Source organism: Paenibacillus sp. CH40 (assembly GCF_024213605.1).
Lineage (GTDB): Bacteria > Bacillota > Bacilli > Paenibacillales > Paenibacillaceae > Paenibacillus > Paenibacillus polymyxa_B.
This window is the reverse complement of sequence record NZ_JANAVQ010000002.1, coordinates 576716-692058: the sequence shown is the minus strand read 5'-3', so window position 1 is coordinate 692058 and position 115343 is coordinate 576716. Positions and strand designations below refer to the sequence as shown.

The 115343-nt window shown below is 44.3% G+C and carries 104 protein-coding genes, 2 tRNA genes and 4 pseudogenes (2 of these 110 running past the window's edge); 86 read left to right on the top strand and 24 right to left on the bottom strand.

Annotation, left to right across the window (positions count from 1 at the left end; genetic code table 11):
- From NLX73_RS09675 to NLX73_RS09645, 7 genes are all read left to right on the top strand, one after another.
- A protein-coding gene (locus tag NLX73_RS09675; protein WP_254325997.1) for a bifunctional metallophosphatase/5'-nucleotidase crosses the window boundary here: on the top strand, positions 1-1222 show its 3' portion. The gene continues 233 nt to the left of window position 1, outside the view; 1222 of the gene's 1455 nt are visible here — the last part of the coding sequence; the start codon falls outside the window, past its left edge; the stop codon is at positions 1220-1222.
- Positions 1176-2336 carry an HD-GYP domain-containing protein gene (locus NLX73_RS09670; protein WP_165176013.1) on the top strand — a complete coding sequence of 387 codons (1161 nt, stop codon included), beginning with the start codon at positions 1176-1178 and terminating at the stop codon, positions 2334-2336. The genes NLX73_RS09675 and NLX73_RS09670 overlap by 47 nt, the downstream gene beginning before the upstream one ends.
- Positions 2337-2433: 97 nt before the next feature.
- Positions 2434-3564 (top strand): radical SAM/CxCxxxxC motif protein YfkAB, encoded by a 1131-nt coding sequence (yfkAB, locus tag NLX73_RS09665; RefSeq protein ID WP_254325996.1) that lies wholly within the window; start codon positions 2434-2436, stop codon positions 3562-3564.
- 16 nt (positions 3565-3580) lie between these two features.
- The gene (locus tag NLX73_RS09660; protein WP_254325995.1) at positions 3581-4930 is read left to right on the top strand and encodes a hemolysin family protein; all 1350 of its coding nucleotides are present in this window, start codon (positions 3581-3583) and stop codon (positions 4928-4930) included.
- A 195-nt stretch (positions 4931-5125) separates the two neighbouring features.
- Positions 5126-5350 (top strand): spore coat associated protein CotJA, encoded by a 225-nt coding sequence (locus NLX73_RS09655; RefSeq protein ID WP_061831695.1) that lies wholly within the window; start codon positions 5126-5128, stop codon positions 5348-5350.
- Position 5351: 1 nt separating this feature from the next.
- On the top strand, positions 5352-5801 hold the full coding sequence (locus NLX73_RS24945) for a spore coat protein CotJB (RefSeq protein WP_269465968.1): 450 nt from the start codon (positions 5352-5354) through the stop codon (positions 5799-5801).
- 33 nt (positions 5802-5834) lie between these two features.
- Positions 5835-6404 (top strand): manganese catalase family protein, encoded by a 570-nt coding sequence (locus NLX73_RS09645; RefSeq protein WP_254325994.1) that lies wholly within the window; start codon positions 5835-5837, stop codon positions 6402-6404.
- Between the two features lie 272 nt (positions 6405-6676).
- Here NLX73_RS09645 and NLX73_RS09640 read toward each other — a convergent pair whose 3' ends face one another.
- Positions 6677-7750, bottom strand: a complete 1074-nt coding sequence (locus NLX73_RS09640) for a glycosyltransferase (RefSeq protein ID WP_254325993.1) — start codon at positions 7748-7750, stop codon at positions 6677-6679.
- Between the two features lie 428 nt (positions 7751-8178).
- On the opposite strand from NLX73_RS09640, the gene NLX73_RS09635 reads away from it, so the two are divergent.
- The 3 genes from NLX73_RS09635 (at position 8179) to NLX73_RS09625 (ending at position 12397) form a co-directional block, all read left to right on the top strand.
- Positions 8179-10923, top strand: a complete 2745-nt coding sequence (locus NLX73_RS09635) for a bifunctional glycosyltransferase/class I SAM-dependent methyltransferase (RefSeq protein WP_254325992.1) — start codon at positions 8179-8181, stop codon at positions 10921-10923.
- A gap of 25 nt (positions 10924-10948) precedes the next feature.
- The gene (locus NLX73_RS09630) at positions 10949-11611 is read left to right on the top strand and encodes a class I SAM-dependent methyltransferase (protein WP_254325991.1); all 663 of its coding nucleotides are present in this window, start codon (positions 10949-10951) and stop codon (positions 11609-11611) included.
- An 84-nt stretch (positions 11612-11695) separates the two neighbouring features.
- On the top strand, positions 11696-12397 hold the full coding sequence (locus NLX73_RS09625; RefSeq protein ID WP_081112510.1) for an HAD family hydrolase: 702 nt from the start codon (positions 11696-11698) through the stop codon (positions 12395-12397).
- A 102-nt stretch (positions 12398-12499) separates the two neighbouring features.
- Here the strand turns inward: NLX73_RS09625 and NLX73_RS09620 are convergent, their stop codons facing one another.
- The 6 genes from NLX73_RS09620 to NLX73_RS09595 are packed head-to-tail and all read right to left on the bottom strand — an operon-like array spanning position 12500 to position 19261.
- Positions 12500-13690, bottom strand: coding sequence for a YheC/YheD family endospore coat-associated protein (locus NLX73_RS09620; RefSeq protein WP_254325990.1), 1191 nt, complete (start codon positions 13688-13690; stop codon positions 12500-12502).
- Positions 13672-14187 (bottom strand): GNAT family protein, encoded by a 516-nt coding sequence (locus NLX73_RS09615; protein ID WP_061831701.1) that lies wholly within the window; start codon positions 14185-14187, stop codon positions 13672-13674. The genes NLX73_RS09620 and NLX73_RS09615 overlap by 19 nt, the downstream gene beginning before the upstream one ends.
- Before the next feature lie 16 nt (positions 14188-14203).
- Entirely contained in the window at positions 14204-15313 is a 1110-nt protein-coding gene (locus NLX73_RS09610; protein WP_250244344.1) for a YheC/YheD family endospore coat-associated protein, read from the bottom strand.
- A complete protein-coding gene (locus NLX73_RS09605; protein ID WP_061831703.1) occupies positions 15310-16680 on the bottom strand; it encodes a YheC/YheD family endospore coat-associated protein in 1371 nt (456 codons plus the stop codon). The genes NLX73_RS09610 and NLX73_RS09605 overlap by 4 nt, the downstream gene beginning before the upstream one ends.
- A gap of 12 nt (positions 16681-16692) precedes the next feature.
- The gene (locus tag NLX73_RS09600) at positions 16693-17847 is read right to left on the bottom strand and encodes a YheC/YheD family endospore coat-associated protein (RefSeq protein WP_254325989.1); all 1155 of its coding nucleotides are present in this window, start codon (positions 17845-17847) and stop codon (positions 16693-16695) included.
- A 43-nt stretch (positions 17848-17890) separates the two neighbouring features.
- Positions 17891-19261 carry a YheC/YheD family endospore coat-associated protein gene (locus NLX73_RS09595; RefSeq protein WP_254325988.1) on the bottom strand — a complete coding sequence of 457 codons (1371 nt, stop codon included), beginning with the start codon at positions 19259-19261 and terminating at the stop codon, positions 17891-17893.
- 162 nt (positions 19262-19423) lie between these two features.
- Here NLX73_RS09595 and NLX73_RS09590 point away from each other — a divergent pair, with 162 nt between their 5' ends.
- From NLX73_RS09590 to NLX73_RS09580, 3 genes are all read left to right on the top strand, one after another.
- The gene (locus NLX73_RS09590; RefSeq protein ID WP_025685398.1) at positions 19424-19768 is read left to right on the top strand and encodes a YlbF/YmcA family competence regulator; all 345 of its coding nucleotides are present in this window, start codon (positions 19424-19426) and stop codon (positions 19766-19768) included.
- 72 nt (positions 19769-19840) lie between these two features.
- The gene (locus NLX73_RS09585; protein ID WP_069291592.1) at positions 19841-20122 is read left to right on the top strand and encodes a hypothetical protein; all 282 of its coding nucleotides are present in this window, start codon (positions 19841-19843) and stop codon (positions 20120-20122) included.
- Positions 20123-20325: 203 nt separating this feature from the next.
- Positions 20326-21660 (top strand): DRTGG domain-containing protein, encoded by a 1335-nt coding sequence (locus NLX73_RS09580; protein ID WP_061831707.1) that lies wholly within the window; start codon positions 20326-20328, stop codon positions 21658-21660.
- Positions 21661-21704: 44 nt separating this feature from the next.
- Here NLX73_RS09580 and NLX73_RS09575 read toward each other — a convergent pair whose 3' ends face one another.
- Together NLX73_RS09575 and NLX73_RS09570 are read right to left on the bottom strand one after the other, a co-directional pair.
- Positions 21705-22202 carry a sporulation membrane protein YtrI gene (locus NLX73_RS09575; protein ID WP_061831708.1) on the bottom strand — a complete coding sequence of 166 codons (498 nt, stop codon included), beginning with the start codon at positions 22200-22202 and terminating at the stop codon, positions 21705-21707.
- A 12-nt stretch (positions 22203-22214) separates the two neighbouring features.
- Positions 22215-22544 (bottom strand): YtrH family sporulation protein, encoded by a 330-nt coding sequence (locus tag NLX73_RS09570; protein WP_013309582.1) that lies wholly within the window; start codon positions 22542-22544, stop codon positions 22215-22217.
- A 137-nt stretch (positions 22545-22681) separates the two neighbouring features.
- On the opposite strand from NLX73_RS09570, the gene NLX73_RS09565 reads away from it, so the two are divergent.
- The 6 genes from NLX73_RS09565 (at position 22682) to pyk (ending at position 30976) form a co-directional block, all read left to right on the top strand.
- Entirely contained in the window at positions 22682-26356 is a 3675-nt protein-coding gene (locus tag NLX73_RS09565) for a DNA polymerase III subunit alpha (protein ID WP_254325987.1), read from the top strand.
- Positions 26357-26523: 167 nt separating this feature from the next.
- Positions 26524-27021 (top strand): phosphatidylglycerophosphatase A family protein, encoded by a 498-nt coding sequence (locus tag NLX73_RS09560; protein ID WP_023987905.1) that lies wholly within the window; start codon positions 26524-26526, stop codon positions 27019-27021.
- 152 nt (positions 27022-27173) lie between these two features.
- The gene (locus tag NLX73_RS09555; protein ID WP_013309585.1) at positions 27174-27362 is read left to right on the top strand and encodes a hypothetical protein; all 189 of its coding nucleotides are present in this window, start codon (positions 27174-27176) and stop codon (positions 27360-27362) included.
- Between the two features lie 180 nt (positions 27363-27542).
- Complete coding sequence (gene accD, locus NLX73_RS09550) at positions 27543-28436, top strand: acetyl-CoA carboxylase, carboxyltransferase subunit beta (protein ID WP_013309586.1); 894 nt, start codon at positions 27543-27545, stop codon at positions 28434-28436.
- Positions 28437-29420, top strand: coding sequence for an acetyl-CoA carboxylase carboxyltransferase subunit alpha (locus NLX73_RS09545; protein WP_061828687.1), 984 nt, complete (start codon positions 28437-28439; stop codon positions 29418-29420).
- Positions 29421-29545: 125 nt separating this feature from the next.
- The gene (pyk, locus tag NLX73_RS09540) at positions 29546-30976 is read left to right on the top strand and encodes a pyruvate kinase (protein ID WP_254325986.1); all 1431 of its coding nucleotides are present in this window, start codon (positions 29546-29548) and stop codon (positions 30974-30976) included.
- 100 nt (positions 30977-31076) lie between these two features.
- On the opposite strand, the gene NLX73_RS09535 is transcribed toward pyk, so the two are convergent.
- On the bottom strand, positions 31077-31967 hold the full coding sequence (locus NLX73_RS09535) for a LysR family transcriptional regulator (RefSeq protein ID WP_254325985.1): 891 nt from the start codon (positions 31965-31967) through the stop codon (positions 31077-31079).
- 207 nt (positions 31968-32174) lie between these two features.
- Between NLX73_RS09535 and NLX73_RS09530 the strand changes: the two genes are divergently transcribed.
- From NLX73_RS09530 to NLX73_RS09500, 7 genes are all read left to right on the top strand, one after another.
- The gene (locus tag NLX73_RS09530) at positions 32175-33098 is read left to right on the top strand and encodes a phosphate ABC transporter substrate-binding protein (RefSeq protein ID WP_061828685.1); all 924 of its coding nucleotides are present in this window, start codon (positions 32175-32177) and stop codon (positions 33096-33098) included.
- Between the two features lie 106 nt (positions 33099-33204).
- Entirely contained in the window at positions 33205-34137 is a 933-nt protein-coding gene (pstC, locus tag NLX73_RS09525; RefSeq protein ID WP_254325984.1) for a phosphate ABC transporter permease subunit PstC, read from the top strand.
- Positions 34137-35033, top strand: a complete 897-nt coding sequence (pstA, locus tag NLX73_RS09520) for a phosphate ABC transporter permease PstA (protein ID WP_023987910.1) — start codon at positions 34137-34139, stop codon at positions 35031-35033. Before pstC ends, pstA begins: the two co-directional genes overlap by 1 nt.
- A 17-nt stretch (positions 35034-35050) precedes the next feature.
- A complete protein-coding gene (gene pstB / locus NLX73_RS09515; RefSeq protein WP_061828683.1) occupies positions 35051-35893 on the top strand; it encodes a phosphate ABC transporter ATP-binding protein PstB in 843 nt (280 codons plus the stop codon).
- Between the two features lie 288 nt (positions 35894-36181).
- Complete coding sequence (pelA, locus tag NLX73_RS09510; protein WP_254325983.1) at positions 36182-37471, top strand: pectate lyase; 1290 nt, start codon at positions 36182-36184, stop codon at positions 37469-37471.
- A gap of 134 nt (positions 37472-37605) precedes the next feature.
- Entirely contained in the window at positions 37606-38124 is a 519-nt protein-coding gene (locus NLX73_RS09505; RefSeq protein ID WP_254325982.1) for an acyl-CoA thioesterase, read from the top strand.
- Positions 38121-38519 carry an FxsA family protein gene (locus NLX73_RS09500; protein ID WP_013309596.1) on the top strand — a complete coding sequence of 133 codons (399 nt, stop codon included), beginning with the start codon at positions 38121-38123 and terminating at the stop codon, positions 38517-38519. The genes NLX73_RS09505 and NLX73_RS09500 overlap by 4 nt, the downstream gene beginning before the upstream one ends.
- A 28-nt stretch (positions 38520-38547) precedes the next feature.
- Here NLX73_RS09500 and ytvI read toward each other — a convergent pair whose 3' ends face one another.
- Entirely contained in the window at positions 38548-39666 is a 1119-nt protein-coding gene (ytvI, locus tag NLX73_RS09495) for a sporulation integral membrane protein YtvI (RefSeq protein ID WP_254325981.1), read from the bottom strand.
- Between the two features lie 344 nt (positions 39667-40010).
- On the opposite strand from ytvI, the gene citZ reads away from it, so the two are divergent.
- The 15 genes from citZ to NLX73_RS09420 all read left to right on the top strand — a co-directional run bounded on the left by citZ (position 40011) and on the right by NLX73_RS09420 (position 56804).
- Positions 40011-41123 (top strand): citrate synthase, encoded by a 1113-nt coding sequence (gene citZ, locus NLX73_RS09490; RefSeq protein ID WP_028542893.1) that lies wholly within the window; start codon positions 40011-40013, stop codon positions 41121-41123.
- A 151-nt stretch (positions 41124-41274) separates the two neighbouring features.
- Positions 41275-42570: an NADP-dependent isocitrate dehydrogenase gene (gene icd, locus NLX73_RS09485; RefSeq protein WP_254325980.1), complete on the top strand. Its 1296-nt coding sequence runs from the start codon at positions 41275-41277 to the stop codon at positions 42568-42570.
- Between the two features lie 16 nt (positions 42571-42586).
- On the top strand, positions 42587-43528 hold the full coding sequence (gene mdh / locus NLX73_RS09480; RefSeq protein ID WP_254325979.1) for a malate dehydrogenase: 942 nt from the start codon (positions 42587-42589) through the stop codon (positions 43526-43528).
- A gap of 318 nt (positions 43529-43846) precedes the next feature.
- Positions 43847-44263 (top strand): hypothetical protein, encoded by a 417-nt coding sequence (locus tag NLX73_RS09475; RefSeq protein WP_013370353.1) that lies wholly within the window; start codon positions 43847-43849, stop codon positions 44261-44263.
- A 216-nt stretch (positions 44264-44479) separates the two neighbouring features.
- Entirely contained in the window at positions 44480-45349 is an 870-nt protein-coding gene (locus NLX73_RS09470) for an SDR family oxidoreductase (RefSeq protein WP_013309602.1), read from the top strand.
- Between the two features lie 119 nt (positions 45350-45468).
- Positions 45469-47271 (top strand): two-component system histidine kinase PnpS, encoded by a 1803-nt coding sequence (gene pnpS, locus NLX73_RS09465; protein WP_069291604.1) that lies wholly within the window; start codon positions 45469-45471, stop codon positions 47269-47271.
- A gap of 128 nt (positions 47272-47399) precedes the next feature.
- Positions 47400-48131: a response regulator transcription factor gene (locus tag NLX73_RS09460; RefSeq protein WP_013309604.1), complete on the top strand. Its 732-nt coding sequence runs from the start codon at positions 47400-47402 to the stop codon at positions 48129-48131.
- A 159-nt stretch (positions 48132-48290) separates the two neighbouring features.
- On the top strand, positions 48291-49415 hold the full coding sequence (locus tag NLX73_RS09455; RefSeq protein WP_254325978.1) for a methyl-accepting chemotaxis protein: 1125 nt from the start codon (positions 48291-48293) through the stop codon (positions 49413-49415).
- Positions 49416-49542: 127 nt separating this feature from the next.
- Complete coding sequence (pstB, locus tag NLX73_RS09450; protein WP_061828674.1) at positions 49543-50301, top strand: phosphate ABC transporter ATP-binding protein PstB; 759 nt, start codon at positions 49543-49545, stop codon at positions 50299-50301.
- Positions 50302-50339: 38 nt separating this feature from the next.
- The gene (gene phoU, locus NLX73_RS09445; protein ID WP_025721993.1) at positions 50340-50999 is read left to right on the top strand and encodes a phosphate signaling complex protein PhoU; all 660 of its coding nucleotides are present in this window, start codon (positions 50340-50342) and stop codon (positions 50997-50999) included.
- A 177-nt stretch (positions 51000-51176) separates the two neighbouring features.
- Positions 51177-53831, top strand: coding sequence for a DNA polymerase I (polA, locus tag NLX73_RS09440; protein WP_254325977.1), 2655 nt, complete (start codon positions 51177-51179; stop codon positions 53829-53831).
- A gap of 71 nt (positions 53832-53902) precedes the next feature.
- The gene (gene mutM / locus NLX73_RS09435; protein ID WP_061828672.1) at positions 53903-54733 is read left to right on the top strand and encodes a DNA-formamidopyrimidine glycosylase; all 831 of its coding nucleotides are present in this window, start codon (positions 53903-53905) and stop codon (positions 54731-54733) included.
- Positions 54734-54844: 111 nt separating this feature from the next.
- Positions 54845-55636 (top strand): MntP/YtaF family protein, encoded by a 792-nt coding sequence (locus NLX73_RS09430; RefSeq protein ID WP_069291607.1) that lies wholly within the window; start codon positions 54845-54847, stop codon positions 55634-55636.
- An 11-nt stretch (positions 55637-55647) separates the two neighbouring features.
- Positions 55648-56244 carry a dephospho-CoA kinase gene (coaE, locus tag NLX73_RS09425; RefSeq protein ID WP_254325976.1) on the top strand — a complete coding sequence of 199 codons (597 nt, stop codon included), beginning with the start codon at positions 55648-55650 and terminating at the stop codon, positions 56242-56244.
- The gene (locus tag NLX73_RS09420) at positions 56241-56804 is read left to right on the top strand and encodes a lytic transglycosylase domain-containing protein (RefSeq protein WP_023987928.1); all 564 of its coding nucleotides are present in this window, start codon (positions 56241-56243) and stop codon (positions 56802-56804) included. Before coaE ends, NLX73_RS09420 begins: the two co-directional genes overlap by 4 nt.
- A 118-nt stretch (positions 56805-56922) precedes the next feature.
- Here the strand turns inward: NLX73_RS09420 and NLX73_RS09415 are convergent, their stop codons facing one another.
- Positions 56923-57147: an alpha/beta-type small acid-soluble spore protein gene (locus NLX73_RS09415; RefSeq protein ID WP_013309613.1), complete on the bottom strand. Its 225-nt coding sequence runs from the start codon at positions 57145-57147 to the stop codon at positions 56923-56925.
- A 105-nt stretch (positions 57148-57252) separates the two neighbouring features.
- Here NLX73_RS09415 and nrdR point away from each other — a divergent pair, with 105 nt between their 5' ends.
- The 12 genes from nrdR (at position 57253) to NLX73_RS09350 (ending at position 68672) form a co-directional block, all read left to right on the top strand.
- Positions 57253-57720, top strand: coding sequence for a transcriptional regulator NrdR (nrdR, locus tag NLX73_RS09410; RefSeq protein ID WP_013309614.1), 468 nt, complete (start codon positions 57253-57255; stop codon positions 57718-57720).
- A gap of 129 nt (positions 57721-57849) precedes the next feature.
- Positions 57850-57925 (top strand) — tRNA-Ala (locus tag NLX73_RS09405).
- Between the two features lie 12 nt (positions 57926-57937).
- A tRNA-Lys gene (locus NLX73_RS09400) sits at positions 57938-58010 on the top strand.
- A gap of 200 nt (positions 58011-58210) precedes the next feature.
- The gene (locus tag NLX73_RS09395) at positions 58211-58378 is read left to right on the top strand and encodes an L-rhamnose mutarotase (RefSeq protein ID WP_483311702.1); all 168 of its coding nucleotides are present in this window, start codon (positions 58211-58213) and stop codon (positions 58376-58378) included.
- Positions 58379-58447: 69 nt separating this feature from the next.
- Positions 58448-60205 carry a cache domain-containing sensor histidine kinase gene (locus tag NLX73_RS09390; protein ID WP_254325975.1) on the top strand — a complete coding sequence of 586 codons (1758 nt, stop codon included), beginning with the start codon at positions 58448-58450 and terminating at the stop codon, positions 60203-60205.
- A gap of 4 nt (positions 60206-60209) precedes the next feature.
- On the top strand, positions 60210-61763 hold the full coding sequence (locus NLX73_RS24940) for a response regulator (RefSeq protein WP_302055333.1): 1554 nt from the start codon (positions 60210-60212) through the stop codon (positions 61761-61763).
- A 74-nt stretch (positions 61764-61837) separates the two neighbouring features.
- On the top strand, positions 61838-63127 hold the full coding sequence (locus NLX73_RS09375) for an ABC transporter substrate-binding protein (RefSeq protein WP_483311701.1): 1290 nt from the start codon (positions 61838-61840) through the stop codon (positions 63125-63127).
- 256 nt (positions 63128-63383) lie between these two features.
- Positions 63384-64484 carry a beta-galactosidase BglB gene (gene bglB / locus NLX73_RS09370; protein WP_254325974.1) on the top strand — a complete coding sequence of 367 codons (1101 nt, stop codon included), beginning with the start codon at positions 63384-63386 and terminating at the stop codon, positions 64482-64484.
- A 27-nt stretch (positions 64485-64511) separates the two neighbouring features.
- Positions 64512-66053: an MFS transporter gene (locus NLX73_RS09365; RefSeq protein ID WP_220027493.1), complete on the top strand. Its 1542-nt coding sequence runs from the start codon at positions 64512-64514 to the stop codon at positions 66051-66053.
- 92 nt (positions 66054-66145) lie between these two features.
- A complete protein-coding gene (locus tag NLX73_RS09360; RefSeq protein ID WP_254325973.1) occupies positions 66146-66997 on the top strand; it encodes a sugar phosphate isomerase/epimerase family protein in 852 nt (283 codons plus the stop codon).
- A gap of 326 nt (positions 66998-67323) precedes the next feature.
- On the top strand, positions 67324-67590 hold the full coding sequence (locus tag NLX73_RS09355) for a CD3324 family protein (RefSeq protein WP_071640172.1): 267 nt from the start codon (positions 67324-67326) through the stop codon (positions 67588-67590).
- Positions 67591-67736: 146 nt separating this feature from the next.
- Positions 67737-68672, top strand: coding sequence for a GNAT family N-acetyltransferase (locus tag NLX73_RS09350; protein WP_254325972.1), 936 nt, complete (start codon positions 67737-67739; stop codon positions 68670-68672).
- On the opposite strand, the gene NLX73_RS09345 is transcribed toward NLX73_RS09350, so the two are convergent.
- From NLX73_RS09345 to NLX73_RS09335, 3 genes are read right to left on the bottom strand one after another with little or no spacing between them, the layout of a single operon-like run.
- Entirely contained in the window at positions 68659-69663 is a 1005-nt protein-coding gene (locus NLX73_RS09345; RefSeq protein WP_254325971.1) for an alpha/beta hydrolase family protein, read from the bottom strand. The two genes, NLX73_RS09350 and NLX73_RS09345, sit on opposite strands and share 14 nt — an antisense overlap.
- Positions 69660-70310, bottom strand: coding sequence for a GNAT family N-acetyltransferase (locus NLX73_RS09340; protein WP_254325970.1), 651 nt, complete (start codon positions 70308-70310; stop codon positions 69660-69662). Before NLX73_RS09340 ends, NLX73_RS09345 begins: the two co-directional genes overlap by 4 nt.
- A gap of 17 nt (positions 70311-70327) precedes the next feature.
- The gene (locus tag NLX73_RS09335) at positions 70328-71083 is read right to left on the bottom strand and encodes a helix-turn-helix domain-containing protein (RefSeq protein WP_254325969.1); all 756 of its coding nucleotides are present in this window, start codon (positions 71081-71083) and stop codon (positions 70328-70330) included.
- A gap of 229 nt (positions 71084-71312) precedes the next feature.
- Here NLX73_RS09335 and NLX73_RS09330 point away from each other — a divergent pair, with 229 nt between their 5' ends.
- The 4 genes from NLX73_RS09330 to NLX73_RS09315 all read left to right on the top strand — a co-directional run bounded on the left by NLX73_RS09330 (position 71313) and on the right by NLX73_RS09315 (position 76459).
- A complete protein-coding gene (locus tag NLX73_RS09330; protein ID WP_061828666.1) occupies positions 71313-72191 on the top strand; it encodes a radical SAM/SPASM domain-containing protein in 879 nt (292 codons plus the stop codon).
- 238 nt (positions 72192-72429) lie between these two features.
- On the top strand, positions 72430-72813 hold the full coding sequence (locus NLX73_RS09325; protein ID WP_254325968.1) for a hypothetical protein: 384 nt from the start codon (positions 72430-72432) through the stop codon (positions 72811-72813).
- Positions 72814-72823: 10 nt separating this feature from the next.
- The gene (locus NLX73_RS09320) at positions 72824-74413 is read left to right on the top strand and encodes an AraC family transcriptional regulator (protein WP_254325967.1); all 1590 of its coding nucleotides are present in this window, start codon (positions 72824-72826) and stop codon (positions 74411-74413) included.
- 351 nt (positions 74414-74764) lie between these two features.
- Entirely contained in the window at positions 74765-76459 is a 1695-nt protein-coding gene (locus NLX73_RS09315) for a methyl-accepting chemotaxis protein (protein WP_254325966.1), read from the top strand.
- A 236-nt stretch (positions 76460-76695) separates the two neighbouring features.
- Here the strand turns inward: NLX73_RS09315 and NLX73_RS09310 are convergent, their stop codons facing one another.
- Positions 76696-76962, bottom strand: a complete 267-nt coding sequence (locus tag NLX73_RS09310) for a DUF4183 domain-containing protein (protein WP_254325965.1) — start codon at positions 76960-76962, stop codon at positions 76696-76698.
- 288 nt (positions 76963-77250) lie between these two features.
- On the opposite strand from NLX73_RS09310, the pseudogene NLX73_RS09305 reads away from it, so the two are divergent.
- Positions 77251-78057: pseudogene (locus NLX73_RS09305) on the top strand (ankyrin repeat domain-containing protein); the annotation flags it as partial.
- 270 nt (positions 78058-78327) lie between these two features.
- On the opposite strand, the gene NLX73_RS09300 reads toward NLX73_RS09305, so the two are convergent.
- The gene (locus NLX73_RS09300) at positions 78328-79281 is read right to left on the bottom strand and encodes an aldo/keto reductase (RefSeq protein WP_254325964.1); all 954 of its coding nucleotides are present in this window, start codon (positions 79279-79281) and stop codon (positions 78328-78330) included.
- 158 nt (positions 79282-79439) lie between these two features.
- Between NLX73_RS09300 and NLX73_RS09295 the strand changes: the two genes are divergently transcribed.
- Both NLX73_RS09295 and NLX73_RS09290 read left to right on the top strand, forming a co-directional pair.
- On the top strand, positions 79440-80105 hold the full coding sequence (locus NLX73_RS09295) for a TetR/AcrR family transcriptional regulator (protein WP_114495293.1): 666 nt from the start codon (positions 79440-79442) through the stop codon (positions 80103-80105).
- 187 nt (positions 80106-80292) lie between these two features.
- A pseudogene (locus tag NLX73_RS09290) lies at positions 80293-80592 on the top strand (ankyrin repeat domain-containing protein); the annotation flags it as partial.
- A gap of 89 nt (positions 80593-80681) precedes the next feature.
- Here the strand turns inward: NLX73_RS09290 and NLX73_RS09285 are convergent.
- The gene (locus tag NLX73_RS09285; protein WP_254325963.1) at positions 80682-81569 is read right to left on the bottom strand and encodes a LysR family transcriptional regulator; all 888 of its coding nucleotides are present in this window, start codon (positions 81567-81569) and stop codon (positions 80682-80684) included.
- Between the two features lie 126 nt (positions 81570-81695).
- Between NLX73_RS09285 and NLX73_RS09280 the strand changes: the two genes are divergently transcribed.
- From NLX73_RS09280 to NLX73_RS09265, 4 genes are all read left to right on the top strand, one after another.
- On the top strand, positions 81696-82367 hold the full coding sequence (locus tag NLX73_RS09280; protein ID WP_254325962.1) for an O-methyltransferase: 672 nt from the start codon (positions 81696-81698) through the stop codon (positions 82365-82367).
- A gap of 353 nt (positions 82368-82720) precedes the next feature.
- The gene (locus NLX73_RS09275) at positions 82721-83467 is read left to right on the top strand and encodes a DeoR/GlpR family DNA-binding transcription regulator (protein WP_023987941.1); all 747 of its coding nucleotides are present in this window, start codon (positions 82721-82723) and stop codon (positions 83465-83467) included.
- A gap of 2 nt (positions 83468-83469) precedes the next feature.
- Entirely contained in the window at positions 83470-84381 is a 912-nt protein-coding gene (gene pfkB / locus NLX73_RS09270; RefSeq protein WP_254325961.1) for a 1-phosphofructokinase, read from the top strand.
- Positions 84382-84448: 67 nt separating this feature from the next.
- Complete coding sequence (locus NLX73_RS09265) at positions 84449-86377, top strand: PTS fructose transporter subunit IIABC (protein WP_254325960.1); 1929 nt, start codon at positions 84449-84451, stop codon at positions 86375-86377.
- Between the two features lie 161 nt (positions 86378-86538).
- Here NLX73_RS09265 and NLX73_RS09260 read toward each other — a convergent pair whose 3' ends face one another.
- Complete coding sequence (locus NLX73_RS09260; protein ID WP_254325959.1) at positions 86539-87414, bottom strand: LysR family transcriptional regulator; 876 nt, start codon at positions 87412-87414, stop codon at positions 86539-86541.
- Between the two features lie 111 nt (positions 87415-87525).
- Here NLX73_RS09260 and NLX73_RS09255 point away from each other — a divergent pair, with 111 nt between their 5' ends.
- The 11 genes and pseudogenes from NLX73_RS09255 to NLX73_RS09205 all read left to right on the top strand — a co-directional run bounded on the left by NLX73_RS09255 (position 87526) and on the right by NLX73_RS09205 (position 101457).
- Positions 87526-87912 carry a tautomerase family protein gene (locus NLX73_RS09255; protein WP_254325958.1) on the top strand — a complete coding sequence of 129 codons (387 nt, stop codon included), beginning with the start codon at positions 87526-87528 and terminating at the stop codon, positions 87910-87912.
- Positions 87909-88244: a carboxymuconolactone decarboxylase family protein gene (locus NLX73_RS09250; protein WP_134904364.1), complete on the top strand. Its 336-nt coding sequence runs from the start codon at positions 87909-87911 to the stop codon at positions 88242-88244. Before NLX73_RS09255 ends, NLX73_RS09250 begins: the two co-directional genes overlap by 4 nt.
- A 244-nt stretch (positions 88245-88488) precedes the next feature.
- Positions 88489-89346 (top strand): BglG family transcription antiterminator LicT, encoded by an 858-nt coding sequence (licT, locus tag NLX73_RS09245; protein WP_254325957.1) that lies wholly within the window; start codon positions 88489-88491, stop codon positions 89344-89346.
- Positions 89347-89530: 184 nt separating this feature from the next.
- Complete coding sequence (locus tag NLX73_RS09240) at positions 89531-91411, top strand: beta-glucoside-specific PTS transporter subunit IIABC (protein WP_254325956.1); 1881 nt, start codon at positions 89531-89533, stop codon at positions 91409-91411.
- Positions 91412-91484: 73 nt separating this feature from the next.
- Positions 91485-92894 carry a glycoside hydrolase family 1 protein gene (locus tag NLX73_RS09235; protein ID WP_254325955.1) on the top strand — a complete coding sequence of 470 codons (1410 nt, stop codon included), beginning with the start codon at positions 91485-91487 and terminating at the stop codon, positions 92892-92894.
- Positions 92895-93071: 177 nt separating this feature from the next.
- Positions 93072-93974 carry a LysR family transcriptional regulator gene (locus NLX73_RS09230; protein WP_254326054.1) on the top strand — a complete coding sequence of 301 codons (903 nt, stop codon included), beginning with the start codon at positions 93072-93074 and terminating at the stop codon, positions 93972-93974.
- A gap of 123 nt (positions 93975-94097) precedes the next feature.
- Entirely contained in the window at positions 94098-95237 is a 1140-nt protein-coding gene (locus NLX73_RS09225) for a 5-methyltetrahydropteroyltriglutamate--homocysteine S-methyltransferase (RefSeq protein WP_254325954.1), read from the top strand.
- 175 nt (positions 95238-95412) lie between these two features.
- A pseudogene (locus NLX73_RS09220) lies at positions 95413-96459 on the top strand (IS256 family transposase); the annotation flags it as partial.
- A gap of 1021 nt (positions 96460-97480) precedes the next feature.
- The gene (locus NLX73_RS09215) at positions 97481-98785 is read left to right on the top strand and encodes a radical SAM/SPASM domain-containing protein (protein WP_254325953.1); all 1305 of its coding nucleotides are present in this window, start codon (positions 97481-97483) and stop codon (positions 98783-98785) included.
- Positions 98786-99040: 255 nt separating this feature from the next.
- The gene (locus NLX73_RS09210; RefSeq protein ID WP_254325952.1) at positions 99041-99649 is read left to right on the top strand and encodes a response regulator transcription factor; all 609 of its coding nucleotides are present in this window, start codon (positions 99041-99043) and stop codon (positions 99647-99649) included.
- Between the two features lie 98 nt (positions 99650-99747).
- Positions 99748-101457: an ABC transporter ATP-binding protein gene (locus NLX73_RS09205; protein ID WP_250267977.1), complete on the top strand. Its 1710-nt coding sequence runs from the start codon at positions 99748-99750 to the stop codon at positions 101455-101457.
- Positions 101458-101468: 11 nt separating this feature from the next.
- Here NLX73_RS09205 and NLX73_RS09200 read toward each other — a convergent pair whose 3' ends face one another.
- The 3 genes from NLX73_RS09200 to NLX73_RS09190 form a co-directional block, all read right to left on the bottom strand.
- Positions 101469-101924 (bottom strand): DDE-type integrase/transposase/recombinase, encoded by a 456-nt coding sequence (locus NLX73_RS09200; protein ID WP_254325951.1) that lies wholly within the window; start codon positions 101922-101924, stop codon positions 101469-101471.
- Between the two features lie 83 nt (positions 101925-102007).
- Positions 102008-102181 carry a hypothetical protein gene (locus NLX73_RS09195; RefSeq protein ID WP_254325950.1) on the bottom strand — a complete coding sequence of 58 codons (174 nt, stop codon included), beginning with the start codon at positions 102179-102181 and terminating at the stop codon, positions 102008-102010.
- 322 nt (positions 102182-102503) lie between these two features.
- Positions 102504-102842 (bottom strand): helix-turn-helix domain-containing protein, encoded by a 339-nt coding sequence (locus NLX73_RS09190; RefSeq protein ID WP_254325949.1) that lies wholly within the window; start codon positions 102840-102842, stop codon positions 102504-102506.
- Positions 102843-103566: 724 nt separating this feature from the next.
- Between NLX73_RS09190 and NLX73_RS09185 the strand changes: the two genes are divergently transcribed.
- Complete coding sequence (locus NLX73_RS09185) at positions 103567-103665, top strand: hypothetical protein (protein ID WP_014599622.1); 99 nt, start codon at positions 103567-103569, stop codon at positions 103663-103665.
- Between the two features lie 221 nt (positions 103666-103886).
- Positions 103887-104336, top strand: a complete 450-nt coding sequence (locus NLX73_RS09180) for a DUF6386 family protein (RefSeq protein ID WP_134904166.1) — start codon at positions 103887-103889, stop codon at positions 104334-104336.
- A gap of 135 nt (positions 104337-104471) precedes the next feature.
- On the opposite strand, the gene NLX73_RS09175 is transcribed toward NLX73_RS09180, so the two are convergent.
- Positions 104472-105602, bottom strand: a complete 1131-nt coding sequence (locus NLX73_RS09175) for a phosphodiester glycosidase family protein (protein ID WP_254325948.1) — start codon at positions 105600-105602, stop codon at positions 104472-104474.
- Positions 105603-105734: 132 nt separating this feature from the next.
- Between NLX73_RS09175 and NLX73_RS09170 the strand changes: the two genes are divergently transcribed.
- The 7 genes and pseudogenes from NLX73_RS09170 to nspC all read left to right on the top strand — a co-directional run bounded on the left by NLX73_RS09170 (position 105735) and on the right by nspC (position 113204).
- Complete coding sequence (locus NLX73_RS09170; RefSeq protein WP_254325947.1) at positions 105735-106205, top strand: DUF7716 domain-containing protein; 471 nt, start codon at positions 105735-105737, stop codon at positions 106203-106205.
- Between the two features lie 54 nt (positions 106206-106259).
- A pseudogene (locus NLX73_RS09165) lies at positions 106260-107283 on the top strand (hypothetical protein).
- 155 nt (positions 107284-107438) lie between these two features.
- Complete coding sequence (locus NLX73_RS09160) at positions 107439-108062, top strand: SMI1/KNR4 family protein (protein ID WP_254325946.1); 624 nt, start codon at positions 107439-107441, stop codon at positions 108060-108062.
- A 180-nt stretch (positions 108063-108242) separates the two neighbouring features.
- Positions 108243-110123, top strand: coding sequence for a molecular chaperone HtpG (htpG, locus tag NLX73_RS09155; protein WP_165175916.1), 1881 nt, complete (start codon positions 108243-108245; stop codon positions 110121-110123).
- A 157-nt stretch (positions 110124-110280) separates the two neighbouring features.
- Positions 110281-110541: a bacteriocin immunity protein gene (locus NLX73_RS09150; RefSeq protein WP_254325945.1), complete on the top strand. Its 261-nt coding sequence runs from the start codon at positions 110281-110283 to the stop codon at positions 110539-110541.
- 315 nt (positions 110542-110856) lie between these two features.
- On the top strand, positions 110857-112056 hold the full coding sequence (locus NLX73_RS09145) for a saccharopine dehydrogenase family protein (RefSeq protein ID WP_013309649.1): 1200 nt from the start codon (positions 110857-110859) through the stop codon (positions 112054-112056).
- Between the two features lie 8 nt (positions 112057-112064).
- Positions 112065-113204, top strand: a complete 1140-nt coding sequence (gene nspC / locus NLX73_RS09140) for a carboxynorspermidine decarboxylase (RefSeq protein WP_023987969.1) — start codon at positions 112065-112067, stop codon at positions 113202-113204.
- A 174-nt stretch (positions 113205-113378) separates the two neighbouring features.
- Here nspC and NLX73_RS09135 read toward each other — a convergent pair whose 3' ends face one another.
- Positions 113379-113879, bottom strand: a complete 501-nt coding sequence (locus NLX73_RS09135) for a hypothetical protein (protein WP_254325944.1) — start codon at positions 113877-113879, stop codon at positions 113379-113381.
- A gap of 791 nt (positions 113880-114670) precedes the next feature.
- On the opposite strand from NLX73_RS09135, the gene NLX73_RS09130 reads away from it, so the two are divergent.
- Both NLX73_RS09130 and NLX73_RS09125 read left to right on the top strand, forming a co-directional pair.
- Positions 114671-115186, top strand: a complete 516-nt coding sequence (locus NLX73_RS09130) for a hypothetical protein (protein WP_254326053.1) — start codon at positions 114671-114673, stop codon at positions 115184-115186.
- Positions 115187-115255: 69 nt separating this feature from the next.
- On the top strand, positions 115256-115343 hold the beginning of the coding sequence (locus tag NLX73_RS09125) for a GNAT family N-acetyltransferase (protein WP_254325943.1). Its footprint extends 431 nt past the window's final position; only the first 88 of its 519 coding nucleotides appear in the window; the start codon lies at positions 115256-115258; the stop codon falls past the right edge of the window.

Here is a 115343-nt window from a genome sequence, read left to right as displayed (position 1 = left end):
TACGATCGGTAACAATGAGGGACTGACTTTTACCCCGGATATGATTGAACAGGCATATGCGGGGATTCATTGTCCGGTCGTATGCGGCAATCTGACAGAGCGTGCCACGGGGATGAGCCCTTCATGGATGAAGGAATCCCTTATCGTAGACAAAGCAGGAATCAAGGTCGGTTTACTTGGTGTGACGGCTCCTTTTGTAGAGTTTTATCAATTGCTGGGTTGGGATGTGCTCAATCCGTTTAAGGTGCTGGGGAAGCAGATCGCGGCACTGAGAGAGCAGGTTGATGTTTTGGTCTTGATGTCGCACCTGGGTCTACCTTCCGATAAAAAATTAGCGTCGCAGTTTCCTGAAATTGACGTTATCCTTGGAGGTCACACCCATCATGTGCTGGAGGAACCGCTTTGGATCGGAAAAACAGCTTTATGTGGGGCGGGTAAGTTCGGAACGCTGCTGGGTGAAGTGACACTAAGTCGTAACGATAGCCTCGAACCGTTTCGAGTCACGTCGGGCGGCGTAGTTCCTGTGGATCAGACACTACTGGACGAAAAAGTGGCATCGGCCATTGTGGTGCATCGCAGACAAGCAGAGCGCGCCATGGAGAACACAGTTGCGGTGACGGATCGGAAACTGGAGATCGCATATGATCAGGAATCCCCTTTCGGGAATATGCTGGCACAAGCGGTGTCCCATTTTACAGAAACAGAAATTGCCCTCGTCAATGCGGGACAACTGCTCGGCCCATTACCTCAAGGGGATATCAGCAAAGGAATACTACATTCCTTATGCCCTTCGCCGATTAATGCCTGTGTTATGAAGTTGCGGGGAAGAGATATTCGGTTGGCGCTGGAGCAGTCCTTGCTGCCTGAATTTACAGACAAGCCCATGACGGGTTTTGGCTTCAGAGGCAAAGTGCTTGGCACGATGTGTGTGGAAGGCTTGGCCATTCAGTATGACCCTGGCCGTGCTCCTTATGAAAAAGTGACGGACATTCGTGTAGCGGGTCAACCTTTGGAAGAGCATGAGGAATACACAGTGGGCACGTTGGATATGTTCACTTTCAAAGCAGGTTATGAGGTGCTTGCGAACGGAACAGATCTCCGATTTATGCTTCCAGAATTTTTACGGGATATGATTGAAATGGAGTTGAAGCGTCCGGGCGCGATGGAAGAATGTTTTGCAGCTAGGTGGCTTCAGGTATCAAAACAATCGGGAGAGGATTAAGCTGCGACTGGTACCTGTTACATTATTGAGAGCCGGCATGAAGCTTGGCAAGAAAATTTACAATGAAAACGGAATGGTGCTGCTCTCGGAAGGTGTTGAGCTTACTTCGCGATTGATTGAACGTCTAGGCCAAGTCGGTATTGGATATGTATACATTGAGGATGCTGTGACTGAAGATATCGTCATTCCAGAGATGATCCATGAACAGACAAGGGCCGCGGCGCTACAGGAAATCAAAAAGCAGTTTCAAGGGTTGTCATCCTACTCCGTAGATCATAAGCACAAATATTTTGGCAAGTCATTTTATAAGGTGATGGAATCCATTCTGGACGATATTGGAGGCCGTCAGGACGCCGTCATTATGTTGATGGATATCGGGGCCGCGGATCAGGATTTGTATCATCATTCTTTGAACGTATGTTTGTATTCACTAGTACTTGGAATTTCCAATGGCTACGATAATAACCAGCTCATGGAGCTGGGGATAGGTTCACTACTGCACGATATTGGTAAAATGAAAATTTCACCTCAAGTACTCTATAAGCCGGGTAAATTGACGGATGAGGAATATGAGCATATGAAAACACACACAGTGATCGGCTACAAACTGCTCAAAGACGAACCTGGCATTCCCTTATTGTCGGCTCATTGTGCATTACAGCACCATGAGCGTATCGACGGCAGTGGATACCCACACGGTTGGAAAAAGGACCAGATCCACGAATATGCGAAATGGATCGGTCTGGCCGACTCGTACGACGCAATGACAGCAAGTCGGATATACAAACAGGCTTTGTTGCCCTATGAAGCGATGGAAGTGCTGTACGCCGGGGCAGGAACGTTATATGAGCAGCGAATGCTGGAAGCCTTTCGTGACTGTGTAGCTATTTACCCCCTGGGACTCTCTGTGATGCTCAACACGGGGGAAGAGGGGGTCGTAGTGCGTATACATCCCAAAATCCCGCAAAGACCCGTCATTCGCATTGTAAGGGACCGGGATGGGCAGGAAGTGAAGGCACCTTATGATGTGGATTTGTCCGTATCCCTCTCGGTTATGATTACAAACACATTGGGTGCTACTGTCGCCCCTTTCGGAGGAGTACACGTAGATTAGCAGATGATGTGGAAGAAAGCATGCAGACACTTTACACATCATGATATGATAATTATACGTCTTTTGAGGTTAATAACAGAAATAAGGTGAAAACATAATGACAGTTCTACAAAATAACACGCTACCCCAAATATCGCCAACCTATGATCCGTGGGACCCGATTGTCTCACTGCGTACACATGGTCGTCATTTGCTTACGAGTGTGGAGATGACCGTAACGCATCTATGTAATATGCGCTGTGAGCATTGCGCTGTTGGCGATATGCTGGTTATGAAGGAGGCCCCTTTCCTTCCGCTAGACCTAATGCTGAAGCGTTTGGATGAAGTCGAGCATCTGGAGACGATCAGTATTACAGGCGGGGAACCTGCCTTACTCGATAAAACAGTGGATGAAGTGATCGTTCCACTGTTGAAATATGCCAAGGAGCGCGGTATTCGCTCGCAAATCAACTCCAATCTGACGTTAGATATTCGCAGATATGAGAAGATGCTTCCTTATCTGGATGTGATGCATATTTCATTTAACTATTTGAATGCGGACGATTTTTATGAAGTAGGTTTTGCAAATACCGGCCGACCGACTCCACGTGCGGGTGCTGTTCGCCTGTATGAAAAAATGATGGAAAATGCCCGCAGATTGAGTGAAATGGGGATGTTCATTTCAGCTGAATCCATGATTAACTATCGGACACACACGAAGCTGGAGGGCATTCATCAATTAATCAACGAAATGGGATGCCGACGGCATGAGGTTCATCCAATGTACGCGTCGAATTTTGCCTCTGCTTTGCCTGTGCTTTCACTCGACGACATGCGGAACTCTATCCATAAGCTGCTGGATGTACGTAATCAGGACATGTGGATGTTGTTTGGCACATTACCGTTCTTTGCTTGTTCGGATCGGGAAGAAGACCGCAAACTGCTTCGACGCTTGCGTCAGGAACCGAATATTACGATGCGTAATGATCCGGACGGAAGAAACCGTGTGAATGTGAATATGTTCACGGGTAGCGTGTATGTGACAGATTTTGCAGACATACCGGCTTTCGGAAATATTCAGGAAGATAGTCTGGACGATATTTTTGGTGAATGGCTGAATGAGCATCCGCTGAATCAGACTGTGAACTGTCATTGTGATGCCGCTGCCTGTTGTGGACCAAATCTGCTCGTGGCGGATATGTATTACAAAGGAATAGACTTTAAATCAAGAAAAGCATTACAACTATAGAAATGGGGAGTTCGTATTGGATGGTCATACCGAGTTTCATTGGGGATTGCTAGCTGTGAATCTCCTCTTGGTACTGCTGCTTGTCTTTCTAAATGGTGTATTTGTGGCCGCAGAATTTTCGCTGGTCAAAATGCGCCAATCCCGATTGACGCAGCTCCAAAGCGAGGGTCATCGCCTGGCAGGCTATGCGCTGAAGGTGAACCAAAAGTTGGATGCTTATCTGTCCGCCACCCAATTGGGCATTACGCTGGCTTCATTGGGCTTGGGTTGGATTGGAGAGCCAGCAATATCCGGCTACCTGATAGAGCCACTCATGCACAAACTCGGTGTAACTGACGGTACACTGATTACAACGGTATCTGTTATCGTCGGATTTTGCGTAATTACCTTTTTGCATATCGTATTGGGGGAACTGGCGCCAAAGTCCTTAGCGATTCAGAAGACCGAAGGTGTGGCGTTGTTTTTATCGGCGCCTTTGCTGCTTTTTTATAAGGTCTTTCTGCCTGTGATCTGGGTATTGAATGCTGCGGCAAACTTGCTGTTGCGCGCATTCGGCATTCAGCCGGCGAGTGAAGCCGAAGCGGCTCATTCGGAGGAAGAGATTCGTATATTGATGAATCAGAGCGCCAAAAGCGGTGTGATTGATAAGGACGAAATTAAGCTGATGGATAATATTTTTGATTTTTCCGACTTGCTTGCCCGTGAAATCATGCTGCCGCGTACAGATATGGATTGTTTGTATACGAATTTGTCGTTTAAGGAAAATCTCAAGATCATCAGCGAGACCAAGCATTCCCGTTACCCGGTAGCGGTTGAGGATAAAGACCAGATTATCGGTTTTGTCCATATTACAGATCTTCTGCTAGCTGAGCAGGGAGAGCAACTGGATCTGGCTTCGGTGGTACGTCCTATTTTGAATGTGCCGGAGTCCATGGAAGTGAGTCACGTGCTACGCCTTATGCAGAAAAAACATTCCCAAATGACTCTCGTGGTAGATGAGTACGGCGGAACAGCCGGGCTGCTGACAGCGGAGGAAATTTTGGAGGAAATCGTCGGGGATCTCTATGATGAATTTGAGGATGAACGCCCGAGTGTTGAAATGAAGGAGAACTTCATCTCTGTGGACGGTCGTATGCTCATTGAGGATGTCAATGATTTGACTGGAGTGAACATTGAAGACGACGAGGTGGATTCCATCGGGGGATGGCTGTTCAAGGAATTGGAGGGCATTCCGGTGAAAGGGAAGAGAATTGAGTTTTATAACCTTACCTTTGAGGTGGAGGAAGCAACAAGGCTTCGCATAATGAGAGTGAAGATTCACCGCAAGCCTGAGCCTGTGATTGAAGATGAGCTTTCAGGTATGTAAGTTATATAGAGTGCTGAAGAAAGAGCTTTTAGATCCACGTACCGTGGTTTTAAAGGCTCTTTTTTGATTAGAAACAGTTCTATAGTTATTTTCTTGAACAATTATTTTTATCTGTGATTTTTTGTTCGAGACTTGGGCGATGCGGCATATGTTGAATAGTAAAACAGATGGATCAATCAAAGGAGGTTCCGGCCCGTGAAATTTCCACAGCAAGGTGAGTATGCCCCGTTTGTCGGCCCGTTCGATCCGTGTCCGCCCGTTCTGTGTAAGACTTATGTGCTTCCACCCAACTTGTTTATACAATTTCAGCCCCCTGGTCTACCACAATTCAGTCCAGATGAGGCGCTGACGAAGGGAACGCTATGGCCTTTGCTTTACAGCCCTTATGAGCCAAGGAGAAACCAGGGGGGAGGCGAATAGAATGGAGAATCCAAATCAGGGTCAGTCCCCATTCCAATTCCAGCAGCAAAATCAGCATGAGAGCGGGCAGCAACAGCCGAATCCATATCAAAGCCCTTATTCAAATCCGTATCCATACCAGAACCAGTATCAGAACCAAACTCAGGGCTATAGTCAAGCCGGAAACCCGGCCCAAGGCTGCACGCCCCAAACCAAGCCAGTTGATGCCCAGTTTTATGCGTTGCTGGAGAAGCTCCAAGCGGTGGATTTTGTGTTGGTGGAGCTGAATTTGTATCTGGATACGCACCCAGATGATTTACAGGCTATCGAACAGTTCAATAAGCTGACGCAAGAAAGAACGGCGATTGCTAACGAGTATCAGATGCTATATGGGCCTTTACAAAATTTTGGTCGTGCCTATTCCAAGTATCCTTGGGAGTGGAGTCAATCCCCTTGGCCGTGGCAGGTTTAGGTAGGTATAACCTTTTATAAAGGAGGAACATGAATGTGGGTATATGAGAAGAAACTGCAATATCCCGTACGTGTCAGCAAATGTGATCCTCATATGGCCAAACTGCTTATGGAGCAGTATGGTGGAGCGGATGGCGAGCTGGCAGCGGCATTGCGCTATCTGAATCAGCGGTATACGATTCCCGATAAGGTTATCGGCGTACTTAATGATATAGGTACAGAAGAATTTGCGCACCTCGAAATGATTGCGACTATGATTTACAAGCTGACCAAGGATGCGAGTGTAGAGCAAATGAAGGCAGCCGGGCTGGGGGAATATTATGCGGCGCATGATCATGCGCTGTATTACCAGAGCGCAGGCGGGGTTCCTTTTACAGCGGCCTATATTCAAGCCAAAGGCGACCCGATTGCCGATCTATATGAGGACATAGCGGCAGAGGAAAAGGCTCGAGCTACATATCAGTGGCTGATTGATCTGACAGACGATGTGGATTTGCAGGATAGTCTGAAGTTTTTGCGTGAACGTGAAGTGATTCATTCGCTGCGTTTCCGTGAGTCAGTGGAAATTTTGAAGGGGGAAAGAGACCGGAAGAAAGTGTTCTGAGAAAGTTTTATACCATCAACGGTTTAAATTGTTAGCTTGTTCTATATATTATTACAAATAGGAAAGGCCATCTGCAAGCCTCAAGTGCAGGTGGCCCTTTTTTATTTTTTTTTACATTCACCTATCCCCTAATATTAATTACTTGGAACGATGGATTTTTTGGCCGTCTGGACTAGAAACTGTGCTTTAATACAAAGCAGAGGAAAGCCTTCCTCAATATTTAAATAAGCAGCCCATCAAAGGAGAAAATTCCATAACCACCGACAGAAAACTTATTTTTGTTCTAACTGTGCAAAATACTGCTCGTTGTATAAGACGCTTGGATGAGTAGGATGGTGCAACTGAGCTATGCGATGATGCGATTTTGCCTTTTCAATGTCGCCGATTCGGTCGTAACACAGGCATAATTGCAAGTGTGGAAACCAGGTATAGTACGACGAATTGGTTAAGGCCATCACATCTTGTGGGGGCTCGATCAGCGTCGCCTGACGAAACCAGTAAATGGCTTGAGTATACTGCTCATCCTCAATGAACAAATTGCCAAAGACACAGCAGAACTGGGCGCGTGGTACATCGAGGTTGAGTGTGCGAAGCAGTGCCATACGCTGCTCCTGTTTTTGACCCTGGTGAGCGTAGCAATCTGCTAGCTTAAAGCAAGCAGCAATCCGATCCTCAATCCATCCTTGATCGAGCCCCAGATAGTGTTCGTACTGCTGGATGGCTTCTAGTATGCGTCCGTTATCATATAGTTCATTAGCGAAGTAGTAGTGATCTCGCTCAGAAAATGCAGTGCCTTTCTCCCGGTGCTGGAGATAAATATGTAAATTACGGTCAGTGTAGGCACGTGTCTTTTTATGAGTCACTGCCATATTGCTGTGAAAGGTGCTGCCAGTCACATTCAGGAATTCGTGCACAAAGCCGATCCATCTGAATCTACGATCACGCCGCACCATTCGGTTTCTTTTGAGCTTATGCAACGGCTGCCCCTGTTCATCTACAGATAGTACATAATCCATCGTAATGCTGTCATAGGAGACGGTGGCTTGTTTTTTCCAGTCTAGAAATGCCAGTCGATCTTGCTCCTCTAGGATGTCATCAGCATCCAGCCAAAATTGATATTCCTGTGTTGCCTGATCAAACGCATAATTGCGGGCTGCGGAGAAATCATCGCACCATTCAAAATTGTATACCCGAGCATTGAACGATGCAGCGACCTCTTGGGTTCTGTCGGTAGAACCAGTATCAACGATAATGATTTCATCTACTAGGTCATGGACTGATTTCAGACAGGTATGAAGGGCTTCTTCTTCATTTTTGACAATCATACATAAGCTGACAGTTACCATGCTCTTTGTCCCCCCAAAAAACTTGGTATAATCTCCATTTTATTAGGATAGCTTGCTCATTATGTAGTAATTCCTATGGATCGTTTAGAGGATGTGTGATGATCATAAATTCAATCTTGCTCTAATAAATTAGAAAATCAAAGTCTGATATGAAGAGGAGGAGATTGTGCAAAATTCGATATTATCAAGTGCGACCGGGAAATAAATTTGATGGCTAAATGTAGTTAGAAAACCGGTAACAGAAAAAAGGCAGTTAACTGGAGGGTAAGATTGTATTTTTGTATTGATGTCGTTTTCATTGATATTTCCAGGTGTAAGTCCATTCATACTATGTTCACTCCCATATCGCTTGGTCGCAATTATGGTATGTCTTAGGACATGGAGGGAGAACGGTTTATGAGGCTTCTACCTGATGGAGGCGTTGAATCATGCGTATACTAATCGGTAGCCCGGTGCACCAGAAACCGGAAATATTGTCTTTATTTCTTCAAGCTTTGGAGCGACTGGAGGCACCTGACGTGCTGCCGGATTATTTATTTGTCGATGATAATGACAATCCGACTTCAAGCCAATGGCTTGCCGATTTTTCCAATCGGCTGCCGGGCAGGGTTTTACCCTTGTTGACAGGCTCACAGCAAGTAGAGAATCGAAGTGATGAGCACACTCATTATTGGCCGCCTGCCCTCGTCTGGAAAGTAGCTGGCTTTAAAAATCGTCTTATTGATTATGCACTTCAACATAATTATGACGCGCTGTTTTTGGTCGATTCTGACCTGATTCTCCATTCCCGTACCTTATGTAAGCTGGTGGAGGCGGAGAAGGACATTGTATCTGAGATTTTCTGGACACGCTGGCAGCCGGAGGGGCCTCTATTGCCTCAGGTGTGGGTTAGTGATGAATATAATTTGTTCCATCGTGAAGAAGGCGAAGTGTTGTCGGCAGAGGAGCGAGCGCAACGCGAGTTGCATTTCATACACCAATTGCATGTTCCTGGTTTGTACGAAGTGGGTGGTCTAGGCGCTTGCACCCTAATCCGCAGACGTGCACTGGAAGCAGGGATTCACTTTGGTAAAATCAAAAACGTTTCCTATTGGGGAGAAGATCGACATTTCTGTATTCGGGCAGCTGCATATGGATTTCCACTTTTTGTGGATACACACTATCCGGCGATGCATCTGTACCGGGAAGCGGACCGAATGAAAGCAGAGCAGCTACTATTCGCCCTAAAGTATTTTACAACGAGTGGTGTTCATACGGACCATTCAGAACATTTAGCATATCTGGATCACTCCGATACTTCTACTAACTCTCCTGCCTTCAATCGTTCTGCATCATCAAGTCCCTCTAAGTTCCCTGAACCTCCTGTTATACCGTATGATCTCCGTGAGTCAGCTGTCTTTGCCAAGTACACTGCAGATTCTTTTGCTGTACCACAAACATTCTCTGGTCCACGACAAAGTGAACTTCATACACCGCCTGTCTCCAAACCCAAATTGACGCTGACTATGACGGTATACAATGAGGCAGATCGCAAGCTCATTGACGTGCTGCGGAGTCATCGGGAATATATTGATGAAGCGGTCATTATTGATGATGGCAGTCAGGATGATAGCGGAGAGTTGTGCCGTGAGATCCTAAAGGGAATCCCACTGCGTTTAATACGCAATGAAACAGCTTCTTTTACCAATGAATTAGAGCTGCGTAAGCAGCAGTGGAGAGAGACGTTGGCTTCCTCTCCCGAATGGATATTAAACATGGACGCTGACGAAATGTTTGAATCCCGTTTTGCTCAAGGGGTACATTCGTTGTTAGCGGGAACGAAAGCCGATACGATTTGTTTCAGGTTGTTTGATATGTGGTCTTCCACGCATTACCGCGATGATGATTATTGGCAGGCTCATCGGTATTACCGTCCTTTTTTGATTCGATATAAGGAAGGGTTCTCTTATAAATGGAAGGAGCAGTCCTTGCACTGTGGGAGATTTCCCGAAAATGTGCTTGACCTTCCCAATGAAATCAGCAACTACCGCATCCAGCATTGGGGATGGTATACACCTGCTATTCGCATGGCCAAATTTCAGCGGTACCAGTTGCTTGATCCAAGTGCTCGTTATGGCTGGAAAGAGCAATATGAATCTATTTTGGACCCGAACCCCCGACTCACGCTCTGGATGGATCAGGACAACATAAATGTAGAAAAAGAAACTGCACCAGAATATGAAGCTGCCCACCAGGTAAACGACATGGATGTTGCCGAGATTTCGAGTGTCCAGGTTATTGATAATTCCGATCTGCAAATAAAAAGTGAAACCAAGGACTTACTTTATAGTAAATGCAAACTGTGTGGCTCATCTGACACGGCAGTATTTCATAGCTATGAACGCTTTACCTTGATGGGATGCGGTTCCTGCGGATTGGTTTTTCGTAATGATGTGGATCATATACGCCCAGAAGATATGATTGCAGAGATTTATAATACCAAATGGGTTGCTATGCGGGATAGTGCAGCAGCGTCAACTTATGGAAATCATGCCCTTTTTGGACTCATGCTGCTGGATATGTTCAGTACCGGTAAAGGAAAATTGCTTGAGATTGGATCAGGTACCGGAGAATTTATCCATGCTGCCCTTCAAGCCGGCTGGGATGCAGTGGGCATTGAACCTTCCATAGACTCGCGTGCTTACGCCAAATACAAATATGACGTGGATTTATTGCCGGGTTACTGGGGCGATGAAGCCGAAGAAGATACTGATTTACCACTGGATCACAAATACGAGGCCGTAGCATGCTGGCATGTGCTGGAGCATATTGCGGACCCAGTTGCATTTTTGACAGATTTACGCGAACAGCTTCAACCTGACGGGACGATCTATATTACGGTGCCCAACAAAAATTCGTTCACCAATGAGGCTTATGGCGTTTACTCGCCTTTATTTACGGAGGAAGATCATTTGTATCATTATTCTGAGCATACGCTTGCGCTCTTACTGGCAAAGTCCGGCTTGCGCCCGGTGGCTTTGTTCACCCGCCAGCTTCCCTCTGGTTTAGATGCCTTGCTGCAAGCCCATCCTTTGTACGGTGAGCTTACCCTTACGGAGCAAATGGGATTGTTAGCCAAACTTCAAGGCGAGAAACGGGGTCATGAACTGTGCTGTGTCGCAAGGGTAATTTAGTCATCCCCAAAAGGAGGCAGTATCCATGAACATGTCTGATCCGTATCTGTCTCGCTTTTTTGTATATTCTGACCCCAACTCCTCCAACATGATTTACAGACTCCCCCAAAGCTGGTGGAGTCGCCCCTATGAGTATGAGTGGTGTCTCCAATTTATGTCTGGGCAAGATACAGTACTGGACGCAGCATGTGGAATCCCTCATCCATTCAAATTTGAGTTGGCCCGCCGTTGCGCTCAGGTCTATGCCTGCGATCTGGATATACGGATCGTTTCCGTGGATGCCATTTTGGCCGAGGTGCGGCGAAATATCGGAGAGGAGGCTGCCGAGCGCATTCAGGAGATTTTACCAGTTCGTCTCCACTCTGCACATGCCAATCTGACGGCTCTCCCCTATGAGGATGCCAGTTTTGACAAAATTGTATGTATCTCGGTACTGGAGCATTTAACGCCTGATGAATCTTTGGCAGCCTTACGTGAATTTCACCGGACTTTACGGGATGACGGAATGCTTCTGCTGACGTTTGATTATCCTACAGTGGACTTATCAGCGATGGAGCAATGGATAGAGCAGGCGGGATTTTCGTATTGGAATGGTGTGGACCTCAAGCTTCCACGGTGTGCTTTACACACGGATATGTGGGGAGGTCTGCATTGTTTTAGGACTGTTTTAAAAAAATATAAGAGTTAGCGGTATGCGCAATGAGGTTTACACGGACCTCTCTTATTGCTTATCATGAGAGGGGTTAGAGTTGTAAACCTACATAGGAAAGGAATGACTGATAACTACATGAACAATGCACCTGTGTTGAAGAAACCTGAGGCTATGGTATTTGATATGGACGGTACACTTTTTCAGACGGAGACGCTATTGCTTCCTGCGTACCACAAGCTGTTTGATACGCTGCGCGCCGAAGGGCTTTATGAAGGAGAGACTCCTCCCGAGGAGCTTATTTTGAATAGTTTGGGTATGTTGCTGGATGAAATCTGGAGAAGGGTGATGCCGGAAGCCAGCGAAGCGGCCCACAGAAGAGCGGACGAGCTGCTGCTTCAGCTGGAGCTGGAGGGATTGAAGAGCGGAAGTCATGCCCTGTATCCACATGTAAAAGAAACACTTCAGTCCCTTCATGAGCAAGGTGTCCGATTGTTCGTAGCCAGTAACGGGCTGGAGGATTATGTAAAAGGGATCGCTGCTGCGTATGAAATGGTTCCCATTTTTGAAGGACTGTACAGCGCTGGGGAGTACAGCACGCTTTCCAAAGTGAATTTGCTGGAAATTCTGTTGAGCAAGCACGATATTTCGAATGTATGGATGGTAGGAGATCGCTCCTCAGATGTGGAAGCAGGCAAAAAGAACGGACAGACGGTGATCGGTTGTGCTTATGCTGGATTTGGCGTGAACGATGAGTTGAAGGGGTCTGATGCGATTATTACGGACTTTACGCAACTGCTTACACTTTATAAAAACGCCGAGTAACTGTGAAACACAGGTTAATGGTTATAAATAGGCTTGACGTACCATATAAATAAAACATGCTAGCACTGTCGGGCAGACGAAAAAGAAAGGAAGGCAGCCACTTTACGCGGAGCCTTCCTTTGTTTTATTCTCAGTCTTACTCTCTGCTTTATCTTCTGTTTTATCTTCTGCTTTGTAGTCCGTCTGAGGCTTTGGATTAATTTGTGTGTGGTAGACCCACAAGGCATATTCCATGGGCTTGGCGATGGAACGGCGATAGGTATCTTTTTCTCCAATACGTGAAAATACCTCGCGGGCTGGTTTCGGGTTGACTTCCAGCACGTATATATGACCGTCCTTATTAATTGCCAAATCGAGTGCAAGCTCGCACAATGCCCCGTAGCTTTCTTCCAGATACGCAGCGATGTCCAGTCCGAGTTTTTCCCCCTGCTTGATGATTTTCTCTCTATGGCCCTCATCACGAATCCATTGCGTCAGCAATTGGTTCATCGGTACCGCCTTGCCTCCACCATGCAGGTTGGAAGTGACACTCCGATGTGCCCCGATTCGCCCGGCGCATCCGGTTAGCTCCCATACTCCTTGGCTATTTTTCTGTACCAGCATACGGTAATCATGGACCCTGCCATTCGGCAACTGCACAGGAATGCCTTCCTGAACAATGTAGTTATCCATGTTCCAGCTGCTCAGACGCGGCTCCAGACGGTCTAGACGTACCCGCTGCTGGGGAATAATATGGCGTTTGCGATTGCGGCCTTCAATCAGATACAGGCCCCCTTGCTTGTTAACAGGCTCAATACGTAAAATGCCGCGTCCTCCCGTACCGTTAATCGGCTTGAGGTATACTAATGAATTCTGTTTGAGCATCCGTTTTACACTATGAAATCCATTGAACAGCTCTGTTGCAGGCAAATGGGGGCGAAAGGCAGACCTTCTCGCAAGCTGCTGATGAATGACCCACTTGTTACTCAGCGGTCGGTTTAAATATACAAGGTCTGTATACTGCGATCGAAACTGCTTCAACTGACGATATCGTTCACTGCGCTGTACTCGGCAACGGTCGAAAATCATATCTGGGAACTCTCGCCACTTTCGGCTCCATTTTCCGCTGTGTGGATCATAGATTTGGGCAAGGAGCAGCCTGCGATCCTTATGGACATCTGCTGGAGTGAATACATACATATCCAGTCCCAGTCTTTTCCCTTCTGCAATCATGCGCTCATATATATCACGTTCCTCCAATTGTTTCTTGTTATTTAAATACAAGGTCATGATGCCTAGGACAGGTTTTGGCACAGCATTCCACCTTCCTCTGCCGTCTGCTTATCTTGGGATAACTCCCCGTGAAATATCAGCGTGGGTTTCCCGGTCGGTCCAGTCGTCATTTCATGCGCAACCAGTCCAGCACGGAAACAGGTTTTGAGACTGGCCATATTGTCGGCGGCTACGCTGCACGTCAGACGGCGCAGCTGTTTGAGCTGGGCGGACAGCAGTCTAGCGCCCAGTCTGCGGCCCCGGTAAAGCGGACGAACAATTACGATGCAAGCATCCTTCCCGTAATTCAGAGCGAGGGAAAATCCCGCAATCCGCAGCCCCTTCTCCGTGCGCACATATGCGCACAGGAGGGAGGAACCAGGGGTGTTCAATTGCTCCGGCGTCAAAACAGCCAACTGCCGCAGAGCATTACGAGTAATGCGCATGCCCCCTGAGCTGCGGGCCAGAAACAGTAACTGTCGTCGTCTCAGCAGCCAGCTCCGGGCAGGCAAATGTTGAACATCGCTAATTTGCGGCATGATTCCACTTCCTTGATCATGATTTCATTCGTCCGGCCAAAAAGGAGCTGTACTGGAATATGCGTCTAAGCGACTTTTGGCGGATTTCCGGCTCGTCAAATTTCATCGGTTTGGCATTGGCCTCAAAAAACCAGAGGGTTCCGAGCGTATCCACGCCCAAATCCATGGACATTTCGCCATGAGAAAGACCGGATGCGCGTTCAATTTGACGTGCAATCTGTATGGCCGTACTTTTAACTTTGTTCAGTAGATCCGTGCTGTCCTCAGGCCCAAACAGTGAGGACAGTAGCTTGAACGGGTCCTCTACACTCCCGCCACGCGGAACATGTGTGGTAATGCTCCCTTTACCTGCCAGTCTGGCACCGACCCCGGTTATACTCCAGGAGCCGCGGATATTTTTTTGTACCAGGATACGCAGGTCGAAGGGTTTTTTCTGATAGGTTGCCAGATCGATACCCTGTTGAATGATATAAGGCGAGTTGCCCGCTTCCCGGCGGATACGTCCCCACAGCCGGGATAGCGATACAGATCTGTAGGTTACACTTTTTTTGTCATGCTGAATGGTCAGTCTGTAAGCCATTAGATGTTCTGGTCGGAATTTAAGAATCATAATCCCTTTTCCGGCCTTACCGTTTTCCGGTTTGAGATACAGGTATGGATACGCAGACAGCATTTTTCCTAAGGAAGACAGGTTGCTTAACCGTTTGGTTGCCGGAACAAGCTGACGAGTGGTTTCCGAGGTACGCAACCACTTGAACAGTTCCCATTTGTTAAAAAAGCCTGGATTGTACAGTTCAATGCCTGAAGCATGTGAAATTTCATCCAACTTTGTGCGCACAGAGGTTTTAAGTTCATAATTACGGTTGGGGATGCGATTATAAATGACCTGTGGAGGTGGAAAATTCTGTTCCTCCCACGTCTGTGAGCTCTTGTTGAAAACGTAGCCCTTAACCGTTTCGTCTGCCAGTTTCAGGTCCCTGACGGTAACAATGTACACCTGATAGCCCATCCGTGTTCCCGTTTCAAGAATATCCCTGAAATTGCGCTGATTGCCCTTGAAGAATTGTTCTTCGTCGTGCACTGTCAATACAGCAACGACTGGCTTATGCTCCGCCCGGGTATTCATAGTTCCTCTTTTCTGCGGAATTTACTGAGGTAAAGACAGTGGTCCAAAATATGCTCCACGGATGCTTTACCCTCCGCACGCAACGATGGATGCTGAAAAATGGATCGGCCTGGCTTGGAGTTGGCTTCAAACATCCATACCTTTTCATCCTGATCAATACCCAGATCAAAGCCGATTTCACCCAGCAGATGCTGGTGATGGTGTTCAATGGCTTCTGCGAGCGTAACTGCTACGTTTTTGGCACGTTGAAGCACTTCACCCGCCCGGTCTCCGAATACCCGGTTCAACGCCTGTTCAGGTGTCATAAGGGAGCCGCCGTTTTTGATGTGGGTCGTGACACTGCCGCGTCCGGCTTTTTTGGCTCCAATGCCGACGACGACCCACTGATTATTTCCATTTTTATGCATGTGAAACCGGAAATCAATCGGGCAATTGTCAATCTCGATCAACTGGATACCCTGTTGAATGACGTAACCCTTTAACATCTGTCCCTGATTGGAGTGAAGCATCCTGAGCATGGAGTTAAAAGAGGTGAATTTTAGCAATACATTGCTATTTTTCTTACGGTACCTCACAAAATAGCCTTGTTTGGGAACATGGGACAGACGGTAGATTCCTTTGCCGAGGCTGCCTCCACTTGGCTTGTAATAAGCAAATTGATGTCGCTCCAACATACCTCGGATACGTTCAGAGCTGGGATTCATATATGATTCAGGGACATAGCGGTTAACATCTGGATTATTTTCCAGCAGATTATAGATATCGGACTTATTGAAAAAGCTCCAGTTAAAGAAGGGAATTCGTTTGCGGGAAAAGCGTTCGCGTAGTTGATTGATCGCCGGGGAAAAATCAGAGCGTCGGCTCGGCAAACGATTATAAATTACGTCCGGCAGAGGTACAAGTTTACGTGTGAATTCCCCGCTGGAAGACAGAAAATAGCCGTTAATCGTATCATTTTGCCAGTTAATATCCCGAGGGGTGAATGCAAAAATATAAGATTTTTTGCTGCCTTCCTTCAGCAGTTGCTTAATAAAGCCTGTGCGTGATCCGAAAGGGCGAGTGGTGGAGTTGGTACCGTCAGACAGCACGCCAATCAACGGCCCTAGCTGTATATCCCCATCCAGATTTCGCAAATAGATGGCCCCGCTTTTGGGAACACGGATTGCATTACGTAAGCCCGAGGTCAAGTATAGATGGCGTCCCGCCTTCTGAATGGGTTTTACTGTAGCGGGAATCTGATCCTTACCGAGCCGCAGACGTACGGACTTGGCTCCGGATAATTTAAGGCTTTTCAACAAGGAAGTGGATATATACGCCACCTTGTCGGGCTGCTGTGAGAAATGCACATTGCAATGCGTTAAACTCATCTGTTTATCCTCCTATACCGTATGTTCAAGGGAGGCGCCCGCGCCCTTTGGCCCTGTCGCTTTGGAATGGGTCATTAAATATCGAGCATATTCGAGCGGGCGGTTGACCGACTGGAAAGCGCACTCTGGCTGACGGGTCTGAAAAAAGGAGGCCCGGCCAGGTCGGGAATTAACCTCCAATAGCCAGATGTTCCCGCTCCGGTCAATACCGTAATCAATTCCCAACTCGCCAAGGCGGCCATAACGTTCCTCCAGCGCCCTGGTAATGGTCAAGGACAGCGCCATCATCTGCCCGATGATGAGACGCGTGGTGTCCGCGCCAAATTGTTCACGAAGGTAAGGCTCAGCTGGATGGGCTTCGCCCCCACCGTGAAGATTAGAAGTCAGAGTTCCTTGTCTGCCTTCTCTTACGGCAAAGCCCGTCAGGCGCCAATAGCCGTTGCCATCCTTTTGCATGAGTGCGCGAACATCAAAGGGATGATTGCTTTGGCTTGTTAATTTCAAATAAGGCTGCACGATATAAGCGCGTTTGTGTGCAATTCTATGGACCCATGACAATCCTGCATCCAATTCGGAAAACAAGCGCCGGAACGGGCGGTTACGGGAGTCTCTACCCTGTACAAGTAGTCCCTGGCCTCCTTCTGCCAGCCGGAGATACAGTGTGCTCTTGCCATGTGTTCCGGTCTGTGGCTTCATAAACAGCTCCGAATGGCGTCGTAGCCATTCCACAAGCTGGATCGTGTCCCGGTATGGCGCCGTAAGCGGCACAAAGGGACGCACTTTATCTACCGCATGCAAAGCTCGATACACTTGCCATTTGCCAGGTAAGTTACGCGACCAGTAGATGAGCTTGCGCGATTTTTGCTCCGCCATATCTTCCAGTGTGCGCCTGACATTCTGGCTCTCGTGAACATGGAGACAGCGGTTATACACAATATCCGGCAACGGAAAGCGGCCGGATGTCCATACTCCGTTACGGTAAACATAACCTCGTATGGAGTGATCTTCAGGTGAAACTCCTTCGGCGGTAAACGCCATTACGCTAAGACCAGAGCGCCTGCCCAACAGACTTAGCCTGCGGCAAAAATCGGCTTCGGTAATAGGGGGAGTGGCGGCCTGATTCCGGCTAACAAGCACGCCCAGCGTGCCCGGCACAACAAGAGACACCGACAACAGCTCCTTTGGCAGCCAGACTCTGGAAGAGATGAATTCATTTGAAGCCGGCTGAATAACAGCAGTATTCAATCATTTTTTTTACGGACGGGCGAGTTTTCTGATCATTTAACGGCGTGTTGTCATTCTTCGATGGCTTCGAATTGACCTCCAGCAACCAGATGCGCCCCGTGCTGTCTATTGCCAGATCTATACCAAATTCTGCGAAATGGGCGGGAATCGCTTTTTCCACTCCGCTTGCGATATCCAGTGCTGCTGTTTTGAGAGAGGTATGCCCATTCGATTTAACGGTTGCGGGCAGCGTGGTTTTGGCAAGTGCTTCTTTGACTGTACTCAGCGTGCCGCCTCTTGCCAGATTGGACACAAAGTGGCTGCCTCCGGCGATCCGAGCGACAATGGATGTTACGGTCCAGGTTCCGGACGAATTTTTCTGTACAAGCGCACGAAAGTCGACCGGACGCTTACCGTGATCAATCAAGGTAAGTCCCTGTTGGAGTTGAAAGCGTGTTGTCTTCATTTTTCCCGCTAAGCTTTTGTACAGCTTATCGACGTTGGCATACATTTGCTTGCGGGGTGTGCCCGCTGTTGTGGATAGCACCGAAAAGGTACCATCCGTTTGTTTGTTAATGCGCATTATGCCTTTACCTAGGCTTCCGCGCACTGGCTTGAGAAAAACAGCGGGATACTGGTTGCACATTTTTTTGAAAACAGCAAAGGTTTGCAGCAAGTGGGACTCGGGTAAATACTTGCGCAGGGAAGAATTGGATTTAAGCGCATCAAATACTTCATTCTTATCCAGAAACTTTTCGTTAAAAATGGTCGTGCCGTACTGCGATTTTACTTCTTTCATGAAATGCTGTACGCTAGTTCTGTTCTCGAGTTTACGGGAGGTAAGACGATTATTGACGACATCGCCGGCAGGCATGACCGTCTTTTTCCAGCCTCCGTCATACACCCATCCCTGAACTCGCCCGGGCTGATTTCCGATATGCTCCGGGGTGAAAAAATACACATATGCTCCTTGTCTGCGGCATTCCCCGACTAGTTCACGGCAGAACAGGGTGATCGACCCGAAAGGCTTGTCGGGCTGTTCGGGATAGTCCCGACTGACCAGCACGCTAATAAGTGGGCCCACTCGAAGTGTCCGGCGACCTCGGCTGTAGGTTACTCGCAGATTACAATTGGCATGAAGCCCCATTTTTCGGGCTAGCACGCTTCCCACACGTAGGCCGCTGTAGCGGGGCACCGATATGACGGTAACCTCTTGGCGGAACGAACCGAAGGCGAGCTGAACGGGGTGGCCAGCGGATATTTTCCATTTGCGAAGCAGGGACTCGCCGACCATGAGTACGTCATCCTGCAAGATGCCCGATCCGATGATTTGAATCGTTGTTTTTTTGATGGACATCGTGGATCTCCTTCCGGGCAGCAACTTGATGTCTTGAAAGTAACGGGAAACGTGAATGGGCTGTAATAGCACTGATTCATCATATGAGGACATATATCCCTTGGTGATTGACGGACAATGTGAAATGTTGACACTAAACTTGTATTGGAGGAATAAACAATCATGAACATCTATGACAAAGCCCATGATTTAGCGAAAGCATTGAAGGAAAGCAAAGAGGTAGAGGAAATTACGTCAGCGATGAAGCTGATCGAAACCGATCCAGAAGCCAAGAAAATGCTCGACGATTTCCGTGAACGCCAAATGGAGGTACAGCAACGCATGATGAGCGGCGATATGCCAGCACAGGAAGAGATGGAAAAGATGGAGAAGCTGTTTGAGGTACTTAGCTTGAACCTCAACATCCGTCGCCTGTTCGACGCTGAACGTCGCCTGAGCGTGATTATTGAGGACGTTAACAAAATTATTGCAGACAGCCTTCAACATTTGTACGGTTCATCTCTGTAAGTTTGTCTCATATTCCTTCCTGTCCTCTCATAGACTAGATACATAGAGTCACAGGGAGAGGAAGGGATACGATTGGGTTCTTTCAAAAAATGGAAACACGGTTTGTACACACTCATTGCATTGGCTATGGTTTTGGTCGCGTTACCACGCATCTCGCTTGCAGGCGGTTTGAACTGGGTCAACGGCTTTGGAATGGTATGGGTACTTTTTGCGCTGCTAGTCATCGGAGCAAACATGCATTTTTTGCTGGGTGTGGATGAGGAAAAGCGCAAAACGCTGGAGCGTGTGCGACGGGCCAAAATGCAGCAGTGGCAGATGAAATGGGATAAAAAAGCTGACAAAGGCAGCATGTAGTGAGTTTTTTCAGCTTGTCCTGGGCTTGCCTCCCAGATGGCAAATCAATCATAGTAAGAAGCGGTCCCTTGTAAAAGAGGGGATCGCTTTTTTTGCTATTTGCGAAGCGGAGAACTCAAAATGAACAAGGGTCTAAAATATAGGGATATTGTGCTATAATAGATACAGAATGATACAGATTGAACGTTGGGGGTGTAACAGAGTTGGACGGGCTAGATGAAACAGTTACGAAGCATGAGCAGCTATTGCGACATATCGAGCAGTTGAAAATAGGCTCCAAAATTTCTGTGCGCAGGTTGGCTAAAGAAATGAGTGTCAGCGAAGGAACGGCCTATCGGGCCGTGAAGGAAGCCGAGAACCTGGGAATTGTCATTACCAAGGAACGGATCGGAACAGTACGAGTGGAGAAGCGACCGCGCGGTTTGTCCGAGCAGCTGACCTTTGCAGATGTCGTAAATATTGTAGAGGGACATGTGCTGGGCGGAAGTGAGGGGCTGGAGAAGCCCTTGCACAAGTATGTGATCGGAGCGATGCGCGAGGAAGCTATGGCCCGTTATATTGACGCAGGTAGTTTGCTGATCGTAGGTAACCGTGAGGATGCGCATTCACTTGCATTGGAGCAGGGGGCAGGTGTGCTGATTACAGGGGGCTTCGGTACGAGCCGAGAGGTTAAGCAGCTCGCAGATCAGATTAGTCTGCCGATCATTTCCTCACGCCATGATACTTTTACAGTGGCATCTATGATTAATAGAGCCATATTTGACCGCTTGATCAAAAAGAAAATTATGCTGATTGAAGACATTGCGGCAGGCAAACCGAAAACGTTGACCTTGAAAATCAACAGCACGCTTACCGAGTTTGAAGAACTTTCGGTGACGACTGGACATCATCATTTTGCAATAGTGGATGAATGGAATCGTTTAATTGGTATCGTCAGCCGCAAAGATGTGGAGGGGCTTCTACCTGAGCATACGATGGATAAATGTCTGATCCGCAATCCGATAACGGTCACCTACCAGACCTCGCTGGCTTCCGCTGCGCAAATGATGGCGTGGGAAGGTGTAGATTATTTGCCGGTCGTGGACCGTAACCGCAAGCTGCTTGGGTCCGTTACACGGCGTGAGGTGCTGGAGGCGCTGCGTAACGCCCAAAAGCAGCCACAACTTGGCGAGACGTTCGACCAGTTGATCTGGAACGGGTTTGCTGAAGAGCGTAATGAGGACGGATCGTTATTTTTTCGCGGTTTTATTATTCCGCAGATGGCGACCAATTTAGGTACGATCTCGGAAGGCGTACTGGTCAACGTGATGACACAAGCGGGCTACCGGGCAGCTAGAGACATGACCGGCAAGGATTATGTGCTGGACAATTTGACGACTTATTTTATTAGACCCGTACAGATAGAGGATGCTGTCGTTCTTCGTCCGTTGCTGCTCGAGCTGAGTCGCCGCACCTGCAAGCTAGAAATTGCAATTTCACGGGAAAACCATTTGGTATGCAAAGCAGTGATGACACTTCAATCCATTGAACATGGTTAGTCTACCTATGGATCAGAGCAGGGTGTGAAGTCGAATAGACCGACTTAGTGGCTTTCAGGCAGTCTTTCTTTTGCTTCCAGCCAAATTTGCAGCACCCCTTCCATTACAAGCATCGTTTTGACCTGGATCGTATACTCCTTGTCACGAACGGTGTATTTTTTTTGGTGCAGCAACATACGTACCAGCTTGCTGTCAGAGTCAATCTCGAACATATCTCTGCCGCGCAGCACCTCCAGATCACGACTGACACGGCGAAGAAGTTCCTTCAGGTTGATAGAATCAATTTTTTCGGCCGAAGCTTCCTCCGCGATCAGCTTGATTTCTTTGACAACGGTTTGGCGCTTGCTGTATTTGCGCAATGTTTTGTTGTCTTCCTCGGCTTGCTGGAGCTGGAATTGAAGATCCTGGTTGTTCGTCCACAGCTGATTGAAGCTGGCATGCCAGATGGCATTGTAGATCATTCCTCCCGTAATCATACCGAGTACAAAGACGGAGGATAATTGCATAAAAGGGCGCAGGCGCTCAAAAGGGGGGACTCTCATAGTCGTTTCACCTCACGGTCGTCCGTTGCCGCATACCCACTTGACCAGCTCTGCACCCATATGAGCGCCTAAAAAGGCGAAAATCAAATACAATATCTGTTTAATGGCAGGTGACAAATTACCATCCAACATATTGCTTTCAATGACCCGGATCGGGTCCATCGTTCCCCCCACAGCGGCGGCAAGCGCCCATATTTTAATTCTTCCGGCAACCTCCAGCATCGTCTGGGTTGGCGGCTGAAGCGATACCACAGCTCCCATTCCGCCGAGCATGGCTCCCCCGAGCACGATGCCGAAGGCAATGAAGAAGTCGAGAATCGCTTTGGATATAAAAGTGCTCATGCTCTTTTCCTCCTTAGGTATACGAATCAGGACCGCGCTTGTCCGCCGAGGTCTGTACTTTTATTCTATGGGCGCTACTAACGCGGATATGATAAAATAGTTTGAAGAAAATCAAGCGGTGAAAGGAAGAGAAGCGCATGAGTTCATTTGTGCATTTGCATGTTCATAGCGAGTACAGCCTGCTGGACGGCGCGGCTCGTACCGCGGAGTTGGTCAAACAGGCATCAGCTTACGGAATGAAGGCGCTGGCCCTTACAGACCACGGGGTTATGTACGGTGCCATTCCTTTTTATAGAGCGTGTGTAGAGAACGGCATTAAGCCGATTATCGGGTGTGAGGCCTATATGACGGCAGGATCGCGTAAGGAGCGTGGCAGCCGGAAGGATCAGCCCATATATCATTTGATTTTGCTCGCCAAAAATAAAACAGGCTATCAAAATCTGATGAAGTTGTGCTCCATCGGCCATTTGGAGGGCTTTCACTACAAGCCGCGCATCGACATGGAGGCTTTGGCTGCCCATCATGAAGGCATCATATGCCTGAGCGCTTGTTTGGGCGGTGAAGTGCCGCAGCATTTACTGCATGGTCGGGAAGCCGAAGCACGACGAGCAGCGGAACGGTATCGTAACATTTTTGGCGATGATTTTTATCTGGAACTCCAGGACCATGGTCTTTCGGAGCAAAAACGTGTAAATCCTCTCTTGATCGCACTGGCGAAGGAACTGAATATTCCACTGGTGGCGACGAATGACGTGCATTACTTGACTGAGCCAGATGCGGACGTGCAAGACGTTCTGATCTGTATCGGCACAGGTAAGACAGTTGACGATGAGGAACGCTTGCGTATACCAACACGTCAGTTGTATCTGAAAAGTCAGGAGGATATGGCTCGTTTATTCCCGCATGTGGCAGAAGCCATCGCCAACACGGTGCGTATTGCTGAAAAATGCGAACTAGAGCTGGAATTTGGTCAATCCATTTTGCCTGAGTATCGCCCGCTGCCGGAAGGAATGACCTCTTCGTCCTATTTACGCAATCTGTGCGTGCAAGGGCTGGAGCGTCGCTATGGAAGCGATTCCGGATGGGAGCAGCCGGAGGAACGGGAAAGGCTGAACCAACGGCTAAACTATGAGTTGAATACCATTGACAGTATGGGTTTCAGCGATTATTTCCTGATTGTATGGGATTTTATTGCCTTCGCTCATAAGCATAAAATTGCAACGGGACCGGGGCGGGGTTCCTCAGCAGGCAGTTTGGTTGCCTATGTGCTTAACATCACGAATGTCGATCCGATGAAATACAACCTGCTCTTTGAACGGTTTCTGAATCCAGAACGAATTAGTATGCCAGATATAGATATTGATTTTAGTGATGAACGGCGTGACGAGGTTATCGACTATGTAGTACAGAAGTACGGAAATGAGCATGTAGCGCAAATTATTACCTTTGGAACGCTGGCGGCAAGAGCCGCTGTCCGTGATGTCGGTCGTGCATTGAACGTGCCGTATGGCGAGGTGGACAAGGCAGCCAAGCTGATTCCGGCGCAGTTAGGTATTAATATCCGTCATGCGCTGGAAATCACCCCGGAGCTGAAAACGCTATATGAAACGAAGCCCAAGACACGTGAACTGCTGGATATGGCGATCAAGGTTGAAGGAATGCCTCGTCATGCTTCGACACATGCAGCAGGTGTTGTCATTTCGCGGACTCCATTGACCGATGCGGTTCCGCTTCAAGAGGGGAGCGAAGGGGTTCCTTTGACGCAGTACTCGATGGAAAATCTAGAGCGCATTGGTTTGCTTAAAATGGATTTCCTTGGGCTGCGTACGCTCTCCATTATTGAACGGTGCATACACTGGATTGCGGAAGAGCATGGAGAAACGCCTGATTTTAATCGTATTCCCGATAACGATCCGCATACCTATGACTTGCTGGGCAAAGGAGATACAGGAGGCGTATTCCAGCTGGAGTCGGCCGGTGTACGCCGGGTACTCAAGGATTTGAAGCCGAGTGTATTCGAGGATATCATTTCTGTCCTGGCTTTGTATCGTCCGGGCCCGATGGGCTTTATTCCTAACTTTATACAGGCCAAGCATGGTCAGATTGAGATTTCTTATCCGCATCCTGACCTGGAACCGATCTTAAAGGATACGTACGGTATTATTGTGTATCAGGAGCAAATCATGCAGATTGCTTCGCGCATGGCGGGCTTTTCCCTGGGAGAAGCCGATCTGTTGCGCCGGGCTGTGTCCAAGAAAAAGCGCGAAGTGTTGGATCTGGAGCGCGGGCATTTTGTCGAAGGCAGTATCAAGCAGGGATACACGGAGGAGGAGGCCGGAAGGGTTTACGATATGATTGTCCGTTTTGCTGACTACGGCTTCCCGCGTGCCCATGCAGCTGCTTATGGTGTGCTAGCATTTCAAACGGCTTATCTAAAGGCCCATTATCCGGTACAATTCATGGCTTCAATGCTGACAGCGGTGATGGGAAGTCATCGGAAAGTGGCTGAATATGTCGTCGAATGCCGTCGTATGGATATCGCAGTGTTGCCGCCTGATGTGAATGAGAGCGGGGTGTTGTTTACTCCTTTACAGCAGGGAGGCATCCGCTTCGGCCTAGCAGCGATTAAAAATGTCGGCACACAGGCGATGGAGAGCATTCTCGCTGTTCGCAAGGAACGGCCTTTCGACAGCCTGCTCGATTTTTGTCGACGTGTCGATTTGCGGGTATGTAATAAGAGAGTGATTGAATCGCTTATTCAGGCAGGAGCCTTTGATTCTTTGACGGGTCATCGGGCACAATTGCTTGCCATGCTGGATGAAACGGTCGATGCAGCCGTCAAGTGGCGTAAGGAACGGGATGACTTGCAAATTGATATGTTTGGTTTTGTGGAAATGCCCAATTGGGATATCGAATATCCCAATGTACCCAAATTCAGTGCCAGCCAGCAGTTAGAGCTGGAACGCGAACTGCTGGGACTGTATTTATCCGGGCACCCGTTGGATGATTTTGAGTCGCTGTTGGAAAGCAGCGAGGCGGATCGTTTGATGGAGCTGGGCGATGTGCCAGATGAAACGGTTGTTGTGACCGCAGGCATGGTAGTGTCACTCAAAACGATTACGACCAAGCAGGGTAAGGCCATGGCCTTCATTGAGCTGGAGGATCAGATTGAGCGCTGTGAGGTTGTGCTGTTTCCTGAGGTATGGAAGCGAAGCCAGCAGTGGATTGAAAAGGGAGCTTTGCTTACGCTTCGAGCCAAGATGCAGCAGCAGGACGAGCACTTCAAGCTCCTTGCGGATGAGACCGCCCCGCTGGCGAAAGACTCGCTGGCACGGCTCCTCCAGCGCCGACGTGCCAGTACGCGCTCGTCCGCCGCTGGAACATCCGTGCCAGCTGCTGGCTCTGCTGCTGGCGGCCCGGGCGGGAGAACGTCGCGCGTGTCGCCCCCGCCTTCGCCAGCCACTTCATCTGCTTCGCCTCAGCCGAAGGCGGCCCGTCCCGTGATGGCTGCTTCACCGCGCGGAGCCGAAGCGGCTCGCGGTGAGCAGGTGCCAGTCCCGCGCAGCTCGGAGTCGACCGCCCGTCAGCGGGTGTTTGTCAAAATCACCCGCCAGGCCGAGGAGGACGCCAGCTTGCTGGTCAGTCTCAAGGCACTGCTACAGGAGCATCCCGGTGCTATGCCTACAGTACTTTTTTATGAGAGCAACCAGCGTCTGCTGGCTTTGAGCGATGCTTACAGCATTAAGCCTTCTCCTCAGCTTTTTGATCAAATGGAGTCGATGTTGGGTGAAGGCACGGTGAAAGTCAAATGATAGGCACACAGCAAACCGCCCTTATTGTAACGGTTTAATGAACATTTTCCTTCCTTCCCGCATACACTTGGAAAACTGGCGGAACAGGAGATTCAACACGTCCCCTGCACCATAAGGTCCCGTACGGTGAAAGAATAGAACTGCACGGTGAAAGCGGGAGGGAAATTATGTCCTATGAATATGCAGAAACTTTGTTAAATCGCAGAGGCATTCGTATCGAGTCCATTGCGGACATTGTTTTTCAGCTTCAGCTAAAATATTATCCTCATTTGACGATGGAAGAATGTATAGACAGTGTCAAAGCGGTTTTACAAAAGCGTGAGGTTCAATATACGTTGCTCACAGGTATTGCGCTCGATGAGCTGGCCGAAAAAAAACTTCTCCCCCAGCCATTGCAAGCCATTATGGAGGCTGACGAACCGCTGTACGGAGTGGACGAGACACTGGCTCTTGGAATTACGAGTGTGTACGGCATGATCGGCTTAACCAGTTTTGGTTATCTGGATAAGGAAAAGACGGGGATTATTGAACAGCTGAACCAAAAAGGCAGTGGTATTCATGTGTTTTTAGACGATCTTGTCGCAGGACTAGCTGCCGCTGCTTCTTCGCGCATTGCACATCGGAGCCTCCATGCCAAGCATTATCCTGCATCATTGGACGCTTAATTGACCTGTGTAGACAGAGTTGATGATTTTCTAGGCCCTCCGACGAACTTGAATGATCAGGAGGGCTTTTGTTGCGGGAAAAAAGTAAGGTATGTTATCATGAGTCTATTATATGGGCTCAAAACTTGAGGCTTAGGGGGTAGAAACAAGGCATGTGGACGGTGATTTATATTGCACCGACGGCCAGACTGGCTGACATGATTAAGCTCAAACTGTCTGAAGAAGGTTTTATGGTGCAGGCCCGGGCCATCAGCGCGTCCAAGCAACAGTTTGAGATACTTGTGCCTTCGGGTGAAGTCGAAGAAATACAGGAAGTGCTTAATTCGATTTTGCGCCCTTGAGTCCGGAACGGCGGAAGTGATACAGCAGCATGAGTGGAACAAAGGATGCACGATCGGCGGTAAAGTTTTAGTAACAGGCGTTGACGTGTGTATGAACATAATGCTTAAAGGTGCCGCATAGACGGCAGAGGACCTTGTATCGGTTACGGCTGACAAATAAACGGCTGGAGAGGTGTAGTTGTGTTTAAAGATTTATTCCAAAAGAAGCGTAAATACGCGACCATCCCTTCGGAACGGGCGCTGAGCGGCGATCAAGCGGACATGCCGGATCGTCCCAAACGGGAAATTCCCGAAGGTCTTATGACCAAATGTGGCAAGTGTGGAAGTATTCAATACAGCAAAGAACTAGAGAAAAATTTGAAAGTGTGTCCGGTGTGCGGATACCATATGCGTTTGAATGCTATGGATCGCATTCGCATGGTGCTCGACGAAGACACGTTTACGGAATATGATGCCGATATGATTTCGGTTGACCCGCTGGACTTTCCGGGATATGCGAGCAAGCTGGAGCAACAGACCCTGAAATCTGGTTTGCGAGAGGCTGTCGTTACGGGCGACGGCCTTATTTATGGACATCCTGTTGTCGTTGCTGTGATGAGCTTTGACTTTTTTACTGGTAGTATGGGTTCGGTCGTAGGAGAGAAAATTACCCGCGCCATTGAGCAAGCAATAGACAAGCGTCTGCCGCTAATTATTTTCTCAACTTCCGGCGGGGCACGTATGCAGGAAAGTATTTTAAGCTTGATGCAGATGGCAAAAACAAGTGCTGCTCTTGCTCGGCTGGATGAGCAGGGCTTGCTGTATATTTCTGTTATCACCGACCCGACTACAGGTGGAGTGTCCGCCAGCTTTGCTACGCTTGGAGATATTAATATCGCGGAGCCAGGAGCTGTATTCGGCTTTGCAGGGCGTATTGTAATTGAACAGACAATCAGACAGAAGTTGCCGGATGATTTTCAAACATCCGAATTTAATTTGCAGCATGGACAATTGGATATGGTTGTACACCGCAAGGAACTGCGTGATACCCTCGGGCAACTGCTTGATCTGCACAGTGTGAAAGGGGTGGAATAGATGGCTGGTGAATTGCCTTATGAAAAGCCCCTGGTCGAGATGCGACAGAAGATCGAAGAACTCAAGCAATTCGGACAGGATAAGCAAATTGATTTTACAGATGAAATCAACCGTCTCGAGGAACGTTATCTCGAGATGGAAGAAGAAATATATTCGAACATTACAGCACCACAAAAAATGCATTTGGCCCGTCATCATCAAAGACCAACGTCTCTTGATCTGATTGAGCAGGTGTTTACGGACTTTATTGAATTGCACGGCGACCGCTTGTTTGGAGACGATCTGGCGGTTGTGGGCGGAATTGCCAAGCTAAATGGTATTCCGGTGACCGTCATTGGTCAACAGCGTGGTAAGGATACGAAAGATAACATTGCACGTTTCTTTGGTAGTGCTCATCCGGAAGGATTTCGTAAAGGCTTGCGTCTTATGCAGCAGGCTGATAAATTCAAACGCCCTGTTATTACATTTATTGATACGAAGGGCGCTTATCCGGGTAATACAGCAGAGGAGAGAGGTCAATCGGAAGCGATTGCCCGCAACTTGCGGGAGATGGCAAAGCTTTCGGTGCCTGTTATTTGTGTGGTCATCGGCGAGGGTGGAAGCGGCGGTGCGCTTGCGTTTGCAGTCGGTAACCGTGTGCTGATGCTGGAACATGCCATTTATTCGGCCATTTCTCCAAACGGTGCAGCTTCGATTCTATGGAAAGATGCTTCCAAGGCCGATCAGGCAGCTGAAGCCATGAAGATTACGGCTAATGACCTCCTGCGCATGGAAATTATTGAGGATATTGTGCCGGAGCCGAAAGGGGGCGCGCATCGTAACTATGAAGTGACTGCTGCCGCAATCAAGGAGCTATTGGAACGTCATTTGGCAGACCTTACGAATATGAGCTGCGATGAATTGAGGGAAGATCGGTATCAAAAATTCCGAAAAATAGGTCAATACACCTTCTTGAAGCCTTCGGAATCTGAGCCTATGTTGTAATACGTTGTAAACGGGTAACAATAAATATGACGAACTTCCTATACAAATAGGAAAAAGTGTAGTAGATTTAATTGTTGGAAAAAGATATAAAGAGTAGCACCTTTGAAAACGGAGGAAAAACCCAAATGCGCAAAACTAAGATTGTATGTACCATCGGTCCTTCCAGTGAGTCATTGGAAAATGTGAAGAAACTGATTTTGGCTGGTATGAACGTAGCCCGCCTGAATTTCTCTCACGGTGATTTCGAGGAGCATGGCAACCGGATTAAAAACATCCGTCAAGCTTGTAAGGAGCTTAACAAAAACGTTGCTATTTTGCTCGATACGAAGGGGCCGGAAATCCGGACAGGAAAGCTCGAAGTTGAACCTATTGAGCTTGTTCAGGACGAGTTCATTACGCTGACAACGGAAGAAATTCTCGGTACGCAAGAACGTATTTCCATTACGTACAAAGATCTTCCCTCGGACGTGGAGCCCGGCTCCACCATTCTGATCGACGATGGTCTGATCGGACTCACCGTTATTGAAGTATCAGGCACTGAAATCAAATGCCGCATTGTTAATGGCGGAACGATCAAAAGCAAGAAGGGCGTTAATGTTCCAGGCGTTGCTATTTCTTTGCCTGGTATTACCGAAAAAGATGCTAATGATATCATTTTCGGTATTGAGCAGGACATTGATTTCATCGCGGCTTCTTTTGTTCGTAAAGCAAGTGACGTTCTGGAAATCCGTGAATTGCTGGCGAAACACAACGCGAGTCATATCCAAATCATTTCCAAAATAGAAAATCAGCAAGGTGTTGACAACCTGGATGAAATTTTGGAAGCTTCGGATGGTCTGATGGTTGCCCGTGGTGACCTCGGTGTGGAAATTCCTGCTGAAGAAGTGCCTCTGGCGCAAAAATTGATGATTAACAAATGTAATGTAGCTGGCAAGCCTGTTATTACGGCAACACAAATGCTGGATTCCATGCAACGTAACCCGCGTCCGACTCGTGCGGAAGCAAGTGACGTGGCGAACGCTATTTTTGACGGAACAGACGCAATTATGCTGTCCGGCGAAACAGCTGCGGGTAAATATCCGGTAGAATCCGTATTGACGATGTCACGTATTGCAGAAAAAGCTGAGTCCTCTCTGAACTACCGTGATTTGTTCAAGAAACAAAGAACGGCTCAAGAAATTAGTATTACAGAAGCAATCAGCCAATCTGTTTCTATTTCTGCACTTGACCTGCATGCCAAAGCGATCCTGACGTCCACACAAAGCGGAACAACGGCGCGTATGATCTCTAAATACCGTCCAGAAGCTCCGATTGTTGCTGTGACAACACAGGAAAGAACAGTTCGCCGTCTGGCTCTGATCTGGGGCGTACATGCAGTACAAGGCAGACCAATCGTTGACACAACAGATAGTCTGTTTGACAACGCACTGGAAGGCGGTCGTAAATCTGGCCTCGTTAAAGAGGGCGATTTGGTTGTGATTACTGCGGGCGTACCTCTTGGTGATTCTGGTTCTACGAACCTGATCAAAATTAGCTGCGTTCCAGCACAAGCGTAATTAAAGTCTCCTTGAAATAATATCGAGGCTGTATGTATTGTTACAACAAGCAAAAGAGCATTCAAGTCAATAAGACTTGGATGCTCTTTTTTTATGTTCTCTAGCTTTTCATTTCCAGTCCTTCTCGTCGTATGAAATCAAGAAATGCTTGTTGCATCAAGTTCATTTGTATATCTTGTTGATACACGATGTTGATTTGATAATGGCTCCTTTGGTTATCAGCCTCGAGATAAGGAATCCATTCTACCGAGGGAACAGCATTGTCATTATTGTCGACTCCGCTTGCAGGAAAGAAGGCAAGCGCTTCTCCGCCGCTTACGACTTGCTTTACCGCTTCCCAAGAGTTGATTTCCAGATTAGGCTTAACTAGCGAGGAATAATGATCTACAACTGATGAACCGCTGTATTTTACCCATGTGTGCTTGTCCAGCATATCGGGTCCATCGACCTCCTCTGATTTGGATGCAAGTGCAGTTGCAGAACGGATAACTCCTACTTGATCTGAAGCCACTGGCTCTGCCACCGTATACTCTGGAAGAGGATTTCTATCGTCGAGAAAAGCAAAATCAATTTCTCCCTGTTTCAGTAGCTGCTTAATTGCATCCGGAGATTGAATCTCCAACTGAATACGACAATCTGGATACCGCTCAGCAAACTTAGCCATCAAAGTGGGGAGGAGATACGTACCTGATATCGACTCTGCACTCAGATGTAATTGACCCTGTGACTCTTCTGTCAGTTCATCTACAGCTTGTCTAGCTTCTTGTTCCAGAGAGATGATCTGCTTTGCGTAAGGTAATAATTTTTTTCCAGCTTCCGTTAGTATAATCCTGCCTTGTTGAAGAGAGAATAGGGAAGCGCCCATTTCCTTTTCCAAGCTTTTCATATGAAAGCTGACGGTAGGTTGTTTGACTTGCAAAGCTTCGGCCACATCCGTCGCCTTATGGAATTTGTCGATCAGCATCAAAATACGCAATTTTAGAATATTCATGGAATCCAACAGCTCTCCTTATATGTCATTCATATATGAATTTCAAACTATAGATTAATTATATACCGAAAAATAATTTATCTATCAATATTTTATATTTGTTTTACAAAACCACGTCGTTCGTCTAACATTCCAGGCCTACAATGTAAAAGTGTTGATGGTCATAAATAAAAAACCGTCACTTAACTAAGGGGAGGACAATAAAAAATGTTGAAAAAATGGCCGTTCATTCTGATGACTCTCACCATGGTATTTGCACTTGCAGCTTGCGGATCAGGTAACAATGCTGCACCACAAGGAGACGCTGCTACAGGAACAGACAATAAGGCAGCTGCTGAACTGACAGGAAACATTCTGGCTGTTGGCTCCACTGCACTTCAACCATTGGTAGAGCAAGCGGGACAAAAATTTATGGCTGTCGATAAATATAAAGGCATTGCAGTTCAAGTACAGGGCGGCGGTAGCGGTACTGGCTTGACTCAGGTTTCCGGCGGACAAGCGGACATCGGTAACTCCGACGTGTTTGCAAAAGAAAAACTGGAGAGCGGCGCAGATGAGCTGGTCGATCACCAAGTAGCTGTTGTAGCCATGTCAGCGGTAGCGAATCCTAAAGTAGGCGTTACAGACCTGAAAAAAGATCAATTGGTACAAATCTTTACAGGTAAAATCACGAACTGGAAAGAAATTGGCGGTGCGGATCAAAAAATTGTTATCGTGAACCGTCCAAGCAGCTCCGGTACTCGTGCAACATTTGAAAAATACGCATTGGGACAAAAAACGGAAGATCTGCCGGGCTCCATTCAAGAAGATTCCTCCGGTACTGTGAAAAAGCTGATTGCTGAAACACCGGGTGCGATTGGTTATCTGGCTCTGTCCTACATCGACAACACAGTAACTGCTTTGAAATACGATGGCGTTGAAGCTAACGTTGAAAATGTAGAACAAGGTAAATATCCAGTGTGGGCTTACGAGCATATGTACACTAAAGGTGAGCCAAAAGAGCATGTGAAAGCATTCCTGGACTACATTCTGTCAGATGAAATCCAAAAAACGGATGTCGTAGACTTGGGATACATTCCAGTAGCAGGTATGCAAGTGAAACGTGATGCTGACGGTAATATCACGAAATAAGGAGAGTCACACCTCCTGTTCGATGAACGCAGCTAACGCGAGTATATTCACGAAGAAGAGGCGGACTAGCGTCCGGCCTCTATTCTTCGGTTAAAGGAGTTACAGTATGGAACCAATTGAAGGGAAGGCATACATGGAACAGAATAAACGATCCCGAGTTATGAAAGAAAGACATTACTGGGAAGAATGGACCGGCCGCATATATACGTCGGTTTGTGTCGTTTTTTTAGTTGCAGTCATTGTCTCCATCGTATATTTTGTTGCCTCCAAAGGTGTAGCTACATTTGCGGTGAATGGAGTCAGTCTGCGAGAGTTTTTCTTTGGAACCAAATGGAGCCCGGATGGCGAACCTAAGTCCTTCGGCGCGCTTCCGTTTATTACGGGTTCTTTTGCAGTAACCATACTGGCGGCTTTAATTGCCAGTCCGCTCAGCTTATGTGCGGCTTTATTTATGACGGAAATCGTGCCGAAATCGGGTAAACGTATCCTTCAACCTGCGATTGAATTATTATCCGGTATTCCGTCTGTTGTATATGGCTTTGTCGGCTTGACCGTGATCGTCCCGCTGCTGCGGAACGTGTTTGGAGGACAAGGCATCGGCATTCTGGCAGGCTGCCTAGTGTTGTCAGTCATGATTTTGCCGACGATTACGAGTATTATGGCAGATGCGTTGTCTTCCTTGCCGGGGGGGCTGCGTGAATCCTCTTATGCTTTGGGTGCTACTCGCTGGCAGACAATTGCCCGTGTTATTATTCCGACGCTGTTGCCTGCTCTTTTAACAGGAATTATTCTCGGTATGGCTCGTGCCTTCGGAGAAGCGTTGGCTGTACAGATGGTAATCGGGAATGCTCCGCATATACCGCATTCCTTGCTGGAATCCGCTTCGACCTTGACCAGCGTCATTACACTAAGCATGGGTAATACAGCGATGGGCTCCGTTCATAACAATGCTCTCTGGAGTATGGCGCTTGTTCTTCTGCTCATGACATTCATTTTCGTGCTGCTGGTAAGGCAGCTTGAAAGGAGAAACCGGGTTTGATGAAAGCTAAAACGACCGACAAGATCGCTACATTTGTAATCTGTTTCTTCGCCTTGTTTATTGTTGCACTTTTGGTTGGATTACTGGGCTTCATTTTGGCCCGCGGAGTCAGTCATATTTCTTTTGACTTTTTAACCAGTGCTCCCCAAACATTACGTGCAGGCGGTGGTATTGGCCCACAACTATTTAATTCCGTATTTTTGTTAATCCTAACTTTGATTATCACCATTCCGATTGGCTGGGGCGCAGGTATTTACATGGCGCAATATGCAAAGCCGGGGAAAATTACGGACTTTATACGACTTGTCGTCGAAGTATTGTCCTCCTTCCCGTCTATCGTCATCGGATTGTTTGGACTACTACTTATCGTAAATACGTTTGATTTTGGCTTTTCCCTCTTATCAGGAGCCTTGGCTTTGGCCGTATTTAACCTGCCGCTGATGGTTCGCACAACTGAGCAGGCTTTCCGAGCTGTGCCGAAGGAGCAAAAGGAAGCTGGACTTGCGCTTGGATTGTCCAAGTGGAAAATTATCACCTCCATTTTGTTGCCAGCTGCGCTGCCAAGCTTGATTACGGGTACCATTTTGGCCGCAGGCCGTATTTTCGGGGAAGCCGCCGCATTGCTGTTTACAGCAGGGATGAGTACGCCGCCGCTTGATTTTACTGATTGGAATCCATTGCATGCTAGATCGCCTATTAACCCGATGCGACCTGCTGAGACATTGGCTGTTCATATTTGGAAGGTCAACAGTGAGGGGATTGCTCCTGACTCCAAAGATATTGCTGCAGGCGCTTCTGCCGTACTGGTGCTGCTTGTGCTTGCATTCAACTTGAGTGCAAGATGGTTCGGAAGAGTTGTATACCGCCGTCTGACAGCTGCCAAACGTATGGATTAGAAAGGGGATGGAGAACAATGGAACATGTGATTACACGAACGGTAAAAACCGCCGCACCAGCAACATCCGTTCAGTCTACGCGTTCGGAACAGCTTGCGGGACAACCGCCGCATCCGTTCAGTACTGAGGATTTGAGTATTTATTATGGCAGCTTTGAGGCTGTGAAAAAAGTGAATCTTGCCTTTCCCGAACAGACAGTGACTGCCCTGATCGGGCCTTCCGGCTGCGGTAAATCGACCTTTTTGCGCTCCCTTAATCGGATGAATGATGAGATTGCGTCTTCCTCTACAACGGGACATATCTGGATGGATGGACAGGATTTGACGGCACCGGAAACGGACGTGATCAAGCTGCGTCAGCAAATTGGCATGGTGTGGCAACGTCCCAATCCTTTTTACAAATCCATTTACAATAATATCGCCTTCGGTCCTAAATACCGTGGGGTGCGCAAGAAGAAACAGCTTGATGAAATCGTCGAAAGCAGCCTGCGTAAAGCAGCATTATGGGACGAGGTCAAGGATCGCCTTCACGATTCCGCTCTGGCGCTGTCTGGCGGGCAACAGCAGCGGCTTTGCATTGCACGTGCACTATCCGTTCAGCCGAAAATTCTATTGCTTGACGAGCCAGCTTCCGCGCTGGACCCTGTGTCTACAGGCAAGGTAGAAGAGCTCATCACCGAATTAAAAAAAGAACTGCGCATCGTTATTGTGACGCACAATATGCAGCAGGCTGCACGAATTTCCGATTATACTGCTTATTTTTATATTGGAAGTCTGGTTGAACATGGGAAAACGAACGATATTTTCACGAATCCTGAAAATGAGCTGACTCAGGAGTACATCATGGGTCGATTTGGTTAAGCGATGTTGCTCATCGACCTACTATATATTAGCTGCACGTAAAACCCTCTTACTAATCCAGCATTAGTAAGAGGGTTTTTATTGTGTTCAACGTTTTGTAACTTTTTTAATCTATTAGTAAATTAAAATATATTGATCGTTTGGGTATATTTTCATATAATACAACTAACTATTTATCATGCATAAATAGTGGTTTAGTTCCCCTCGCTATCAAAAAGAATCTTCAGCAAGAGTAAATAGGGTTAAACTGAACACAATTACCCAAATCAAAATAAGGGAGAGGTTCAAATGAAAAAGAAGATGTGTCCAACCGTAAAGATGATAGCGCTTTCAAGTTTGGCGATTACAGTAACGTCAGGACTCCTAAGTCCCTCATGGGCTGCGGCACAGGAGATGGTGCCGACTACATATGATTCAGGACGTGAATCGGCGATTGCTTCTTATGAACTTACCACAGATTCAGCTGTGGGACGGGACGTTTATGGTGGCGATGTAAATTCAGGTGTTTTGGATCGTGAGCAATTATTTGGGCTGTCGGCTGTGGCGAAGCCAACCGCTGTTGTGAATACAGACAGCCTCTTGAACAAAATGCGCGACTTTAGCAAGTTTTCTACGGGGGATATTTCCAAGGATACGACGCTTGCCTTAAATATTGTATCCTGGCAATTGCCGCATGGCGGATTCTTCAAAGCTATGGAAAAGAATTATAAATCCAAATGGGATGGCAAAGCTGCACGCTCCACATGGAAAAGCAAGGATGGTGTTGAACTCGGAACGTTTGATAACGAGGCCACGACAACCGAGATTCGTTTTTTAGCGGATGTATACAAAAAAACCAAAAATAAAGATATTAAGAACAGTGTACAAAAAGCAGTCGACTTCGTACTAACCTCTCAATATTCCTCAGGTGGCTGGCCTCAAGTATACCCTAAACGTGGTAATTATTCCGATGCTGTAACTTATAATGATGATGCGATGGTCAGAGTTATGGTTTTGGCTGACGATATTGTGAACAAGAAGCAGCCGTTTGATAGCGATATTCTGGATAACTCTTACCGCTCCAGACTTCAGCAAGCGCTAAACAAAGGTATCCAGTACACAATTAAATCTCAAATTGTAAATAATGGTACACCAACAATCTGGGGTGCACAGCACGATCCGGCTACTTATGCATCTGTTGAAGCCCGGGCATTTGAGTTACCTTCCAAAACAACTACGGAATCAGTAGGCATTACTGCTTTTCTCATGTCCCAGCCGCAAACCGCTGAAGTGAAAAAAGCGGCTCAGAGTGCTTTGAAATGGTTTGACGCGAACCGAATCGACGGTATCAAATACAATCGTCAAGGTCCGGAGTTCTTCCAAAAGGACGCATCGAGCGTAATGTGGTATCGGTTCTATAATGTGGAAGACAATAAATATTTCTTTTCAGACCGGGATGGCAAAAAGTATACCGACATCATGAAAATTAGTGAGGAAAGACGACTTGGTTACGCCTGGGCGGGAAGCCAGGCTAAGAGCTTGCTCAAGCTGGCTTCGGATAGCGGATATTATAAACTGTCCAAGCCGTTGCCACAATAATAAAGGCATTATTATATATGATTGGAGAGGGCGGACCGTTCGGTCTGCCCTCTTTTTGTTCCCGGGCTGTAAATATGGTTTAATGGAGAGAGGGCAAAATAGAGATAAAGATGCACAAAGATAGGAGAGCTTGTATGACTCAAGAGGAGAAACAAACGGAATTACGCTGGTATGGCGCACCGCTACGCGTCCGTTATCAGGAAAGCGACCAGATGGGGGTCGTATATCATGCGAATTATTTGAACTGGTTTGAGATCGGGCGCACCGAAATGATCCGACAGGCGGGTTTTAACTATCGGAGTATGGAGGAACGAGGAGTCTTGCTGCCAGTTATTGAAATCAATGCGAAATATGCGAGTCCTGCTCGATATGATGATTTAATTACCATTTATACCGCAATTACGGACTTCTCCAGATTACGTCTAAACTATATCTATGAGGTTCGACGGGTAACGGAAGATGAGCATCAAAGGTATCTGGGAAAGGTATGGACCCAGGCAGACACGCTGCCGGGAGAGCTGCTTGTCACAGGGATGACACGGCACGTATGGTTGAACACCGAATGGAAGCCTGTTCGACTGGATCAGGCGCTACCTGAGCTGTACACTGCATTAAGGCTTGCTTTTACAGGCGGGGAGGGACAGAAGTCATGATGATGCGTAAACGTCTGTGGCTGTTGCTGCTGCTCATTCCTTTGGCGGAGCTGTACGGGTTTATATGGGTAAGTCACTGGATTGGAGCGGGCAAAACGATTTTACTCATCATTCTGACGACCCTAATCGGGGCTGCCATGATGCAATTTGAAGGTCGTAAGGTGATTGCCGATGCGAAAAATGAAATGAACCGGGGACAAATGCCCGGCCGTAAAATGCTGGATGGATTATGTGTTTTTTTCGGTGGGAGTTTGCTGCTTATCCCTGGATTTTTAACAGATATTATTGGTTTTACGTTGGTGTTTCCTTTAACACGAGCGTTGTACCGACGCTTTTTATTGAAGTGGCTGGAGAAAAAAATGAAGAACGGCAGTATTACGTTTCGGCGGTTTTGACGTGAGCTGCCGTTTTCCTATCCGTGATCTAGCGGACTCTTCCAGCGAGAATATAGTTGCGCAAGTCCTGAATGACATTTGCGCGATTCAGTGCATCAACGACAATGAGTGATACAGGTCCGATAATTAGTCCTAAAACGCCAAACAGCTTGAGCCCGATGAACATACCGATGAGGGTGGGAAGCGGGTTCAAGCCCACGCTGCTGGCCAGCACCTTAGGCTCCACGATCTGTCGTCCAATCAACAGGATGATATAAAGGATCGACAATCCTACCCCTAATGCCAAATTACCAGACATATACGCATACAGTATCCACGGAATCATCACAATGCCAACCCCCAAATAAGGTAGCAAGTCCACCAGCCCGATCATCAAACCGATGGTAAAGGCGGATTCCACACGCAATATGAACAGCCCAACAATGACCGTTAATGCCGTAATGGAGATGATAATGAACTGTGCACGCAAATAGCCGTACAGTGCTTTACGCAAATCGTGCCATATATCCGACAATGGCTTGCGAATCGTATCAGGAATCGTGTTTGAGAGCATCCGACTATGTCGGTCCCAATCCTTACTAATAAAAAAGGCTGCTAATACAATAACCATTAGAACTGCTCCCATATTAGGCAGAGAGGTCAGCAAGTTCAAAACTCCATTAAAAAATTGAGCGACTAGCGTAGTGACAGCCGAACTGACAGTTTGAGTGGTCTTATCAATATTACTGTTAATGGTATGTTGGTAATCCGGATTATCCCGGATAAAATGGTTAATTTCAATAATTACATTTTGAATCAAATCACTCTGTGTCCAATCGATAAACAGGCTTTTAAAACGCTCAATATGTCCGTCAAAAGTCATGGCCAACTTTATAACTTCTCGGACCATGCGGGTGATTGCTGCAGATAGGATAATTGCAATTCCACCTAAATATACAAATAATGAGACCGTGACAGCCGTCCAACGTGGCATACAGGCTTTGCTACGCAGAAAACTAACCAGTGGATTCATGGCATAAGCCACAAGCCAGGCGAATAGGAAAGGATAGACGAGAGGGAAAAGCACATATATGCCCAGTAACAGAGCTACAATCACGATTGCCACCCATAGAGCACGAAATATGCGATTCAGGATTAACCGGCTCAAGCTTTCACGGCTCCTTTCTTTTACGATAGTTTTTCATAAAATAAATGCTCTACTATACATATGCGGGAAAGGGGGAAGACAAGACCTGTGTAAAAAAGTGCAAATGAATCAATTTTTTTGTAAGGGGTTTCAAAAATTTATTTATGGAAGCGATAAAACATTTGAATGTGTTGGAATAGCCCTCAATGTTCACATAAACGACAAAATCCAGTATAGTGAAAGAAGGTTTAAATATTGACATATGGCGTTAACATTACTCAGCTATTTAAAAGACATATCTTACTTTTGAAAATGTTTACATTGCAAGTCCGTTCACAATGTTTTTACAAAGGAGAGATGTAACGATGACAGCGACTAAAGGTCTGGAAGGGATCGTAGCGACCACTTCCTCCATAAGCTCTATCGTAGATGGCGTTCTCACGTACCGGGGTTATAACATTGATGATTTGGCTGTTAACGCCGATTTTGAAGAGGTAGCTTATTTGTTGTGGTTTGGAAAATTACCTGATAAAGAGCAATTGCAGGAGCTTCGCAACCAGTTAAGCGAATACGCTGCTATTCCGGATGAAATTGTTACTCAATTAAAGTTATACCCGAAAAATTTGAGTACAATGGCTGCCTTGAGGTCAGCCGTATCGTCTCTCGCTTTGTATGACCCAGAGGCGGATGATATGTCGAGAGAGTCTAATGTGACCAAAACTGTCAAGCTTCAGGCGCAATTGCCTACCATTGTGGCAGCTATAGCACGTATACGCGAGGGCTTGGAGCCGATTGCGCCTAAAAAAGGTATTTCCATTGCTGAAAACTTTTTGTATCAGCTGACTGGCAAGGACCCGGAGGAGACGGCTATTAAAGCGTTCAATCAGGCTCTCGTGTTGCACGCCGATCATGAATTAAATGCTTCTACCTTTGCTGCGCGTGTAACGGTAGCCACATTGTCGGATATTTATTCCGGAATCACGTCTGCAATTGGAGCTTTAAAAGGACCACTGCATGGTGGGGCCAATGAGGCTGTGGCCAAAACGCTGGAGGAGATTGGTGGCTTGGATCAGGTGGACTCCTATATTCAGGCGAAACTGGATAACCGCGAAAAAATTATGGGCTTTGGACACCGAGTCTATAAAAACGGTGATCCGCGTGCCAAGCATTTGCACAAAATGTCCCGCGAACTGGGGGAAATGAACGGCGACACAACGTTGTTTGATATGTCAGTTCGAATTGAAGGAATTGTAACAGGGCAAAAAGGCTTGAAGCCCAATGTGGATTTTTATTCTGCCTCTGTGTATACCCAGTTGGGTATCAAGAGAGACCTGTTTACACCTATTTTTGCTGTGAGTCGTGTATCCGGGTGGACCGCACACATTTTAGAGCAGTATGAAAATAACCGCCTGATTCGTCCTCGCGCCGAATATACAGGTCCAATGGATCAAAAATATGTATCACCAGAGTTGCGCTAACCCTTTGTTGAAGGAAGATTGAGGTTGTATACCCTGAATTTAAAAAATAAGGTACAATAGAGGGGACGACGAGAGATGTACGTTTTTGTCTGTGATAAAGATCATGTCTTTCGTCCTGTACCCATTCATATCTGAGGAGGAAAAGGAACTTATGGCGAAATTTGAAAAGTTTGAGCTCCCAACTGAAGGCGAAAAGATTACGATTGATAACGGTCAACTACGGGTTCCGAACCATCCGGTAATTCCGTTTATCGAAGGTGACGGCACGGGTCGCGATATCTGGAGAGCTTCCAAGCGCGTACTGGACGCAGCTGTAGAAAAAGCATATAACGGCAGCAAAAAGATTGCCTGGTATGAAGTATTCGCTGGTGAGAAAGCTTTCAATACATACGGCGAATGGCTCCCTAACGATACTTTGGAAGCCATCCGTGAGTATATTGTAGCCATCAAAGGTCCACTTACGACACCTATTGGCGGTGGTATCCGTTCGTTGAATGTGGCATTGCGGCAAGAACTGGATTTATACGTATGTCTGCGTCCTGTTCGATATTTTAACGGTGTTCCTTCTCCAGTGAAACGTCCTGAATTGGTAGACATGGTTATTTTCCGTGAGAACACAGAAGATATTTACGCGGGGATTGAGTATGCCGAAGGGTCCGAAGACGTGAAAAAGGTTATTCAGTTCCTCCAACAAGAGCTGGGTGTGAACAAAATTCGTTTCCCTGAAACCTCTGGTATTGGCATCAAGCCAGTTTCTTCCGAGGGTTCAAAGCGTCTGGTACGGGCAGCCATTCAGTATGCTGTTGACCACGGACGCAAGAGTGTCACGCTCGTACACAAAGGTAACATTATGAAATTTACCGAGGGCGCCTTCAAAAACTGGGGTTATGAAGTGGCTGAGGAAGAATTTGCAGATAAAGTATTTACTTGGGCCCAATATGATGTAATCAAGGAAAAAGACGGTGAGGATGCGGCAAATGCAGCTCAAAAAGCAGCTGAAGATGCAGGCAAAATCATTATTAAGGATGCGATTGCTGATATTGCACTTCAGCAAGTACTGACTCGTCCTTCTGAATTTGATGTAATTGCTACGCTCAACCTGAACGGGGACTATCTGTCCGATGCTCTTGCTGCCCAAGTTGGTGGAATTGGTATTGCGCCAGGTGCAAACATTAACTATGTAACAGGGCATGCTATCTTTGAAGCTACACATGGTACAGCTCCAAAATACGCCGACAAAGACGTAGTGAACCCTGGTTCCGTAATTCTGTCGGGCGTAATGTTGCTTGAACACTTGGGTTGGAAAGAAGCGGCTGACCTGATTTATAAAGGGCTGGAGACGTCCATTAATAAGAAGATTGTAACTTATGACTTTGCTCGTCTGATGGATGGTGCTACACAAGTGAAATGCTCCGAGTTCGCAGATACCATTATTAGTAACCTGTAAGGAAGGGGAATACCACTTGTCCATTCAACGTAAAAAAATATCCATTGTTGGCGCCGGTTTTACCGGTGCCACTACCGCATTGCTGCTGGCTCAAAAGGAGCTAGGTGATATCGTACTGATCGATATTCCGCAACTAGAGAATCCGACCAAAGGCAAGGCGCTTGATATTTTGGAGGCCGGTCCGGTACAGGGATTTGACAGCCAGATCACGGGCACTTCCAGTTACGAGGATGCAGCTAACTCGGATATCGTCATTATTACTGCCGGGATTGCACGCAAGCCGGGTATGAGCCGTGATGATTTGGTAAATACGAACGCAGGAATTGTGAAATCCGTTTGTGAGAACGTGAAGAAGTATGCGCCGGATTCTATCGTCATTATTCTGAGTAATCCGGTAGATGCTATGACCTATACTGCCTATCAAACGCTTGGGTTCCCGAAAAATCGGGTTATTGGCCAATCAGGTGTGCTGGATACAGCGCGATATTGTACCTTTATTGCACAAGAACTGAACGTTTCCGTCGAAGACGTACGCGGCTTCGTTATGGGTGGTCACGGTGATGATATGGTGCCCCTGGTACGCTATTCCAGCGTTGGAGGTATACCTATCGAAACCCTGATTTCGCAGGAACGTATCGAAGCAATCGTAGAACGGACACGCGGTGGTGGCGGTGAGATCGTCAACCTGTTGGGTAATGGTAGCGCATATTATGCACCGGCAGCTTCGCTTGCACAGATGACAGAAGCGATTGTAAAAGATAAAAAACGGATTATCCCGGTCATTGCCTATCTGGAGGGAGAGTACGGCTATCAGGATTTGTTCCTTGGCGTACCGACACTTCTTGGCGGTAATGGTATCGAAAAAGTGTTCGAGTTGGAATTGACAGCCGAAGAAAAAGCAGCGCTCGATCAATCCGCCGAATCGGTCCGCAGTGTGATTAAAATAGTTACCGTATAGATTCAATTTTCTACTAAAACGGTATACTTTTACTTGAAGAGGTGTTCCCAAGCCATAGTCATGGCCATCGGACACCTCTTTTACTTTTAAACGGAATATAAGGAATCTATTCGTTTTCTTCCTTATTCCTTTGCTTTGGTCCACTTCCCCGGTATAATAGAGTTCATATGCATGGATAGTTACATGAGGATTTTTCAAAAATCCTTACATAGAAAAGCATGTCCCAAAACACTGAAAAGATGGTAGTCATTCGTTGGAATATGATCGTTCTATGGAAAAAGAGTTTGTGAGAAAACAAAGAAATGGAGGTTATAAAGAATGTTTTTTATTCACATTATTGGATCACTGGCGATGGGTTTTTATTTATTGCTCCCCTTCGTTGTGGGCAAAATCGACAAATTGGCTCCAAGCGCGCAGGAAGGGACGATATCGGCTGTACAGCTATTAAACCGTCTGGCTCAATTTGCACTGATTCTTGTACTTATTAGCGGCATCTATATGATTTTTGTTTGGGATTCTTATTCGGTAGCATGGATCGTTGTTGTGTTGGTATTGTTTCTTGCCATTTCTGGTATTGCTGGTGCTATGGGTAAGCCATTACGCTTGTCACTGGAAGCGGTTCGTAACCAACAGCCGATTACGCAATACGCTGGTAAAATGCGGATGTTCAGCACGCTGCTGGCTGTCTTCATGATTCTAATTACGATTTTAATGGTATACAGCCATATTATTTAATTATGCATTTGGTGAGAGCCTATAATCGAATGATGATAAATGCTAAATTGAAAAAAACGGTCTGTGCTGAATAAGCATAGGCCGTTTTTTTGTGTGATCAAATAACTACATTTTTCTTTTTTCGTTTAACGAATAACTTTGTGTGGTAAATCAGGAGTAGAGTGGATGCAAATGTTGCATCCTAAAAAATATCTGATTTTGAAGGGAGAATGTACAATGCCTAAAAGTAATCAACCTCAGCAAACTTTGCCCCCACAGCATCAGGACCAGCAACCGGGGATTGAGTCCAAAATGTCGCCTGCACCTCAGTTTGAAAAACCAACTTATAAAGCCGCTGGCAAGCTAACAGGTAAAGTTGCACTTATTACTGGTGGAGACAGTGGAATTGGACGGGCTGTAGCTGTCACGTATGCCAAAGAAGGTGCGGACGTAGCTATCATCTACTTGAATGAGCATAAGGACGCGGAAGAAACAAAACGCCAGGTAGAGCAGGAGGGGCGCAAATGCGTATTGATTCCTGGCGATATCGGAGATGACCAATTTGCCAAAAAAGCGGTTCAACAGACGGTTAACGAGTTGGGCAAGCTCGACATTGTCGTGAACAATGCGGCAGAGCAACATCCACAACAAAAGCTGGAGGATATCACCAAAGAACAGTTGGAGCGCACGTTCCGTACGAATATTTTCGGTATGTTCTTCCTGACGCAAGCAGCATTGCCGCATTTGAAGAAAGGGAGCACAATCGTCAATACAACATCGATTACCGCGTACGCTGGGAACAAGACACTCATTGACTATTCATCGACCAAAGGGGCGATCACATCCTTTACTCGTTCCCTTTCACTCAATTTGGCGGATCAAGGTATTCGGGTGAACGCTGTAGCACCAGGGCCAATCTGGACGCCGTTAATCCCGTCTACCTTTGATGCCAAGACGGTCAGCGAGTTTGGAGGAGCACAGCCAATGAAGCGTCCGGGTCAGCCGGAAGAATTGGCGCCAGCCTATGTGTACCTTGCTTCTGATGATTCTTCATATGTAAGCGGGCAGGTTATTCATATCAATGGCGGTGAAGTTATAAACGGATAAGAGGACAAAGGAAAGGCTGGGGCCGTGTTATGCCCTGGCCTTTTTTCTTTTCACAGTGGAACATAATGAAGGTAGCCTGTAGAATGAGACTTAACTTACATAAAGGATGGGCATATTTTATGAAATCGTTTCGTTTCAGGCTTACCCTGATCATGCTGATTTTGATTGGCGTATCTGTCCTTGCTGCTGGAATCACGATGGGACAAATTTTTAAAAATTCGAATATGAAGGTGCTAGAGGAGAACATGGGACGGGAGATTGACCTGCTTCGCGCTACATTCCCTTTTGTGAATGCAGATGCCCTGTCCAGTACGGATTATGTCTCTTATTATTCTCAAAAGGCGAAGGAAATTGCTCGTCTGACGGAATCGCGGGTGACCTTCATTCGCAAGGACGGGACGGTGGTTGGCGATTCGTTAAGCGATCCGCGTAAGATGGAAAACCACGCATCTCGTGAAGAAATTCAGCAAGCCTCAACAGAGAGAATCGGACGCACGATTCGTTACAGCGAAACCTTGCAGCGGAACATGCTATACGTTGCAGAGCCTGTTGTATCGGACAAGGGCTTTGACGGATATATCCGTTTGTCCATGAGTCTGAAAGCGGTGGAGGAGGGGGTACGGCGCGGATGGACGGCCATCGGGATTGGACTTGTGTTGCTGTTCCTCGCTGCTGGATTGGTGAGCTATCGTATTGCCCGCAGTCTGACCTCGCCTATTGAGCATATTACAGGGGTAGCCAACCGTATTTCAGGACTGGATTATGACGCAAGGGTTGGTGTGCAGCGCCGGGACGAAGTAGGGCAACTGGGTGAAGCCATTAATCGTATGGCTGACAGTCTCCAAAACCAAATGAAAACGATACGTGACAATGAGGATCTACTCCAGAGCGTCATGAGTAATATGACAGGCGGGATTCTAATGATTGATGCAAGTGAGTGTATTGCGCTTGTAAACCGTGAGTCTGAGCGAATGCTTGGTGTCGTGGGTAAACGGGTGACAGACAAGCCGTATCATGAGCTGAAGAAGCACTATGAGCTCACAAAGCTAATTGAGGGCAGCATACAAAGCCGAGAAAGGCTGCATGGTGAGGTTCATTTGTACAATCCCGAGGAAAGACTCGTGTTGCTGGATGGTGTTCCGATGTATGAGGATGAAGGCGGATACCGGGGGATGCTGTTCCTTTTACAGGATATTACGGCCATTCGACGGTTGGAAAATATGCGGAGCGAATTTGTGGCAAACGTTTCTCATGAGCTAAAAACACCAATTGCCGCAGTCAAGGGTTTCGCCGAGACGTTACTCGGTGGCGGGGTTAAAGATGAGGAGACGGCCCGTTCATTTTTGCAAATTATATATGATGAAAGCGAACGATTGAATCGGCTGATCGGTGACATTTTGGAGCTATCCAAAATTGAATCCAAGCGTTCTCCGCTGGATTGCTCGCCAGTGCACGTTTCGTCGTTCATAGAATCATTGCTGGAAAAACTGAACAATGTAGCTGCCAAAAAAAGAATTACGCTGCACATGGATATCCCGGATGAGCTGTTTATGGAGGCAGATGAAGATAAGCTTCAGCAGATTTTCCTGAACCTTTTGTCTAATGGTATCAACTATACACTTGATGGTGGCAAGGTAAAGATTAAGGTTTTAACGATCCAGCGGGAGAATGACACGGAAAAGGTCGTATTTACAGTCAGTGATACAGGTATTGGAATTCCAAAGAAGGACCTGCCACGTATCTTTGAACGATTTTACCGGGTGGACAAAGGACGCTCGCGTAACTCTGGCGGAACGGGACTGGGATTGTCGATCGTCAAACACTTGATCGATTTGCATCATGGCACCCTTTCGGTGGAAAGTGAGCTTGGATTGGGTACCACATTTACAGTTGAATTACCGCTATTGCAACAGGAAGAATGAACTATAACCTTTTTTACATTCTGTTAACAATGCCGTGATAAAATAAACGGGTGTCGCATGAGTATGGAAAAGGTTTCAGGATTTTGACCAATGCGCCTTTAACAGGTAAACAGGAGATGAAGTTATTTATGGGACAACGCTTGCTGGTTATTGAGGATGAACCAACGCTTGCCAGATTGCTATCCTACAATTTGATACAAGAAGGCTTCGAAGTGGACACGGAGGATCATGGCAGTGCAGGGTTTGAAAAAGCCTCCAGAGAGTCCTACGATTTGATCCTGCTGGATTTGATGCTGCCGGGAATGAACGGACTGGACATTCTGAGCAGACTTCGCCATCAGGGGCTGACAACGCCTATCATTATTTTAACGGCCAAAAACGGCGAGGCCGAGGTTGTCCAAGGGCTGAAGTCGGGTGCAGATGATTACATCACGAAGCCTTTTGGCGTTTCTGAGCTGTTGGCCCGTGTAACGGCTGTGCTGCGAAGAACTTCCGGCGGGGATGAAGGAGTGCTGTCTGATCAGAAAGATAGCTCCAAAATTCAATTGGGCGAGCTGGAAATTTACCCTGAAAAATATGAAGTCATTCTTGGAGGTCAGTCCATTAGCCTCAGACCAAAGGAATTTGAGGTACTTCTTTATTTGTCCCGCAAGCCGGGTGTGGTATTGACTCGGGATGATCTGATGAATGCTGTTTGGGGTTTTGACTACATTGGCGGTCAACGAACCGTGGATGTGCACGTCAGTTCCTTACGTAAAAAGCTGGAGCTGGATCCCGACTCGGTTCATATCGATTCGATCCGTGGAGTGGGGTACAAGCTGGTTGTAAATAAAAAAAGAAGCGCTTCTCATTTATTATAAATGAGGAGCGTTTTTCTTTATCCAGGGAAGTGTCTGACGACTTTTGTGTCCATTTCGTGATTTTACATTTCATTAACAAAAATAGACGCTAGAATCAACAAATGACCGATATGATGTTCCCGTCACTCCAAGTAGTTAAAAAAAGGGGACTTCAGAACGATGATAACGGAACCAAAGACCCAGCCGAGTTCCACTGCCGTGATTGAACGTGAAGCATACAAGCCGATTACTACCTATGTGCCATGCCGGGAGGTTCCGATCATTGGTACGGATATGACTAGTAAAGAACTGTTAGGACTTATGAAAACACAGGAGAATATTCCTTGTGTCATTGTTGTGGATAAAAATGATCTTCCACTGGGCATTATTATGAGAGATGCGTATAATCGCCATTTTACGGGGAGATTTGCTGCGGCGTTGTTCTATGACAAGCCTGCGGCCATATTTGCTGACCACGATACATTAATTGTGGATCTGAAAAGCCGGGCATCGGACATTGTGGAACTGGCGATGTTGCGTGAAGATCAGCGTTTTTACGATTGTGTGTTGATTAAGGAAGGAACACGGTTACTCGGCGTACTCACGATTCGTGATATCCTGTCCGTCGTGCAGCGAATGCAAAGAGAAGCGGACGAAGAGCGGGGCGATGTGATTCGGCATAGCTATGACGGAGTCCAGCGTATTCAGCTGACTGTGCTGGATGCAGCTAAAGAGGCCGATGACAGTGTGCGGCTAACCCGCTCAATGAGTGAGTTATCCCGCCGTGGCAAAGTAGAACTGGAGGATGTTTTGCTCTCCTATCGTGCAGTCACGGAGCAAATGAAGCGCCAGCATGAGCAGATGACTGCGTTGACCCAATCGCTGAATGACATTGCGCGCATGGCCTCATCCATTCGTGCACTGGCAGATCATAGCGGACTGCTGGCGATCAACGCGTCCATTGAAGCGGCGCATGCTGGCGAACACGGACGAGGCTTCCAGATTGTGTCTCAGGAGGTGCGGAATATGTCACTCCAGACGAAAGCCTTTTCCACGCAGATTACAGGCTTACTCACCCATATCGAGCAAATGCTGCGTGACACCGCTGAACTGACGGATACGAGTATGCAGCAGATTCATACAGGCTCTCAATATATTTCTGCCGGAACACAAACTTTTGCCAAACTACTGCAGGCTGTCAACGAAATTGAAGCCAAAAACAGCGAAATGTCCCGTTCCGCAGAGGAAGCGGCTTTGAATGCAGCCGAAATTGCGCAGGAGCTTGAGCTCATGCTAAGTTCTTGATCATTTTACATACCGTTAACAAATCCACCACACTAAATTTACACACAGCTTATATAATCTTCATATTGTGCAAATCAGGTGCAATGCTTGAGGATCATAACTGCAACACGAAGGAGATCATAAATCCATGAATGATTCCGTAATCCGGATCGATAAGCTGAATTTATATTATGAGAAATTTCACGCGCTGAAACATATAAACCTCGATATTCCTGAAAAAACGGTAACTGCCTTCATCGGCCCGTCCGGCTGCGGCAAATCAACCCTGCTGCGTACGCTGAACCGGATGAATGACATGATACCGGGAACGCGTATTGAAGGCACTGTGAGTATCGCAGGTCAGGATATATACGGCGATACTATGGAAGTAGAAACTCTGCGTAAGCAGGTGGGAATGGTTTTTCAACAGCCTAACCCATTTCCCAAATCGATTTATGATAACGTGGCCTACGGCCCGCGTCTGCATGGAATTCGGCAAAAGGACAAGTTGGACGAATTGGTTGAGCAAAGCCTGCGGCAGGCGGCACTCTGGGAAGAGGTCAAGGATTTTCTGAAGCGTTCTGCTCTGAGTTTATCTGGTGGACAACAGCAACGGTTGTGCATTGCCCGGGCGCTTGCTGTACAGCCAGATATTTTGCTTATGGACGAGGCGACATCTGCGCTGGATCCGATCTCCACGATGAAAATTGAAGAACTGGTTCAGGAATTGCGAGACACGTATACCATTGTCATGGTGACGCATAACATGCATCAGGCAGCGCGTGTGTCCGGTCGAACTGCGTTCTTTTTGAATGGTGTTGTGGTGGAAGCGGCGGATACACAGACGATGTTTTCCACGCCGCAAGATTCACGTACGGAAGATTATATTTCAGGGCGATTTGGCTAAAGCCTACAGATGAATATGCCAGAAGGGGTGACTTCGAAATGATACGTAGAAAAGGTTTTGATGAAGGGTTAGATGAACTGAGAGCCGTACTGCGCGAAATGGGTGCACACGTTTCGAAGGCGCTCGATCAGGCCATTGAATGTTTGCAGACCAAAAATACAGAATTGGCTCAGCAGGTGGTCAAAAATGATGCATCCCTTAATACGCTGGAAGAGAATATTCTCGATATGGGTTCCAAGCTCATTATTACCCAGCAGCCGGTAGCGAAGGATTTGCGCCGGATCATTGTTGCATTTAAAATTTCCAGTGATCTGGAACGAATGGGCGATTTGGCGCTTGATATTGCCAAGGTGACACTTCGCTTGGAAGGGCAGCAGATCATTAAGCCGCTGGTGGATATTCCGCACATGGCTTCCATTGTTAAAGAAATGATAGATGATGCGATCAAATCCTATTTGGATGAAAATACAGATCTGGCCTACAAAATGGCCAAAGAGGATGATCGAGTTGATTCCATGTATAGCCACATGATCAGCGATCTGTACGCCTTTATGGTAGAAAAGCCGGCAGAGGCTTCACAAGCCATGCTGCAACTGCTTGTAGGACGATACATTGAACGAATTGGTGACCATGCTACGAATATCGGTGAAAGCACTGTATATCTCGTGACAGGGGAGAGACCAGATTTGAACCAGTAGAGCTTTCAGGTATATAGCGGTTGTTTCTGACCCAGACTTGTCTTTGAGCAAAAGGCAAATTTGGTTAGGAAGCAGCCGTTTTTTTCTGAAAAAGGAGTCTTGTATGTTAAGATAGGAAGAGGAATGCGTAAAACGTAAGAACGTTACGAATGCATTGATGAACTTGCGAGGTGCTAAATGGATAAACTCATGCTTATAGATGGCAACAGTATCATTTACCGGGCGTTTTTTGCTATGCCACCGTTAACAAATTCGAGTGGGCAGCAGACGAACGCGGTGTATGGATTTACGACGATGTTATTGCGGCTCTTGGAGGAGCACAAACCAACACATATTCTGGTTGCCTTCGATGCTGGTAAAATAACGTTTCGCCATAAAGGATACGAGGATTACAAAGGTGGACGGGAGAAAACACCGCCAGAGCTGTCCCAGCAATTTCCGTTGCTGAAAGAGCTATTGACCGCTTTCGGCATTGCTCAGTTTGAACTGGATGGCTATGAGGCGGACGATATTATAGGCACCCTCTCCAAGACAGCGGACGAAGCCGGTTTCAATGTGCTGGTCGTGACCGGGGACAAGGATATGCTTCAATTGGCTTCAGATCATGTCACAGTCGGCTTGACCCGCAAAGGGGTTACTGAGGTGGAGACGTATGGACCTGAGCAAATTCAGGAACGATATGGCCTGAAGCCGCTGCAAATTATTGACCTTAAGGGTCTGATGGGCGATACGTCGGACAATATTCCTGGTATTCCCGGCGTGGGTGAAAAAACAGCGCTCAAGCTGCTGTATCAATACGGTTCAGTTGAAGAGGTGCTGGCGCACACGAATGAGCTGAAGGGCAAAATGAAAGAACGCGTAGAGACACATGCTGACGATGCGCGAATGAGCAAAGATTTGGCGACCATTTATCGGGATGTAACGTTGGACAAGCAGCTGGAAGATGTGGCCTTTGGCGGGCTGCAAGCAGAAACGGCCGGGCCAGCTCTGGCGAAGCTAGAGTTCAAGTCCTTGCTGGAGCGTTTATCCTTTTCAGGTGAGGTTGGCAGTACTGGGGTAGACGTAGAGGAAGCCGCGGCTGACGTAACAGTGCTGGATGAGCAGCGGATTAGCGAATTGGTAGAAGTGTTGGATCATGTGGATGTGCTGCATGTTGAGACGCATGGTGATAATCCGCATCATGCTGACATCGTAGGTCTGATATTTGCCGCAACGGGGCAGCAGTATTTTATGACGCTGGATGTACTGCAAAGCGATGCAGCTACACCTATTCGCGAATGGCTTGCTGACCCTGGACGCAAAAAACGTGGTCATGATCTGCATCGTACGGATTTGGCTTTACACTGGCATGGAATTGAGTTTGCAGGGGCCGAGTTTGATGTGCAACTGGCGGGATACTTGCTGGACCCGACCGATGCAAACCAGACATTGAGCGGATTGGCAGCCAAATATGGTTTGTCTTCGATCCGTCCAGACGAAGAAGTGTTCGGTAAAGGAGCTAAATATAAAGTCCCTGATGTGGATGTACTGTCCGATCATGTGGCGCGTAAGGCAGCGGTGATTGAAGCTTTGGTGCCTGTACAGCAGGCGGAGCTGGAAAAAACGGAAATGCACAAGCTGTTTCATGAGCTGGAGATGCCGTTGTCCCGCATTTTGGCGGATATGGAGAAGCAGGGCATTTTGGTGAACGTAGAAGAACTACGCGCTTTGGGGAAAGAATTTGAAGCCCAGATTGCAACGTTGGTGGGTGAAATCTACAGCATTGCTGGAGTAGAGTTCAATCTGAATTCGCCCAAGCAGTTGGGTGAGATTTTGTTTGATAAACTGGGTTTACCTGTCATTAAAAAGACGAAAACGGGGTACTCGACTGATGCGGAGGTATTGGAAAAGCTGGCCCCCTATCATGATATTGTGCAAAATATTTTGCAGTACCGCACCATTGCCAAACTCCAATCGACGTATGTCGAAGGATTGCTGAAAGAAATTTCGGAGAAAACGGGTAAGGTGCATACGTATTTCCGGCAGACCGTTGCAGCAACTGGACGCTTGAGCAGTCAATTTCCGAATTTGCAAAACATCCCGATTCGTCTCGAAGAAGGACGCAAAATTCGCAAAGTATTTGTTCCGTCCGAACCGGGCTGGTCTATTTTGGCGGCAGACTACTCACAGATCGAGCTGCGGGTGCTGGCTGATATTTCGGATGATGAACGTTTGAAGGAGGCCTTTGTCCACGATATGGACATCCATACCAAGACCGCATCCGATGTGTTTGGGGTAGCAGCGGAAGATGTGGACTCCAATATGCGGCGTTCTGCGAAGGCAGTCAACTTTGGGATTGTCTATGGGATCAGTGATTATGGTCTGTCACAAAATTTGAATATTACGCGGAAGGAAGCGGCTCGTTTTATCGACCAGTATTTTGATGTGTTCCAAGGCGTTCGCCGTTACATGGATGATATTGTGAAGGATGCGAAGCGGGACGGCTACGTAAAAACGCTGTTGGAACGCAGACGCTATTTGCCGGAGATTAACGCCAGCAATTTCAACCTGCGTTCATTCGCTGAGCGTACAGCGATGAATACGCCGATTCAAGGTACCGCAGCCGATATTATCAAGTTGGCGATGGTACAGATGGATGAGGCCTTACGTGAACGTAAACTTCGCAGCAGAATGCTGCTCCAAGTACATGATGAGCTTGTGTTCGAGGTTCCGCCTGAGGAAATGGAAACGATGAAAGAGCTTGTCCCGGCTACCATGGAGGCCGCATTAAAGCTGGCTGTGCCGCTCAAAGCCGAAGTAAGCTATGGCAGCAATTGGTATGAGGCCAAGTAATATATTTCAATGAGTAGATAGTCCCAATTTGACGCTGCTTCCGTTATAATATAGGGTGAGGTGAAGACATCATGCCGGAATTACCGGAAGTAGAAACAATTAAACGAACGCTAAACGAGCTTATCGTTGATAAACATATAGATCATGTCACCGTTAATTTGCCGCGGATCATTCAACGGCCCGATGATATCCACGCTTTTGCGATGGAATTGGCCGATCACCGGATTACAGGGGTTGAGAGACGCGGAAAGTTTCTGCGGATTTTGCTGGACGGGCTGGTGCTGGTCTCCCATCTTCGAATGGAAGGGCGATATGGATTGTATTCGCAACATGATCCTGTGGAAAAGCATACCCATGTCATCTTTCATTTTAAAGATGGTACGGAGCTGCGTTATCAGGATGTGCGCCAGTTTGGCACAATGCACTTATTTCCGGCAGGGCAGGATTTGCTGGAAAAGCCGCTGAACAAGCTCGGTTTGGAACCGATGGACGAGGCCTTTACACCCGAAATGCTACGTGTTGCTGTTGGAACTCGTTCGACTTCGATCAAGGCAGCGCTGTTAAACCAGTCATATGTGGTGGGCATCGGGAATATTTATGTAGATGAATCGTTGTTTAAGGCGGGGATTCATCCAGCACAGCCAGCCAAAAGCCTAACGGATAGCCAATTTCATGTCTTGCATGAAGCTATTGTCTCCACGCTGGGTGCGTCGATTCAGGTTGGAGGCTCGTCCATTAAATCGTTCGTTAATGGACAGGGTAAAACGGGCGACTTCCAGCATCAATTGCAAATCTATGGACGTAACGCGAAGCCTTGCGTTAACTGTGGCACATTGATCGAAAAATCTGTCGTAGCCGGACGTGGCACACATCATTGTCCGGTCTGCCAGCCTCTGCGCTAAACAGGCACAGTCACCCCAAGCCCATCCCTCTCATATATTGTTCCAAGTACCAATACTGCGGAGGGTTTCGGTTGTTATAAGGCCCTGCCTTCGCAATGGGAGGGAATTGGAGTGGCTAATCATTGGGGAGCCCTGCTGTTACTGGCATTTGCGCTAAGTTTGGACAGTTTCGGAGTCGGTGTTACATATGGTCTGCGCAAAATGAAAATTCCACTGTTGTCGATTGCTATCATCTCCGTATGTTCAGGTTTGGTGATCGGCATATCCATGCAATTGGGCGCATTACTATCTCATGTTCTGTCTCCTGTATATACGACCGTTTTCGGCGCTGTCATCCTGATCTGTATCGGCTGTTACTCTTTGATTCAAGCTCTGCACCGCAAAGAGGATTCGCCAGAGGATTCAGCGGAAGCCTCTCGGCGGCTGCTTCTTACAGAACAGACTGATCCAGTGAGCAGATCTGTTCTTGGAGAGAAGAAGAGTATAGAGGATGCTGATACAGAGTCTTTCCTTAGCTCAAGAAAAGATCTGTCGGCAGAAGCTTCTGTGGAGCAGCAGGAGCGAACGCTATTTTCTCTGGAGTTCCGCAAATGGGGACTTGTTATTCGGATTCTTCGAAGTCCGTCTGCTGCGGATATGGACCGTTCCGGCAGTATATCTGCTACCGAAGCGGTTTGGCTGGGCATTGCATTATCGGTCGATGCGTTCGGAGCGGGACTCGGGGCAGCTATGCTTGGTTTTCAGCCACTGTCTACTGCGCTGGCTATTACGTTATTCAGTGGAACATTTTTGATTGCAGGGATGAAGGCAGGCTTCTTTCTATCAGCATTTCGATTTATGAAGGCGCTGGGTGTATTGCCGGCATTATTACTGATTATGATGGGCATATTGAAGCTGTTATGAGGTGAAAGAGCATGAATATCGGATTAACCGGAGGTATTGCTACCGGAAAAAGCACCGTGTCGGCTCTTTTGGTCGCCAAAGGTGCGCTGCTGATCGACGCAGATGCCATTGCCCGGGAAGTCATGCTTCCGGGGCATCCGGTGCTGGCGGCGGTCATACAGCATTTTGGACTAGCTATAGTGAACAATGACGGAACCCTGCACCGCAAAAAACTGGGTGAGATTGTATTCGGAGACCCTGCCCAGCGGCAGGCGCTTAACGATATTACACATCCTGCTATTCGTAAGGAAATGCGTATGCGCATGGAAGCATATGAACGGGAACAGCCGGACAAGCTTGTTTTGGCAGATATCCCGTTACTGTACGAGTCCGGGCTGGAGAGCTTGTACGAGGAAATTATGGTTGTGTACGTACCACGTGATATTCAGCTCCAGCGTCTGATGCTCAGAGACGGTCTGACGGAGGAGCAAGCTGGACTTAGGCTGTCCGCACAAATGGATATTGAACAAAAGAAAAGCTTGGCCGATATCGTTATCGATAATAGCGGAACACAGACTGAGACGAAACGACAAATTGATCAATTTTGGCAGCGGAAGGGACTTGCATGAACATTTTGCGAAAGAAAAGAGTCCTGCTCACTTTGTTTGTCGGGTTTGTCCTGATCCTGTTCCTTAATTCAAATTGGATGTCCTGGTTCTATCCAATTCAATATAAGGATGAGATTCGGCAGTATTCACAAACGTATGAAGTGGACCCATTTTTGGTGGCGTCTATTATCCGTGTAGAAACCAATTTTAAAACCAGCAAGCAGTCGCATAAGGGTGCACTGGGCCTGATGCAGATTATGCCGAATACGGCAAATTGGATTATGGACAGTGCCCAGATTCAAAAGGTTCCGCTGGACAGTGTCAAGCATGAGCCTGGCACCAATATTGAGTTGGGAACCTGGTATTTGCATAACCTATCCATGAAGTTTCAGGATAATCCTGTAGCAATCGTAGCTGCTTACAATGCAGGGCCGGGTAAAGTTCAAGAGTGGCTGGATAAGGGAGTGTGGGATGGAAAAGAAGAGTCCATTAAGCAAATCCCTTTTGGTGAGACACGACATTATGTACAGCGGGTCATTTATTACTACAGGCAATACACGAAAATTTATAATGATTTTTAAATGGCAAGTTAATGACATGATGAGCCTTTTCGCTTTAAAATGAAAAAAGCGCAGGACAGGCTGTTTTTAGCAGCCCATCCATACACTTTATCTTGTTATTTCTGCATTATTACCGCGATTATTGGTATTGACCTGCCAATTGTTGTTCGGCGATCGTTACGAGGCGTTTTGTGATGTAGCCCCCGATCGAACCGTTCTCATAGGAAGTCATGTTACCTTGGTATCCATCTTGAGGAATGCTGATACCCAGCTCTTGAGCGATTTCATATTTCATTTGCTCCAGAGCGCCGGAGGATCTGCTGACTACCAGATTGTTGGAGTTGCCATTGTTTCCTTGTGCCATTGTTGTTCACCTCCTCGCGATGTGGTAAACATATTATGATCCGTTTCAACAAAATTATTACTAAAAATCTTCGGGAATTTATTGGAAAAAGAAAGTGGTGAGATTATGAAGTGTCCGTATTGTGCCTACAATGGCACGAAAGTGTTGGATTCGCGACCTGCGAATGATAACAAGTCCATCCGTCGTCGCCGTGAATGTGAACAGTGTGCCAGGCGTTTTACCACCTTTGAAATGGTGGAGGAAACCCCGCTCATGGTCATCAAAAAAGACGGTAGCCGTGAAGAGTTTAGTCGTGATAAAATGCTGCGCGGTCTCATTCGGGCCTGCGAGAAGCGCCCAGTATCCGTCGAGCAACTGGATATGATCGTATCCCAGGTAGAGAACGCTATCCGCAACACAGCAGCCACAGAAGTGGATAGCCAGCAGATCGGTGAGCTGGTCATGGAACAGCTTTACCCAGTGGATGAAGTCGCCTACGTACGTTTTGCGTCCGTCTATCGTCAGTTTAAAGACATCAATATGTTTATGAAGGAACTGAAAACACTGTTATCTAAAGATACAGCCAGCGACTGATCGCTGACTGTATCTTTTCTGGGCCATGGAGGGAGAAAATTATATTTTTTTTATAAAAGTATTGACACAGGGTTAGAAATTTTATATGATATAGAAGTCGCTTGAAACAGTTGATTCACTTACATATTTGGGGCCTTAGCTCAGCTGGGAGAGCGCATCGCTGGCAGCGATGAGGTCAGGGGTTCGATCCCCCTAGGCTCCACCATAATTTTATTGTGGACTCTTAGCTCAGTTGGTAGAGCAGTTGACTCTTAATCAATTGGTCCAGGGTTCGAGTCCCTGAGAGTCCATCCTTTAGAAAAACGGCAGAAATGCCGTTTTTTTGTCGTTGATTAGTATGGTTTATAGAATTTTATGGAAGGTTCAGACTCGAAATCTGTTAGCTACATGCATTTCTTGAATGAAGAGTAGTTCAATGAAAACAATATTTTAGTGAATTGCGTCATAGGGCATCTATCGTATTTTAGTGTAATTTAGATAAATAAGAAAGATAAACAAATTCATCCTGAAAACTGCAAAAGACAAAATTGATTTTAAAGTCTGGAGCGCTACAGATATTTGCCAAAAATGGTGGACTTATATGAAGCCTTTAATGGAGACCAATCCTGATGACAGTCCTGTGTCAAGAAATTTAAAGGAAGTATTTTATTTGGAATAATAAATATTAAAGAAAATGTCTAAATCCGAATTTGTATCATTCCCGAACTGAGGGAGCTGTTTCATGTTCATGAAGAAGATATGGTTTTACTTTGCGAATTTATATATAAATTCAAAGCTAAACGTAAAGCTTTTCTTAACGATTACATTGATTATGCTGACAACACTAGTATTTGTATTAGGAGGCCTTCAATATGCATTTTCCCTCTATGATGAACAAATCTATGCAAAATCCTCACAAGTGCTGATGATGTCGTCCAACAATGTAGAAGATAAGCTTGAAAGAGTAGAAGAAGTTAGTTATAACATAGCAGTCGATCCGTATATTCAAAAAAATTTATTAGATCTTCAAGGAAATGTAAAAGGTTATGATTTCTATCGTCTTGAACAGAAAATTGGAGATGATTTGGAGAAATATGTGGATCCGGCAAATTACGTTCATTCCATTTATCTGTACGATTCAGCAGGTAGGGAGTTTGTGGCTGGGGATAGTAGCGATCCAATAAAGAATAAAGATAGGGAACTTGCTCTTAGTCAGGCGGATAAGGATGAGGGTAAAAACCATTGGATGGAGCTGGAAGGATATAATGGGGATTTAATTTCTGTTCGCCTTATCCAGTCTTATGAGAACTTAAACTTTGAAACCATTGGCAAACTGCTTATTCGTGTTGATTTAGACAAGATTGTAAGCGGTTTACCAAAACCTCATGGAAAAATAGCAGGAAATATTGTGATTACAAAAGAAGATGAGGTTTTTTATTCGGAAAAAGGAATAGATGATTTTAAAGAATATTATTTCAATGCAAAAAATGACCAAGGATATAGTATTGAATACATTAATGGGGAAAGAACCTTTGTCAGCCATATTACAACCGATTTTAAAGACTGGACATATTGGAGCATCATTCCCTTTAACATGATGTTTTCCAAGATTACTGCTGCGAAATATACCTTGGTACTGGTTTTTATGTTAATGTTTGTTTTTCTTATTTCCCTTGGTTTTAAATTTTTAAGAAAGTTTACGAATCCCATTCAAGAATTAGCATCTACCATGCAGGAAGTCCAAAAGGGGAACTTTCACGCAGTAAATTTATTAAATCCTTCTATGATTAATGAAGGAGAGATAGGGATTCTTTATAGGAATTTTATAACAATGATCCAAAGAATTGATGAGTTGATCCAGGAGAACTTTTCTAAGCAGTTGCTGATAAAGGAAACTGAATTTAAAGCACTTCAGGCTCAGATAAACCCACACTTTTTATACAATACACTGGAATCTGTTAATTGGTTGGCTAAAACAAATAAACAGAAGCAAATTTCAAGCATGGTAGAAGCCCTTGGTCATCTTATGAGATACTCCATAAATTTTAACCGGGATATTATCACTTTCGAAGAAGAACTTGAGATTTTAAAAAGCTATTTAACAATCCAAAAATACCGGTTTGACGACCGGATTGATTTTCAGATGGACTTTCCCTCCCATGTTGCAAAATATAAGATTCCAAAGTTAATATTGCAGCCGCTTCTGGAGAATTCGTTCAAGCATGCAGTTGAGCCTTCCATCTATTTGTCAGTTATTAAATTGCATGTTTATCAGGAAGAGGACAAGCTATTTATTCGGATAGAAGATAACGGGCCTGGCATAGATCCTCTGATACTTCAAAAAGTAAAAGAAGGCAAAATAAATCCTATAGGTACTGGAATAGGATTGAATAATATCGATGATAGGATCAAGCTTTATGCTGGCGAACAGTATGGTTTAAGAATTGAAAATCTTTCGGGAAAAGGGACCGCAATTACGGTAGTTTTACCTGTTCAAACGGGGTGATAGAATGTCATATAAAGTATTATTGGTAGATGACGAAAGAATTATTGTCGAAGGTATTTCCAGTGTGGTCGATTGGGCAGCATTGGATACGGAGCTTGTAGCAACGGCGAGAAATGGGATTGATGCGTACGAGAAAATTGTTGAACTAAAACCTGATATTGTTATCAGTGATATTAAAATGCCTGGTATGGACGGACTTAGTCTTATCTCAAAGGCGCATGAAAAATATCCTTCTATAAAATTCATCCTATTGTCCGGATACAGTGAGTTTGAATACGCGAGAACCGCCATGCACTATGATGTTAAAAATTATTTGTTAAAGCCATGTAATGAGGATAAAATTACAGCTGCACTTAACGATACCGTTAATGAATTAAATGAAAAAAAGGTTCATGAAACCTTTATTAATGAAACGTGGGAAAAATATCAAAACGCTCAACCTTATATCAAAGCACATTTGCTAACCGAATTCTTAACGAGTAAAAACTACTTAGATAATGATTTATCATTCTATGAGCGGCTTTTTGATTTTGAAATAAATAATCAGCAGTTAAGAATCGTTCTTTTTATGATGGAAGGTTATTTTTCTTATGAACATTTGTTTGCCATCAAAAATATTGGAGCTGAGATCCTCGACTCTGTCTTGGTAACTACCAATATTGGTGAATATGCACTGTTCCTTATCAAGGATGATCATGACTCGGAAAAATTACATCAACAAATTAAACAAATAAGAAAGACCATTTATCAATATTTCAAAAGAGATACCACTGTTGCCATAAGTGAAGGGAACTATTTCCGAAACGCTAGGAACTTGTACCTTGAGGCAATGGAGTGTTTGAAGCATCGTTTTTATTTGGGGGAAGGAAGCATTATAACGAGAAAAGATATTTTACCGGCAAATACAACCGTCCCCAATGATTTTATTATCGATGAGCAGCAACTTGTTCTAAAAATCAAATCCGGGCATATCCAGGATGTATGTCAAGAAATAACCAGCTTTTTTGAAAAAATGACAGATTTACGGCTAGGGATTGATTCGACAAAATCCTTTTATATACAGCTCTATATTGCAATTGTGCAGACGGTAGATACAGATCGCATGCTAGGTTACCTCATGGGAACATCTGCACTGTTAGAGATGGAAACTGTCCAGCAGATGAAAGATTATATCGAAGCAATAGCCAGCAAAATGACCAATGAGTACTATAATCGTCTCAAGTCAAAACAGTCTTCCGTAATTAGTAGAGTAATAGAAATTTTAATCGAGAATCTAGGTAATCCTGATTTATCATTAAAAATGGTAGCCAATGATATTCTATATATGAATCCAGATTATCTGGGAAAACTGTTCAAACAGGAAACGGGCCAGAGATTCTCAACCTATCTTACTAAATTAAGAATTGAAAAGGCAGTGGAGTACATTTCAAAAATGGACGATGTGAAGGTGGGCACGTTGGCCAAAATAATCGGTTTTGGTGACAACCCCCAATACTTTAGTCAGGTTTTCAAAAAATATACTGGTTATACACCTTCTGAATACCGAAAAGGTACATGAATCCACCGCTTGTTTTGCCAGCTAAGAGCTAACAACGAATAATATAGGCTCACTCGCAAAAGGGAGGCTAAAGCTTGAAAAAGTTTGGCTTGTTATTATTTGCTTTTATAATGTTCCTTTCAGTCGCTGCTTGCAATTTAAACAATATAGGAAATAATCAAGAAGAAAGTGAAAAAGTAACCCTGCGCGTGGCATGGTGGGGTGACCAATCCAGACATGAATATACGTTGAAAGTTATTCAAATGTATGAGAAAGAAAATCCAAATGTAAAAATTGTAGAGGAATATGCCAACTGGGAGGATTATTGGAAGAGGCTTGCTCCAATGGCTGCCGCTAGCCAATTACCAGATGTGATTCAAATGGATAGAGCCTACCTGTTTCAATATGGTGAAAAAGGTCGACTGGATGATTTAACTCCGTATATAAAAAATGGGACGATTGATATTCGATCCATTGATGAAAACGTCATTTCCGGTGGAAGGATTACAGATAAATTATATGGCTTTACACTTGGATCGAACGTTCTTTCTGTTATTACAAATGATAATCTGTTAAAAGAAGCTGGTATTAAAATTGAAGATGAAAATTGGTCTTGGGATGACTTCGAAAAAGTAGCAATCGAGGTCAAAAATGCTACAGACGTATACGGTACAAATGGAATGTACCCTGCCGATGTATTTTTCCCTTACTATTTAAGAACACAAGGTTCGCGTCTTTATAATGAAAAGGGTACAGGCCTTGGTTATACGGACGATCAATTATTCATTGATTACTTTAAAAGGCAGCTTAGGTTAGTTGATGCAAAGGCCTTCCCTACTCCAGAAGTTCAAGCACATGTAGCAGGAATTCATGATGAATTTATCGTAACAGGAAATGCAGCAATGAGTTGGAACTGGTCCAATCAATATTCAGGATTTGCCGAATCGGCTAAAGCACCCTTATCAATCAAACTGCCTCCTGAGTACGGGAACGAAACTGCTTTATTTTTAAGACCGAGTATGTTCTTTTCAATCCCTAAGAGTTCAAAACAAAAAGAACAAGCGGCTAAGTTCATTAATTTCTTTGTAAATAATATGGAAGCCAATAAGTTGATCAAAGGTGATCGAGGTGTCCCCGTATCTTCAAAGGTGATCAAAGGAATCAAGCCAGAATTATCCGAAGTTGAAACCAAAATTTTTGATTATGTTGAAAAAGTGTCTCAAAATGTACACACCACGGATCCGATTGATCCACTGGGCCATTCGGAAATAATGAAAGCGCTTGATAATATATCCGAACAGATTTTATTTAAGAAAATTACTTCGGAAGATGGAGCGAGGTCCTTTAGAAAACAAGCTGAAAGGATTTTAGGAAAAAATAAGTAATCATAACACCTTCAAGAGAATTCGTCCGTATCGTCAGATATGGAAATAACCTTGGAGGTGTTTTTGCGTTGCAACCAGAGTGAGTTTCCCCGTGGGCATAACAATGAAAGCACTCAGTCTCTTGAAACAAGTATGTTTTTTAAACGTAATCCACTGTTTTTTTTATAGTTTCAAGAAAGCACTTTCAATACAATAACAGTATAAGTGTAAGCGATGACAAATGAAGATAAAGAGATCATTATTTGGAGGGATTGTTGTGTTGCAGGTAAAAGCTTTCGAAAAGAAAGAGGTCATTGATCGTATTCATTTATTAATGAATAATCTCACACAAATCAAAGACCAAAGCGGTGAATTTTTACTCAATTTTGACGGGTTAATTGTGGATGATAAAAGCTGGAATATTTGGAACTGGCCTCAGGGTGTAGGGTTATATGGAATCTATAAATATTGGAAATTAACTGATGACCCAAGAGCTTTGGATATTATCAATGAATGGTTCAATGCAAAGATCCAAGAAGGTGCACCGCCGAAAAACGTCAATACGATGGCGCCGCTATTAACATTGGCATTTTTATATGAAGATACCGGAAACCAGACATACCTGCCCTATTTGGAGGATTGGGCTGAATGGGTAATGCATGATATGCCTCGTACAAAAGAAGATGGGTTACAACATATGACCTATGGACCGGAGAATAAAAATCAGCTATGGGACGATACCTTAATGATGACTGTGTTGCCTTTGGCGAAAATCGGTAAGCTGCTAAACAAACCTGAATACCTGCAAGAAGCCAAAAAGCAGTTTCTAATTCATATCAAATATTTAACGGACAAAAAGACAGGCTTATGGTTCCATGGCTGGACATTCGAAGAAAACCATAATTATGCCGAAGCGCTTTGGGCAAGAGGAAATTGCTGGATTACCATTGCGATTCCCGAGATTATTGAGATATTGGAATTGGAAAAGGGGGATTTTCTTCGTGAATTCCTAATTGATACATTGAACAGGCAAATTGAAGCTCTTGCCAACTATCAGGATGCAAGCGGATTATGGCATACACTAATTAATGATCAGACCTCTTATTTGGAAGCCTCAGCTTCAGCTGGATTTGCATATGGAATTTTAAAATCCATTCATAAGCGGTATATCGACCAGGACTATAAAGAAGTCGCCCACAAGGCTATTTGCGGAATTATTAATGAAATTAATAAAGAAGGAGCATTGCAAAGGGTATCTGTAGGAACAGGTATGGGAGATACTTTAGAATTTTACAAGGAAATCAGACAGACTACCATGCCTTATGGACAATCGCTGGCTGTGCTTTGTCTATCCGAATATCTTCATACTTATATCTAATACAACCCCAAAATGGAGGAGAGTAAAGTGGTTAGACAACCCAAATTTATTAATTATTTGTCCTATGGGTTAGGTGATTTCTTAGGGGCAGGCGCGTTTGCATTGACAGCAGCATGGTTGCTTTTCTTCTTAACAACTTTTTGTGGCCTAACTGCCATTCAAGCAGGTTCTATTTTCGCTATTGCTCGGATTGTTGATGCGATTGCAGCGCCAACTATGGGATATATTACAGATAATTTTCATAAAACAAAACTTGGCCGTCGCTTTGGAAGACGAAAATTCTTTATATTAGCCGCCATTCCACTTGTACTTGTCTATGCCGCCATTTGGGTTTCCGGTTTTTCTTACTGGTATTACTTATTAACCTATATTTTGTTTGAAATTGTATACTCCATGATTTTAATTCCTTATGATACACTTGCCGCTGAAATGAGTAACGATTATAAAGTGCGTTCGAAGTTTACAGGTGCAAGAATGTTTGTTGCTCAGGCTTCAGCTGTATTCGCTGCATTTATTCCTGGCCGTCTTGTGGAAGCATTGGGTAAGGATGATCCTCTTACATTCCTGTACTCAGGTATTATTTTCACTGTCATATTTGTAGTGGTATTGTCACTGCTTTACAGAAATACATGGGAACGTCCTCTTGAAGAAATACCTGAAGAGGAAGTGATTGGTAATAGAACTTTTTTACAAAATGTTCATAAGATCTATGCGGATTTATTCTCGACTTTACGAGTAAAAACATTCCGTCACCATCTGGGTATGTATTTGGGTGGATATTTAAGTCAGGATGTATTCAACGCCGTATTTACATATTTTGTTGTTTTTGCTCTCCTGCAAAATGCCGTTGCCGCATCCAACTTATTAACCTTTATGTATGTCATGCAGCTTTTTGGCGTATGGATTGCTCTTACCTTAACGATTAAATTGAATCCTGCTCCGGCGTTTAGAACTGCAATTTCTCTCTTTATCGCAGGAGTTATTGGATTTATTGTATTAAAGGTCACTGGAACGCTAAATAACACTGTTTTACTATTTGCTATGATTGGAATTTGCGGGTTGGGACGCGGTGGTTTGAACTACATCCCATGGAACAACTACGCATTTATTCCAGACGTAGATGAAGCTTTAACTGGTCAAAGACGTGAAGGTGTGTTCGCCGGTGTAATGAGTTTGATCAGAAAAGGGACTCAGGCGCTAGCAGTCTTTTTAGTAGGTGTTGCATTGCAAGAAGCAGGCTTTGTATCCGGGCAAGCATCACAACCGGATTCAGCTGTAACAGCTATTATTTCTATCTTGCTGTTTGGTACGCTCTTCTTTTTGGTGGGAGGTTTGATTATCTCCTATCGTTACAAATTAACTAAAGAAAATCATGTCGTTTTGATGGATGAAATTAAACGCTTGAAAAATGGCGGCTCTAAAAAAGAGGTTACATCGGAAGCCCGACAAGTTTTTGAACAATTAACAGGTTGGGAATATGAAAAAACTTGGGGAAATAACCCTGTGGGGTATGAAAATCTTAAAAAATATAAAGATAATCATGAAACCAAACATGAAGTAATGGTATAAGTGTGAAGCTGGTTTAATTGAATTGATCGAGTCAATAAAGCAGGTCATTGGATTTTGATACGGCTTTTTGAAATCTAAAATGGAGGACGGCTATGAATGCAAATTTAGGAATTCGGGCACACGATATTGAAAACGTTTCTTTACAAGAAGCAGTGAATATCATATCAAGTAAAAGTCTAACATCCGTTCAGTTAGCCGTAAGTAAATCACTACATGAAGTGAATACAAAATTAGGAAGTTTTAGTCCTGGCATTGCTCACTATATAAGTAGTATTTTTCGGGAAAAAGATGTGCAAATAGCGGTTTTAGGTTGCTACATCAATATGATCCACCCTGACCCAAGTCAAAGAAGAAAAGAATTGGATCGATTCAAGGAGCATATCCGGTTTGCACGTGATTTTGGCTGCAGCATTGTTGGAACCGAGACGGGAAATGTAAACCCGGAGATTGTCTATACCGAAGAGAATTTTACTGAGAAGCCTTTTTTGGATGTAGTGGAAAATGTCAGAGAACTTGTAGCGGAAGCAGAAAAGTTCGGTGTAATCGTAGGAATTGAGGGGGGAATTAATCATCCTATTCATACACCGGAGCGAATGAGAAGATTGCTGGATAGTGTTCCGTCTAATAATCTTCAAGTTATCTTTGACCCGGCTAACTTTATTTCCCTAAATAATTATCAAAACCAGGAATCTGTTTTCCAAGAAGCATTTGATCTTTTTGGAGACAGAATCGTGATTATACATGCAAAGGATTTCATTATTGAGGATAATGCGATAAAGTTTGTGCCTGTTGGAAAAGGGATATTAAACTATAATTTTCTACTGAAATTATTAAAAGATAAGAAACCTTATATAAATATTCTATTAGAAGAAACAAAGGAACAGGATATCGACAAGAGCGTTGCTTTTATAAATGGGTTATATGCTTCTTTCCATGTTGACTGAACGTCACTGCAAGTAGCACTAGCAACCCATTGTTCGCGAGTGTAACTTTGATCGTTGTTTCATCGCAGTTCGCATTTTACAATAATATGAGTTGAGTTCCTAATCATTGAACTGGACTAAGTGAAAACCAATATGATGTCAAAAAGGAGGGGGAACGATGTATCGTATCATTGATTTCGTACTCAATCTGCTCCATGCAAAGCCTGCGGAATAAACAAGGCGAAGCTTGGTATGGAGCGAATATATTTCGCCTGTAAGGATTAGTTATTGGCAGACGCAGGCTTTGCCCTTAAAATGTAAAATTTATTTTAAGGAGCGAGCCCTACATGAATTATTTGAAGGCAACTGACCTACTTCCTGATGATTTGCTTAAGGAAGTTCAGCGGTATATACAAGGAGAACTCATTTATATTCCAAGTCGTCCAAGTGAGCGTCGGAGATGGGGAGAAAGCTCAGGCGCAGCCCTTTATTATCTCATTCGGAACGAAGAGATACGTGCAAGATTCAGCGAGAGGGTGCCCATTGACGAACTCTCAGAACAATACGGACTGTCTGTAGACCGCATTAAGAAAATCGTATATTCAAAAAAATAAAAAATGTGCCCGCAGAGATGATCTGTGGGTTTTTGTTGTCCTCTTATAAGTATAACGTTACAAACATTTGATAAAAGAACTTGGCATATATCTGAACTTCCAGAATCTTTACAATAAGGTCATTGCAGAAGAGCAGGAGGTAAATAATGAAGTATACTCAGAAAAAATTCGAAACGCATGACTTTTTAAGGATTAGAGATTTTTTGAAACACTCCCTCAAAAGTAGTCCCAACCTCAAAAATTGGTTTATAGATCGATGGAATTTTTGTAGATATTGGGGACAAATCATGCACAATACATTTGAAATGTGGCCTGAGACTGTTGGGATTTGGGAGGATGAGCATAAAGAAATTGTTGCTGTTGTTCACCCGGAAGGAGAAGGTAACATAGGTGAAGCCTATTTCCAGCTTGCAGATCGAGATTTTTCAAATGAATTTCTAAATGAATTAATAGATTATGCTGAAATAAAATTAGCTTTACACAATGAGGGAGTAACCACTTTAGATTTAATCGTAAACGAGGAGGGAGAACAACTTAAGGAGCTTTTGAAAAAAAGAAGTTATATCTTGCAGGATGGGAAAGAAACGACGTCCTATATGAATGTACCCCATGATGTAAAGGTAGAATTACCAAAAGGGTTTAGAATTTCGGATGCGAATGAAGTGGGGGATTTTGAAAAAGGGTTTGCTCATGGAAGAGCATTTGGGTATTACAAGGGCGATTATCCGGATCATAATGTCGCTGAACGATGTTATATATCATTGAGAAAAGCCCCTGATTATATACCGGAATTGGATGTAGTCATCCTGGATCAAAACAATGAAGTTGCTTCTTTCACTACTCTCTGGTACGACGAGCTAAATAAAATAGGAATACTGGAGCCGGTAGGTACGATACCTAAGTATAGAAAAATGGGGCTTGGAAAAGCCGTTATTTATGAAGCCATAAAAAGAGTCAAGGACAAAGGTGCAGAAAGAATTTTTGTGGGTTCCGGTCAGCCCTTTTATCTTTCGATGGGGTTTTCATTAGCATATTCAAAAGAAGTATGGCAAAAAAGAACATCATTGTTTAACGCTGACTGACATAATCGGCAAGGATTTTCAGGTACTCGTCATTCACCAATTTTCTTGGGGCGAATACGGCTGTTAAGAAAGCTAGAGATTTTGAACGCGCGATTTTTTCAGCCATCATGGAATGGTCGGCTTCAGGTAAATGAATCACGGACAGTAGCTCTGAAGGTATTTTTTGGCGATATACTCGCTCGGTATCCTTTACATCAACATTAATATCTTTACCAGCCAGAACCAAGAGTATAGGAGAATGGAAGTGACTTAATTCTTCGGTGGAATCAGACAGAAAATTTTTGCCTATAAAGCTCCATCTTTCTTTGGAGATCATATCCTCAGGATCGGCTATGCTTAGATATTCTTCATAAGAAGCATGTTTTTTCAGTAACTGTAGAATTTCTTGATCGTAGTTCAATGTCTTTTGAATTTCTTGCGGAGTAGCTCCTTCTTGTTCCATTTCTTTTCTGGTATTAAATTGTCCTTGGGAAATCCAGTTCACGGCAGGCGATACAAGGATGCTGAAAGCAATATTGTGCTCCTCTTTAACGATCTTCGGAATGACCCATCCTGCTTGACTGGCTCCCCATAGGCCGATTTTTTGCTTATCAACTACAGGTAAGCTTCTTGCCCAGTCTATTGCATATCGGATCTCCTGTGCGCGGTCCTCCATGCTTTGGTCAAGCCAATTGCCAGGAGCGCTGTTAATACCGGGCTTATTCAGTGACAGGGAGGCATAACCCTTGGAAGCGAACTTTTCCCACAGTGGTTTGTATCCATCATCATATGTGTCATTAACAGGACCATCCCCATGGACAAAAACAACCAATCCAACCTTTCCCGAGTAGTTCTTAGGCAAAGCTAATGTACCTGTTAACAGCCCTTTAGGTGTCTTAATTTGTATTTTTTCTTCTGTCATCTTGTAGGAATTTTGATATAGAACAATTAGTATCAAGGCAACAGCCAGAGCTGCCGCAATACCAAAAGTAAGCTTGAATGTTTTTTTCAACGATGTCCTCTCCTCGAATGCAGATTCTCTTTCCAACTCATCAGATACCATACAGGCTCCTTGAACCAAAAATGCCGTAACCCATTATACTTGGATTGTTCTACTTCAAACGCCAGTTTGTGATACAAACGGATAGCCCCTTGGTTCTTATGCGCTACATGGAGCGTCAATGCATGAAAACCAGATTCAACCGTAAATTGCTGTGCGAAAGCTAGAAGACGGCGTCCTATTCCCTGGTTACGATGACTTGAACGAATTGCCAAATGATCAATGTAACACTCATCTGCAGCGGGGGGATACTCCAGCGCATGCATACCTGTAAAAAATTTAAATATATTAAAGCAACCAAACTGTTTTAGGAGCGGAGCCAAAGAAATGGGGTTTGTTTCAGGAAGTGAAGAGGAGGGGGTCTTCCATTTGAGGGAAAGAACACCGACAACATCTTCGTTCTCTTTGGCTACAAATTGTTTCATAGATGTAGAATAAGGATTTTGAACCCAAACCTGCATTAACAACTGCTGTATAGCTTGATCCTCCAGTGTAACAAGAGATTGAAATTTTGCTTTAAACGATTCGACTAAAAGACTGCAAACGGCTTCATGGTCTTGTTTCTGGTATACAACAATGTCAAAGGATTTTGCACTCATGTAACGCCCTCCAAGATTTATTCTACTTTAACCTGAATTTCGTATTGCAGCTTGTTGTTGTCGAACATCGAAAGATAAGATTTTTCTACTAGGACAATCTTGCTTTGGCAGTTATATTGGTGATGAGCTACATATCGTTCCATTTGTTTAATTTCATAATCAATCTCAGGTTCTTCAATGACGGAAAGATGCTTATAAAGATAGTTGCCCTCTTCCAGAATATAGTCAGCCACATCCACCGTTTCATAACATAGCTTCACCTGTCCGGCATCAGACAAGTAATGCAGGTCATTTTCAAATAATCGAGGTGGGGCCGGGCGGTGTTCAAATAAGTTTCCGGCAGTGAGCTCTTGACCATTCTCCAATGCAAACCATAGCTTTAAATGACGGGGACCTAATCGTTTGACCTGATATTCATCATTTCGCTGAGTCAGGCTATCATGTTCTTCTAGCACTTTGTGAATAAACTGTTCATGCATTTTCAAGTTAGCTATTTCAGCTTGTACCTTCTGCAACGATTGCTCTAAAAGCTGGTTATAATCATCGGCAGCATAGGAAGTCATACATTCTTGAATCTGACCGACAGGGACATTTAATTTGCGTAACAATAAAATATGCGAAAGCTGATAAATCTCATGAAGCCCGTACATCCGATATTGATTTTCTTCTGTATGTGATGGATACAGGATTCCCTTTTCTTCAAAATATCGCAGTTGATGTACAGATACATTCATGAGCTGAGCAAGCTGGCTGATCGTAATGTGTTCTTTCAATGACAGGACTCCTTACTGATAGTTGAATAACTCCACTATAAACCTTAGGTCAGACCTAGGGTCAATAGAAAATATCAAATCAAATCTTGGATAGGCGTATGCGTCGAGCATTTGATGCCCACACCAAGGGGGAGACTGGAGAGTTTACCTGTCGGTGATAACCCGTTATAATCATAAGATTAGTGAGCATAAACAAGATGCTCCGGATGAAGGTTAGAATGGGGAAATCATGTTGAAAACTTTTAAAAAGGTATACATTGAGATAACGAGCATTTGCAATCTTGCATGCAGTTTTTGTCCTCAAACACAGCGTGTCAAAAAATTTATTGATCCGGAAGTCTTTCGAAATGTGCTTGATCAGGTCAAACCACACACGGATTACATCTATTTGCATGTAAAAGGAGAGCCGTTGCTCCATCCGAAAATTGATCTTTTGCTGGAAAGTGCTCATGAGAAAGGCTTGAAGGTCAATATAACCACCAATGGTACCTTGCTGCCGAAGACCGGACATAAGCTGCTTGGGCAACCAGCGCTGCGTCAGATGAACTTCTCTCTCCACAGTTTTGACGGGCATGAAGGCTCCGTGGATCGAGAAGGATATTTGGGTAATATTTTCACGTTTGTAAGAGAAGCAGTGAAACACAATGTCATTATTTCGTTCCGTCTCTGGAACCTGACTCAGGATAATCTGACTAATGTGCAGCGTCAGCGCAACCGGGAAACGCTTGAACGACTGGAGCAAGAGTTTGGACTGGACTATCGGATTGAGGAAAAGGTGATACCGGGCAGTGGGGTCAAAATCGCACCAAATGTTTATTTGAATCAAGACCATGAATTTGAATGGCCGAGCCTCAGTGCCCCGGAAGATGACGGAAAAGGCTTTTGCCATGCACTCCGTAGCCAGGCGGCGGTATTGGTGGATGGAACAGTGGTCCCTTGCTGTCTTGATGGAGAAGGTGTCATTAATTTAGGTAACGTGCATGAGCAATCTTTTTCCGACATTGTGGAAGGGGAACGTGCCAACCGTCTGTACTTCGGTTTCTCCAAGAGAGAAGCGGTAGAAGAGTTATGCCGAAAATGCGGGTACCGCAAACGATTTGGAACATAATCATACAGGTAGATCTCCATTCAACAGTAGAATGAATCGCAAGAAAGATAGCCCTTTTGCAGGGCTTTTTTACTTATATTTTGATATATACATACATAATCAATGGTTTTGAACTGTTCAGAGGAAGTTACATACAATCGCTTGTTTGTGAGAATGATTATCAATTATAATGAATTTAATTCTGATAGGGCGGAATATTAAGCGAAGGAACGGTTTGGATGGAGGCTGAGCGGAAGTAATGAAGTTGAACGATCACATTATGCTGTGGAATCATGTTTTTATACAGGTGATGGATGTTCGTCATAAGAAGATCGAAAAAGGGGAGGAGCTACGAACCTATCGACTTCCTGTTAGTGGGTTCTTGTATGCTGTGCGTGGAAGCGCACGGGTACGGTTGGATAACAGTATTCACAGGGTAGAGCGTTTCCATGTACTGCATGGCGGAAAAGGAATGTGCCTGAGTATCCTGGCGGAAGAGGGGCTTGAATATTTCATCATTTTGTACAAGGCAACGTTGGCTCTGCCTGGTCGCAAGGAGATTGCACAATTGCTGGAAAAGGAAAATCCTTTTCAGAATCAGTTATGCTTTCGCACCTCATTACCCGCTGCCCCTGTACGATAAAGTGAAGCTGTTGGAGCAAGAATGGCGTGAAGCTTCTGGACTTGGCAAACTGCATGTTAAAGCCTTATTTCATCAATTTGTATATGAGTTGTTGCAGCAGTTGTATGGGCAGGACATCGAACCTCTTAAGCCCGACCTTGTATCGCAGGCTGTAGCCTATATGCGTGAGTATTTTAGTCGGCCTATGACACTTGAGTCCATTGCGGAGGAGCTAGAATGCAGTACTGGACATTTATCAAGGTTGTTCAAAAGTAAAATGCATACCAGTCCGATTCATTACTTGGGCCAAGTAAGAGCAGATCGAGCGGCAGAACTGCTAATACAGACGGACGCCACTTTGCAGGAGATCGCAGAGCGTGTGGGATATCCAGATGCCCATTCGTTAAGTCGCAGCTTCAAGAAATATAAGGGACTATCTCCCGTACGATTCAAAAAGGAGCTGGAGCATCCTGCCCAGAAGCAAGATCAGGATATGCCCCAAACGATGCTTAAATATGCCCTTCAGCGGACATCTTTCACACGTTATACTGATATTGATTATCAATATCGGTATCATGCGGAAGGGGATTTATTCATGCACGGAAGAGTCAAAATAACGGCCATGATGATTATGTTGTGTTTATCATTGATGCTGGGAGCTTGCTCGGCTCCGACGAATACAAATGGAAGCTCGCAAACGAAGGCTAATCATACAGCGACATCATCCAACAGCGATGGACAAGCGGCAGTGCAAGCACAGACAAGAACGGTTAAGACATTAAAAGGCGATGTGGAAGTACCTGCAAACCCGAAACGAGTGGCATCGGATCAGTATATGGGGCATCTTTTGAAGCTGGGGATTATTCCGGTGGGGGTCAGAAGCTATATGCTGAATGAGGCTTGGATTGATCGATCGGGATATCCCAAAGAGAAGTTGGCCGGAATCAAGGATCTCGGTGATTTTCCTATGGATTTAGAGGAACTGACCGTTCTGCAACCGGATTTAATTATCGGTTCAATCGAAAAGAACATCGACAGCTACCAAAAGGTAGGAACGACCGTGTTCCTGCCGTATTGGGAGGGCGAATCTACAGCGGGACCGCTGGATAAATTCCGTAGAATCAGTGAAATCTTTGGCAAGCAGAAAGAAGCCGAGCAGTGGATTACTGAATACGAGAAGAAAGCTGCAGAGGCCAGAACGAAAATTCAAGGTATCGTTAAGGACGGAGAGACGGTTTCAATTGTACAAGTCGCCAATAAATCGATATATGTTTTGGCAGCGAAAGGCGGCAATTACGGAAGTCCGACCATTTATCAGATGCTAAAGCTGCCACCTACCAAGAAGGCATTGAACATGAAAGAAGGATTTAAAAATATTTCACTTGAGGTTTTACCCGAGTATATGGGAGATCACATCTTTGTATACGGTTCAGAAGATGAAGGGGCTAATCAGATTCTGCATAGTGAGCTATGGAAAGGACTTCTGGCTGTAAAAAAAGGACAGGTTTATATGTACGATTCATTCAGCGATAAAGAGGATGAGTTTGTGATGGAAGATCCTTATTCATTGGAACTTCAATTGGATACGATAGTTAATCTCTTATTAGCCCACAAAAAATAAAGCTGAATACAGCTATAAAAATCAAAATACGTTACCGATGAAACACATGATATATAGAAAAATAAACTGCTAAAAACGAGGGTAAACCTCTGTGTTTAGCAGTTTTTTTGTCGTAATTTAACAGAGGGCACTCTCTCACCTCAGTCGCTTATGGTAGTCGTTACTGCGCCATTAATGACGGCCGTTCGCTGCAACGTCCCCGTTTACAAAAAACAGTGACTATTCTCACAAAAAACGACATATTCCGACACTGGAATGCCATATTATAGTAAGTGTTGATAGGCTATAATCGTAGCAGTGAAAACGGATGGTCACAAAAATTTATTAGAGTCAGGATTGGTGGTTCAAATAATGAAGCTGGCAACAAAATTAACCTGGATGATGCTCATCATACTGCTTCTCGTAGGTTCCTCCATTGGATACTTCGGATATCGTACCGCTTATCATCAAGTGGATGAAGCTGCTGGGATCGAGCTGGTGGGTTGCGCCAATATTACGACTGGCCTTATAGATCCTGCGGATATATCGGCTCTGGTCAGTGGAGATAACAGCAAACTTGCTGCCATTGAAGACCGGATCGGCTGGATTGTAGCACATAAGCCTATTTTTAAAGAGGCTTTCATTATCTCCTTGGATGGAAAAATTCTGGCCGCCGATGCCAACTTCAAGCAAAGAGGCTATCAAGCTGGCGATTCCTTCTACTTTACAGACGAAGACAAAGAAATGATAACTACCATGAAACATTCAGCATATTCCAAGGTTTATACATATGAAGGAACCTCGCTCAAAACTGGATACGGCCCCATTTATCAGGACCATGATCCCACCAAGCCCATTGTTGCACTGATGGCCATCAATTTTGACGGCTCGTTAATTCAGGAACGGACGTTGGATATTATTGTTCAGCCCTTTATTATTGGCGGCTCCATTTTCATCGTGGCTATCCTTGTTGTTTACCTGTTGATTCGCCATATGGTAAGTCCGCTTACCAAGCTGTCGGCCTCTGTGAACACCATTACCAAGGGCGACCTTACCCATGAACCGCTTCTCTTCAAAAACAAGGATGAAATCGGGACGCTGGCCCGCGACTTCAACGATATGACAATGAACCTGCGCAACCTGATTACTCAGGTCAATGACACCTCTATGCTGGTCGCTTCTTCCTCTCAAGAGCTGTCTGCCAGCGCACAGGCAACGAACCGTGCTGGAGAGCATAGCGTGAATGTTACGATTGAGTTGGCAGATGGGGCGCATACCCAACTGCAAAACCTGGAAGGAAGCTATAAAGCTATTCAGGATATGTCCCGCTTCATCAGCGATATTGCTGGCAATGCGGACATCGCAATGAACAAGGCCGCGGATAATGTCCAGAAAGCACGCCTTGGCCGGGAATCGATGGATTCCACCACCTCCCAAATGGGAGTTGTCAGCGAAAGCATCGGCGATCTCTCAAGCATTATTCATACGCTTGGCAGCCACTCCAAGGAGATTGAGAACATTGTCGGCACCATTGCCAGCATCGCCGAGGAGACCAACTTGCTGTCTTTGAATGCAGCGATAGAAGCTGCGCGCGCCGGAGAAGAAGGTCAGGGCTTTGCCGTTGTCGCTGGCTCTGTCCGCAAGCTGGCCGAACGTTCTGCCAATTCTGCCACACAAATCAGCGAGCTGATCAGTCTGATTATCGCCCAAATGGACAAGGCAGGAGAAACTATGAAGCGTTCCACGGACGAAATGATGCAGGGCAAAGAGTTGATCATATCAGCCGGACGCTCCTTCTCCGAGATCGAGGTCTCCATCTCCGATATGTCTTCCCAAAGCGAGCAAATATCAGCCACAGTTCGGAATCTGGCGCTGATCTCTGAAGGGCTCGTTGAAGCCATTCAGAATACCGTAATGGTCTCTAACCATACGGCTGAAGGGGCAAAGTCCCTGTCAGCCTCTTCGGAGCAACAGCTTGCTGCCATGCAAGAAGTGGAATCCTCCGCAGCGCTTCTCTCATCACTTGCCGAGAAGCTTCAGGTGCTTGTGGAGAACTTCAAGATTTAAATATTCGGGGTTCAAAGAGAAATAAACCGCTAAAGACGAGGGTAAACCCTGTGTTTGGCGGTTTTTTTATAGTGATTTTACGAAGGCATTCTCTCAGTCGCTTATGGTAGTCGTTACTGTAACATTGTTGACAGAGGTTGAGGAGGCACTAGAGTTGAAATTAATAACCTCAACGACTACTGTTGCGCCAACAATCAGGCCTGTATTTATAATTAGGTTTGTAGCAGAAAGCGTTGTTAAGCCGCCTCGCTGCAACGTCCATTTACAAATACATTGTAGTATCCGCTACTGGTCGGAACCACAAGACTGTTTGCCGCGACTGAAGTACCACTATCATTCGTGAAATTTTGTGCTGGGATAGTGGTCACTCCACCTAATATATTACCAAGCACGACAATAGCTGTGTAACGATTAACCACTGGAGTGACATTGATACTTGTTGTGATAGCAATGTTTCCAGATACGATACTGTCTGCTTCCAGATAGATTCGAATAATAGACATAGGAATTCCTCAATTCCTAATATTCCAGATAAATATTATAGTTTATGTGAATATTTTAGATATGGATTGGATGGACGGAGCCCGGGAGCCCCTTTTCGTTGCACAGGGTATACGGAATCATAATACAATGATAGCTTCTCTAAGGTATTTTGACCTCTATTACTCACTTGTTTGCGCTAGAGTGAATAATGAATTTTGGGGAATCTGTTGGATTTATACAAAGGAGAGGTTGGTATAAAATAGATATACATAATTAATACTAGATACATAAAGAGTGAGGGAATAACGATGATTAAATTAAAAGATGTAGGCAATTTCGAGGTTCTTCCTGAGATAGCGATGCATATCGTTCAAGGCAATATATCCGCTTTACGCCAAGCGCTGACCGAAGGCTGGGACATAGAACAAGGAATCGTACTCAGCAAATATACGACATTAAGTCCATTGGATATTACACTCATCACTGAGCAAATGGAAGTCTTGAAGCTACTGGTCGATGAGGGGGTCCAACTTAATGTGAAGGATAATCCCGCATTCCTGAAGGCTGTTCGCTATGGTACCGAAGAGATTGTCCGTTATGTGGTCGCCCATGGCGCCAAGCTGGACGGGAAAAATCATGTCAAATCCGGTGCTTATGAGCAAGCCTACTACGGTAACAAAAGTAATATGCTGCTTATCCATGAGCTGGGCCTCGATATGAAGCAACATGCTGGAGCAACACTCCGCAGCGCAGTTAGTAAGCATGACCTAAAAACAGTAGCATTACTATTGGAACATGGCGTAGATATTAATTTCAATGCCCCTAATATGGTATATCCTTATAAAGCCACGTCTTTGACAGTGGCGGCACGCAACAACGATTTTGCGATGGTGAAGTATTTGGTTCAGCAAGGCGCTGATGTGACGCTGGCAGAAAAAGATGGAGAACGGGCATATACAATTGCACTAAGTAATAAAAACGTAGAAATGGCTGAGTATTTAAAGTCTGTAGAGCCTCCGACATTTCATAATTTGGAAAATAAACGACATGCTTTGAAAAGCTACAAGCTTCCGAAGGATTTAATAGCCTTTCTGATGTTCGGTGAAAATAAAGTATTAGACTGGAGTCGTTGATTTAACGCGGTTTTTGAATTGAAGAATCGTCAGCTTTTGAAAAGTAAGTTTTAGACTGATCAATTAAAAGAAGCAGCGGCGGACCAAGACTTGATAAATAAAGTCTTAGACTGCCGCTGTTGTCGTTCAACTAACGTTTCCTGTTAGCTTAATCGCCCTTACTTTTAAAACTTCGATCGTAATCTGCACTACATCAACATCCGCTGTGATTAGGATTTATATTTAGCATTATTCCGCAACAGGATACTACTATTAATAACGACCACCAAACGCATTTGGACTAACAGCATCAATACGGGCAAAATCATCAGACGTAAGATGAATATCAAGTGCCTTGATATTATCCTCCAAATATTTACGGCGTTTCGTACCAGGAATCGGCAATGTGCCTCTTTCTACTGTCCATGCTATTGCTAGTTGAGGTACCGTACAGTTCTTTTCTTTGGCGATTTCCGCTAGTTTATCAACGATGTTAATATTCTTTTGGAAGTTCTCACCTTTGTAACGTGTAAAAAGATTGCGCATATCATCAGCTTGGAAGTTCTCATTCATATGACGTTCCCCCGTAATAAAGCCTCTGCTTAGAGGACTGTAAGCTACAAGTGTGATTCCTAATTCTTTTACGGTAGGTAGAGCTTCTTCTTCAATTTCCCGACTCCAAATGGAGTATTCCGATTGGACTGCGGAAATAGGGTGTACTTCATGCGCTTTACGAAGTGTAGATGCACTAATAACTGATCCATTTAGGCCATTAGAAAGACCAAGATAACGTACTTTACCTGCTTTAACTAAGTCAGCCATAGCACCAACTGTCTCCTCAATTGGAACATTAGGATCTACCGCATGTTGATAATACAGGTCGATATAATCGAGACCAAGACGTCGAAGGCTTTCATCAATAGCTTTCTTTACATAGTCCGGGTGTCCTCCGATGAATTCCCAATTTGGACCATACGAAAACTTGGTAGCGACAATTGCCTGTTCTCTTCGTCCCTTCAACGCTTTTCCTAATAGCTCCTCATTATGGCCGTTGCCATATGTATCAGCAGTATCAAGCAAAGTTACCCCGAGATCAAGCGCCCGATGAATGGTTTTAATGGACTCCTCATCATCAATGGTGCCATATATGCCGGGGGACATGCCCATCATACCCAATCCGATAGAAGAAACGACGATATCGCTGTGACCGAGTTTTTGCGTTTTCATTTTAGTTACCTCGCTTTTTATATGTTTTAGCTTCGAGTTACATCTTAGCATAAAGACATTTACACAGTAAACACTTTTAATCATTTATGTATAATCTGCAAAATATATTTGTGACGAAAGCGAAATTCCGGTTATAATAAAAGTAAGGGGGGCTTTATGTGAATAGCCAGATATCAGATAAAAAAAACGAAACACGAGCTAAGCTTATGAATAAGCTGCTTCCTTATTTACGAAAAAATGGCCTTCAGTCCGTTCGGATGGACGAAATTTCTAGAGTAATGGAGATAAGCCGAGCGACTTTATATAAGTATTTCTCAACCAAGGAAGAAATTGTCGAGTTCATCGTAGATGGTTTTATTGAATACATGAAGGAACTGACTCACAACCCTTTGGATTCGGTTCAAAGTTTCGGTACTCGTTTTTTGCAAATATTTGAACAAACCATATCTCTAGTCGTTTATTTCTCGGATATTATCCTTCAGGACCTCGAAACCAGTTACCCGGATTTATTTGATCGCTTTAATGAAGCTATGAAGGAGCGAGAAGAGAAGATACTGGCTTTCTTTGAGGAAGGTAAACAAAAAGGGATTTTCAATCAACTTAACGGCAGGCTATTAATAAAGCAGGATGAAATTCTAAGAGGGATGTTCGATGTTAAATTTCTGATGACCAATCAATTCACGGTTCAACAAGTTTTATATGATTATTTTCAATTAAAGAGGATTCAGTTGTTTAAGCCCGAAAAGCTGACAGCAATTGATGATGAAGTGTTGATGCCGAAAATAGAACATTTAACTCAAAAAGTGACCAAAAACCTTTTTTAACATTTACTAACGCGATACCACACTGATAAGAGGCCCACCAAATTAAATTAATGGGGGTTCTTCACTAACCTGCCCGTTAGCTTAATGAAGCATTGTGAGTCTACAACTTTATTTTCTCAGTCTACAACTTTATTTGCCGAGTCTAACACTTTATTTTTCAGTCTAGAACCTTATTTTCTTTTGACATCTGACGGGGGATCAGCTCCGTGTGGACCTGCCAGAAAATGATCTTGATATTCAATTTGTTGAGTTCTTCTCATTCATAGATACGGTTGAGATGAAGGTGGGGCGGCAAAAGCTGTTGCGTCTGTCTCTAAAAGTAGATAATTACTCGGATATTATATTGGTGTGGAATCCGAAGCAGAAGTGCCTGGGTTATTATGACGAGGAGCATCAGGAATATGCGGATGTGTGAAGCTTTGCCGAGTTTCTTACACGGCCGGAAGATTATCTGGAGAAAATTATTGAGGGTGAATATTTATCATAACAAGGTGAGCCATGAATGCGGTATGCACGCAGTCATGGCTCTTGTTATTTTAAAATACAGCGCTAGTGTACACAGGTGCCTAATGCTCATCAGGAATGGTTACGCATGAGCTGAATGAGATTTAGAGTAGCGGTAGATAGGGGTTCGTTCTTACGGGTACAGATGGCGATTGAATTGAGAAGGTGGATGTCTTCTACATATACCCGGCACAGTTCGCCACGTTCTACATATTCACGCACGACCAGTGAGGACACAAAGTTGGCACCATATCCGGCAATAACTGCGGTAATCGCCTCATGCAGCCCTGTGAAGTTTAGGGTGACCTGGGGGGCGGGGGCATTATAGGTTCGACATAAGGAAAATAATCTCTCCCGTGTCGAGCTCCCCTTTTCACGCATAACAAAGGGTTCATGCATCATTTCCAATAAAGAAACCTGCTGATTTGCATACCGATGATCTGGAGCTACCACGAACCACAATTCATCACGAAATAATTCTTCAGTCTGAATCGTATCGGGATACTGCTCAGGCAGTCCTCCGTAGATAGCCAAATCCACTTCTATATTTAATAGCTGCTGCAAAGCATCGTTGGAATTTGTAGTGTTAATCGTCATTTCAACATGTTCATATTGTTGTTTGAATTTTGCAATCCAGGCCGGAATGAGAAAATGAGCCGGTAAATAAGTAGCCGCTAGCCGGATATGACCATGGGCTCCATCACGATAATCTTGTGAAAATTGTTCGATTTGCTGTTCGACAGCAAAGAGCCGTCTGGCGAGTACAGCAAGTTTTTCACCAGCATCCGTTAAGGCAATCCCTCTTCCTAGCGGCATGAGCAGTGTGAGAGAGATTTCTTTTTCAAATTTTTTAATCTGGGCGGTAATCGCAGGTTGGCTAATATTTAAAAGTTCAGAGGCACGTGTCACACTCCCTGTAGAGGCGACCACGTGAAATAAGCGTAATGCATGCAGGTTCAAGACCATTCTCCCTTTCCGACAGATTCATATATGTAGATTATGAATAGAGCAAAAACATATATTATTTTTATAATAATAATTCATTTACAATCAAATTGTAAGTTAATCTAAAGGAGAGTGGAGCGAATGAATCAAACGAACACGTGGGATCAAGTAGACCAGTATATCTCGGAGTGTCTCATTCCGCATGATGCTGTCTTGGAACAAGTATTGGCCGCTAATCAAAAGGCGGGACTACCTCCGCATGATGTATCCCCCAATCAGGGAAAGCTATTAAATATCCTTGCTCAAATGCAGGGAGCGCGACGTGTGCTGGAGATCGGTACTTTGGGAGGCTACAGTACAATCTGGTTGGGAAGGGCGTTGCCGGAGGATGGAGAAATAGTTACGCTGGAAGCCAATCCGATCCATGCTAAAATTGCCCGGTCGAATATATCGTTGGCTCAGTTGGATGGAATAGTGGAACTTCGGGAGGGAGACGCTTTAGAGCAGTTAGCACAGATGAAAGAGAAGAGAGTTGACCCCTTTGATCTTATTTTTATCGATGCGGATAAACCCAATAATCCATTTTATCTGGATTGGGCACTTCGCTTCTCACATCCTGGCACCGTTATTATCGGTGATAATGTTATCCGTGAAGGAGAAGTGGTTCAAGCTTATAGCACAGACCCTCGTGTGCAGGGAGTAAGAAAGTTTTATGAGATGCTAGCTGAGGAATCAAGGATTACAGCTACAGCAATTCAGACCGTGGGGAACAAGGGATACGATGGTTTTGTCATTGGAATCGTTAAGGGCTGAACGCTAAGCGTCTCGATTGGCTAAACACAAAGGGGAGCAGTCCTCGTGTTTAGCCTTTTTCTGAGCAGTAGAGAAGGTGGGGACGAATTGTGCGCATAATGGTAAAATAGTACCTCTGGAAGCTTTAGAACGTTTTTGAACGTTTACTGCTGAATTTCCATGTAAGAAGAATGAATTTACATAAAAGTAGATGTATTTTCTTTAAAATGTAAACGCAATCATGATGATTGGAGCAGGAATTCACCATTTTGTAAAAAAATGAATTAGAAATGAATTTTTTTGAATCTTTTTGAAGAAAAGTGATTGTTTTTTGTCAAGTTTGTGGTACGATATGAACAGTTGGGGGAATGATGATGCTGACGGAAGAAAGATACAAGTTAATAATACAGCGCTTACAAGAATGTGGTGTTGTAAAGTTGCAAGAATTGGCTGATCTGTTGGGAGCTTCTGAGTCAACGATTCGGCGTGATTTGATAGATCTTGAGGGCCGTCAGTTGCTCAAGCGGATTCATGGCGGGGCAACCTTGCTGAATCAGAAAAGTCAGGAACCTGGCATGGAAGAAAAAACATTCAAAAACGTTCAAGAAAAAAATGCGGTGGCCCGTATAGCAGCCAAAGAAATTTTGGATGGCGAATGTATTTATCTGGATGCGGGAACAACAACGATGGCGATGATTCCTTACATTGAAGCTAAAGACGTGACGGTCGTGACGAATGGACTATCCCACGTAGAAGCACTGGTAAGCAAAAGAATCAGAAGCTATCTACTGGGAGGGATGATGAAAATTCATACCAAAGCCGTAATCGGGAGTATTGCCCTACAAAATTTGGACAATTTTCGATTCGACAAGTGCTTTCTGGGAACGAACGGGGTGGATATGGAAATGGGGTATACAACTCCTGATCCCGAAGAGGCGCTGATCAAGCGACGTGCTCACCAGCTGTCTGGCAAAACGTATGTGTTAGCCGATTCCAGCAAAATTGGAGAAGTAACCTTCGCCAAACTGTTCGAGCTCAAGGAAGCTATACTTATTACTGAATCGATGCCAGAACGGTCACGCCGATCCATCGCTCAGAAAACTAAGATAATCGAGGGATAACAATGATATATACAGTAACGCTGAACCCTTCCATTGATTATATCGTGGAAGTTGATGATTTGAAGCTTGGTGATTTGAACCGGATGAAACGTGATTTAAAACTGCCAGGTGGTAAGGGAATTAATGTATCACGTGTACTGAACCAGTTGGGAGCAGATAGCACGGCGATTGGTTTTCTCGGAGGGTTCACAGGCAGGTTTATCGACGATACATTGCGGGAAGAATCCATTAAAACTGATTTTGTAATGATCGAAGATGACACACGGATTAACATTAAGCTCAAGCATGGCGATGAAACGGAAATTAATGGTCTGGGACCTGCCATTCGTGAGCAAGAGGCCGATGCGTTGGTGCAAAAGCTGGCGGGACTCCAGAAAAATGACATTGTCGTCTTGTCGGGAAGTATTCCGCCGTCACTTGGAGGAGATTTCTACGATCGGCTGATTAGCGTATGTCAGCAAACTGGCGCTGAATTCGTCATCGACACCACAGGTGAGGCGTTGATGAAGGCACTGGTTCATAAACCGCTTCTCATCAAGCCGAATCACCACGAGTTGGCTGAGTTGTTTGGCGTAACGATTCATTCAAAGGAGGAGATCGTCACTTACGGTCGTAAGCTGCTGGAAGCAGGTGCAAAAAATGTACTGATTTCCATGGCAGGAGAAGGGGCTTTGTTCATTACGGCAGATGAAGTGTATCACGCAAATGTACCATCAGGAACGGTGAAAAATTCTGTAGGCGCAGGTGATTCAATGATTGCTGGATTCGTGGGTACGCTGGCTCTTCATGGCGATCCGATCGAAGCATTCCGTGCAGGAGTGGCATCCGGAAGTGCAACTGCGTTTTCCGATGATCTGGCTACTAGAGAGAAAATTGAACAATTACGGCCGCAAGTCACGATTTCAAAACAGTAATCCATCTGCATCATGAGCTTATTATGCGTGTGTCAACACGCTGATCGAACTTAGGAGAGTGTGAAAAATGAGAATAACAGACCTGATGATTAAAGAAACGATGATCATGGACCTGCAGGCGACGACAAAAGACGAGGCGATTGAGGAGCTCATCGCCAGTCTCGAAGCAAGTGGACGTATTAATGACCGTGCCTTGTTTAAAGAAATGATTTACAAACGTGAAGCAGAGTCTAGCACTGGAATCGGCGGCGGCATTGCGATGCCGCATGCCAAGACTAAAGCCGTGAATGAAGCGACTGTCGTTTTCGCCAAAAGCAGTAAAGGCGTAGAATTCGAATCGTTGGACGGTGAGCCGGCAAAAGTGTTCTTTATGATTGCCGCTCCAGAGGGAGCAGCAAATACGCATCTTCGCACACTAGCGGCTCTTTCCCGGCTTCTAATTGATACCGATTTCATTGACAAACTGATGAATACGCAAACACCGGATGAAGTATCCGAGCTGTTTGATACCAAGCAGGCGGAAGAAGAAGCAGCCAAGAAAGCAAAAGAAGCAAAGAAAGAGGCTGCCGAAGCACAGAAAACGCCGGATGTTATCGTTGGCAACCCGAATTCAGACGAGTTTGTGGTTGCGGTGACTGCCTGCCCTACAGGCATTGCGCATACGTTTATGGCTGAAGACGCTCTCATTAAGAAAGCGACAGAAATGGGTGTTAACATACGAGTAGAAACGAATGGCTCGGAAGGTGCGCAAAACGTACTGACAGCGGATGAAATTCGCCGTGCCAAAGGTGTAATCGTTGCTGCTGACAAAAAGGTTGAAATGGCCAGATTTGATGGTAAACCTGTATTGCAAAGACCGGTAAGCGACGGTATCCGTAAATCTGAGGAACTGATCCGCAAAGCGCTGAACGGCGATGCCCCAATTTATCGTAGTGAAGGTAAAAGCAGCGCTGAAGAGTCGAAAGCGGAGAAGAGCAGCGTGGGCAGTAAAATCTATAAGGATTTAATGAACGGTATTTCTCATATGCTGCCATTCGTTGTAGGCGGGGGGATTTTGTTAGCAATTTCCTTCTTGATTGAACAAGTGGCAGGAGAAGACAATGCATTGTTCCAACTGTTGCAGACAATTGGCGGTGGAACAGGTGCGTTCCACTTCCTGATTCCGATACTGGCCGGATTTATCGCGATGAGTATTGGAGACCGCCCGGCACTGATGCCAGGTATGGTTGGGGGTCTGATGGCTGTAAACTCTAATGCAGGCTTCCTTGGCGGTCTGGCAGCTGGTTTCATGGCTGGTTATGTAGTGATCTTCCTGCGTAAAGCTTTTGCAGGTCTGCCGAAAACACTGGATGGTTTAAAACCAATCTTGTTATACCCTGTATTTGGACTTCTAATTTCAGGCGCGATTATGTTCTACCTGTTCGATCCAATTTTCGGTGGTATTAATACGTGGCTTGTCAATGTTCTGAACAATTTGGGAACAGGTAATGCCGTTATTTTGGGTCTGATTCTGGGCGGAATGATGTCGATCGACATGGGTGGACCTTTTAACAAAGCAGCTTACGCATTTTCGATCGGTGTCTTTACTTCCAGCGGTAACACGAACGGTGCTATGATGGCGGCTGTTATGGCGGGTGGTATGGTACCTCCGCTGGCGATCGCATTAGCTTCGACGTTCTTCAAAAATAAGTTTACTGAGCAAGAGCGCAAGTCTGGCTTGACGAACTATGTACTTGGATTGTCCTTCATTACGGAAGGAGCCATTCCATTTGCAGCTGCTGATCCTCTGCGTGTCCTAACCTCTTGTATTGTAGGTTCAGCGATTGCTGGTGGTCTGACGCAGTTCTGGCAAATCAATCTTCCAGCTCCACATGGCGGAATTTTTGTAGCAGCTCTTGCCAATCATGCTTTGCTGTTCTTGCTTGCGGTCGTGATTGGCTCCGTGATTTCCGCGCTTATTCTGGGACTGTGGAAAAAACCGCTGGAAGCGAAATAACGGGTATGTCAAGAGTATAAACATAAAAAGAGGGCCACATTTCTTTAGGCCATCAAAATAGTAAAGCCGCTAAACACCAGGTTTCTGAGTGTTTGGCGGCTTTTTTTTATGCAAAGATGTCGGCTTGCGCGTATAGCTTATTAGTAGTTTTTGCATTAGAGCTATAGCCTACAAAGCTCCTTAACCAACTGCATAAACAGCTTTCGGGCCGAAGACATATACTGCTGGTGATGGTTGTTTTGTAGGAGTCCAATAGGAATATTCGGGTCTGCTAACTGGAGGGGAATCGTGACCAGTTCCTCCTGCAAAGGAATTGATGATAGAACCACTCCAACTGATGGAATCGTTTTTACGAATGTGGGGATCGACGAGATTTGACTGACAGTATAAAAAAACGGCATCGACGGGAAGCGTGAAAGCTCTTTCTCCAGTCGTATATGGTACAAGCAGTTCTTACCTCCGACGATAAGCGGATACTCGTACAGATCTTCGAGATGAAGCTCACTTTTTGCCGCGAAGGGATGATTACGGGACACAATAAAGGCGATGTGTTCGTGATATATGGGTTCAAAGTGTAAGGAAGGAATCGAGTGAGGTTCCCCGGAGATTGCAAAATCCAGCTTACCGTCCACCAAGGCATTTGCGAGTGCATCCGTGTTTCCAACTGTAAAATGGCACGTAATATTCGGTTTATGCTCTCGAAACTGCTGCAGAACCAAGGGCAGTACGGTAGCCGCCACCGTTTCAATCACACCGATATGGAGCGTGCCAATCTCCTCCTTTTTCAGAGACTTCGCCTGGTCCATTACAAAATTCCAATGCTGAATAAGCCCGTCTATCTCCTCGGCATATAGTTTGCCTGGGGACGTTAACTCTGCATCCCAACCCCTTTTAAAAAGCTGAAATCCCAGCTCTTTCTCTAGCCTTTGGATTTGGTTCGTGACTGTAGACTGAGCGTAGTTTAATTTGGCAGCAGCTTTTGAAAACGTTCCTTCTTCGATTATGGTACGAAATGTAGTTAATTCTTTCAGATCCACGCATGTTCATCTCCATCGGTAAAATTGAATATATTTATGATTATTTTCAATTATACAGATGAAAATAAGAGGAGTACAATCATCTTATCCCAGCGGATAGGAGAGATGAACATGCCATTTGTACGAATTGGCTACATGGAGCAGCAATACACAGAGCAAGAGCTGCCTTGGATTAGTCGCTGTATCATGAATGCTTTGATCGAACATTTTCAGGTTCCGGAAAAAGATTACTTTCAGGTTTTTCATGCTCATAAGCAAAGCGAGTTTTATTATAGTCCCGATTATTTGAATGTATCCAGAACAGACAAGCTGCTGTACATCCAAATTACAATGGGATCGGGTAGAACTACGGAACAAAAAAAGAGTTTCTACCAAAAGTTAGCGGAACTCTTATCTATTGAATGTAAGTTTAGACTGGAGGATGTATTTGTAACACTGGTAGAGACTGAATTAGAGGATTGGTCCTTTGGCAACGGACTTGCCCAGATGATTGTATGAAGCATAAATTGATCAGATCGAGTGTTCGGGAAACCATCGGTGATTTTGCTCCCGCTTTTGTAGGTTATACGGAGGATGTTCTTTTTGGAGATGTATGGAGAAGAAGTGAGCTATCTCTCAGAGAACGGAGTCTCATCACCGTCTCCGCATTGGTAGCGGGTGAGCATGTAAATCAACTTCCTTATCATCTGAAACTGGCCAAGGAGAACGGAATTTCGGAGGAAGAACTGGTTGAGGTCATTACACAGCTTGCCTTTTATGTAGGATGGCCCCGGGCAGCCTCAGCTATTCAGGTTGCCAAAGAGGTGTTTTGCAAAGAGAAAGAGAGTTAAGCATGAACCCAAAAACCGCTAAGCACAAGGGATTCAGAGTGTTTGGCGGTTTTTTGGCATGATGGTGTTGTTATTCTGTATTGAAAGCGGTATAGTAAGAGTAATTGAATGAGGGGTGAAGTGCCCTTCGGGATTGTTACTGGTAAGCAGGCGATACCCAAATAATGACTAATTGATTTAGTCGTTATTTGGTTTTTTTTGTTATTACAAACTTTGTCATTACATCAATGAGGTGAGCAGATAAATGATCATCCGGCAAATTTTTAACAACAATGTCATCCGAGCCGAAAATCAGGTGGGTCATGAATTTGTTGTCATCGGGAATGGTCTGGGCTTTAAAAAGAAAAATGGTCAGAGGGTCGATGAGGAAAAAATAGAAAAAACCTTTGTATTAAAGTCTGATAAAATTCCACAAAAATTAATAGATCTTATTGGGGAAACATCTGTAGAGTATTTAAAGGTGGCGGATGAAATTGTAGGCGGCGCAAAAAAGGAAATGGGAGATATTTTTAGTGACAATATTTATATTTCTCTGATTGACCATATTCAATTTGCCATCTCTCGATACAGAAAATCCGTGGGACTTAAAAATTCACTGTTATGGCAAATTAAAAAATTTTACAAAAAAGAATTTACGATCGGAATGAATGCATTGGATATCATCCATGCTCAATTTGGCATCCAAATGGATGAGCATGAGGCCAGCTTTATTGCTATGCATTTTGTAAATGCAAGACAAGACGGTCAGGGTATGAAACAAACGGTTGAGATTACCGAGGTGATTGATGACATTTTCAATATTGTAACCGATTACTATCAGATTACACTGGATGAAACTTCGTTCAATTATTCCCGGTTTATTACTCATTTGCAGTACTTTGCCCAACGACTGCTGAGCAATGAACAAGAACAACTAGCTTCAGGGGATAATTTCTTGTATGACCAAGTCAAAGATAAATACGAGAGGGCTTTTCAATGCACCCAATTGATCAATCAATATTTGGAATTAAAGCATGAAAGTGCTATGTCGATTGACGAAAAAGTGTATTTGACGATCCATATACAGCGTGTAACCTCCAGAAACGATATGGCTACTTCTTAGAAAAAAAAGCTTGCAAACGATTTCTAAGTGATTTATAGTAGGCTCACAACTTAAATATAAGGATTGTTACTGGTTAAGCAGGCGATACCTAAATGAATGGCAGTGATCATTTTCTTTGATCATATAGGCCTTTCGTTTAGGTATTTTTTTGTTTTCAGGCAATCTGCCCAAGAGGAGAATGAACATGGACCATAAGAAAATGGGCGAGGACATCGTACGTCTCGTTGGAGGGGAAGAAAATATCAATGGGCTTGTCCATTGTGCTACACGACTCCGATTTGACCTGAAGGATTCACGAAAAGCCGAAAGAGAAGCGCTTGAGAAGCACGAGGGGATCATTACAGTTGTTGAAAGCGGAGGACAATTTCAAGTTGTTATTGGCAGCCATGTTGCCTATGTATATGCGGAGATTATGAAAAACAGGGATTTTGGATCGAATTCCCCTGCAGCCAGTGAATCCAGTGGTAAAAAAACATCGGTCATATCCACAATCTTTGAAGTCATTTCGGGCAGTTTCTCCCCGTTGATTCCGGCGATGGCGGGCTCGGGAATGATAAAAGCACTCCTGACGGTTCTGACCTTGCTGGGATGGATGTCTGCAACAAGTGATACTTATATGATCCTGTCTGCTGCAGGGAATGCTGTGTTTTACTTTTTGCCGATTTTGCTTGGGATTACGCTTGGTATAAAGCTGAAGGCGAATCCTTATGTAGCTGGTGTGATCGGTGCGGCTCTCATGGAACCCAACTTTACAGGGCTGATGGACAAAGGCTCTGATGTATCGTTTTTAGGAATACCGGTGGTCATGATGAACTACTCCGCCAGTGTTTTCCCGATTTTCATATCCATTAGCATCTATGCGTTAGTGGATAAGTTTTTGAAAAAGATCATTCTTAAGGATTTACAGCTTTTTTTAGTTCCGATGTTGGCTTTAATGATTATGGTTCCGCTATCTGCGATGGCTTTCGGACCTTTCGGTACAGGGGTAGGAGATTGGATTTCTTCAGGTGTGACATGGTTAATCGGTGTAAGTGGCATTTTGTCAGGGATTGTTCTTGGCGGTTTTATGACCTTTATGGTCGTCTTCGGACTTCACTGGGGTTTTACGCCCATTACGATTCAAAATATCGGTGTTGGCGGTGATCCGATTGAGGCGATGGCAGCAGCAGCTGTATTTGCTCAAATTGGTGTCGCATTTGGTATCTTCCTGAAGGCGAGAAAAGATAAAACACTTAGAACTCTTGCTGGTTCCACAAGTATTACAGGATTGCTGGCTGGTGTGACAGAGCCGATTGTGTATGGACTTGTACTTCGCTTTAAACGTGTCATTCCAATCGTTATTATCGCAGGGGCTATAGGCGGTGCCATCAATGGACATTTTGGGGTGAAAATGACGGCTTATGTTTTTCACAACATTTTTGCGATTCCAGTGTATACGCCAACCTTGGTTTACGTGATTGCCATTGCCTGCTCATTCGCGGCAGCAACCGTACTAACCCTTATTTTTGGGTATGAAAGCAAGGTGAAGGAGGAGACCCCAGAAACAGTTGAATCCGTGAAAACAGCAGAACCAGAGCCTGTTGTTACAGCAACCAAGGCCGTTGATATCAAGAAAGAAACGATATACAGCCCGATCACAGGCAGGACCACACCACTGAGTCAAGTGAATGATTCCGCATTTTCTACAGGTGCTATGGGAAAAGGGTTAGCCATTGAACCGTCTGTGGGTGAGGTTGTAGCCCCAATAGATGGAGTCGTAACCTCGCTGTTCCCCACAGGACATGCTATAGGATTGACTTCCAGTGCAGGTACAGAGATATTAATTCATATCGGAATTAACACCGTTGCGCTGAAAGGGAAGCATTTTAATCCAGTGGTTAAAGAGGGCGACAGCGTGAAACAGGGGAATTTGTTAATCCAATTTGACAGGGAACAGATCATAGAAGCAGGATACGAAATCGTAACGCCTGTCATCGTCACACTGACGAAACATAAAGTGGACGTATTTGAGACAAATCAGGAGCAGATTCAAAAAAATGAAGTATTGTTAACTTTGGTTGTGTGATACTGGCAAGCATCATCACATATATGAATTGCGAACATCAAAAGGATATAACTATAACTGGAGGGACTATATCATGAAACATAATCAATTGAAGGCATTTCCTGAAAATTTTTTCTGGGGAGGTTCCACTTCTGCTTATCAAGTAGAGGGTGCATGGGACGAAGATGGTAAAGGACCTTCTGTCATTGACATGGCTAATCACGTCGAAGGGGTCACTGATTTTAAGGTAACCAGTGATCATTACCATATGTTCAAAGAAGACGTAGCTCTGATGGCTGAAATGGGCTTTAAAGCATATCGTTTCTCTATTGCTTGGACACGTATTTATCCCCAGGGCGCAGGTGAAGTTAATCAGAAGGGAATCGCGTTTTACGGCTCATTAATTGACGAACTAATTAAATACGGAATTGAACCGATTGTTACTATGTATCATTTTGATCTGCCTTATGCTCTTGAAAAACAAGGCGGCTGGTCGAAGAGGGAGACGATTGATGCCTTCGAACAATATGCTAAAACATTGTTTGAGAACTTTGGAGACAGGGTGAAATATTGGTTAACCATTAATGAGCAGAACATGCTGATTCTCCATCCCGGTTCTATTGGCACATTAGATACAAGTTTGGAAAATCCGCAAAAGGTACTGTACCAACAAAATCATCATATGTTAGTAGCGCAGGCGAAAGCGATGGTATTGTGCCATGAAATGCTACCTGACGCGAAAATTGGACCAGCGCCGAATATCGGGGTTATCTATCCAGCCAGTTCCAAGCCGGAAGATACACTGGCGGCTGATAACTATGCAGCCATTCGCAACTGGCTCTATCTGGATATGGCTGTATTTGGCCGTTACAATCACATTGCGTGGAGCTATTTGGTCGAGAAAGACTATGAGCCTGTCATTGAAGAAGGGGATATGGACATTTTAGCGAAGGGGAACCCGGACTTTATCGCATTTAATTATTATACCTCTCAAACCGTAGGAGAAAGTTTAGATGACGGAAATGATTTTTCACATACAGGAGATCAGCATGAAATTGTGGGTGAACCCGGAGCGTACCGAGGTTCCGTCAACCCCAACCTGCAAACGACGGAGTTTGGTTGGGAGATTGATCCGGTCGGCTTTAGAACTACGTTACGCCAAATTTATTCTCGCTACCACTTGCCTTTAATCGTGACAGAGAACGGCTTGGGCGCTTTTGACAAGCTTGAAGAAGGGGATGTAGTGAATGATCCTTATCGTATTGACTTTTTCAAGAAACATATCGAGCAGATTCAACTGGCTATTACAGACGGTGTAGAAGTATTCGGCTTCTGTCCGTGGTCTGCGATTGATCTTGTTAGTACCCATCAGGGCTCCAGCAAGCGTTACGGATTTATCTATGTGGATCGTGAGGAGTTTGATCTCAAGGATCTGCGTCGTATTCGTAAACAAAGCTTCTATTGGTATCAAAAGCTGATTTCCACAAACGGTGAAATTCGTTAATTAAAGTATCGTAACTAGAGCACCTCCCTAAATGGAAGATTTCCATTTAGGGAGGTGTTTATATTTTTTAAACCTTAGGGGGAGAGGCTGATTTCATTTAGCAACAACTATCCCTTTTCCAGAAGTGTGATTATGTATTATATAATAGAAGAAACACAACGGAAAGGACATCATGCATTGACCTTACAACAATTAAAATATGTCATTGAGGTTGCCAATCGTGGTTCTATGAATGAGGCGGCGAAGCGGTTGTTCATTTCCCAGCCCAGTCTGTCGAACGCGATTCGTGATCTGGAGGAAGAAATTCATATCACCATTTTTGAGCGTACCAATAAGGGGATTTCTTTGTCCAAGGAAGGCGTGGAATTCCTCGGTTATGCACGCCAGGTCGTTGAGCAGGCAGAGTTGCTGGAAAGTCGCTATCTGGATGCCAAGCCTTCACCACAGCATTTTGCTGTGTCCACGCAGCATTACGCTTTTGCTGTAAATGCATTTGTGAATCTGGTGAATCAATATGGTCAAGAAGAGTATGAATTGGCTTTGCGAGAGACCAAAACCCATGAAATCATACAGGATGTCAAAAGCCTGCGCAGTGAGATTGGAATCCTGTATCTGAACGAATTTAACGCCAAGGTCATTAACAAGCTGCTAAAAGATGCGAATCTGCAATTCAATAGCCTGTTTACGGCCAAGCCGCATATTTTTATCAGTGCCAATAATCCGCTATCCCGACAGTCTATCGTGACCATTGATCAGCTTCATCCCTATCCGTATCTGTCCTTTGAGCAAGGGGAGTACAATTCCTTTCACTTCTCCGAGGAAATTCTCAGTACGTTGTCACATCCCAAAAGCATTCGTGTCCATGACCGGGCGACCCTTTTTAATTTGCTCATTGGCTTGAACGGCTATACCATTTCTACCGGGGTCATCAGTGCGGATCTGAACGGTAACGAAATTATTTCCGTCCCTCTGGAATGTGATGAGTCTATTAATGTGGGATGGATTTGCCATAAAAACGCTGCGCTCTCCAAGCTGGCCACGGTCTATGTAGAAGCGCTGCATGAGGCGATAGGGGAATAAAAGGTTGGGTATAGCCTTAGGCTATAACTAGCTATAGTTTATTGGAGTTACCTTATAACTGGAATTGTATGTTATCTTTCTTACAAGAACTTCACTACAGAAGCGAAAAAGGAGATAACCCTAATGAGCAGCATCCTTGATAATGCATCCCAACGTAAAGTGACCCCTTTTAGACATGATATGGTCGGCAGCTTTTTGCGCCCGCAAGCGATTAAAGACGCCAGAATTCAATTTCAAAATAATGAAATCTCTGCGGACGAGCTGAGAAAGATTGAAGATAACGAAATTATCAAGCTAGTGGAAAAGCAAAAATCCGTAGGACTTCAAGCCGTGACGGACGGTGAATTCAGACGCTCCTGGTGGCATCTTGATTTTATGTGGGGTCTGGACGGTGTGGAAAAGGTACAGCTTTCGAACGGCTACCAATTCCAAGGTGTGGAAACAAGAGCGGAAACCGCACGCTTGTCCGGTAAAATTGGACATTCCCGTCATCCTTTCATTGAAGATTTCAAATTCCTGAAGCAAGTAGCAGGTGAGGATGCCATCGCGCGCCAAACGATTCCGGCACCTGCGCAATTCCTGGCCGAGCTGTTGCGCGGAGAGAATAAAGAAACAACCGATACGTATTACAGCAATCTGGATGAGCTGGTGACGGATATCGCCAAAGCTTACAAATCCGTGATTCAAGCGTTGTACAATGAGGGCTGCCGCAGCTTACAACTGGATGATTGCACATGGGGTATGCTCTGTGATAAAAACTATTGGGAAGCTAGACAGCATGCGGGTGAGAATGTGGAAGATACCAAAAAGCTGTTTGCCCGTGTGAATCAGGAAACGGTGAAGGATCTTCCAGCCGATTTGGTCGTTACGACTCACGTATGCCGTGGTAACTACCATTCCACCTGGGCATCTTCTGGCGGCTATGAGCCTGTAGCCGAAACTCTGTTCGGCATCGACAACATCGACGGCTACTATCTCGAATTCGATACCGACCGTGCAGGTGATTTCACACCGCTTAAGCATCTGAAAGATCAAAAGCAGGTCGTACTGGGCCTCGTTTCCTCAAAAACGGGTGAACTGGAAGACAAGCAGATGGTCATTAACCGTATTAAGGAAGCGACTCAATTCGTTGACATCAACCACATTTGCCTCAGCCCACAATGCGGCTTCGCTTCGACAGAAGAGGGCAATATTCTGACAGAAGAACAGCAGTGGAAAAAGCTTGCCTTCATTAAAGAGATTGCGGACGAGATTTGGAAGTAAGGGTTATAGGGGGATAAATAGGTTTTATTAACTAAAGGTTTCTGCTATATAAAAGACTAGGTGAAGGTGTCATTCATCATTAGCCTTGGACATTATTGAAAAAGAGTGTCTCATGAGTCTGTAAAATAGATTGTGCAAACTCCTAAACCTAGTAAATGGAAGTAATCGAATGGTTACGGTGGGGAGTGAGTACGGCGAACAAGAGATTGCTGTTCCTCGGGATCAATTGGATGGATTTGAGACTGTCGTTGTTCAGAAGCATCAGCCCAACGTAACGGGCATTGAAGACCAAATCATGGCCCTGTACGTCAAAGTAGTCAGCATCCGTGAATTCAGGATCACTTTCAGCATCTGTACGGCGTCGAGGTGTCCCCGACGCCCATTTCCAGTGTCACGAACAAGATCATTCCGCTCATCAAGGAAAGGCAGAAGCGGCCACTTCAAGGCGTGTACGCCATCGTATACATGGACCTACCGACTTCAAGGTGAAGCAAGATGGGGCCATTGCGGACAAAGCGGCCTACATGGTCATCGGCATGGATTTGGATGGTAATAAGGATATATTGGGCATGTGGATGGACGAAAACGAATCCTCCAAGTTCTGAATCAGCGTGCTGAATGACTTGAGAAATTGCCGGGTTCAGGACATTCTCTTCATCTGTGTGGATAACCTGAGTGAGTTCTCTAGGGCCACTGCCGCCTGCTATCCCGAGACTGAAATTCAAAAGTGCATCATTCACTAAATTCGCAATTCCACCCGGTACGTGACTTACAAAGATCTCAAGAAAGTCACCGCCGATCTGAAGCCGATTTACAAGGCAACTACCGAGGAAGGCGCACAGTTGGAGCTGGAATGTTTCGAGGAAATCTAGAGTGTAAAATACCCGATCATTGTACGTTCCTGGCAGAACTACGGGGAAGAACTTTCGCCCTTTTTTAGTTATCCACCGGAGATCCGTAAACTGATTTACACTACAAATATGATCGAAAGCTACCCTGGCAGTTGCGTAAAGTGACGAGAGGCAAGAGTATCTTTCCCACCGATAAAGCTCTGCTTAAAATGCTCTGCCTGGCGACGATGGATGTCACCCGCAAATGGACGGGGCGCATTCAGAATTGGGGCCAGATGTTGCTACAACTTTCCATTTTCTTCCCGGAAACGAGTTGGCGACCACCTACATTAGAAATGCGAAATCCCCCTCCCGGGGGATTCAATCAATAAGAGTTTACATAAAAATTTTGAAAGACTCTGCCTCATCAATCGTAAAAACCAAAATAATGATGGATATTTTGAACTGCGTGATTTTGAAGGCTAGATTTTTGTCCTTTGGCACACTATTTTCGTGTTATAAAATATCTAGAGTCAACTATTTCTTTGCTAATAACTCATCAGCTTTAGCAAAGTTTTCCCCCTCTCTCACTAGTCAATTGTCTGTTTTCTTTCATACCGTGCCGGTCAACATCTTCGAAAAAAGAGTATCCTTCTCTATGTAGTAATATATAACAAATTTTTACATAAAATTATTGACAAGCCCTTTTACCTGGGGTTACATTGGCAATCATTTAATTTAAATTCAGTGGAAGAACGAAATAGGTGATCCTCCCTTTAGGTCACTTTTTTTCCCAATCAGCAACTACATCACAATTCTCTTCTTGTCGCAAGTGATGGTTGGAATGTAGTTCAATCCAGACACGCGCATGTTATTGATTATCGGGGCATCATTCATTGCGATCGTCTTTGTTGGATATTTTGTCTCTAGCATAGAGGAAAACAGTAAGAATCGAAGAATTAGAGAATACCTAGGAGGCTACTAAATATAGATCCTACCGAGGACATTCAGTTTATCTCCTGGATTCGCCCGGTTTTTTGCCAAGGTAAGCCATAAGTGGCTTGGAGAAATGAGACGTGGTCTACGCGAGAACATTCGAGGGGCCCTTTCGTGATTGGTATAGACAATGTAGTCCTTGGCACCGTTACTAAAAATTCGCATAATGTTCAACAATTATAATTGATAGTGTGAGGACTTTACTTTTAAATTATTTATTAACTAATAAACGGGAGACTAATCGGAAAAAACTATTTTTTGTGGTTTGCGGTTAATTTACGGTGATTTTCCCGAAAATTAATGGTAAAATATAAATATATTAATATATGAATGATTATTATCCGCTTAATGGAAATTTTTTATGCGCTGAAAATGAAGTCAATCTAGTACCTAATACTAAGATTGGGAGGAATGAATATGGAAATCTCATCTTACAACGAGTACTTGAAACTGGATGGGGTAGATGATGGAAAGTATTTAATATATAACAGTTTAACTAACGGTTTGGGAGAAATAAAAAAGGATTTGTATGATGCTCTTGTTAATAAGGATTTTTCTCACCTTATACATTGTGAAGAGTTGGAACATTTAATTCAGGGACAATTTATATACATGCATCCCATTGATGAGTTGGAGACGATGGAGAAACTGTTTACTGCAACAAGGTATCAGAAACACACATTACACCTCACTATTTTGCCTACCTTTAATTGTAACTTTAGATGCTCTTATTGTTTCGAGAACCTAACGGAAAAATCGGGTAATCGTTCATTTACAACTCAAGTACAGCAAGATATTTTGAATTATGTACAAACCTCTATGGAGGCTTCAGATTTGAAGCATGTAGTTGTAAATTGGACGGGGGGAGAGCCGCTTCTTGAGTTTAAGAAGGTCATCCTTCTTATGGAGAAAATGAATGCAATGGCTGCGGAAAAACACATCGAAGTGTCACACGATATGGTAAGTAATGGATATTTACTTACTAGGAGGCGTGCTGCTGTTTTGAGGGATTTGGGCTTGAAAAATATTCAGATTACAATAGATGGTAACAAATCAAATCATGATAAAAGAAGAGTTCTGGAGAACCGACAGGGGACATTTGATCAAATTATAGAAAATATTAGAGAAACATGTGATCTAATTCACATAAGTATACGTTCAAATGTGGATCTCCATAATGTAGATTCATTAGAGGAATATATGGATTATATAATGCAACAAGACTTCAAGGAAAAGGTTAGCATCTATTTCTCTGCTACCACCGACTACGTTGCGGGAGGCTGTTCAAGTAGCGGTAGCTGCTTTGCGAATCAGGAGTTTTCGGGAATCATCCTGAGCTTGTACGAGAAAGCGTTAAGAAAAGGGCTAAACATTTCCTATTACCCTCAGTATGCTCCTGTTATCTGTGCTGCTATTGCAGCCAATTCAATCGTTGTGCAGCCAGATGGATGGATTCAAAAATGTTGGAATACCGTAGGAAACCCCAAGTATACCATAGGTCATATTAGTAATTTAATAAATTTAGATCAACGTGCAGAGAAGTGGCTTGATTATTCACCCTATAAAGTTGAAAAATGTCGAAGTTGTTCTGTTCTACCTTTGTGTGGTGGAGGATGTGCGCAACAAGCATTTGAAAGTAATGACAAGCAGCCTGTTTGCTGTGAATACAAATATAATTTAAACGAAATGTTAAGATTTAATTATTATCGACTTGAATTGTAAGCCTCACCTTTGTCCGTATCTAATCTGTTGTGACTTGAAAGGAGGTGAGGAAAATGCGTTGGATTATTGAGCCTAAAGCACTTCAAAGCTCAGTTGTACCAGCTGGTTTTTGCTGGGTAGATAATAAACATGGCTGTATTATGTATAAATCTTAACCTTAAACATCTATGGCCGCCTGTCTTATGTTAACAGGCGGTTATTTCTCTACTCGAAAAATCGAATAAGTATGTATACAATGCATAGGGGGTTAGATGAATGTATAGCATATTACTTATGGATGATCATCTTGAATCAGGTGAGGTTACTAAGTCATTTATTGGACAAGAAAGATTTTTTTGTGTCACACGTGTCGCCTCTACAATCGAAGCTGCAGAGGAAATGGTGAAATATAGTTTTAATCTCTGTATTTATTATCTGAATAAGATTATCTTGGAAGAATTAGAGCATATACGTGGGATTCAGGCTATACCTATACTATTTGTCGGTCAGGTTCATACGTATACAATGATAGATAAGTTATTACACATGGGAGTTATAGCATTTATTGATAAAGAATTTTCCTCAGAACAATTGATTCGAGCTGTTCGAAGTGCATTGGATGGAATCGCCGTTTTACCCGTATCTCTGTTACAACAGCTGCATCACCATGAAGGAATGATGGATTATGTACCGCTTAACAACAAGGAGCGTTCTATTTTAGAGTGGATTGCTGAGGGAAAAAGTAACAAGGAACTCGCTACTATTTTCTGTGTCAGCCAACGGACAATTGAATATTATTTAACTAATATTTTTAATAAATTCAAAGTTAGTTCCAGATTAGAGGCTGTAATTGCCGCAAAACGTAGAGGGATTATTAATGTGTAAGGCTACAATTCTTCAGCAAAATAGTAATATAAATATATCATAGCGTGGCGACCAGTGAAATAAATGAATACTATGTTTATTATGACGGGGGCTAAGTGATGATTGTATTTTTACTAAAGTATAGATACAAGTTAATGTTGCTCATCACATTTATTATTCTGTCGAGTCTAATGAATATGTATATGGCCTTTATCTTCAAAGACCTGGTAGACGTTGTTACCGTAGGGAGCGAGCAAGAGTTTGTCGGGACAGCTATTTTGGCCTTATCTTTTATTGTGATAGGTGCAATTCTTAGGCTATTAACTAATTTGTTCCATGCTTCTTATATTCAGAAGACGATGTTATATTTGAAAGAAGTTGTTTTCGGACATATTATGAATAAAAGCCTGACTCAGTTTTCTGCTTATAACAGTGCTAAATATATATCTATTTTTAGTAATGATATCAAGATGATTGAAGATGACTATTTTAAAAACATATTCTCGTTAATTGGAATGTGTATCTCGTTTTCAGCATCCTTAGTTGGCATGTTTCTGCTCAGTCCTACTATTGTAATTTGTCTTCTTTTGTTAACGCTCTTATCCATGTTTATCCCTCGTATGTTTGAGAAAAAACTGGTAAATCGAAAGAGAAAAGTGGCCGATGCTGTAGAGAAATTCATAATTAATACGAACGATATGTATTCAGGATTCGCAGTAATTAAGAGTTTTGGCATTGAGAAGTATGTCAAGGGGCAATATGATCATCTTAATAGGGAAGTAGAAAAAAATAAATATGCATTTTTGAGATTGAGTGCATGGGTTACCTCTATAAGTGAAGTTTTCGGCGGCTTTATGTTTATTTCGGTGTTTATCATCGGTAGTTTTCTCACATTACGGCAGCTTATTACCTTAGGGACCATGATTGCTTGTGTACAATTGACCAATAGTATCGTCAATCCAATACAAATGAGCATTCAATATATAACTCAGATTAAATCATTACGTGATATATCGGCAAAGATTACAGACTTTTTACATACAGAGCATCAGGATGTAGCGTACATTCACAAACCGACGATTAAGAATAAGATTTCACTAAAAGAAGTATCTTTTGGTTATAAAGAAAACAGTTTTAATGTTCACAGGTTGAATATGGAATTGCAACAGGGAAAAAAATACGCCTTGGTAGGGCCGAGCGGATCAGGAAAATCAACTGTGTTACGGCTCCTTATGAAACAGTATGAGAACTATGAAGGTACGATTAGTGTGGACGATGTGAATTTAAAGGAGATTGATGTTGAGGAGTGGTGCCGATTGGAGTCTGTACTACATCAGGATGTTTTTTTATTCGATAGCAACATTAGGGATAATATTTTACTATACCAAACGTATTCAAATGATGAGATCGCTGACGTAATCCTAAAATCCGGTTTGATTACATTAATAAATAAGTTGCCAGAAGGTATAGATACCCAGGTTGGAGAGAAAGGAAGTATACTGTCTGGGGGGGAGAAGCAAAGGATAGCGATTGCAAGAACCTTGATACGTCATACTCCCTTATTGCTAATGGATGAACCGACTTCGTCACTAGATTATGAAACGGCAAATGCTATTGAAGAAACTGTACTGGATTTGGAGAACACTACTTGTGTAATGGTTACTCATCGGCTGTCAAAATCAGTGCTAGAACGATATGATATGATCTTTGTATTCGCTGATGGAACAATTGTGGAGCGGGGAACATTTTGTGAATTAATTGAGCTTCAGGGGTATTTTTATCACATGTATGGGATGGCTGAGGAATCAGCTATGATACGAGATAAATGAAGTTTAGTGAATTAATGAACTTTTCTTATTTGTTCTAACCTTCTGGCGAAACATGCTGATTTGGGCGCTAACCTGATGCAGCATATCATGGTAAGCATGAGGCGTGCACTGGAATCCTGGTTGCTGTGAATGACCGGTCTGGTCACGTCCTTAAGCTTTTCAAAGGACTTCGCAAAGGTTCGCAGAACCAATTCGCTATCATTAAGAAGGCTGATGTGGTAGACTACAATCTCATTGTTTAACAAGTCTTTAATCACCCAGAGATAAAGCCACGTATCCTGTACATGATATTGTGTCACATCCATTACCCATTTTTGGTTCGGTTGCTCCGCCTGAAATGCTCGCTTTAAGAGATTTTCGATCACTCGTTCTGTAAGCAAAACCTTATAATTCATATGCTGTTTGCGGTGAATCTGCGAGCGGATACCCAGCGTCTGCAAGAGCCACAGTGCCTTCTTGTGGTTCATCCAAACTCAGTGATCGTGAAGCAGTAACAATTGGAACTGGCGGTATCCATAAATTCTTTCGTAGCGTCGATATACCGCTTGAATCAGTGCCTTTGCTTGCCATCCCGGTCGGTATCCTTGCGCTTCAAATAGGCGTAATATTCACCTCTAGACACCCCGAACAACAGACAGAGTTGGATCACCAGGTATTCGGTTGCTAACTTTGCGATCATAGCATTTTTTTGTTGCTCTCCTCCTGCTTCCAGTTTTCCAAACACTTTTTAGCATTTCATTCTCCCGTTTCAACTGTTGCACATACTGATCTTGATTCTTGTATTCTTCATGTTCCCCCTGTTGGACTAACAAGCCGAATTCGCCTTGCTCACGATACTTCTTATCTATCGCTTGACCTGATTCTGAATCTCCAAATGCTTGGTAATCTGTGGATAGGTCCACTTTTCTTCGAGATGTAGGCTAAATGGCCCTTATTTTACAGTGTCAGCATAAGTCTATAATTTTCTCCTTTTTTTGCGGGCATAAAAAATGCAACCCTAGAATTTCTCTCGCTTGGTTTTCTTAATTGAAACATTTCATTCTTCTTTAGTTGATAATCTCCCGTATCACATTCTTCGCCAAACGTACTTTCTCAGGACTCGATTTTTTGAGCATCGTAATAATTTGTATAACATCTTCATCAGATTCCACGATTTTTGGGTCCTCGCTTACATATGAAAACAACTGAACTAAATTTACGTCTAGAGCTTTTGCGATCTTAGCTACATTTATCAAAGAAACATTCTTTTCTCCACGTTCGATCTGTCCAATGTATGTAAAATGAAATCCACCTTTTTCCCCAAGAGCTTCTTGTGAGAGGCCTTTTTCTTTGCGTAACACTCTTATTCTAGCCCCAACTAATTTTAATATTTCTTTGTCCTGCATTTATCTACACCCCTTCATACTAAAAAGTGTAGACAAGATTTTCTTGGGTAAACATGAGATTAAGAATCGTATATTCTGTATAAATTATATCTATAAGTATTATTTTAGAGTATAATAAGACTATTCTTAAAATTCTCTGGAGGAATAGATATGAAAGAAGCTCCTTCTACCTTTATTCCAAGTCCCACTCAACTGTCCAGGCCCTCACAACACCTACATAATTCAATAACGGATTTTCACACTCTATCCCAATACCACATGAAACTAGCCCAAATCCTGTACAAGCACAATCAAGTCCAATGCTGCATTATCCTATGTGACTGGGCGTTAACCTCCATGTTAAAAGCTCTATATATGAAAGAAAACAACAGCCTTTTCCCTCCGGGATTCCTGTCTATGACTGACCTGCTGCACTTATTACATACCGAAACCAACCCCGGATTGGATCTTGTCGTATTTATAGGCACCACTCAATTTCTTTCATCCCAGTTAGAAACTTCACTTCTTCAAAAGATGAAATACAAGGATGTGAGCAGGTTACTGCGAAGAACGGACGACATTCTCTGCCAGTTGTCATCCAGAGTCATTAGCGATCTATCTCGAACGTATCAGTCCATTTTCTGAGTAGCCCTTCCATGGCAAATAAACTTGCCGATTCGCCCTGTCGTTATCCGCTTTTCTTCATACGATAAGAGTAAGCTTTAACGCAAGGAGGGATTCAGACATGGGTGAAGTAGGTTACGGTGGAGCATGGACATCCACAGGAGCGATTTTGGTATTGTTCATCTTGTTGGTAATTATTACTAAGTCTTTTCTGATCTAACAGTAGGTTAGCATCGCTTAAATCCACAAATCGGCCTTCTTTCACGACATCGTGAGAGAGGGCTTTTTTATGCAGAATGGGTGTTGGCCCAGCATGTTGTCTGGCCCTGCAAGCATTGTTATACTTTACATACAGGGAGATTTTCCCTCAAGTATATAGCAATACGGATAGCGGAAGACGTGGGAAAACGGAAATTCGCTGACCAAAATCAGGAGGATCGCATGATGAATATGGCGAGCAGTCCATTTCAATTTACGACAGACACGGCGACTCTTTGCCTATTTGATACGCAAGCACTTAAGCATCGTTTGGACGATGTTCCGGATTGGTGGTCTATCGAAGAGGACGAGCTGGGCGAGTTGAACAAAGGAAATGTAGCTTTTTTGAATCTGGGAGCCGACGGGACCTATGAGGTTTTGATGACAGATCATATTGACAAGCCTGCTGTGCGGCTGTTTTTGAAGGTTCCCTCAGGCAACCTATTTGTTGGAGCAGGGGAGGAAGCCACAAGTGGCGGACTGGAGCCTGAATGTGTATGGGGAGGATCGTTCCTGTCTGTGCAACCCGGACTTTATGAATGCTCGGCGAGTAGAGAAAACAACCGTATTTATCTTTCTTTAAAAAAAGGAAGCGAAGGCAGCAATAGCTTTACTAGTCTGATTCGATTGTAGGTTGCAGGATCAACCCGTAACGGCTCATACAAGCCGCCTGAACAGGTGAGAGCAGGAACAACCGAAACCGGGGGGAAATGGAAAAAAAGGCTATCCCCACGGCTTACACATCCGTGAAGACAGCCCTTTATCCGTCTATTGATATTTTACAATAATGGCATTGCTGATTTGGCGGCCGGGTGTGGTGAGGTAGGAGCCGTTGTAATACAACCCGCTGGAAGCACCGCCGTCCAGATTCATGGCCTGATAAGCGCCGGCCTGCTTCATCATTTGGGCGAGTTGCGGTATAGTCGCTCCACTCGTGGTCAGGAGGATCAGCTTATGATCCCGACTCATTCCGAGTGCACTGCGGGCGCCACCGCCTGTTAATATTTTAGGGTCCTTGAAGCCTTCGGCTTTGACATTTAGGGAAACCTGACCGTTCGTGACCAGACGAGGCCCGGCTTGAAGGGCACCTTCGACGCTACCTTGGCTTAAGCGTTGTTCAAAGGTAGAACCCGACATTAGCTCGGATAAATGGTTGGCATCGTAGGTGAAGACCGTCCGTTGGTCGCCAGAGCTTTTTTTTAACATCTTTCCGTGACTGACCAGGTAGCCGTAAGGCGTTTTGTAAGAGCTTTTGGTATAGGCATCAAAGAATGTACCATTGATGGCTACAACTGCTTGGTTACGTTTGGCGAGACTACTTAAGTCTTCCACTTTACCAATGGAATCGCCTGCCAGTGCCACGTCCAGGCTTACCTTGGGATGGAGCATAGAGATGGTGACCACCTTAGCGGAAAATGTACGAGACCCGACCTTGAAGCTTTTATGAGCTGTCGTAATGGGTGTAGTGTTTCCGGGTAACTTGCCAGTATGTACCGGAAGCGTGACGGACGTTGCACCTTGCTTAATGCGTACAGCTGAGGTTTCCTTTTGCCATGAGACTTGCAGGTTTAGATATTGACTGATGAACTGCAAGGGGACATAGGTCGAACCGTTATCGGTAAAAGGAGCATTTTGCAAATGGACCGTTTGATCATTCACTTTGGCAGTAGATTTCCCGGCAAATAGGGTGATCCGAGTATTGCCTTGCGCAATTTCTATTTTTTTGTCCGCTGCCGTTAAATTGAATGTGATCCCTTCATAGCTGTTCAGAAGACGAAGCGGGATGAAGGAGTGGTTACTCTGGTCCACATAGACCAGCATAGGTGCTGGGGCAGCAGCGTAGATCGGGGATACCAGTAATAGCAAGGACAGGATAACAAGTGCGGTGATTCTTTTCATGAATAGATCAATCTCCTTATGTAGTCTTGACACTTTATGAGGTGCTTGTAATTATATCGGGTTTTATAAGTTGTAAATGTATGTTATGCGAATTTTGAGTGTTTAGCTGATATAGGAAGCGGGAGGTTGGAGATGAGCAGGTATGAGACAAGACTTGAGGATTACCGTCGCAGAGAGCGCCCGTCTTATCGTGTATTTGAAGGATTGCAGGAATTGGTGCGTAGCGTGGGGCAACTGCATAATAACTGGTTATATGTGAATGTGGATCAATGGGATCAGGACCCTGTTTACACACCGATTTATTATTGGGATGAGCATTGGCTAGAGGAATGTGCAGAGAAGGGTACAGCCGTAACCAACGAACAAGACGAGTATATTCCCGAGTGGGTGCCGGATCGTCAGGTTCAAACCTGGTTTGAGTTGGCAACCTTCGAAAGTATTGTGGAAGTCCTTAAGGCTGCCGGACAGCCAGTGACGCTTCAGATGGTGATTATGGCGGTAAAATACTATGACAAACGAGATGCCTATCTGGACTATGAGGAGGTGAAGGCAGTGACAGACCTGTGGTCTGTGCTGACAAAGGTGAGAAACCACCTTACATAATGAACAAAGCCTGTAGAACAAACGGGGCATACATACACTGGATGGGGGAAGTAAATGAGTTGGTTGAATCATGAAATGGCAGCAAAGTGGCGACAGGAAGGAAAAAGGTATGCCGCAGATGTGGATGAATTTGTCAGAGTCGGCATGGAAAGTGAATGGCAGCAGGAGCAATCAGAGCCAAATCAGGACGAACGCCCCAAGATGGCCAAAGATATTTTTCGTATGATTCAAGAGGCGAATCAGGCTGGTGAAATGGAGCAGTTACGTCGAGAGATTCCAGCCGCGTCTTGGCCGCTTAAAAGCATCCATTCCTGATCTGGAGTGCTTGGGAGATGAGGAGCATCCTGAAGATATATTAGATGAAGTGATTCCGTTTGGCGATGGACAGCGACTTCTGCTGGTTTGCGGTTACGGCGTTTATTTGCTGGCTGGTGATCAGGTGGATTTGATCCATCCCAAGGCGTCTGAACGAAGAAAACTAGAGTTGGAAGACACGATTGTGGATATGGCCCATGGAGCTGTGTCGAGGGATGGACGTTGGATTGCTTACGGTAGCCAGATGAGTGAGCATATGCTTATGGATCTGTCTGATAAGACGGTGCATACATTGGAGCCAAGTTCTAGTTATCCGCATTATGCTCTATTTGCCAAAGATGATCTGGACGTCTGGTACAATGCCTGTCATTTCTACAACGGTGCCACCATTCAAGTGTCGATTGCTGAGGTGGAGCAGGGTCTTGCTCAGAATAAGGAAGAATGGCCGATGATGAATGAAGAAATGCGAGTATACGCTGCAACAGCGCTGACACAAGGATCTATTTTGGGTGATGCCTACGGTTATCTCCGTCTGATTGACAGGGAGGGCCGTGAACTTTGGCGCTATTTTGTCGGCAGTACGATATCCGGGCTGGCAGTTACACCTGATGAAAGTATGTTGGCGGTTGGAACGTATGGCGGTATGCTTCATTTGATTGATTTGCAGAGCGGCACGAAGGACGAATATAGCATTGGCACCGCGCCAATTCACGAGACAGCGCGTTGGGTGATCTGGCGGAACTATGAGCCCTTGCGCTGGTAATACTAATATTCCGCAAATGGTGATAAAAGCAAGTTCTGATAAGCTGAACTTAAAAAGTGTAGCAGCACATGATTACAATGCTATTTTCAGATAGAGGGCATTTGGCATTAACCCATGATGCAAAATGTGAATAGAGAGGAAAGAGGTGTGAGGACATGGACAAGAAAGCGGATATTCGTACATCCATGAAGGAACTATTTGCTCAGATGGATGAAGCCTTTTTTATGGATGTGGAAGAAAATGTACCGATGGAAATGCGTGATGGGAATGTTGACGAGGAGGGATGGATCAAGTGGAAGCCTCTCCTTTCACAGATTACTGAACAGGAAGTTCGGGAGATGGAGGGAAAATACCATTTTGAGCTGCCGCCCCTGTTGAGGAGTTTTATCATGTCCTACCATTATGTATCTTTACAATTCGATAATGAGTCCATCCCGGGAGTATACTGGAGCGATTGTACGTTTGTTGAGTTCCCACGTCTGCCTGTAGGTCAAGGCTTAAAGGCATTTTATGATTTGCTTGATCAATGGTCACCTCTTCTGTCAGCAGGCTACATTCCTTTTGCAATAGCAGAGGACGACCAGGGTCCCGTTTGTTTAAATGCAGGCAGCAGACATAAGGACGGCGATTATCCTATTGTTTGGTTCTTTCATGAGGACCTACAGCATTTGAATGAGGATGAGCTTCGGATCAGGAGTAATCTGCTTCCCCATGTACAGGGACTGTTTCCATCTTCTGTCGAAATGTTTAACGTGATGTTTAAGCACATTAGACACTAGCGATTTCCTGAAATGTAATTTTAATGTTTAGTCGACCGAGATATTGACATAAAAAAAGAGGAATGATATAAAAAAGGTAGGCTAGCACTCGAATGATGGGAGTGCTAACAAAGTTGAATCGTTTGCATAGCTCATATCCGCTGGCCTTACATAGGTTCATATTTGAAAGGAGATATCCGAATGGAGAAAAAACAGTTTCAGGCTGAGTCCAAGCGTCTGCTCGAAATGATGATTAACTCGATTTACACGCAAAAGGAAATTTTCCTAAGAGAGCTGATCTCCAATGCAAGTGATGCGATTGACAAAATTTATTACAAAGCATTGACGGATGATCAACTGGTCTTTGACAAAGAAAATTATTATATCAAAGTAACTGCCGATAAGGATAACAGAACGCTAACCCTGCGTGATACCGGGATTGGTATGACCAAGGAAGAACTAGAAAATAACCTGGGTGTTATTGCTAAAAGCGGTTCATTGGCATTCAAAAATGAAAATGAATCCAAGGATGGTCATGACATCATCGGTCAATTCGGCGTTGGCTTCTATTCAGCTTTCATGGTAGCCGATGTGGTTACAGTGACTACCAAGGCTTTGGGAAGCGATACTGCATATAAATGGGAATCCACAGGTGCAGACGGGTATACCATTGAGGCAGCTGAGAAGGACGAGGTCGGAACCGAGATAGTTCTGAAAATCAAGGCAAACACCGAAGATGAGTCCTACGACGAATATTTGGACGAGTACCGTTTAAAAGCACTGATTAAAAAATACTCCGACTTTATCCGCTATCCGATTAAAATGGATATTACAGGCAAGCGTCTGAAAGAGGGAAGCGACAACGAGTTCGAGGATTACGAAGAAGAACAGCGTATTAACAGCATGGTTCCTATCTGGAGAAAAAACAAAAGCGAGCTGACCGACGAGGATTATCAAAATTTCTACGCGGAAAAACGCTATGGCTACGACAAGCCGCTCCAGCATATCCACGTCAGTGCGGATGGCGCGGTAGTGTACCAAGCTATTCTGTTTATTCCTGAAAATATTCCGTTTGATTTCTACTCCAAGGAATATGAAAAAGGGCTGGAGTTGTATGCCAACGGTGTGCTGATTATGGAAAAATCTCCTGATCTGCTGCCGGATTATTTTAGCTTTGTCAAAGGTATGGTCGACTCCGAAAGCCTGTCGCTCAACATTTCCAGAGAAATGCTGCAGCATGACCGTCAGCTGAAGCTGATTGCTAAAAATATCGAAAGCAAAATCAAAGGCCAATTGCTGACCTTGCTCAAAAATGACCGGGAGAAATATGATCAATTCTACAAATCATTTGGCAGACAATTAAAATTTGGTGTCTACAACGATTACGGCAGACATAAAGAAACTCTCCAGGATCTGCTCATGTTCTACTCTTCTACAGAGAAAAAGCAGGTTACTTTGGACGAATACGTATCGCGTATGCCAGAGGATCAGAAGTATATTTATTATGCTTCCGGGGAGTCCAATGAGCGTATTGAAAAACTGCCGCAAACCGAAATGGTGGCTGACAAAGGCTACGAAATTCTGTATTTCACCGATGATATTGATGAGTTCGCTATTAAAATGCTCTTAAGCTACAAAGAGAAAGAATTCAAATCTGTATCGAGCGGCGATCTGGGCATTGAGCCTGACGAAAACGAGAAAGAAACAGAAGCAGAACAAAACGACAACAAAGAGCTGTTCGAGTACATGAAGGGCTTGCTGGAAGGCAAGGTATCCAGTGTTAAAGCCTCCAAGCGCTTGAAGACACATCCGGTATGTCTGTCCGCAGACGGCGAAGTGACGATTGAGATGGAAAAAATCTTGAACGCCATGCCTAATAACGCCGATGTCAAAGCGAATAAAGTGCTGGAAATCAACGTAAACCATGCGGTGTTCAACTCTTTGAAAGAAGCTTTTGACAAGGATAAGGAGAAGGTAAACCTCTATACGGCATTACTGTATAATCAGGCTTTGCTGATCGAAGGCTTGCCACTGCAAGATCCGGTTGAATTCACGAACGATATTTGCAAAATCATGGTTTAACAAGCTTTATTACTGTATAGAGCCGTTCCCATACTGGGGGCGGCTTTATTTATCATAAACACTTCTTAAATCTCCATAATAGGTCATATAGCGCTTACAGAAGAAGGGATGGGCCCACACAATGCCGATCATACTCAATACAAAGGAGGGCAATTATATGAGTCTGGATAGAGATAGAAAGGAACTCCAAAATTTAGACCGAAGTGAGCTTATAGAGTTAGTGGAAAAAATCATCAGAGGTGCGGGAACAGAAGAGGAAATCGACAGCATGCTGACCATAGTGAAGCAAAATACGCCCCATCCGGGGATCAGTAATTTGATCTACTGGGATGACCGTGACTTGAGTGCAGCAGAGATCGTAGATGAGGCATTACGCTATCAGCCCATTATTTTACCACCCCATGAATCTTCTTCATAGGATGCGGAGGGGTGGTCTTTTGTTTAGAAATAAGATAGTATTAACTCTTTAGGACTATGAGCATTAGATTCAAAAAAACTTCCGTTAAATACGTGCTGACTTCCCTGGAGTGTATGGGGTAATGTTTGTTTTCTGCACACTTTACGGAGTTTTTATGCCTAATTTTGGGGTTTGTAAAGTTTTTGTGACATGTTCCTGTGAATTTTGATACAGCAAATTGTCGTTTTTCTTGATTATTTGGTGGGATGTCTTTATAATCATTTTGTTTGCAAGAATGATTAGCGATTAGCGTATGGAATAAGGAGGTTATTTATTTTGGGAAAAGCATTGATTATTGGCGCCGGTGGCGTGGCCAGCGTTGTGGTGCATAAATGTTGCCAAAACCCAGATGTATTTGAAGAAATTTGTATCGCAAGCAGAACTGTTGAGAAATGCGATGCGCTTAAAGAGAAGCTGGGTGGAGGTCGTACGAAGATCCAAACGGCTCAGCTTGATGCTGACAACACCGACATGGTCATTGACTTGATTCGAAGCTTTCAACCGGATGTAGTTATCAATGTGGCTCTCCCTTATCAGGATTTGACGATAATGGATGCTTGCCTTGAGACAGGTGTTCATTACGTTGATACGGCGAACTATGAACCGCCGGATACGCCGAAGTTTGAATACAGCTGGCAATGGGCCTACAAAGAAAGATTCGAAAAAGCAGGAATTACAGCTCTGCTGGGCAGCGGTTTTGATCCAGGCGTAACTGGAGTATTTACGGCTTATGCTCAAAAGCACTACTTTGATGAAATTCATACGATTGATATTGTGGATGCGAATGCAGGGGACCACGGATATCCTTTTGCAACTAACTTTAATCCGGAAATCAATATTCGTGAAATTACGGCGAAGGGCCGTTACTTTGAAAACGGAGAATGGATTGAAACTGAGCCACTTTCTGAGAAAAAGGTATACGACCTTCCTGAAATTGGACCGAAAAATATATATCTTTTGTACCATGAAGAACTGGAATCTCTTGCAGTGAATATTAAAGGCGTGAAAAAAATCCGCTTCTGGATGACGTTCTCGGACAATTATCTGAATCATTTGAATGTACTTCAAAACGTAGGCATGACTTCTATCGAGCCTATTGATTACGAAGGACAACAAATCATTCCACTGCAATTCCTGAAAGCTATTTTGCCAGACCCGGCTTCTCTGGGACCAAGAACAAAAGGCAAAACGAACATTGGTTGCATCATCCAAGGCGTGAAAGATGGAAAACCAAAAACGTATTATGTATACAATGTTTGTGATCATGAGGAATGTTATGCAGAGGTTGGCTCCCAAGCCATTTCTTACACAACTGGTGTTCCTGCCATGATCGGCGCAATGCTTATCATCAAAGGTATCTGGAAAAAACCAGGCGTTTACAACGTTGAGGAATTTGATCCAGATCCATTTATGGAAGCACTAAATAAACACGGATTGCCATGGCAAGAGAACTTTACGCCAACGTTGCTTGATTGAGGTCTGCGATGAATATTGATATTACAGGACTTCCATCACCTTGTTATCTTGTTGACGAAAGACTTCTTGTCAAAAACCTTGAGGTTTTAAATTCTGTTCAAGAGCGGACAGGCTGCAGTATTTTGCTCGCTCTTAAGGGGTTTTCGATGTTTTCGACCTTTCCTCTGGTTGGCAAATACTTAAAAGGCGTAACCTCCAGTTCGTTGTTCGAAGCACGACTTGGTCGCGAAAAAATGGACAAAGAGGTTCACGTATACGCACCTGCTTATGTTGACAGTGAATTTGATGAGCTATTGGAGTATGTTGACCATATTGTTTTCAACTCCTTTGATCAACTGAAACGCTACAAAAGCAGAGTGCAAGGCGTAACTTCCAAAAAAATCGACATCGGCATTCGGGTTAATCCGGAATATTCGGAAATCGAAACGCCGCTGTATGATCCTTGCTACAACAACTCCAGAATGGGTGTGACTCTGGCTAACTTTAGACCTGAGGATCTGGATGGCGTGGACGGTATTCATTTTCATACGATGTGTGAACAGAATTCAGATACGCTAGAGCGCACCATTAAAGTCGTGGATGAGAAATTCGGGCCATACATTAAGAATATGAAATGGCTCAATTTCGGCGGCGGTCACCATATTACCAGAGAAGACTATGATCTGGACACGCTGGTACGCTGTATTCAATATTTTCAGGATAAATATGGTGTGCAGGTTTATCTGGAGCCAGGCGAAGCTATTGCTTTGAATACTGGATATCTAGTTGCTACAGTCCTAGATACGATGAAAAACGGAATGGATATTGCCATTCTGGATACTTCGGCTGAATGTCATATGCCTGACGTGCTGGCTATGCCATATCGCCCGAACATCATTGATGCAGGCCAGCCTGGCGAGTATGCTTACACCTACAGACTTGGGGGACTTACGTGCTTGGCTGGAGATGTGATTGGTGACTATTCCTTTAAAGAGCCATTGAAGCCGGGAGACAAGCTTGTGTTCTGCGATATGGCCCATTACACGATGGTCAAAAACCACATGTTCAACGGCGTCAACCTGCCAGCCATCGCCAGCTACAACGACGAAGAAGGCATTAAGGTAATCCGTCAGTTCTCCTACGAGGACTTTAGCTCGCGTTTGTCGTAAGACTTACACAGGGGTAAACTGAACTACAAAAGCCTCGCCCCTTGAGATGGGGGCGAGGCTTTTGGTGTAATTAGAGTTTTGTTAATTTTATACATGCCTTTTGTATTATCCGACACCACAGCAGGCATTAATTAATGATTTCACTACTTGGGAAGTTACATAAAATTACCTAATCTATCTTACAGCTTCAGAATAGATTCTATAGTCAAATATATGTCCTTTTTCAGGTTGAAGCCCTGATGCACTGATAGTTAGGAAGTATTCCTTACCTTTTTCAAGATTTACATTTAAAAAATATTGACTGTCTCTTGATTGTTTAACATGTTTACCATTACTATCGAAAAGTTCTAGTTCCAACCAAGAATCAGAATATCTATCTCCCTGAACTGTAAATTGAACATTGTTAGACTCAAAAGCCTTAATTCTGAATACATCGTAGTTTTCCCAGACTCCAGGCACACCCTCTGTACCAAGTCTTCCGATAACAGCATCACCTATAAAATAGTAGTTAGCCTGTTCAAAACTATCATTTGGTTCCTGTTCATGATATTCAGCTTCGGAGGTGGTAATTGGATTTTTTGCTACTTGTAAGGGATTTTCTTCTGCTAAAGCGACACTGGCAGAAGTACTTAGCATAAGTGTAAGACCCAATGAAGCTAACAACGTTTTTTTCATGAATAATCTACCTCTCTTTTTTTGGGATTTATATTCATTTTTATGAATATATTAGTAATTTGTCCGAATTAATTGTATATCAATTACCAGGAAATTGGAATAATAAAAAGGGGTATTTATCAATAAAATAAATATATTAGAACATTTTGTTACAAATTTTCATTTTTTGTCCTTTCTAAGTAAAGCCTAAGGAGTTTTTTTATGGGTTAGACACATGAAGTAGATATACCTATTTAATTGGGAACTATTAAATATGGACTTGATGAGTGAAATGGAACAATAGGTAGAAAAGTGGATAAGGCAAGGTGATCCGACAAGTTCTCCTACTCGGGATTTAGCTCGCGTTTATCGTAAAATAGACAGAATTTGATGGACTGAGTGTCACGAATGGATAATGGATAATCTGAACTACAAAAGAGCCGCGCACCTGGAGACAGGGGCGTGGCTCTTTATTTGAGATGAGAAGCAACGTATTTTATTGCCCAATTGTAGCAGATCTTTTTTTTGAATATATTCATTTATATGAATATATTAGTAAAGTAATATTTTCTGAACTATTGTATATTATTTTCCAGATAAATGGAATATAAAAAAGGAATATTTATCAAAAAAATAAATATAATAGAACATTTTGTAGCCAGAGCGTATTTTTCAATGCATCAGAAGTAGAAACTAGAGGTTCCTTTTTATACGTTGAATTCTTAGAGCGAGACACGTATGATATAATGAATAAATTGGTAATATATTTAAATGTGGACTTAATGAATGGATGATAAGTAGAGGTGAAAAAAATGTTCGACCCGACCGTTTTTGATAATTTAAAAGTGGCCATGGAAAATACAGTATACGATCTGGATAATCTAGATTCACGTATTGACATTACGCAGCGAATCGACAGATTGGAAATGTCTGTGATGTCACGTGAATTTGCTGTCCAATTCAGACTGAGAGAACACCCGAGTGTGACAGCAGAGATTCAACTGAAGGCAGATTTAAACAACTTGGCTGCGGAAATTTTGGAAATCAAAGATCAAATTCCGGGATGTGTCTTGTTGCTGAGTTTTTACATGGAAATTCGTGGAATTGAGTCACAATGCAGCCAGATTGAAAATATACTGACCGAAATTTGGAAGCCCGATCTTCGACCGGTACAAACGCTTAGTCAGATTTACGGAGAGAAGACATCTACATACCAAAATAGGATTGAACTCCGATTTTCCAGACAAATTAACGAAGATCAGATGGAAGACATTCCAGAGCTGCTGGAACACATATTGCTGACGCTTATGGAATTAAACAAGGTCTAAAGGGTTAGGCCCTAATGTAAATGACATTAGTAGACCAACAAGTTAACGTTAGAGGAGTTGAAAGTATAAATGAATGAACTTGAATTCTCTCAAGTATATGCGATTATGGAGGCTTCTTTTCCTGAAACGGAATGCAGGACATTCGAGTCACAGAGGG

Bases quoted from the DNA above. Each gene is read 5' to 3' on its own strand.
- NLX73_RS09645 (WP_254325994.1), top strand. From the start codon at position 5,835: ATGTGGGTATATGAGAAGAAACTGCAATATCCCGTACGTGTCAGCAAA.
- icd (WP_254325980.1), top strand. From the start codon at position 41,275: ATGGCGAAATTTGAAAAGTTTGAGCTCCCAACTGAAGGCGAAAAGATT.
- NLX73_RS09170 (WP_254325947.1), top strand. From the start codon at position 105,735: ATGAGCAGGTATGAGACAAGACTTGAGGATTACCGTCGCAGAGAGCGC.
- NLX73_RS09355 (WP_071640172.1), top strand. From the start codon at position 67,324: ATGAATTATTTGAAGGCAACTGACCTACTTCCTGATGATTTGCTTAAG.
- NLX73_RS09415 (WP_013309613.1), bottom strand. From the start codon at position 57,147: ATGGCACAAGGAAACAATGGCAACTCCAACAATCTGGTAGTCAGCAGA.
- NLX73_RS09420 (WP_023987928.1), top strand. From the start codon at position 56,241: ATGAACATTTTGCGAAAGAAAAGAGTCCTGCTCACTTTGTTTGTCGGG.
- NLX73_RS09545 (WP_061828687.1), top strand. From the start codon at position 28,437: ATGGCTGGTGAATTGCCTTATGAAAAGCCCCTGGTCGAGATGCGACAG.
- NLX73_RS09360 (WP_254325973.1), top strand. From the start codon at position 66,146: ATGAATGCAAATTTAGGAATTCGGGCACACGATATTGAAAACGTTTCT.
- NLX73_RS09455 (WP_254325978.1), top strand. From the start codon at position 48,291: ATGATAACGGAACCAAAGACCCAGCCGAGTTCCACTGCCGTGATTGAA.
- NLX73_RS24945 (WP_269465968.1), top strand. From the start codon at position 5,352: ATGGAGAATCCAAATCAGGGTCAGTCCCCATTCCAATTCCAGCAGCAA.
- pstB (WP_061828683.1), top strand. From the start codon at position 35,051: ATGGAACATGTGATTACACGAACGGTAAAAACCGCCGCACCAGCAACA.
- NLX73_RS09160 (WP_254325946.1), top strand. From the start codon at position 107,439: ATGGACAAGAAAGCGGATATTCGTACATCCATGAAGGAACTATTTGCT.
- nrdR (WP_013309614.1), top strand. From the start codon at position 57,253: ATGAAGTGTCCGTATTGTGCCTACAATGGCACGAAAGTGTTGGATTCG.
- NLX73_RS09275 (WP_023987941.1), top strand. From the start codon at position 82,721: ATGCTGACGGAAGAAAGATACAAGTTAATAATACAGCGCTTACAAGAA.
- NLX73_RS09300 (WP_254325964.1), bottom strand. From the start codon at position 79,281: ATGAAAACGCAAAAACTCGGTCACAGCGATATCGTCGTTTCTTCTATC.
- NLX73_RS09475 (WP_013370353.1), top strand. From the start codon at position 43,847: ATGTTTTTTATTCACATTATTGGATCACTGGCGATGGGTTTTTATTTA.
- NLX73_RS09330 (WP_061828666.1), top strand. From the start codon at position 71,313: ATGTTGAAAACTTTTAAAAAGGTATACATTGAGATAACGAGCATTTGC.
- NLX73_RS09190 (WP_254325949.1), bottom strand. From the start codon at position 102,842: ATGCAGGACAAAGAAATATTAAAATTAGTTGGGGCTAGAATAAGAGTG.
- NLX73_RS09340 (WP_254325970.1), bottom strand. From the start codon at position 70,310: ATGAGTGCAAAATCCTTTGACATTGTTGTATACCAGAAACAAGACCAT.
- NLX73_RS09630 (WP_254325991.1), top strand. From the start codon at position 10,949: ATGAACATGTCTGATCCGTATCTGTCTCGCTTTTTTGTATATTCTGAC.
- NLX73_RS24940 (WP_302055333.1), top strand. From the start codon at position 60,210: ATGTCATATAAAGTATTATTGGTAGATGACGAAAGAATTATTGTCGAA.
- NLX73_RS09135 (WP_254325944.1), bottom strand. From the start codon at position 113,879: ATGAAAAAAACGTTGTTAGCTTCATTGGGTCTTACACTTATGCTAAGT.
- pyk (WP_254325986.1), top strand. From the start codon at position 29,546: ATGCGCAAAACTAAGATTGTATGTACCATCGGTCCTTCCAGTGAGTCA.
- coaE (WP_254325976.1), top strand. From the start codon at position 55,648: ATGAATATCGGATTAACCGGAGGTATTGCTACCGGAAAAAGCACCGTG.
- NLX73_RS09560 (WP_023987905.1), top strand. From the start codon at position 26,524: ATGTCCTATGAATATGCAGAAACTTTGTTAAATCGCAGAGGCATTCGT.
- htpG (WP_165175916.1), top strand. From the start codon at position 108,243: ATGGAGAAAAAACAGTTTCAGGCTGAGTCCAAGCGTCTGCTCGAAATG.
- pfkB (WP_254325961.1), top strand. From the start codon at position 83,470: ATGATATATACAGTAACGCTGAACCCTTCCATTGATTATATCGTGGAA.
- NLX73_RS09150 (WP_254325945.1), top strand. From the start codon at position 110,281: ATGAGTCTGGATAGAGATAGAAAGGAACTCCAAAATTTAGACCGAAGT.
- NLX73_RS09250 (WP_134904364.1), top strand. From the start codon at position 87,909: ATGAAGCATAAATTGATCAGATCGAGTGTTCGGGAAACCATCGGTGAT.
- NLX73_RS09635 (WP_254325992.1), top strand. From the start codon at position 8,179: ATGCGTATACTAATCGGTAGCCCGGTGCACCAGAAACCGGAAATATTG.
- NLX73_RS09470 (WP_013309602.1), top strand. From the start codon at position 44,480: ATGCCTAAAAGTAATCAACCTCAGCAAACTTTGCCCCCACAGCATCAG.
- NLX73_RS09265 (WP_254325960.1), top strand. From the start codon at position 84,449: ATGAGAATAACAGACCTGATGATTAAAGAAACGATGATCATGGACCTG.
- NLX73_RS09590 (WP_025685398.1), top strand. From the start codon at position 19,424: ATGAACATCTATGACAAAGCCCATGATTTAGCGAAAGCATTGAAGGAA.
- mutM (WP_061828672.1), top strand. From the start codon at position 53,903: ATGCCGGAATTACCGGAAGTAGAAACAATTAAACGAACGCTAAACGAG.
- NLX73_RS09460 (WP_013309604.1), top strand. From the start codon at position 47,400: ATGGGACAACGCTTGCTGGTTATTGAGGATGAACCAACGCTTGCCAGA.
- pstC (WP_254325984.1), top strand. From the start codon at position 33,205: ATGGAACCAATTGAAGGGAAGGCATACATGGAACAGAATAAACGATCC.
- NLX73_RS09595 (WP_254325988.1), bottom strand. From the start codon at position 19,261: ATGTCCATCAAAAAAACAACGATTCAAATCATCGGATCGGGCATCTTG.
- phoU (WP_025721993.1), top strand. From the start codon at position 50,340: ATGATACGTAGAAAAGGTTTTGATGAAGGGTTAGATGAACTGAGAGCC.
- NLX73_RS09350 (WP_254325972.1), top strand. From the start codon at position 67,737: ATGAAGTATACTCAGAAAAAATTCGAAACGCATGACTTTTTAAGGATT.
- NLX73_RS09610 (WP_250244344.1), bottom strand. From the start codon at position 15,313: ATGAATACCCGGGCGGAGCATAAGCCAGTCGTTGCTGTATTGACAGTG.
- NLX73_RS09255 (WP_254325958.1), top strand. From the start codon at position 87,526: ATGCCATTTGTACGAATTGGCTACATGGAGCAGCAATACACAGAGCAA.
- NLX73_RS09130 (WP_254326053.1), top strand. From the start codon at position 114,671: ATGTTCGACCCGACCGTTTTTGATAATTTAAAAGTGGCCATGGAAAAT.
- NLX73_RS09390 (WP_254325975.1), top strand. From the start codon at position 58,448: ATGAAGAAGATATGGTTTTACTTTGCGAATTTATATATAAATTCAAAG.
- NLX73_RS09225 (WP_254325954.1), top strand. From the start codon at position 94,098: ATGAGCAGCATCCTTGATAATGCATCCCAACGTAAAGTGACCCCTTTT.
- NLX73_RS09530 (WP_061828685.1), top strand. From the start codon at position 32,175: ATGTTGAAAAAATGGCCGTTCATTCTGATGACTCTCACCATGGTATTT.
- yfkAB (WP_254325996.1), top strand. From the start codon at position 2,434: ATGACAGTTCTACAAAATAACACGCTACCCCAAATATCGCCAACCTAT.
- NLX73_RS09200 (WP_254325951.1), bottom strand. From the start codon at position 101,924: ATGAACCACAAGAAGGCACTGTGGCTCTTGCAGACGCTGGGTATCCGC.
- nspC (WP_023987969.1), top strand. From the start codon at position 112,065: ATGAATATTGATATTACAGGACTTCCATCACCTTGTTATCTTGTTGAC.
- polA (WP_254325977.1), top strand. From the start codon at position 51,177: ATGGATAAACTCATGCTTATAGATGGCAACAGTATCATTTACCGGGCG.
- NLX73_RS09625 (WP_081112510.1), top strand. From the start codon at position 11,696: ATGACTGATAACTACATGAACAATGCACCTGTGTTGAAGAAACCTGAG.
- NLX73_RS09175 (WP_254325948.1), bottom strand. From the start codon at position 105,602: ATGAAAAGAATCACCGCACTTGTTATCCTGTCCTTGCTATTACTGGTA.
- NLX73_RS09605 (WP_061831703.1), bottom strand. From the start codon at position 16,680: ATGAGTTTAACGCATTGCAATGTGCATTTCTCACAGCAGCCCGACAAG.
- NLX73_RS09500 (WP_013309596.1), top strand. From the start codon at position 38,121: ATGATGATGCGTAAACGTCTGTGGCTGTTGCTGCTGCTCATTCCTTTG.
- NLX73_RS09310 (WP_254325965.1), bottom strand. From the start codon at position 76,962: ATGTCTATTATTCGAATCTATCTGGAAGCAGACAGTATCGTATCTGGA.
- NLX73_RS09180 (WP_134904166.1), top strand. From the start codon at position 103,887: ATGATGAATATGGCGAGCAGTCCATTTCAATTTACGACAGACACGGCG.
- pelA (WP_254325983.1), top strand. From the start codon at position 36,182: ATGAAAAAGAAGATGTGTCCAACCGTAAAGATGATAGCGCTTTCAAGT.
- pstA (WP_023987910.1), top strand. From the start codon at position 34,137: ATGAAAGCTAAAACGACCGACAAGATCGCTACATTTGTAATCTGTTTC.
- NLX73_RS09235 (WP_254325955.1), top strand. From the start codon at position 91,485: ATGAAACATAATCAATTGAAGGCATTTCCTGAAAATTTTTTCTGGGGA.
- NLX73_RS09575 (WP_061831708.1), bottom strand. From the start codon at position 22,202: ATGAGAGTCCCCCCTTTTGAGCGCCTGCGCCCTTTTATGCAATTATCC.
- NLX73_RS09210 (WP_254325952.1), top strand. From the start codon at position 99,041: ATGTATAGCATATTACTTATGGATGATCATCTTGAATCAGGTGAGGTT.
- NLX73_RS09565 (WP_254325987.1), top strand. From the start codon at position 22,682: ATGAGTTCATTTGTGCATTTGCATGTTCATAGCGAGTACAGCCTGCTG.
- NLX73_RS09505 (WP_254325982.1), top strand. From the start codon at position 37,606: ATGACTCAAGAGGAGAAACAAACGGAATTACGCTGGTATGGCGCACCG.
- NLX73_RS09640 (WP_254325993.1), bottom strand. From the start codon at position 7,750: ATGGTAACTGTCAGCTTATGTATGATTGTCAAAAATGAAGAAGAAGCC.
- NLX73_RS09615 (WP_061831701.1), bottom strand. From the start codon at position 14,187: ATGCCGCAAATTAGCGATGTTCAACATTTGCCTGCCCGGAGCTGGCTG.
- NLX73_RS09555 (WP_013309585.1), top strand. From the start codon at position 27,174: ATGTGGACGGTGATTTATATTGCACCGACGGCCAGACTGGCTGACATG.
- NLX73_RS09280 (WP_254325962.1), top strand. From the start codon at position 81,696: ATGAATCAAACGAACACGTGGGATCAAGTAGACCAGTATATCTCGGAG.
- citZ (WP_028542893.1), top strand. From the start codon at position 40,011: ATGACAGCGACTAAAGGTCTGGAAGGGATCGTAGCGACCACTTCCTCC.
- NLX73_RS09240 (WP_254325956.1), top strand. From the start codon at position 89,531: ATGGACCATAAGAAAATGGGCGAGGACATCGTACGTCTCGTTGGAGGG.
- NLX73_RS09215 (WP_254325953.1), top strand. From the start codon at position 97,481: ATGGAAATCTCATCTTACAACGAGTACTTGAAACTGGATGGGGTAGAT.
- NLX73_RS09535 (WP_254325985.1), bottom strand. From the start codon at position 31,967: ATGAATATTCTAAAATTGCGTATTTTGATGCTGATCGACAAATTCCAT.
- NLX73_RS09205 (WP_250267977.1), top strand. From the start codon at position 99,748: ATGATTGTATTTTTACTAAAGTATAGATACAAGTTAATGTTGCTCATC.
- pstB (WP_061828674.1), top strand. From the start codon at position 49,543: ATGAATGATTCCGTAATCCGGATCGATAAGCTGAATTTATATTATGAG.
- NLX73_RS09315 (WP_254325966.1), top strand. From the start codon at position 74,765: ATGAAGCTGGCAACAAAATTAACCTGGATGATGCTCATCATACTGCTT.
- NLX73_RS09325 (WP_254325968.1), top strand. From the start codon at position 72,430: ATGAAGTTGAACGATCACATTATGCTGTGGAATCATGTTTTTATACAG.
- pnpS (WP_069291604.1), top strand. From the start codon at position 45,469: ATGAAATCGTTTCGTTTCAGGCTTACCCTGATCATGCTGATTTTGATT.
- licT (WP_254325957.1), top strand. From the start codon at position 88,489: ATGATCATCCGGCAAATTTTTAACAACAATGTCATCCGAGCCGAAAAT.
- NLX73_RS09185 (WP_014599622.1), top strand. From the start codon at position 103,567: ATGGGTGAAGTAGGTTACGGTGGAGCATGGACATCCACAGGAGCGATT.
- NLX73_RS09570 (WP_013309582.1), bottom strand. From the start codon at position 22,544: ATGAGCACTTTTATATCCAAAGCGATTCTCGACTTCTTCATTGCCTTC.